The sequence below is a fragment of the Aequorivita sinensis genome (genome assembly GCF_006346335.1).
Taxonomy (GTDB): Bacteria; Bacteroidota; Bacteroidia; order Flavobacteriales; family Flavobacteriaceae; genus Aequorivita; species Aequorivita sinensis.
Genome location: NZ_VDMC01000011.1, coordinates 1 through 81,629, shown reverse-complemented (window position 1 = coordinate 81,629; position 81,629 = coordinate 1). Strand labels below are relative to the sequence as shown.

Genomic DNA, 81,629 nt, shown 5'->3' with positions numbered 1-81,629 from the left:
GTGTGGGTGGTGATTGCAGCGTTACCAAAGTAACCCTGCAAGAACCGTTTTTACTCCTCAAGCCGCCTTCCTTTTTTTGAAACCTTTTAGTATTGGAGGTGATTAAGGCTTCTTTTGCCCTAAATTCAAAACTTTCTACTCGCCCACAGTGTGGGTGGTGATTGCAGCGTTACCCAAGTAACCCTGCAAGAACCGTTTTTAACTCCTTAAGCCGCCTTCCTTTTTTTGAAACCTTTTAGTATTGGAGGTGATTAAAGCTTTTTTTGCCCTAAACTCAAAACGTCCCACTCGCTCACAGTGTGGGTGGTGATTGCAGCGTTACCAAAGTAACCCTGCAAGAACCGTTTTTAACTCCTCAAGCCGCCTTCCTTTTTTTGAAACCTTTTAGTATTGGAGGTGATTAAGGCTTCTTTTGCCCTAAACTCAAAACGTCCTACTCGCTCACAGTGTGGGTGGTGATTGCAGCGTCACCTAAGTAACCCCGCAAGAACCGTTTTTAACTCCTCAAGCCGCCTTCCTTTTTTTGAAACCTTTTAGTATTGGAGGTGATTAAAGCTTTTTTTGCCCTGAACTGAAATAACAAATTACCGATTTAATCTTTTAGGACTGTAAAACTGATTTCTACTTATTAATTGTTTCAAGGCTAAATTAATATTGATGTAACCTATAACCTGTAGATTTTAATTACCAATTTTATTTCCACGCTATATTTATTATATTTAATAACCCAAATACACTAATCTCCTCCACAATTTTTAGTTATGATTGAAAATCCTGAAATCGATCTGGCTTGGAACTTCGTCAATTATACCGATAGGAATATTTTTCTGACCGGGAAAGCAGGGACGGGAAAAACTACGTTTCTACATAGATTAAAAACGGGTTCCTTAAAGAGAATGGCAGTTGTAGCACCCACCGGAGTGGCGGCTATCAATGCCGGAGGGGTGACTATTCATTCCTTTTTTCAGTTGCCATTTGGTCCCATCTTGCCCGAGTCTGCAAATGCGCAAAGCAATTCTTTCTCTAAAAAATTCAGTAAAAAGAAAATCAATATTATTAAGTCTTTAGATTTGTTAGTTATCGATGAAGTAAGTATGGTACGTGCCGATTTGCTCGATGGCATAGACCAAGTTTTGCGCAGGTTTAGAGATAGAAGCAAACCCTTTGGTGGCGCCCAGCTTTTGATGATTGGCGACTTGCAACAGCTTTCGCCAGTAATTAAAAACGATGAATGGCAGCTCTTAAAACAATACTACAATACAGGATTTTTCTTTGGAAGCAATTCGTTTCAACAATCGAATGCGCTTACCATTGAATTGAAACACATCTACAGACAGGAAAGTGAGGATTTTATAAAAATATTAAACGAAATTAGAAATAATTCCTTGACTCACGAATCTTCCGAAATACTCAACAAACGGTATATTCCCGATTTTTCTACACAAGACAGCACTGGGTATATTACTTTGACCACCCATAACAATAGAGCTGACAGAATAAATGCTGCAGAATTGAAAAAGCTAAAAGAGAAAAGCTTCATCTACGAAGCAGAAGTAGAAGAAAAGTTTCCCGAATATACCTATCCTACCCATTTAGAGCTGAAGCTAAAGGTTGGGGCGCAAGTTATGTTCGTTAAAAACGACAGCTCTCCGGAAAAGCGTTATTTCAATGGAAAGATTGGTACTGTGGTCGATTTAGACGAAGATGAAGTACTAGTGCGATGCCCCGGGGATGAATTTGATATTGTTACTAGCCCAGAAATATGGAAGAATATTCAATACTCCATAAATCCAGAGACAAAGGAAATAATGGAAGATGAAATTGGTTCATTTACACAAATTCCGCTGCGTTTGGCTTGGGCTATAACTATTCATAAAAGTCAGGGACTCACTTTTGAAAAAGTAATTATCGATGCCCAAGAAGCATTCGCACACGGACAAACCTATGTAGCTTTAAGCCGGTGCAAAACTTTGGAAGGAATCGTTTTAACCGGTCCGTTCTCTCGAAAAAGCATTATCAACAATCTGGAAGTTGCTTCCTTTAGTAAAAATGCCGAAGAGAACCAGCCAGATGCTTCTATTTTAGAAACTTCGCAGATAGCGTATCAACTTAACTTGATTAACGACATTTTTAATTTCCATCCTTTTCTACATCCGATTGGCAGAATTATAGATATCTACTTTAAAAATAAAGACAGCATTAACGGAAATTTACTCGATCAATTAACCATTTTAAAAGAAAAAGGAGTGACCGAGCTTTTAAAAGTTAATACGAACTTCCAAATTCAATTAAAAAATCTAAGTGAACACGAGGCTCCAGAAAATAATGTTCAGTTACAGGAACGCTTTAAAAAGGCAGTTTTTTATTTTGAAAAACACTTGCAAGATTTTATTATAAAACCTTTAGCCGACTTAAATTTTGCCACAGATAATAAAGCAATTAAAGAAGATATTACAAATCAGCTTAATAATTTGGAAGAATTGATAGTTGTAAAACAGTATTGCTTTAAAGGTTTAAAAGATGGTTTCAATACTTCGAAATACCTCAATTTGCGGGCTAAAGCTGCACTACAGGAAGTAGAAAAACCAAAACGCAAAAAATCCGACTTTAACGCTTCAACTGAAAATAATAAATTATTTGAATTACTGCGAGAACTCCGCACCATGTTTTCGGAACAAGAAGGTATTCCTCCCTATCAAGTTTTTACCCAAAAAGCGCTTTATGAAATGTGCGAAGTATTTCCCACAAACGTAAATCAACTGCGACAAATATCCGACATCGGAAAAGTTAGACTTAAAAAATACGGTGCGGCAATCCTGGAAGTAATTAATAATTACTGCGAAGAAAACGCAATGGAGCCAAAAAATGAAATCAAATTGGTTCCTAAAAAAAGTAAAACACAACAAATCTCCTTCAACTTATTCAAATCGGGAATGAGCATTGCCGAAATTGCTAAAGAACGAGGTTTTACCGTAGGAACTATTGAAAGGCATCTCAGCACTTTTCTTGCTACGGGTGAAATTGGAATCACCGAATTAATGCCTGTGGAAAAGTACCTCGAACTCAAAAAAATAATGGAAACCGAAGACTACAAGGGTTTTGGCGATTTAAAAAGCTAAATTGATGATAAATTCACTTATAGCGACTTACGAATGGTTGCCAATGCACTTCAACTCGAGATAGGCACGGAAACCTCAAGCCAATACTTCTAAAGTAAATTAAATAAAATAAGCAATGATTACAGCTAGGATAACTGCTGTCATTTTAGAAAGATTGAATTTATGGTTTTTAGAGCTTTCAAAAAGTATTGTTGTTGAAACGTGTAAAAAGATCCCTATCACAATCGCTGTGATTGGTGTTTCGTATTGATGGAAGAAGTCGTAATGAGTCGAGAGATAGTTCCCTAGAGGCGTCATTAAGGCAAAAAAGAATAGGAATAACAATGTAGTCGTTCTTTTATACCCAGCGGTTATAAAAAAGAAGGATAGAATGATGGCAACAGGCACCTTATGAATAATAATAGCCGTTAATAAATTGTTTTCTTCAGAAATTGGAAAACCTTCCATAAAGGCATGTATGCCTAAACTAATAAAAAGGACCCAAGGAAAATGTTTGTTTTCTGAATGAAGATGAATGTGTCCGTGTTCTGCACCTTTAGAGAAGAATTCTAGAAATAGCTGCAAGAGTATTCCGAGCATTATATATACTCCAATACTTTTAGAATGGTCTTCAAATACGTGTGGTAACAATTCAAAAACTGTTATAGATAAAAGAAATCCACCGCTAAAAGCTAGAAAAACTTCCATATTGCGCATTTCCTTTTTCTTTAAGAAAAGTGCGACTATGTAACCTATTACTACGGCTAAAAAAAGTAAAATATAATTCATTAGTTAAAAATCAGGATTAATCTTTCTGAGGTGTTTTCATCAAATTTATTGAGTTTGTAATCTCCAAAAACTGCTTTTAACGTTACTCCTGCCTTCTCAAAGTAGTCTTGAAAGTCTTCTAATCTTAATGCTTTTACTCTTTCAGTAAAATAATAGTCATCTCCTTCATCATTGAATCGGATATTTTTTATGATATAACCATCTTCAACATATTTTTCAATATCAAATAAGATTCCACCAATTTCTTTTTTTTCTGAAGGAACTAATTTTTTTATAGCTAAATCGACGTTTAAAAAGTCTATAACCCCATATCCATTCGATTTTAATTCAGATTTTATTGCTTTAATTGTTCTTAAGTTATCTTCTTCTTTTTCAAAATAACCAAAACTTGTATAAAGATTAAATACAGCGTCAAACTTTTTGGGATATGGTAAACACATATCGTGGACTTCAAAATGGAGCCTGGGTTTTTCGTATTGTTTAGCATAAGCAATACTTTCTTCAGAAAGATCTACTCCTGTTACATTAAACCCTTGTCGATATAAATATTTTGAATGTCTGCCTTTCCCACAGGCCAGATCTAGAATACTGTCGTTCTCTTTTAATTTTAAATAATTAGTAAGCGTGTTCATAAACAACGCCGCTTCTCGGTGGTCTCTATCTTTATAGAGAATATGGTAATATGGCGTGTTAAACCAGGAAGCGTACCAATTGTTTTTTTCTTTTTGCATAGTTATCGTTTCGCACTGCTAAAATACTGTATTTTTGCAGTAAAACTGATTATATATTATGGTAAAGAATTTTAAAATGGTAGCTAAGACCCTTTTCGGGATGGAAGAGCTACTGGCTCAGGAACTTCGTCAATTAGGAGCGTCTTCTATTGAATTAGGGACCCGAAATGTTTCCTTTGAAGGAGACACTGGCTTTATGTATAAAGCAAACTTATGCTGCCGTACTGCAATTAAAATTCTGAAGCCAATTACAGCCTTTAATATTTTCACAGAAGAAGATTTATACAAAAAAGTTTATGAGATGCCATGGGAAAACTATATGGACGTAAAAGGTTCGTTAGCAGTTAATGCTACTGTTTTTTCAGATGTATTTACACATTCTCAATATATCGCTTTAAAGACCAAAGATGCTATTGTAGATCGTTTTCGAGATAGGGAAGGTGTTAGGCCAGATGTAGATTTAGACCACCCTACCTTACGAATAAATGTACATATTGATCGTAATATCTGTACTATCTCATTAGACAGTTCTGGAGAGTCATTACACAAACGTGGTTATAAAGTAGAAAGTACTCTTGCTCCAATAAATGAAGTTTTAGCTGCAGGTATTTTAATGCTATCTGGTTGGCAAGGGCAGTGTGACTTTTTAGATCCAATGTGTGGGAGTGGAACTATGTTGACTGAAGCTGCAATGATAGCATGTAATATTCCACCTAATCTAAATCGTGAGGAATTTGGTTTTGAAACTTGGCCAGACTTTGATGTAGATTTATATGAGAAAATAGAAGAAGCAGCTCTTAAAAAAGTTCGTGATTTCCCTCATAAAATTTATGGTTTCGATTCTGATCCTGTTGCTGTTCATAAATCTAAGGAGAATATAAAAAGTGCAAATCTTCAAGAATTTATTGAGGTAAGACAACAAGATTTTTTTGAAAGTGAAAAACAGGGAGAAAAGTCGTTGTATATGGTTTTCAACCCGCCTTATGATGAAAGAATATCTGTGAATGATGTTCAGGAGTTTTATAGCTCTATCGGGAATACATTAAAACGTGGCTATCCTGGAACTCAGGCTTGGATGATTACTTCAAATATGGAAGCACTTAAATTTGTTGGACTTCGGCCTTCCAGAAAAATTAAGTTGTTCAACGGGAAATTAGAATCCAAACTTGTGCGTTATGAAATGTATGAAGGAAGTAGAAAAGCTTCTAAGCAGTAATTTTTTAGATCAATTTCTTTTTCAGGAAAATCTGACGTCATAAAAATTTAGTTTATTTCTAAGATATCGACTCGGTGATTATTAGAGAAATCGGTTATTGGCTTAGGAATAAGTTGATGATTGGAGTTTCTATTGAATACATTTTGCGACTCACTTCTTTGTTGTAATTGAAAAGTGATTTTTTACTTTACAAGATACTTTATTATATCTGCAACGGCACTTCAAACTGGCTCAACTATTATCTTGGGTTTTGAGTATATAATAAAACACAAAAAATTTATATACGCCGCTATAGCTATGTGTATTATATGAAACTGGTTTCATTGTATATTGATAAAATCATAATTTATTCTTGTCTTATTTAAAAATAAATTGTATTTATGTAGTATCATTACGAGTTTCTTAATTGAAACAGCAACCTGCCCAAACAGGCGAAGGTGCTAAAACGATGAGCCGGTCCAGGAAAAATATGTTATCCTACACATTTCATTTGTTTTTTTGTAATGGTTTAATTTTTTAATTAAATCTATTATGGAACATCTTTTATCAAGCAGAAGAGAGAGAGAACTGCATATCTCAAACTTCTTAGAAGTTTTTGAAAACTTGTCTGATGAAGAACTCATAGACAATTACAAAAGTGCGCATACAGCCAATATTGAGGGCGTACATTTACAAGCTTTACGTTTAATAGCTATTCGTAAAGCAATTATTAGGAGGTTTAATAAAACACCAATTGATTTCAAAGACACTATTTTAAACATTAATGAAGGCTCTGGAATTCCAAATTTAAGCCTAGAAATAGAAGACCCAAAAATTCAAATCGCCAAGGAGATAAAGAAAAAATTTGCTACACAAACAGATACGGAATCTCAGGTAATTATTCATATCGATTTAGGTCCATATCGCGATGTTCAAAGATTGCGAATTTGGAATAACACTTACCTAAAATGCCATCAGACTGCAAGGAAGTCTAAAATGCTTTTTAGTGAAAATATCGCAGTATATCCTAACTGGTGCTTTGTTAAGCCTGGGACAATTTTCTCGTTCACTTTAATCTTCGAAAATCTTCCTAAAGACTGTCTCGCTTTTGATTTAATTGAAGATATACCAGAAATGGGTGGTTTCTTTTTCAAAGGAATAAGGAGGAACAATTCGAACGTTTATCATTTACGGATGTAGGAAAGTTTAAACGATATATAGCAACCTTAAAAAATACAAGAATTATTAAGGTGAAAGATTACCACCAACTATCACCTCCACAACTTATAATTAATAAATAATATGAATCCCACTAATGTCAATTTAAGCAATTCAAAAATCTCACAACCAATTGATGTGATTTTCTCTTCTATAGAAAAAGATTTTATTGATGTATCAGAAATCATTACACAAGATAGATTTCCTTATTTGTTATGTTTACCTGCTGAGAATGTCGTGGCTTTATTAGATTTCACCAATGTATCACCCTATGAGATTTGGTATTTTGATGAAGAATTTAAATTCTCTGGAAAAGGATTTAGTTTGATTTCGAGTAAAGGTTCTTTTAGAATTCAAACACGTGCTAAGTATATTGTATTGTGGAATAGAGAAAGCCAGTATTATAAAAAGTATGGGGCATTTAAATGTGATGAAATTTGTTTGATGGAATAAACTTGAATTTATGAGAAATAATAATAATACATTGGAAAACAGGCAAGAGTTTTTAGATAACGACCAGATGCCCATCGTCTTTTCAAGTCTAATAATAAATGTAGCCTCGGTCAACAAGAAGTTTGGAACATTGAAAGATTTTATTACAAAGTTTGATTTAAATGGACAGACTAATGGGAAACTATTAGTTGTAGCTGAGATGGTCTCTCCACCTTACAACCTTATACAAATTGTTGAAAATCGGCTTCGCCCTTTGGGTTTTGTAAATAAACGGGATTATGTATTTGCTGATGAAGAGTTAATACATGGTGCTGGAGATACATATTCACCTTACCTTAATCAGCCTCACCCTACTTGTAAAAATATTCCTTGGTTAGGCAGTTTAATAAATGCTGATGGGAACTTCGTCTGGTATAAGGAAAAGGTTGAGAAGGAGGTTCGAGAGGTTGATTTTCCAATCGTTAAATTTAATGTATGGAAAGAAATAGGTGTACAGAAGGCAGAGCAATCTGTATTAAGAAATATCAAAATGAAACATGGGGCTATTCCAGAGTCTAGATTAAAATATATGAAGAAACTGATTGAACTTGACGAAATAGGTCTTATCGAATTGTTTAATACGTACGTTGGGCGAACGCATTTCAGCATTGAAATGCAAAGCGATATAATGCTACTTCAGGATGAGCTATTAAAAAGGGATTTAGATTACAGTGCTATTTACGATGGTAAATCATTCTCGTTTGTTAAGAAGATAAAATTAATAGGGAAAAAAGTAATAACCATATAGAAAACCAAACTTATGAAGCACAAACATCACATAGTATTTTTTACCGGTGCAGGGATTAGTAAAGAAAGTGGCATTCCTACATTTAGAGACAATAACGGACTCTGGTCTAACCATAAGCTTGAAGAAGTAGCCTCTATAGAAGGGTTTAACAAAAACCCACAACTTGTATTGGATTTTTATAATGAAAGAAGAAGAGAGGTTGAAAAAGCTCAACCAAACTTAGCGCACAAATTAATTGCTGAATTAGAAGATAGGTATGAAGTGTCTGTTATTACACAAAATGTAGACAACCTACACGAAAGAGCTGGCTCTACAAATGTTTTGCATTTGCATGGTGAACTGACCAAATGTAGAAGCATTAAAGATAAAAACCATATTTACCCGTACACTAAAGATATTCAACTTGGTGATTTGGCAGCCGATGGAGGTCAATTAAGACCACATATAGTATGGTTTGGGGAAGAAGTTGCTGAAATTGAGAAAGCCATTACAATAGCTGAAACGGCAGATTTGTTTGTAATTGTTGGTACTTCAATGGTAGTGCAACCAGCGGGATCATTGTTACTGTCTGTTCCTGTAGATGCTCAAACAGTTTATATTGATATAAAGCCTGATGTGGAAAAAGGTATAAATTTATTAGTACTACAGGAGAAAGCTACAACTGGAGTAAAGTTGTTGGTTGAAGAGTATCTGCCTTAAACATTAGAACTATTGTTTTCGTAATTTTTTATTGTGTAACCGAAAAGATTACAATAAAAAATGTGATCTCCATGGGCACCAGTTCTGCAAATAGAAAACCACGTACTGCGTAGTTATTTTGTTATTTTATTCCGAAATTTTGAGCCAGCTCAATTTCTTCATAAAACAACAAAACCATACCTATTGGCGTGGTTTTCTAAGTGATCAGTGGAGCCGGGGAGGTTACAATAAAAAATGTGATCTCCATAGGCACCAGTCCTGCAAATAGAAAACCACGGACTGCGTCCTTGCTTTGTAATTTTATTCTGAAATTTTGAGCGAGCTCAATTTCTCCATAAAACAACAAAACCACGCCTATTGGCGTGGTTTTCTATGTGATCAGTGGAGCCGGGGAGATTCGAACTCCCGTCCAAACGTGCAACCATAATGCTTTCTACATGCTTAGTTTTCATTTAGATTTTCGTGAGATTGCCGGTCGAAAACTACCAACGCACTCCTTATCTTTACTTGAGCTTCACGATGCCATCAAAGCACTAGCATCGCTAGGTTTACTTTTACGAAGCCACTAAATCAACCGCCGTAAACCAAGGCCGTTGAGTGACTTCCTGCTTGCCCACCTTGTGGGCCGAGGCACATCCTACTATGATTCGGATTATGCAGCTAGGGCGTAGTTATTCTCGCCGTTTAAAAAGTGTGAAATATGATATTTACGAGCTATATCCCAGCGCTCGGCATGCTTACAATACAATTAGACCCGCTGTCAAAACCAGTCGGCCCCATTTATTTGTCAGTGATTTTCAGATAATTAACAGAAATAAACAACGTTTACGCTACATTTTCTCTATCATCTAGCTACTAACAAACGTGCAAAGATACAAGAAATCTATTACATTTGCGTTCCTATAAATTCCAATACTCATTTGTTCAAAAAATATACCAAAATGCCAATAACCTTTGCTATTATAAAAGAACGTAAGAATCCGCCAGACCGTCGCGTAGTTTTTTCACCAGAAAAATGTCAAGAAGTCATAAAAGAGTTTCCCGATGCACGAATTATCGTGGAATCTTCAGATGTTCGTATTTTTCCTGATGAGGCCTACCGCAATGCAGGATTTGAAGTTCTAGAGGATGTGTCAGAGGCAGATGTAATGTTGGGTGTAAAGGAAGTTCCCGTAGAGGCATTAATTCCTAATAAAAAATATTTCTACTTCAGTCATACTATTAAAAAGCAGCCGTATAATCGTAAGCTATTAAAGGCTATGTTGGAGAAAAATATAGAAATGTTCGATCATGAAACTATAGTAAATAAATCTAATAAGCGATTAATTGGATTTGGTTATTACGCTGGACTAGTTGGTGCTTATAATGGTATTAGAGGCTTAGGTTTACGCGATAATTTATACGATTTACCTAAAGTTGAAAACCTGCCAGATTTAAAAGCTGTAAAAGCAGAATTGGATAAAATTACCATCCCGAATATGAAAATTGTTCTTTCAGGAACAGGTAAAGTAACTAAAGGAGCAAAAAGAGTTTTAGACCATTTAAAAATTCGTGAAGTAAGTGATGAAGATTACCTTACGAAAGAATTTGATGAGCCTGTTTATTGTTTGATTGATGTTTCTGAATACAATAAACGTAAAGATGGGGGTGAGTTCAATAAAAGGGAATTTTATAAAGATCCTTCAGGTTATGAAAGTGATTTTATGAAATATGCAAAAGTGAGCGATATGTTTATTTCTGGACACTTCTATGGAAATAATGCTCCATATCTTTTTACTAGAGAAGATGCTAGAAACCCTGAATTTAAAATCAACTTTGTCGCTGATGTTTCTTGTGACATCGATGGTCCTGTTGCTTGTACGATTCGAGCTTCTACAATCGCAGACCCTTTTTATGGATATGACCCTATAACCGAAAGTGAAACTAAATTAGGCGCTCCTGGATCTATAGCTGTAATGGCTGTAGATAACTTACCTTGCGAATTACCTAAAAATGCAAGTGAAGGTTTTGGCGAAATGTTTTTTGAACACGTAATACCAGCGTTTTTTAATAACGATAAGGATGGTATTTTGAAACGTTCGCAAATGACAACCGGCGACGGAAAACTTACTTCAAATTTTGAGTACCTAAAAGATTATGTAAATGGTGTTGAGTAGATACTCATTTACATAATTGCAAAAAAATTCTAAATTATTGAACGAGATAAAAAAATAGGAATTGTAACAGGAGCTGCTTCTGGCTTGGGATACGAACTTGCTTTATTATTAGCAAAGGATGGGTATGATTTAATTTTAGCAGATATTGATGCTGACAAACTGCAACAAGCTAAAGAAAATCTCGCAAGTCAATACGCTTCAGAAATTCAACTTATTGTAAAGGACTTGAGTAAGAGTAATGTTGCAGAACAAATTTTTGAAGCTACTCAAGGCAAACCTATAGACGTATTAATCAATAATGCAGGTTTTGGAATATTTGGAACTTTCAGCAATACCGATTGGCAGCGTGAAATGGATATGCTAAACCTTCACGTGATGACTACAACACATTTAACCAAGTTAGTTTTAAAAGGAATGCTTGAAAGAGGTGAGGGGAAAATTTTAAACATGTCCTCTCTTGCAGCATTTCAGCCTGGGCCTTTAATGTCTTTGTATTATGCATCAAAAGCGTATATACTTTCCTTTTCAGAAGCTATTGCCAATGAGCTAAAGGGTTCAGGGGTTACGGTTACTTGTTTATGTCCTGGACAAACCAATACATCATTTCAACAAGTAGTTTCAAATGGTGCAGATGTATCGAATAATAAAATTAAATTTAATATTGGATGTCCTAAAGAGGTAGCTAAATATGGTTATGAAGCAATGCTCAAGGGAAAAGTTGTGGCAGTTCCAGGTAAAATTAATAGGTTTCTATCTAGACTTCCTCGCTTTCTACCGAGACGTACTTCAACAGCAATAATTCGTAAAATACAAGAAAAAAATCGGGATTAATAGTGGTTTATTACTATTGAAAGTTAAATTCTTTTTAAGTGAATAGGCTCTTCGTTTTGAACTTTAATTAGTTCAGTAAAAAATTCTTGTAGTGATTTATAAGCTTCTGGAGCAAAACTTGGATTGTTCAGCTTTACGCTAAGTCTGATATTTATTTTACTCCCTGAAACATCGTAAACCACTGAAAACTCGCCATCATTTTCTGGAAGTTTTAAAATCTTATTGGCAGGAACTTTTTCAATTTTATACTGATCGTTGACATCTATAGCTATTAAGTAATTGTTCATTACGGGAAAACCAAAATCTATAGGGAAAATTCTTTCTCTTTTCACAAAAGGATTTTCACCAAAATATGTTTCCATTAAAAACGGATATAGAAAAAGATTATCTGCTATTGGCTGTTCGTGAAGCGCTAATTTAAAGGTCTCTTTATACGGCTTGTCTAAGTCTTTTTCATTTTCAATTTTAAGATCTGAAATTTCCAAGCTTTCATTTCTACTTTGTTTCTTTCTGTCGATTATATCTTTTCTGTAATCGTTGTACTCTTTTCGCTCTACAACCGATACATATCCTGTAGAGACTTGACTTGCTTTCCCGGTGAATAATCCAGATTCGTCTGCAGTAAGTTGCATATTTACATAATGCAGGTTTTTGTTAAAAGGAATGATTTTTTCCCAATAACTACCTTTGTTAAAGTCCATTAAACGCCCTTCTGTGCTAAGAGCGCGGAAGGGTAAGACGCCAAAGGGTGTGAATTTGTCTGTCGCATCTAGAAAGTACTTGTTACCTTGAATTTCTAAGACTACAATTGCATAAATAAAATCGGCAATTACAGGGTATTGCTTTGTAGGGAGGGCGTAATCTCGTGTAGAAATAAGCATTGTATTTACATTCAGACCTGCTGCATCAAGTGCGTTGTATAGAGCGAAATTAATCTCATGACTGTTTCCAGATTTTTCATTAAAAGCATCTTTAACGCGCACTTCTTCCGAATACCCATATCGCCCATTCCAATTCATATTGCTTTGAATGTAGTAGTAAATGTCTTTTGCCTTTTCCACCTTATCTTGCTTTGAAAATAGGGAAGCTGGAAGTTCATTTTTAAAAAACTTGGAATGCTTAAGTTGTCGTCCGTAATCTTTATCATATTGAAAATGTTTATCTACATCTTTCCATTCATTGGTATATCGGTGAACTGTTCGGTTAAAGTCTACAAATTCAATAAGCTCATATTTCATGCTAGCTAAATAGTTGTCGGGAGAAAGCATAAACTTCTCCTCTTTTACGGCTGGTACATTTATCATAGCGTAAGTCGCTTTTTCACAATCGGCGTGAACATCAAAGCCTTCAATAGAGAAGCAGGCTTTAGATTTAATTGCGTCATTAATATATAAAGGTAGATTTCCGTAAAGCGTTCTATTGTATTTAAAATTACCAGGAATGTCGGTATACAGTTCTACGTATAATTTCGGAAGTGGTCCTTGAAATTTCCAACCTCGAATATTTGAAAAGTAAGTAGATTCTACTCGGTAGGTATATTCTAAAATACTACCGTTCTGTATGTTTGGGAAAGTAAATTTTTTAATCGACCATTTGGGGGTTTCATCTGTAGTAAAAATATCCTTATCACTTACAAATGTTTTTACAGCACCATTATGGGTTATCGCGGTAATCTTAGTGACCTTCTCACTGTTATTCTTTTTGTTGTAAAATGGTATTCTTACTGTCGCTTGATCGAATTTACTAATGTCAAACACTTTTGTTTTTACGTGAACCTCTTTAATTAGTTTCACCTGATTATCCACTAGTTCTACATAATTCTTAGCGCTTTCAAAAAGAACAACTCCAGCTGCTTCAGGATCTTGATGGTACGAGTTTATTTCGAAGTCTTCGGAAGTAGGTTCGCCAAATACCGCAGTTTTTCGTGATTGTGAAAATGTAAAAGTGAAAACAAATAAAAATAAAATTAGGATACTGTGTTTGAAGTAAGGCATATTGGTATTATAAGGAATGGTTGGATTATATTTTTTTTAAAATTATGGGTTCATCTTTAAGCATGGTAACCATAGTGCCAAAAAATTCTTTGAGGGCTGGGTATGCTTCGGGAGCATAACGATATGAATTTAATTTCATATTAAAACGAATATTCACTTTGTTGCCATCAGCTATATAGGTTACAGAACATTCGCCATCGTCACCTTGAAGTTTTATGCTTCTACTAGAAGGGAGGTGTTCTACCTGATATTCTTCACCTAAATCTATAGAAACCAGATAGGTATTGGTAAATGGAAACCCAAAGTCCATTGGATAGCTGCGTTCCTCCATTTTAAACGGGTTTTCAGAAATATAGGTTTTATTGAAAAATGGATATAGTATTACTTTGTCGCCTACTATTTCAGGTTCAACAGTTACCTCATAGTTTTCTTTAAGTGGTTTCTCAATATTATTAAGCTCCTCTATTTGAAAGTTTTCAACCTCAATCCCAGCTATTTTATTTTCTTGAGTTTTTCTGTATTCTTGAAAAGTTTCCTCTGCAATAGCATTTCGTTTCTCCAAACCAATGTAGCCGTAGTTTGCTTGGTCAACAATTCCGCTAAAACTACCATTTTCATTCGCGGTAATTTTAGCATTTACAAAATGAACGTTTTTTTTGAAAGGTTCAATAGGCATCCAATAGCTGCCTTTTTTAAAATCCATTACGCGGCCTTGTACATTTAATGCTCTAAAAGGAATAATGCCGAAAGGTGATTGCTTATTAGTGGCATCGAGTAAATATTTTTCACCGTCCAGTTTAAGCACCGCAATGGTGTAATTAAACTTGGTCATCACTGGATAAAGAGCGGTCGGAAGACCATTTTCTCTAGTTGATAATAACATTAATTTCGCGTCCAGATTTGCTGCTTCAAATGCATTAATTAGGGATAGGTTAATTTCTGGTACACTTCCGATTTTTTCATCATATGCGTCTTTCACTTCTGTCTCTGAGCTGTAAAATGTACCGTCCCAAGTATAATGGTTTTGAATGAAACTGTAAATTGCCTTTGCTTTTTCAAGATCATTTGTTTTTGTTAGTATGGAGTCGGGTAAGTTTTTCTTAAAATAATCAGCATTTTTAAGTTGACTACCCATTTCTCCTTTTTTTATGAACTTATCTACATCTTTCCATTCTTTGGCAAACTTTTTGGACCTGCTCCATCCAGATGGAGTTAGAAGTTCTTTAGGTTCAAATTCAATCCTAGAAACATAATTTTTAGTAGAAAGCATATAATCCTCTTCATGAAACGCTGGCACATCCATCATTGCATAGAGGGTCATGGGGCATGCAGCAATCCATGTGTTAGAATTTGTTTGTAAACAATCCTTTACAACCTGCGATATGTTTAAATCTAAAGACTGCTTACCGTATAGCACCTTATTAAATTGAAACTTGAGCGGAATTTTAAATAAAAATTCACTGTATATTTTTGGTAGCATACCTTGAAAATGCCATCCATAAAAATTAAATAGAAAAGGAGATTCAATTTTATATACGTATTCTATTATACTACCATTTGTAACATTAGGAAAAATAATTTTAAAAACTTTTCCAAATTCCGGATCAGAGGTTATAAATACTGCATCAGAGGATACCTTGGTTTTAATATTACCATTATAAGTCCAAGCCATAAAGTTTTTCACTTTCTCACTGTCCTCATCAGAACTGTATAGTGGAATTTCTTGAGTGCCAAAATCATAAGATTTTGAATCAAAAATTTTTATCTTTCTATGTACTTCTTTAATTAATTTAATATGGTCACCAACGGCATCATAATAATAATAACCTTGTTCATATAGTACAACAGCAGCTGCAGTAGTATCTTTTTCATACATTTTTAAAGCAAAATCACTTTTTGAGGGTTCTCCAAATTTTGCTTCAAGTCTTTCTTGCGAAAAGCCGAGATGTGTTATCGTAAGAAATAGGGTTAATACAGCTATTCGAAAAAATATCATTAGAGGAAGAAGATTAAATGGCAAAGTATAATAATTCTCAAAAATTCAAAAAAAAATAAGAAAATTTTTAAGATATTTAGATTTTTTCAAAATGAAATATTTAGTTCGACTTAGTGCAATGACCGATATAAGGGTTTTAAATTCCTTATTCTCGGTATGATAAGCTCATTATTTTAATTTTTAAATCTAATAAAGGTAATAGAATAAATAAAAACTCTCATTTTTTTTCAAAATAGGGGGATTTCCCCCTTGTAAGATGATTGCAAATGAAGCACCTTTGTACCACTAGACATTAATTGGGGAGTTAATATGTAGTATTCTAAAAAAAGGTTGTCTTTAATAGACAGCCTTTTTTATTTTAGAAACTTCGCGTTTGATTTTAAAGGAATGTTTTGTTGCTCAATGAAAGTAGGTCAGTAACAATAATATTCGAGTGAATCGACCAAATATCTTTCTTCTTGTTTATACCTACCGAGTGAAGCAGGGACCTCTTTGTATATTTTTTCATTAAAATATTGAAAATCAGGGGTTAATTGGAAATTTAGGGGGATTTACCTCTTGTTTTGTATGTGTAATTAAACTGATATTTGAATACTTATTTAATTGGGGAGTTATTAAGTATCATATCTAAATTCTTATAGCTTAATTGTTACGTAGAATTGGATATAAAATGTAAGAGTCTTTTTTATAAAGATTTTTAGCCAAAAGTGCCCTACCAATTTGAGGAGATGGTAGGGCGCTTTATTTTATTTATAAATTATGTATAGCTTCTGCAGCTAATCCTTATTCTTAAATAGGAATACAGTTATAGTTGGTTAATTGTTTTTCTAATCGCTACAAGATCTGATAGCAATTTTTCAAGCAAATTTAGATTTAACATATTGGCACCATCGCTTTTTGCATTTGCAGGGTCGAAGTGGGTTTCAATAAATATTCCATCTACGCCAGTTGCAATTCCAGCCTTTGCGATTGTAGAAATCATTTCTGGGCGTCCACCTGTAACTCCAGCCGATTGATTTGGTTGTTGTAAACTGTGAGTCACATCTAAAACTACTGGCGCGTATTGTTTCATAGTAGGAATTCCTCTAAAGTCCACAATCATATCCTGATAACCAAACATCGTTCCGCGGTCGGTAATAATTACTTGCTCGTTATTGGAGTCGGTAACTTTAGTAACCGCGTGCTTCATGCTCTCAGGACTCATAAATTGTCCTTTCTTCAAATTCACAACTTTTCCTGTATTAGCAGCAGCCACAACTAAGTCTGTTTGACGAACCAAAAATGCAGGGATTTGCAATACATCAACATATTCCGCAGCCATTGCTGCATCACTTACTTCGTGAATATCGGTAACTGTTGGTACATTAAAAGTGTTGGATACTTTTTTAAGAATCTTCAATGCTTTTTCGTCGCCAATTCCTGTGAAGCTATCAATCCTACTTCGGTTTGCTTTTTTAAAACTTCCCTTAAAGATGAAAGGGATTTCAAGCTTGTCGGTAATTTTTACAATTTTTTCGGCAATCTGCATTGCCATTTCTTCACCTTCAATAGCACAAGGTCCTGCAAGTAGGAAAAAGTTGTTAGAATTGAGGTGTTTTATATGGGGGATTAATTCAAGTTTCATATTTTATTTTTAACACTGTAAAGATAGTTATTTTACACTTCTGATATATTGCATATATTATTTGATGTTAATAATTGAAAATTAACTTGTTTGCTCAAATAAAAATAAAATGTTAACTTTTGTTTCTAATCCACTTATAAACACTACTTTTGCACCCTCCAAAAAAAAGGAGGAAGTTTATGAAAATTAAAAACATCGCCATTATTGCCCACGTTGACCACGGTAAAACTACCCTGGTTGATAAAATTATGCACCACTGTAGTCTTTTCCGTGAAAACGAACAGTCTGGTGAGCTTATCTTAGATAACAACGACCTTGAACGTGAAAGAGGAATTACTATTACATCAAAAAACGTTTCTGTAGTTTATAAAGACACAAAAATAAATATTATCGATACTCCTGGTCACGCCGATTTTGGTGGTGAAGTAGAAAGAGTATTGAATATGGCCGACGGAGTATTACTTTTAGTAGATGCTTTTGAAGGTCCAATGCCACAAACTCGATTTGTATTACAAAAAGCTATCGATCTAGGTTTAAAGCCTTGTGTGGTTGTAAATAAAGTAGATAAAGATAACTGTACTCCAGATGAGGTACACGAATCTATTTTCGACCTAATGTTCGAATTAGGTGCCGAAGAATGGCAACTTGATTTCCCTACTGTATATGGTTCGGCAAAACAGAACTGGATGAGTACAGATTGGCAAAAACCAACCGATTCTCTTGAACCATTATTAGATATGGTTTTAGAACACGTACCTTCTTTTAAAGCTGAAGAGGGATCGCTACAAATGTTGATTACATCTTTAGACTTTTCTTCATTCACAGGAAGAATCGCAATTGGTCGTTTACAAAGAGGTGTATTGAAAGAAGGTTTACAAGTAGCCTTAGTGAAGCGAGATGGCTCAATTGTAAAGTCAAAAATTAAAGAAATCCACACTTTTGAGGGGATGGGCCGTAAGAAAGTTACGGAAGTACAACCTGGAGATATCTGTGCTTTAGTAGGTCTTGAAGGTTTCGAAATTGGTGATACTATTGCCGATGCGGAAAATCCTGAAGCACTACAAACAATAGCGATTGATGAGCCTACAATGAGTATGCTTTTCACTATTAACGATTCACCTTTCTTTGGAAAAGATGGAAAATTCGTTACATCGCGCCACATTAAGGAAAGACTTGAAAAAGAATTAGAGAAAAACCTTGCGTTGCGTATGCTGCCGACGGATAGTGCAGATAAATTTATGGTTTTTGGCCGTGGCGTTTTGCACCTTTCAGTTTTAATTGAAACAATGCGTCGTGAAGGTTATGAACTTCAAATTGGACAACCACAAGTTATCGTTAAGGAAATTGACGGTGTAAAATGTGAGCCAGTTGAAGAAATGACTATCGATTTACCTGAAACCGTAAGTGGAACCGCTATTAATATGGTGACCATTCGTAAAGGGGAAATGCTGAGTATGGAAGGAAAAGGAGACCGTATGGTTTGTAAATTCGTAATTCCATCTCGTGGTATTATTGGTTTGCGTAACCAATTACTTACAGCAACAGCAGGTGAAGCAATTATGACGCACCGTTTTCTAGAATACCAACCGTTAAAAGGTGGAATTCCAGAAAGACAAAACGGATCTTTAGTTTCTATGGAAACAGGAACAGCTATCCCTTATTCTATAGATAAGTTACAAGATAGAGGTAAGTTTTTTGTAGATCCAGGTGAAGATATTTACGAAGGGCAGGTAATTGGTGAAAACTCTCGTCAAGATGATATGACAGTTAACATCACTAAAACTAAAAAACTTTCGAACGTACGATCTTCTGGAGCTGATGATAAAGCGAAAATTGTTCCTGCAATTAAGTTTTCATTAGAAGAAGCTTTAGAGTACATTCAAAAAGATGAATACGTTGAGGTTACTCCAAACCACTTGAGAATTCGTAAAATTCACTTAAAAGAGGTTGATCGTAAGAGAAACAAAATATAATTAAAGGTAAATAACCTTTTTATAGAGGACGTAAGACAATTGATTTTAGTTTTTAAACTAAACTCAAGTCTTACGTCTTTTTTTTTGGAACAATCTTTTTGCAAATGCATCAGACCTAATGTAAGCTAATGGCTATATTTGCAAAAAAAAATATCTTAAGATTAATTCCCGAACTTTTATGGCCGAAATGCTTTTTAATCCTTACTTAGAATTAATTTTTGACGAACACTTTTGTTTTCTTACAGGAGATTTAACAAATGAAAAAATGTCGGTTTTCCCTCAGTGGTTAATGGATCATTTTAAGTTTGGAGATGAAAAGATTGAGATGATGGATAAAACCAAGTCTTATACGTATGCCGATTTGGAATTACCGTGTTCACCTAAAGTGAAAAAAGCTTTTGATGAATTAGACCTTAAAATTCAAGAAGCATACAAAGATGGCTATGAAGGAATGGCAGCGCTCGACGAGGAGCTTATTTTCCAATGGTCGGGTAGAATGGTGTATGGCCTGCTTTATTACGAAATGCTATATGAAAGGGATAGGCTATTACGCTTAGGCGAGGATTTTAAACTCTCGCTAGCCTTAAGAGAACGCTTTGGACAATTTCACTTAATGCTTCAATCTATTATTGAGCCTGTGTCATTTGTTGGAAAAAAGCCTTGGAGTATTGCAATTTTCCCGCTTAAATATTCAGCAGATATTTTTAGCTATCGCGATGATGCTATTAACTTGATGTTCTCGTTTGGTGTAAATGGCTTTGGATTTATTGCTTGTTTGCAAGACGCTGGTATCATTGCTGAAAGTCAGAAAGATATTCTAGATAAAATGAAAGGAAACGTATTGCATCCTATTCAATTTGAAGAGTTATATGCACGTTTCCACTATTCAGACTATATTCTACAGTACAAACCTGAGTTTAATATTGAAAGCGGCGAAAATGGGATTACTATTGAAGCGCTTCCAATAGAAGGTACTTCCGAAAAACCAATTTTTGGATTTTGGGATGAAAACATTTTTGCACAGTTGCTTTCTAATTATTGGAGTGTTTATGGTATAGAGCGAGAAGATATTCTTAAGTTTCAGAAACCACCGCTAAGTTTTTTAGAAAATCCGTATTCTAAAGAATTCATCAAACCAGAAACTATTACTTTACCTTTTTAGAAGCGCTCGAGTATTTAAATTATTACAACAAGCATTTAAGAAAAGCTATTATTTTTTTAATCCTAGGATGCTGAAAAATAAGCTAAACAAAATCACTTGCACGCCTAATAGCATTAGGGTAATTGCGGGGATAACGCTTCGGAGGGTAGAAGTGTTTTCTATATCTCCAAAATTTATTGCTTGCCAATCAAAATAAGCAGAAAAACTTAGTATAATTCCAATTATCACTAGTATAGCCCCAACAATCAAACCTTTCTCTAAATTGATTAATTTAAAGAGTTTATCATATTTATTCGATTTTGGGAGTAATTCATTTTCTACAGTAAACACTTTAGTAAGGCCATAAAAAAGAATAAATTGAAAGCCAATCAATACAAAACCTGAAGTGAAGAGAAGTGTATGAACTCCAAAATTAACTGAGCCTATACTTACCGTTCCAAACAGTAAAAAACTAGAAGTTATAATCCCAAAGATAAAAAGTAACAATCCTGGGATTAAAAAGAGCCAATTAGGACTGTAAAGCACTAAAAACCGTAAATGTCTCCATCCATCTCGCCAAGTATTTAAATGTGGAGGGCGGGAGCGTCCATCTGGAGAGAGAATGGTGTTAACCTCAGTAATTTTTAAGTCTTTAAGACTGGATTTTACAATCATTTCACTGGCAAACTCCATTCCCGTAGTTTTAAGCTCCATTTTGTAATAGGCTTCTTTACTAAACCCACGCAGACCACAATGAAAATCTCCAATTTTACTTTTAAAGAATAGCCTTCCAATAAATGAGAGCACAGGATTCCCTAAGTATTTATGAAGAAAAGGCATAGCTCCTTTTTTAATACCACCTTTAAAACGGTTACCCATTACTAAATCATACCCTTCACGAAGTTTAATCACATAAGGCATTAGGTTGCTAAAGTCGTAACTGTCATCGGCATCACCCATAATTACATATTTTCCATTTGCAGCTTCAATGCCCCCGCGTAAGGCGCTTCCATACCCTTTTTGAGGCACATTAACCACCCTTGCGTTTAAGTCGGTTGCAATTTTTTGAGAACCATCGGTACTGCCATTATCCGCAATAATTACTTCCCCGCTAATATTTTCGCGTTCAAAAAACGATTGCGCTTTATTTATACAAACTGCAAGTGTTTCAGCTTCGTTCAGACACGGCATTACTATGCTTAGTTCTATATTCATCTTGTGTAGGTTAATTTTTTAGAGAGTAATACTATTATAATAAATGCCATTGCAAAATTATAGAATACATACCTCATAATTGTATGAACTGCCACAGCTACAATTAATGCATTAGATAATATTAAAAGACTTCCAAAAAACAGTAAACCGTTTTCTAAATTAAATTTTTTCAAACATTTTAAGCCGCTGTAAATACAGATAATAACAAAGAAAATAAAAATAAATACCGAATAAAAGCCGTGCATAACACTGGTGTAATAAAGCGAAATATAATCTTTAAAATGTGCTTTTAAGAGTTCCGGAAACATTTGTTTCGCAGCAATTTCTGTATCTATAGCGCTTTTAAAGGGATCGTTTTCATCTTTGTAATATTCCCTCCCTATATTGTGAAAACTTTGATTGCATATATAAGGAAAGTTATCGTGAAAAACTTGATATTTTGCGCTATAATCCCCTTTAACTTTGGAGCTCAATAACCCTAAACTATCTATGCGTTTATACGTTTTAAGAAAGATAGCTTTATGGGCTGGGTTTTCAAAAAGTGAACTGTCTTTTTTCTCTGAAATATACAAAGGAAGCGTAAGAGCATTTGTAAAAGTAAATGGTGTAGTAATAAAGTGTTTATGAACTGCTTTTCTATAAGTGGCGTCTAGGGTGTTGGTTATTATAGGTAGTAGGATAAGCAACAGCAAATATTTTAAATGCGATTTTCTGAAAATGTTTTTCTTGTGTTTCAGAAGTAAGAGGAAAACAATAATTGGAACGATAATTACAAACTGCCCGCGAGTTAGTGCTAAAGCAATAAAGACGGCTGAAAAAAAATAAATTCTTTTTGTCTTCTCTCTAAATAGAAAGTCTATTGCGAAGGATATTAATAATAAATATAGCGGGTACGAAAGTCCTTCGGAAGCTAAGTTGTTTGCGGTAAGTAAGGGAGGAAATATCGGAAATAATAGTATTGCAAATAATAGCAACTCCAATACAAAGTTTAGTTTCAGTAAATTTGAAATGTTTTTAAAGAAAACTTGAATAGAACCTAAAACGAATAGTAATTGAAAAGCCACAACGGCAGTCCAATAATTATTGCCAAAAATAAATTCGAATCCTCTTAAAAACAGCGGGTAGATGGGGTATCGAAATACATCCAGATGCCAATAGCTTCCAGTGTCTGGCGAATATATTGGAGGTTGAAAAACAAAATATATAAAAACGCCAATATATAGTAATAGCCATAAAATATCCTTTTTTGAAACTTTTGTAAACTTTAAAGAATATTTCAATTAATTGGAGGTTTTAATATGTTATTTATAGAACTGTAAAACTAAAAATAAATTTTAGTTTTACAGGATAATGTAAAATGTCATTTTTAAAAGCAAAATCATTGGACACTAGTACTTTTACCGTAAAAAAATATGCGCCTGAAGATAAAGCTTTGTGGAACAACTTTGTGATGTCTTCAAAAAACGGCACATTTCTATTCCATAGAGATTTTATGGACTATCATTCCGATCGTTTTGAAGACCATTCGCTTGTTGTTTACAAGAAAAACAAAGTAGTAGGCGTATTCCCTGCCAATGTGATAGAAAACAAAGTTTACTCACATCAAGGGCTAAGTTACGGCGGGATAATTCTCAAGACTTCGGTTAAGTTTAAAGAGACGGCTCTTATTTTTAAAAGTATTTTAAAGTATTTGTATAAAGCGGAGATTGTTGAGGTTGTCATAAAGCAAACGCCTAGAATATATCATCGGGTGCCTTCAGACGAATTAGATTGGTTGTTAAATATTGTGGAAGCAAAGCCTTACCGCGTAGATTTACTTTGTGTAATTGATAATAGAAACCCGATTAAAATTGCGTCTAATAGAATGGAAGGGGTTAAAAAAGGAATTAACCAAAATCTTAAAATTGAAGAGACTGATGATTTTGCAGCGTTTTGGAATCAAATTCTTACTCCAAACCTCTCACTGAAACACGGAGCTTCGCCTGTTCATAGTTTGGCGGAAATTAAATTATTAGCTAATTCTTTTCCTAAAAACATTAAGCAATTTAATGTTTATAAAGATACTGTAATTGTTGGCGGCGCAACTATCTTTGAAACAGATACAGTTGCACACGCGCAATATATTTCGGCTAATCAGGATAAACAACAACTGGGCACTTTGGATTTTTTATTTGAATACTTGTTGCGAGAGCGCTTTGCTAAAAAGTTGTATTTTGACTTTGGAGCTTCCAACGAAAATCAAGGAAAAAATATTAACGAAGGCTTACTTTATTGGAAAGAATGTTTTGGCGGTAGAAGTATCGCGCAGTCTTTTTATAAAGTGAAAACTTCAAACTATAAAAACTTAGAATCCATTTTTGTATGATTCCATTTCTAGATTTAAAAAGTATAAATCAACGCTTTGAAACAGCCTTTCAGAATAGCTTTCAAAAGTTTTTAGATTCAGGCTATTATATTTTGGGAAGCCAAGTAAAGCTCTTTGAAGCCAATTTTGCGCGCTATTGTGGTACAAATCATTGTGTGGGTGTAGGAAATGGATTGGATGCCTTACGATTGATTTTAGAAGGGTACAAGGTTCTTGGGAAGCTAAAAGAGAACGATGAGGTGCTAGTAGCCTCTAATACATATATAGCCACGATACTCGCCATTAAGCATGCGGGATTAAAACCTGTACTTGTAGAAGCAGATTTAGACACTTACAATTTTGATTTAATTTCCTTACAAAATTCAATTTCAGGTACCACAAAAGCAATTATGCCTGTGCATCTTTACGGGCAGATTTCAGCTATAGATGAAATTTTAACGATTGCTAAAGAAAACAATCTTTTGGTAATTGAAGATGCTGCCCAAGCCCATGGGGCAATAGCAAATAATGGAAAGCGAGCTGGGAATCTTGGGGATGCGGCGGGGTTTAGTTTTTATCCCACCAAAAACCTTGGCGCTCTTGGGGATGGGGGAGCGGTTACCACGAACGACGATGCTCTGGCAGATGTTATCAGTAAACTTCGAAATTACGGGGCTATCACTAAATATGTAAATGAAATTTTAGGGTTCAATTCTCGACTTGACGAGCTTCAAGCCGCTTTTTTGAATTGTAAGTTACCTTACTTAGACGATGATAATGAACGCAGAAGAACGATTGCGAAAAAATATAGAGCTGAAATTAGCAATAAAAAGATAGTCCTTCCAAAATACGACGAAAGTGATAGTCATATTTTTCACTTGTTTGTTGTTCGCGTTGATAATAGAAACGGATTTATAGATTACTTGGATAGAAATGGAATAGGTCATTTAATACATTACCCAATTCCACCCCATAAGCAAGAAGCCCTTTCAGAATATTCACATTTGAGTTTTCCCAATACTGAAAAGATTCATGACGAAGTGATAAGTATTCCAATAAGTCCGATATTGACGGATGCTGATGTGGAAAAGATTATAAAAACTTTAAACGCATACTAATTGAAGATTCCAGGTTTTATAAAGAGGAATTTATTGTTGAAGATGACCTCTTTGAATGCAGGGGTGATCTTTATTAGATTGGTTGTTTCTGCTATCATCCAACGATTATTGACCGAGTATGTTGGGCCTGTCGGGCAGTACAAAATAGGGCAACTCAGAAGTTTCTCGCAGCTTTTAACTTCGGTTACTTCATTAGGGACATTTAATGGAATTGTAAAATACATTGCAGTATATAAAAATGAGGAAATAAAGTTACAACGTTTATTTTCTACGGTTTTTGTATTTTTAATTATAGGTGTTTCGATAACAAGTACAGTACTGTTATTGTTTTCTTCAGAAATAAGCACGTATTTATTTTCAACTACAGAGTTTTCATTTTTAGTGAAATTAATTGCTGTAATCGTTCCATTTATAGCTGTTCAAAGAATCTTTAATGGTATAATCAACGGTCTTTCCGAATATAAGAAATTTGCTAAAATTGAATTGTTTAGCTATCTGTTAAGTACAATTTTAACAGTTTTTTTTCTCTTTCAGTTCAATCTAGAGGGGGTTTTAGTGTCAATTATAATTACTCCTGCTATTCAGGTTTCGGTAATGTTGTTTTTTTTTATTAAGGTTCTCAGGGAATATATTCAGTTTAAAAGCTTGAGAATAAAAGCTCCCATGGCAAGAGCACTCTTGGCTTTTACCTTAATGTCTTTTGTTTCGTCAGTTCTAATCCCTCTAGTAGATATTGATATTCGCGCCATGCTGGAAGATAAAATTTCGGGACGGGAGTCTGGTATCTGGACTAATATGACTTTTATTTCCAATAATTACATGGTTTTTTCAGCTTCAATTTTTACCCTGTACGTAATTCCGAAATTTGCTGGAATTCACAGTGCCGAAAATTTTAAAAAAGAAGTGCTGTCTATTTATAAAGTGCTTCTGCCTCTTTTTGCAGGAGGGATGGTATTGGTTTTTTTATTTAGAAATATAATTATAGAGTTAATTTACCCGGGGCAAGTCGAAATGGCCGAACTTTTTAAATGGCAATTGATGGGTGATTTTGTTCGGTTAGCTTCTTTGGTTTTGGCACATCAATTTTTGGCTAAAAAACTAGTAATAAACTATGTATTCACTGAAATACTCTCCATTGCTTTGTTTTATGGATTTGCCAATTATTTGGTTAATAGTTATGGAATGGAGGGGATTGTTATGGCACACTTCTTTAGATATGTAATTTACTTTTTGGTAGTTTTATTTTTAATAATACGTTATTTCAGAAAAAATAAAATAAAAGCTGAGGTTTAAGTAGATTTCCAAACATCGAGATATTTTTCAGCAACTACTATATAGTTGTGTTCTTTTTCAATAAACTTCCTTGCATTACTCCCAATGCTTTCAATTTTGTCAGGATTTAAAACTAGATATTCAAGTTCTTCAGCAATTTTTTTAGCATCGGGTAGTGCATTTATGGCTACTCTTTCCTTAAGCTTAAAATGCTCCATAAATTCTTTTTCGGCTCCTCCAAACACTACTTTACCACGAGACATAGCTTCCAGGGCATTATAACCCTGATCGTAAGCGTAAACATTGTCCATTAAAATATCACAATGCTCTAATTCTTTTACATATTGGCTAAACGGCAAGTTTTTGGTGCGTTTAATTTCAACTAGTTCAGGATATTTCTCTTCGATTATATCTAATGCTTCATCAAAAAATCGATATCCCTTCTTCTCATAGTTCATTGTGTTTATTCCAAACAGGATTCTAATTTTTCTGTTTTCAATTTTAATGGGAGTATATTCTTCTGAAATTATAATTGGATTCGGAATAAGTGCTGCAACCTTGTCCCAACCTCGCCAGGGAATCACATAATCCATATCGCTTGGAATAACAGCTTTTGCATTTTTATATACAAAGTGAAACAGTTTTTTGTAGGGTTCGGTAAGGTATTTTAAGGCAAAATCTGCCTTCATTTTTGAATTTGGCTCTAAATAGGGCGTAAGCATATGGTAGCGCATACTACCGTCTAGATATGATTTTATAACCGGATAATCATCGCCACAACCCATTAAAAACACCTTTCCATTCTGTGCAAATAGTGTTTTTAGAAGCTTTATTTCAGATTCAGGATAGGTGCCAATACTATGCGAATTTATGAGTTGAACAACATCATAATCTTTAAGTTTCGGCAGTAATTTTTTAAAACGATAGCCTATTTCCCATTGTGCGGGATCTTTTTTAAAGAGACGTAACCATATTTTTCTAAACAATAAAGGGAAAGTTTTATCACTTAGCCATTCTGCTCTAATGCTTTCATCTACAGGAAATTTTTTAAACATATCGCCAGTACCCACAAGCGTTACTTCGTGTCCTAAAACCTCTAATCCTTTTTTTAATGAATTGTGCAGTCGGCTATATTCACCTATTAATAAAACTTTCATCGGTATGTAATATTCTCTAATTTATTATTTCGATTTCGATTTCAACTTCGATTTCGATTTCATTTTCGATACATTTGCTTAAACGAAAATTGATGCCCGAATATACATATAAAACCACAGATTTGGAGATTTTGGTGGCGACCATGCACCGAACATCCTTGGACTTTCTAAATGCTATGTTTGCGGAATCTGGAATGGAAGGGTTTAAAGTGTTGATTGTTAATCAAACGGATGAAAACTCAATTTTAGAATCTAGTAACCCAAACATTCGTGTAATTAATTCTTTTGAAAAAGGACTTTCAAAAAGTAGAAACCTAGCCATTCAAAATGCAATTGGGCCATTGTGTTTTAATACAGATGATGACGTAGTGTTTATGAAAGGCTTTGCAGCAGTAATTGTAAAAGCTTATAATACACATCCAAATCCAATTATTACGTTTAAAACGCTTACCACCGAAGGAAAAGATTATTGGGAGTATCCTAAAAAAGGGATGGATCATAACAGGTTTGTAACTCAGAAAACACTGTCTATTGAAATATCATTTAAGCTTTCTGAGGTCTTAAATAAAAAATTGTTTTTTGATGAACGATTCGGGCTAGGAGCACAATTTGAAGATGCTGAAAACTTTGTTTTTCTTACCGATGCAAAAAAGCTTGGATTAACGCCATATTTTTATCCTGAATATATAACCATACATCCTCCACTATCTTCTAGTGATGATGTAGAAAGTGATAGACTGCTGTATGCTAAGGCGGCCATTAAAACATATGACTATGGAATTTTCAGTTATATTTGGGTGTTCAAATTTGTGTTCTTTATCTATAGAAAAAAATATATTTCACTGTCGGAGATTCCTCATAAAATAAAAGTTGGATTCAAAAGTATAGCCGATTACAACAAAACAAAACCAAATGAAAAATACAATTGATAATTGCCAGGTGTTAGATATTCCTAAAATTGCCGATCATCGTGGAAATTTGGCGGTTATAGAAGGAGACACCTTACCTTTTGATTTTAAGCGTGTGTATTATTTGTATGATGTTCCTAGTGATGCCCATAGAGGAGGACATGCCCACAAAGAACAACAAGAGTTCCTAATAGCAGTTAGCGGAAGTTTTGAGGTAATACTGGACGATGGAATAAATAAGAAAACAGTTACTTTAAACAAGCCCAATAAAGGATTGCTTATTCCTACAGGTATTTGGCGTGAACTTGGCGATTTCTCTTCAGGAGCGATTTGTGTGGTGTTTTCTTCAGATGTTTTCTTAGAGTCGGATTACATCCGTGAATATTCAGAATTTGAGAAATTTTACCGATAAGTACTGAAATAGAAGCCAGATTGATGTAAGAACTCTTTAAACGCTTTCGACTTTATTAAAACTTGCCTTGGTAGGGAAAGTAATAATTTTTGTTTGGCGTTTAATCCTTCCAAAATCAATTTGCTTTTATACTTTTCAAAATTTGCTTTATCTCCTGCTAGCTTATACTGAATTGCAATAGAATATCTGTGTACATTTAAATATTGCTTTAGTGCCGGATTGGTTTCTGCTTCTTTGTCATAAAGATCGAAGTCTGGGTAAATTCGTGATTTTAAGCTACTGTGATTAAGGCGATTGTTCGAATCTAAATTTATAACAGTAGATACTTTATTTGAAAAAGCCAAAGGTGCTTTTAATGCAGCTCGTATCCATAAATCGGTATCTTCAGAGAAAGTTATATCGGTATTATGACCTCCAAGGTTTTGAAAAAACCGCTTCTTAAACCCGATACTAGAACCTGTTGCCGCAGAATCGGCTAGACTATATTCAAAATAGTTTACCTGTCCAATCCAATCCTCAGTTATATCTGCAAAGGGGGAAACCATTTTTCGAGTTAATTTATCATTGTGTTTTTTATTGTATGCTGTGGCAAACCAATGCGCCTCTGGAAATTTTGCTAAAATAGCATCTATATTTTCTAAGTGCCAAGGCAACCAATAGTCATCTGCATCTATCCATACAACATTTTCTGAAGTGGCTTTTGCTACTGCATAATTTCGTGTGGCTGCTAGACCTTCATTTTCTTTGCTATATATTTTTATGCGACTATCTTTAATGGATTCTGCAACTGCTAAACTGTTATCTGTAGAGCCATCGTTAACTATTATCACTTCAAAATCTTTGAAGGTTTGACTCATAACGCTTTTTAGAGTGGATGGGAAATCCTCTTCTTTGTTATAAAGTGGTATAATTACAGAAAATCTAGGCATTTTGCTCTTTCTTAAGTTGAATGTAATAGTTTAATCTATAAAGATCGAACCAGAATAAATTTGGATTATCAGAATTGAAATTACGCTCCATGGTTTTTCTAAACCTAGAAACTATGAAACTAAAGCTATTTACTAAATGATACTTTTTAAGTTTTAAATAACTTTTTTGAATGGGTCGCATATTATTGTCCATAAATCCTTTTTCTTCTAGAATAACCGTAGTTTCAACTGCGGCTAAGGCTTTTTTTAGAAAAACCTTATTATCTTCTAATCCAAGATGGATAACCGGATTTTCAATGTGTTTTACTTTGATATCTTTTCTTTTTAATTGATTGGAAAAAAAGTTGTCCATACCATAAAACTTTTCGTCTATCGTATTGGTTTCCAAAAAAATATCCTTCTTAATAAGAAGGTTTGATGAAACAATAGTGTATGGGTCTTTGTTTCTTGCTTCCAAAGGTTTTGTTTCACGTTCAACCCCATATATCCATCGAAGCATTTTAGAAGGTTCTGGTTTCTCTTTTTTGTAACAAATACCTCCTAATATTACTTCGGAATCGGAATTTTTTATAGTTACTATATAGTTTTTTATGAAATCCTCATTTTTTGGAAGCACATCTGCATCTAAAAACAGCACCCAATTATGGACGGCTTTTTTTGCCAGTAAATCTCTAAGGGAGGTTCTTCCTATGTTATTTTTTAATACCTGATGTTCAGTGTGGCGAAGTTCCTTAATCTTTCTGTTTTCAGTTAAAAAACTATCCGAAGCGTCTTCACAAACTATAATTTCAAAAGCTACATTACACTTAACTACCTGAGCGTGTATTTTAGCTACTAACTCGTAAATATTATAATTGTAAGTTGGTATTAAAATAGATATCATTTTCTTACTTTGCTTTTCAACTTGCTAAAATACGCTAAAGACTTTTAGAAATTAAGTAACTAACGGCAAAAGTCAAACGAACTTCTTATCTTGTCACTAATTTTGCTAAACTATGAAACATTACCTGATAGTTATATTTTGTTTAATCATCTCCATACCCTCCACAGCACAGAGTGATTCTTGGTTTTATTTAACCGCAAGAGATTCTACCGTTGAGGTGCCCTTTGTAAAAGAAGGGAATTATTTAAAATATAGCGGCAACAATTCAAGGTTGAAATCTGTCCTCAAAAACTATAAGATTTCTGAATTCAAAAAAACCTATCGAAAAGCTAAAAAGGAAGATTTGAATGCAACATTTTTTGTAATTGCAGACAATTCGTTTTTACTAGAAGATTTACTTCAAACTTCTGGAGGTTTATTTAAAAGAGGGGAAATAATTCCTGACGAACAAAAGAAAATTTTTGAACCTAATGATTATGGGCTTACAAGTACGATAGGAGGGAATGAGGGGTTTGCCGTTAACCTTGATTATTTAGATTTTCTCGGATTACCCGAAGCTTGGTACTATACTACAGGAGATAGCAAAACGGTAATTGGTATATCAGATGGAGCTATTGATACCACTAATATAGATTTAAAAGATAAAACAACGATATTCCACAAATCTCCCGATGTTGATGGTCATGGCACTTCGGTAGCAGCGATAGCCGCAGCCCAAGGCGATAACGGTTACGGTATTCCAGGCGTTTGTTATGATTGTGCTATCTACGGCACTACTTATGGCAGATTTAGAACTTTTGAAATACTGCAAGAGTTATCAAAAGCAGGGGCAAAAGTTATTAATTGTAGTTGGGTAGGTAGTTATAACACGCCAGAAGTGCAAGACGAGGTAAATGAAATGTTTGCGCGAGGTACCATACTAGTTGCAGCTGCCGGGAATCGTGGATGGGAAAGAAATAAAGGCGAAATGAGTTACTTTCCAGCTTCCTATGATAATGTTATTTCAGTTTCTTCCGTAAATTATAAATACGAAAATATTGAAGACAATATTTTAAAAAGCGATAATAATAAATTTTATATTGAAAACATTCGTGGATATGTAGGGAGAACAGGAGGGTTTAAAAATAACGACATTACTCAAGCCGTTAGCACTTACCCTGTTTCAGTAACTACTTTAAATAAGGATGTGGATATTTTAGCGCCATCCAATGGGCAATTGCGTTTTACTCATAGTATTAAAGAAGGAAAACCTGTTTATATTACTATTGAAGCAACTTCACCAGCAGCGCCATTAGTTTCAGGAACTATAGGGTTGATGTTTTCGCTTTACCCTTGTTTACCGGTTACAGAAGTTGAAAGTATTTTAAAGATGACATCTACTAATATCGATCATATTGAAGCTAACAAACCTTTTGCCGGAAAATACGGAGCAGGGATGCTACATACTGGACGGGCTGTAAAAATGGTATTTGATATGTTTGCTGAAAAAGGCCCTGTTACAATTGAAAACCAAAGTTTTAATCGATGGGATTTTAAACTCACTTCTCACGCTGAAGTAATACTGCAAAATCAAACTTTTAAAGAGGATGCCAGTTTAAACTTAACGTCTAAAAAAGGAATTACAATTGGAAAAAATACTGTGCTAAAGCCAAATGCGAAAGGGAAAATCCACCTAAAAATAGATCCAACACTTCAAAAAGAGTGTGAGCTTCAATTACGCGATCCAAGTATTCTGAAGGATTGAATTTGAATTGACGTTTTGTATAACGTCGTTGAGAACCATGACTTTTACCCGAAACTTTACTTCCAACTAAAGACTACCAACTTTTTTATACTGTTTTCTGCACAACTTCAAAAATCTGATTTTCGTCGCATTTTAGCGTTTTTGAAGGGTATTTTAGTAGTAAGGCATAATCGTGAGTTGCCATTAAAATAGTATTTCCGTTTTTGTTTATTTCACGTAAAACCTCCATCACTTCAACACTTGTTTGAGGGTCTAAGTTTCCCGTAGGCTCATCGGCAAGAATTAGTTCAGGGTCGTTTAAAAGAGCTCGAGCAATTGCAATACGTTGCTGCTCTCCACCAGAAAGCTGATATGGGTATTTAAAAGCTTTGGTTTTCATCCCTACTTTGTCAAGCACTTCGTTTATTCTATTTTCCATAGCAGCCTTATCCTTCCAGCCGGTTGCTGTAAGTACAAAATGCAAATTGGCGTTTACAGTACGGTCGTTTAACAACTTAAAGTCTTGAAAAACTACCCCTAACTTTCTTCTTAAAAATGGAATGTCTTTTTCTTTTAAAGTAGCCAAATCGTATCCAACAATATCACCCTGACCTTCCTTAAGCGGTAGATCTCCGTAAAGTGTTTTCATAAAACTACTCTTTCCTGTCCCTGTTTTTCCGATTAGGTAAACAAATTCACCTTTATCTACAGAAACAGTAACGTCTGAAAGCACCAAATTATCTCCTTGATAAATTACGGCATCTTTTAATTGTAATACGTGGTTGGACATTTTTAAGTTGTATGTTAAGCGTTAAGAGTAATAAGTGTTTAAGGTTTCCCATTGAAGCCGAGAGACAAAAGTAATTTGAATTACCGCAAACTGCAACAGATTACTACTACTTATTTATTATCTGAAATTTTTTCTTTTAAAGCATCAATTTCTTTTTGCTGCTGAAGTGTGTACAGCGTTAATTCCTCAATTTTTTGAAGAAGTAGCAAGTTCATTTCTTTTAACGAAATGCCTTCCGCTTTCATTGTATCGGCCGATGGGATATTTGGCAAGTGGTTGTTTTCTTTTAAATACAATTCTAATTCTTCTAATGAAATTAAGTTGTATTCTGGCATCAAGCTAGAAGTGCCAGTAAAGTATTTTTCAAAAACATAATCAGGTGCGACCGCTCCATCCAAATCTACTAAAACCTCTTGGGTGTGTATTTTTCCTTTTACAGTTAATAATTCGTCTGGATTTGAAGTGCCAATACCTATTTTGCCGTTTTTCTCGGTTAAATTCTTAAAAGGATTGCGTTGGGCAGTGGCGGAAACTGTCAATAAAACCACACTTATAATTAATAACTTCTTCATAACAACAGGATTAATGATTTAAAAAATTTAAAATTACAGTATTTTTTTCAAGTGTTTTAATCAATGTTAAATTCTCTTTTAGCTTTACATACTTATTTCCCATTTACAGCGTTATCTTCTAAGGAAAATCACTCTTAAAATTATTCGTTAATTAAACCTTAAAAGTTACAGTATAGAAGAAAGCTACACTTAAAGTTAAATATCTTTACGCATTCAAAAACTGTAAATAATGATTAAGAATTTTCTAGTCTTTTCGCTTTTTCTATTCCTTTCATTTTCATCTTTTTCACAGCAAACAGCCGTGTTTACAAATCACCTGGCAGAATTCAACCAGGCTTTGGAGATGTATAATAATGGGCAGTACTTAGCAGCCCAAAGTCTTTTCGATAAAATAAAAAATAGTTCAGATGATGAAACAGTGCAAAGCGACTGTGCTTACTACATTGCTAATGCAGCTGTTCGCTTAAATCAACAAAATGCCGATCAATTAATGGAGTCGTTTGTCGAAAATCATCCTACTAGTTTAAAACGAAACTCTGCGTATATAGATGTTGCAAATTACTATTTCGACAATGGAAAATATTCTCACGCTCAAAAATGGTACAACAAGGTTGATGAATTTAGTTTAAGCCGAAGTGAGAAAGAGCGTTTTAACTTTAATAATGGATACGTTTATTTTAAAGCGAAACGTTACGACGAGGCAAAAAACTACTTCAATAGAGTGATTACATCACAAGAATACGGTTCGCAAGCAAAATACTATTTAGGGTTTATCGCTTATGAAGGTGATGATTACGAGGAAGCAAATAAAAACTTTGAAGATGTAAAAGGGGAGGAGCGCTATTCGGAAGACTTAAGCTACTACCAAGCCGATATGAACTTCAAACTTGGCAACTTTCAGAAAGCAATAGATATGGGAAAGGAGCAATTTAATAATTCTTCTCCTGCTGAAAAAAGCCAACTTTCAAAAATTATAGGTGAAAGCTATTTTAACCTAGGGCAATATTCCGAAGCTATTCCTTATTTAAAGGAATACAAAGGAACCCGTGGTAAATGGAATAATACAGATTATTACCTGCTAGGTTATGCGTATTACAAAGAAGGAGATTTTGAAAAAGCTATTGGTGAATTCAATAAAATTATTGACGGAAAGAATGCAGTTGCGCAAAATGCTTATTACCATTTAGCTGAAAGTTATTTAAAACTGAACAAAAAACAAGAAGCATTAAACGCTTTTAAAAATGCTTCAGAAATGGATTTCAGTGCCGAAATTCAAGAAGATGCGTATTTAAACTATGCAAAACTGAGTTACGAGATCGGGAATAGCTACAAAAGCACGCCACAAGTTATTCTTTCTTTTATAGAGAAATATCCAAACAACGCTAATAACGATGAGCTTAAAAAGTTACTGATAGACAGCTACATCACTTCCAAAAACTATAAAGAAGCGCTTGAGTTACTGGAAAACAACAAGAATTTCGCAGATAAGGCGGCTTACCAAAAAGTTGCTTTTTTCAGAGGAATAGAGCTTTATAACGAATCGAATTACAACGAAGCTATCGTCTATTTCGATAAGAGTTTGAAAGAACCACAAGCCCAAGATTTCACTGCTCGCGCAACATATTGGAAGGCAGAAAGTGATTATCAATTGGCAAACTATGAAAAGTCTTTAAGTGGTTATAATAAGTTTGCAAAGTTAGCAGGCTCTCAAAATACTTCAGAATATAAAAATTTGAAGTACAATGTGGCTTACAATCAATTCAAACTAAAAAATTATGCTGATGCTATCTCAAACTTTAAAAGTTATGTAAGTTCATCTTCGACCGAAAATGTAAGAAAGAAAGATGCTTATTTACGTTTGGGAGATAGTTATTTTGTTACAAGCCAATACTGGCCGGCAATGGAAAATTACAATACTGCAGTTGAATTAGGCGGTAACAACGACTATGCAGAATTCCAAAAAGCTATAAGCTATGGTTTTGTAGATAGAAGCGAAAAGAAAATAGAGGAGTTAATTGCGTTTTCTAAGAAATATCCAAAGTCGGTTTACCGTGATGATGCTTTATACGAATTAGGAAATACGTATGTAGCTCAAAATAAAAACACAGAAGCAATTTCGGCTTACGATCAAATGATTCGCGATACGCCAAACAGTATCTTCGTTCCGAAGGCATTGCTTAAAAAAGCGCTTATTTACGACAACACCGGAAGGAGTAATGAGGCCTTAGCTATTTTTAAACGAGTAGCGAAAGATTTTCCATCTACACAAGAAGCTTTACAAGCAGTATCATCTGCAAAAATCATTTATATAGACCAAGGTAATGTAGATGAATATGCACGTTGGGTAAAAGATTTAGAGTATGTGCAAGTTGGCGATACAGAGCTTGATGATGCAACTTATCTCGCAGCGGAACAACCTTATCTAGAAAACAAACAGTCACAAGCACAAGGTCGTTTTCAAGAATATTTAAAGGAGTTTCCAAATGGTCAACACGCATTAAAAGCGCACTTCTATTTAGGTCAGATTTATTTTGCAAACAAGGCTTCAGATAAAGCTATTCCACATTTTGAATATGTTGTAAATCGTGAGAGAAGCGAATTTACAGAACAGGCACTATCGAGAGTTTCAGAATTGTATTTAGGGAAGCAAGATTATAAGAGTGCTTTAAAATACTTAACAAGATTAGAGGCTGAAGCAGATTTTCCACAGAATATCATCTTTGCGCAGACTAACAGTATGAAGGCTTCTTACGAGTTGAAGAAGTATGCTGAAGCAGTAAACTATGCTGAAAAGGTTTTACAGAATTCAAAAATTGATAACTCCATTAAGAGTGATGCGCAAGTAATTATTGCACGTTCTGCAATGAAAACAAACAACGAAGCTAAAGCTAAAACAGCTTATGCCGAAGTTCAAAAAATTGCAACAGGCCAGCTTGCTGCTGAAGCCTTGTACTTCGATGCCTATTTCAAAAACAAAGAAGGAAATTATGAGGCTTCAAATGCATCGGTTCAGAAATTAGCTAAAGATTATTCGGGATATAAGCTTTATGGAGCAAAAGGTTTGGTGCTAATGGCTAAAAACTTTTATGCGCTAAACGACGCGTATCAAGCAACTTATATTTTGGAAAGCGTTACTAAAAACTTCACTGAATATCCAGAAGTAGTTGAAGAAGCAAAAGCAGAATTAGCTGTGATTAAAAACGCTGAAGCAAAAACAAATTCATCTGTAGAAACCGGAAACTAAAAACCTCTGCGCTTTCTGCGACTTTGCGGTGTAATTTTTACCGCCGAGACGCCAAGGACGCAAAGAAATCATTAAAACAATAAATATAAATTTTTGAAAATATGTCCATAAAACAAATAGTTTTATTTTCAATCCCAGCATTATTTCTTTTTCATTTTTCTGCAAATGCACAGGAAAAGGAATTAGATCCTGAAGTGGTAAATATTGTAAAACCATATACTCCAACTATTTCAGATGCTTTTAAAGTAAAGGAAACCCCGTCCTTAAACGATTCGGTTTCAACCGCTAAAAAAGATGTGAAGTATAGTATATTTTCTGTTCCTGTAGCATCAACATTCACTCCTGCAAAAGGAAAAGCTACAAATGTAGAAAAAGCGAAACCTGTTAAGTTGTATGATAATTATGCCACCTTAGGTTTTGGGAATTACACTTCAATTTTAGGGGAATTATACAGTAATTTCGAAATAAGCCGTACAGATAATGCTGGTTTCTTTTTCAGACACAATTCTTCACAAGGCGATATAAAAGGTGTGAAACTAGACAACCACTATTACGACACTAGCCTTGACGCAAACTACACAAGTAGGCAAAGGGATGTTACCTATAGATTAGATGCAGGAGTAGAACATCAATTATTCAACTGGTATGGAGTTCCAAAAGGATATTATTCAGATGAAGACCTTGCTAGAATTGATACGAAACAAAACTATTTAAGCGGATATGTGGGAGGTAGCATTGCTTTAGACGATTCGTTTTTTGATAAAGCAGCGGCTTCTATACGTTATACCGGAGATTCGTTTTCTTCTTCTGAGCTAAATGCTAAGTTGAAACCAGAATTCTCTTTTCCTTTAGAAAATGTAACCTTCAAACTTGATGGGGATTTAGATTATTTGGTGGGGAGTTTTGATAAAGATTATTCAGGCTCAACCGATATAAAGTACAGTTATTTAAATGTAGGACTGGCGCCATCTATCAACTTTGTAAATAACGATCTTAGTGTTTCTTTGGGGGTTGCAGGGTATGTGAGTTTAGACACTGAAAATAGCGACACCAACTTTTCACTTTATCCAAAAGTGAATGTTTCGTATAGATTGCTTGACGAAACTGTAATTGCATATGGTGGTGCAGAGGGTGGAATTAAGCAGAATACCTATTATGATTTTAAAGAGGAAAATCCATTTGTTTCCCCAACCTTAAATATTGCACCTACTAAAAAATTATATGAAGCATTTGGAGGGATTAAAGGAAAGCTTTCTAATGCTTTCGCTTACAACGCGAGAGTATCTTATGGTAAAGATGAAAACAGTGCTTTATTTCAATCAAACGATATAAACTTTACTACTTCACAAAATGAAGGATATCATTATGGAAATTCATTTAATGTAGTTTACGACGATATAAATACATTAGCGTTTTTTGGAGAGGTTAAGGTTGATGTTTCAGGACAATTTTCTGTTGGGGTTAATGCTAACTACTACAGCTATAGTACCGATGTGCAAAGTGAAGCATGGAATTTACCAAGTTTAAAAGCTTCTGTATTCTCTAATTTTAATATTACTGAAAAACTGTATGGTAGTGCATCCTTATTTTATGTTGGAGAGCGCAAGGATATATCAAACGCCGGATTCATAGGAGAGGAAATTACCTTAGACGGATTTGTTGATGCTAACCTTAGTTTTGGCTACAGATTTACAGATAGGCTTTCAGCCTTTGTAAAAGGAAGCAATTTATTTGGCGACAACTATAAAAAGTGGATGAATTATCCAGTTCAAGGAATTCAAGGCCTAGCTGGAGTTACGTATAAATTTGATTGGTAATCACTTTTAAAATAACACTTTGAAAACATCCGTCTTTGGCGGATGTTTTCTATTTTTACAGCTTTACTAAAACACTTCATTCCGATGAAAAAACTATTACTTCTTTTACTTACCGTCTCAATTTTTTCCTGTGCGCCTGAGAAAATCCCTGCCGATTTACTCATTAAAAATGCGACAATTTACACAGTAGATAAAGATTTTAGTGTGGCGAACGCGCTAGTTGTAAAGGATGGGAAAATCTTAGAGATAGGCCTAAAGCCTGAACTAGAATTAAAATATAAAATCAAGGAAACCTACGATGCAAAAAACAATACTATTGTTCCTGGGTTAATCGATGCACACGCACATTTATATGGTCTAGGTTTAGGCTTACAAAGAGTAGATTTAATTGGAACTAAGAGTTATGATGAGGTGTTGGAACGAGTTGTTACATTCCAATTGGAGCAGAAAGTAGATTACATCATTGGACGCGGATGGGATCAAAATGATTGGGAGGACAAAAACTTTCCAACTAAGGAAAAATTAGATTCACTTTTCCCAGATACTCCTGTGGCATTACGACGAATTGATGGTCACGCCCTTTTAGTAAACTCTAAAGCATTGAAATTGGCTGGAATTACAGCAAAAACTAAAATGCCAGGTGGGGAAGTTATTTTAGAAAATGGCCAGCCAACAGGGGTGTTAGTGGATAGCCCTATGGAATTGGTTTTTAAAACGTACCCAGAAATAACAAAAGAAGTTTCCATTGAAGCGCTTTTAGATGCAGAAAAAGAAGCTTTAAAATATGGGCTAACTACTGTAGACGACGCAGGCTTAGATAGAAATATTATTGAATTGATTGATACACTTCAAAAGCAAGGAAAATTTAAGCTTAGAATGTATGCAATGGTGAGTAATAGTCCAGAGAATTTAGATTATTATTTAGATAAGGGGACCTATAAAACCGACAGGCTAAATGTGCGTTCGTTTAAAATCTATTCCGATGGAGCATTAGGTTCAAGAGGAGCTGCAATGCGTGAGCCTTATAGTGATATGCCGGGCCATTACGGAGCAATGATGACTTCTTCTGAACAGTTAAACTCTATTGCAACCAAGTTGGCTAATTCAGAGTTTCAAATGAATTCACATGCAATCGGTGATTCGGCAAATATTGCTGTTTTACGTGCCTACAAAGAGGCATTAACTGGTAAAAATGATAAGCGTTGGAGGGTAGAACACGCTCAGATTATTTCGATGGAAGACTTTGAATATTTCAACGACCATAATAATGTACTTCCTTCTGTACAGCCAACACATTGTACCAGCGATATGTATTGGGCAGAAGATAGGATAGGAGCAGAGCGAATGCAAGGGGCTTATGCTTACAAGGGTTTGTTAGACAAGGCTGGAAGTATTGCATTAGGTACCGATTTTCCTGTTGAACACGTAAATCCGATGTATACATTCTATTCGGCAGTAGCGAGAAAAGATTTAGAACACTTTCCTGAAGAGGGTTTCCAAATGAAAGATGCGTTAACACGTGAGGAAGCGTTAAAAGGAATGACTATTTGGGCAGCTTTTGCAAATTTTGAAGAAGATGAAAAAGGAAGTATAGAGGTAGGTAAGTTTGCTGACTTTACGATACTAGACAAAGACATTATGACTGTTGATGAAAAAGAATTACCAAACACTAAGGTGGTTGCAACTTTTATTAATGGCGAATTGGTTTACGAAGCTGAATAAATAAAGACTATGTGGTAAGAATGCACCGCAGAGGCGCAAAGAGCGCAAAGTAAAATTGAAATGAAGAACATTCTAAGTCAACTTCCACAAAAAGCAAAGGAAGCCGAAGCCGAAAACAAAAAGTTTTTTGCCAAACTAAAAAAGAAGCCACCCAAGCATCTCGATACTTTGATGCAAGCGCTACACGAGGAAGAGTTTGAACGAACAGATTGTCTTACTTGTGCCAATTGCTGTAAAACCACAGGGCCGCTTTTCACCGATAAAGATATCGAGCGTATTTCTAAGCATTTTAGAATGAAACCGCAACAGTTTATTGAAACCTACTTGCGGATTGATGAAGATAAAGATTACGTACTGCAAAGTGTTCCTTGTACCTTTTTAGGTGCGGATAATTACTGTAGCATCTACGATGTACGCCCAAAAGCCTGTCGCGAATTTCCACATACCGATAGAAAAAAGTTTCAGCAGATTTCTAACTTAACAATGAAAAACGTAGCTATCTGTCCAGCAGCTTTTAATATTGTAGAGGAAATGAAGAAACGCTTGCCTAAGTAAATAGTGGCTTCGACTTCGCTCAACCACCAAAACCGGCCTTTTAACGGAGATTGAATAGGGTCATTGATCGGAGTCGAAATGAAATTATTTATACAACAAATACTTCTCTCTTACTTTTCCAAATTCATTAAGTCCTTCCTTCCAAGTTGCTCGAATTTCTTCGGCAGTAAGACCTTGTTCAATTTGTTGTTGTAGTTTTTTAGTACCTGCTAGTTTTACGAAAAATGAATTAAAAAAATCTTTCTTTCGGCCATTGGCATTGTAGGCATCAATCAACCACTCTAAGTTGATTTTTTCAAGTTTAGGCTCATTTCGTAAGTCTTTCCCGTAACAAAGTTCTCCTTTAAATTTTGGATTTTTTGCCCCTTCATTAGATTGTGGAGTATATGTGAAATTATATTTTGAAGCAGGTAAGCTCGGCGCTCCAAATACTTGAAATTGCATATCGGTACCGCGACCAGCATTTATAAATGTACCTTCAAAAAAACAAAGACTAGGGTAGAGGTTTATGGACTGAGCATTCGGTAAGTTTGGTGAAGGTTTTATAGGAAGTGAATACTCCATTTTATGATTGTAATTTTTCATAGTTACCACACTCAATTCACATTTTATACTGTTTTTTAACCAGCCCTCCCCATTTATCATTTTTGCGTATTCGGCTATTGTCATTCCATGTACAATAGGAGTTGGGTGCATCCCTACAAAACTTTGATTTTCCGCTTCTAAGATTGGGCCGTCAATAAAATGTCCATTAGGATTTGGGCGGTCGAGAACGATTACTGGAATTCCTAACTCCGCGCAAGCTTCCATTACATAATGTAGCGTAGAAATGTAGGTGTAGAACCGCGCGCCTACATCTTGTATATCAAAAACCACAACGTCAATTCCTTTTAATTGTTCCTGCGAAGGTTTTTTATTGCTGCCGTAAAGTGAAATTAAAGGAACGCCAGTTTTAGAATCCACGCCATCCTTCACGTGTTCGCCGGCATCTGCAGTACCTCGGAAACCGTGCTCTGGTGCAAAAACTTTTTTTACAGAGACTTTTTTCGAAATTAAAAAATCTACTAAATGGGTGTTTAAAACAAGATAACTTATATTTCCGGTAATCTCTGCGGGATTTGTTTTTTCGTGAACAATAGAAGTCTGATTTGCAACCACGCCCACGTTTTTACCTTTCAAAATTTCAGAATAAAGCTGAAATTGCTCCGCACCAACGATGATTTGTCCGTCTTGAGTCTTGAGTTCTGTTTCTAGTCCCTCTTTTTTCTTTCCTCTTTCTTCTTTCTTCTCTGTAGAACTTCCGCAGGAAAAAATAGTCAAAACAACCAATAAAACTGTATTTTTGAAAAAAGTTAAGCCCATAAAATCATAGTGAATTTCGAATTTTTCATCGCCCGGCGCATTATTGCTTCCAAGGACTATAAAAGTAGTATTTCGGCACCGATAATAAAAATTGCAATTACTGCAATTGCGCTCGGTATTATTATGATGTTAATCTCTATTGCTACGGGCGTTAGGCTTCAAAAAAATAAGTTTTAAAAATTTAACTAAAAAATTTCCTACAATTCGTTTTTTTTTTTTTCATTTACACCGTATTAGTAAATGTACTGGTGCGCACCTACTTTACGGTACAAAAATTTTACCTACCATCCTTTTAAATTTTTGTATTATGAAAATCAAACCCCGAATCTGGCAATATACTTTCATATTGCTTTTTATCTTTACATTATTGTCTTGTCAAAAGGAGGAAGCTTATGATAAGCCGCCCCTGCAATACCAACAGATTGAGCATTTCATTGATCAATCAAAAGCTACAAAAATTGGATCGGAGATTATTCCTAATTTATTTGAAGGGAGTTCAAAGGGAATTGGAAACTCCGCTAATATCCAAATTAGTCAAATTGTACCTATTAATGACAAAAGGAATGTTGCTGCATTCTATGTTATAAATTATCAAAATGGAGGGTTTCTTTTACTCTCGGCAGACAACAGAGTTAAACCTATTTTAGCTTATTCTGAAAGTGATTTTTTTGACGTAGATTTAGATGATAAGCCATTAGGTATAATTGATTGGCAAACAAATGTTACTAAGAATATTGAATACATTCGAGAAAACAATTTGGTACAATCAAATGAAATAAAATACCAATGGGATCATTTAGTATATTTTAACAAAGAAGACCCAGATGACGGTTGCGTAAACGAAAATTATCAATTTGGACCTTTAATTAATACAACTTGGGGGCAGGGTTGCGATTACAATACATATATGCCATATTCTTCCTGTACGGGTCAATGCAATAGATATTTAGCGGGTTGTGTTCCCATTGCTGTTGCACAAGTGATGAAATATCATCAGTATCCCACAAACTATAATTGGTCAGCAATGCTTCCAGGAAATGGAACCAACACCACAGCATTATTTATCAAAGATATTCATAATGCTATTCCAGTAATTACTTATAATTGTAATGCCACTAGTGTAGTCAATACTTTTAATTTTGTCGGAATTTTTAAAAACTCTTTCGGTTATTCAACTGCAAACCAAGCAAATTATAATAAAGATATAGTTAAGCAAGAATTGCAATCCAGTAGACCAGTTATACTTTCCAGTACCGGTGGCACAAATACAGGAGGTCACATGTGGGTGTGTGAAGGAACTAAAAGTACTAAAATCTGTATTCCTGGTGGTGGTGCCGCTTGGTATCTGCAATTTAGAATGAATTGGGGGTGGAACGGAACATATAATGGCTGGTATTCATTCGATGATTTCAGTCCAGGGCCTTATAATTTTACTAATGAGTTAAAAATGATATATAATATAAAACCTTAAAATTATGAAAGCAATTGTAACTTTAATAGTGTTAACCTTTTTAACGGCATGTAGTAAAGACAATGAGACCGAAAAGGTGGCTGTTTTTTTTGATACGGCTGTAGAGATTTCCTTGAAAGACCACAGTGGAATAGATATGCTAAACCCAAATAATCAGAATGCCTATAGAGCCGACGAAATTAAAATTTACTACTTAGTAAATGGAGAAAAGCAGGAAATTTTTGATCCAAATATGGATTATCCTCGAAATTTTTTAATTTATCAAAATGAAAATGAGTATAGAATAAGAATATTTCAAAACAGTGTCGAAACGGAAGAGCTACCAATAACATATGTTGAATGGAATGAAAATGAAACCGATACGTTGCAAGCAGAATATGACAGGACTTATAATAATCAACCAAGGGTTCAGAAAGTTTGGTTTAATGGAGAGTTGAAATGGGACGGACAAAATGGAGAGAAAGGTTTTTTCACAATTATTAAATAAATTCCTATCTAAGCTTAAGCAGTATATTAAAGACCCCAAAGGTTTCTGATAACCTTTGGGATTTTTTTTTGCAATAAATTATATCCCCATCTTTCATATTTCAATACTTTGCGGAGAAGCTTCTTTTAAAAAAAACTATGTAATGCTCATAGTATGAACTTGTAAAATTAAACTATAAGATTGTCAAAGAAAACCGTATTTTTGAAAAAAGTTAAGCCCAAAAAACTTCCGTGAATTTCGAATTTTTCATCGCCCGGCGCATCATTGCTTCCAAGGACTATAAAAGTAGTATTTCGGCACCGATTATAAAAATTGCAATCACTGCAATCGCCATCGGGATTATTATGATGCTCGTTTCAATCGCCACGGGCGTTGGACTTCAAAAGAAAATCCGCGAAAAGGTTTCTGCATTTAACGGCGATATAATTATTACGAATTTTGACACCAATTTTTCCAACGATTCGCAGAATCCCATTTCCAAAAACCAAGATTTTTATCCCACATTTAAAACTATTGAAGGAATAAAACACGTGCAGGTTACGGCTTCAAAAGGTGGCGTAATACGTACCGAAAATGATTTTGAGGGGGTCGTGGTAAAAGGTGTTGGCAGCGATTACGATTGGAGTGCTTTCGAAGATTTTTTGGTTGAAGGGAATTTACCCGATTTTAAAGGTGATTTGAATGAAGATATTTTAATTTCGGAATATTTGGCAAATCGGCTTCAATTGAAGTTGGGTGATAAAGTGACCACTTTTTTCTTAAACGATGAGGTTTCAAAAACGCCACGGAGTCGTGGTTTCGATATTGTTGGAATTTACAACAGCGGCTTTCAGCAGTTTGATGAACAGTTTATTATAACAGATATTCGTCACATACAACGTTTGAATAAATGGGAAGATGACCAAATTGGCGCTTTCGAAGTATTTGTAAACGATTTTGATAATATAGTTCCTATCGGAAACGAGGTTTATAATGAAACCAGTAGCACGCTAGACACACAGACTATCCGTCAGAAATACGCCTCTATTTTTGAATGGCTTGATCTTTTCGACTTTAATATTATTATGATTATCGGGATTATGATATTGGTGGCGGGCATTAATATGATAACAGCTTTATTGGTCTTGATATTAGAACGCACCCAAATGATAGGAATTCTAAAAGCGCTGGGTAGCAGCGATTGGAGTGTTAGGAAAGTTTTTCTTTACAACGCGATGTATTTAATAGGGGTTGGTCTTTTCTGGGGAAATGTGATAGGAATTGGCTTACTGCTAATTCAGAAGTACGGTAAAATCTTCAAATTAAACCCGGATACTTATTACGTAAACGAAGCTCCCGTTTATTTAAGCTTAGACTATATTCTTATTTTAAATGCAGGTACTTTTCTACTGTGTTTAATAATGCTTTTAATTCCTTCATTTATTATTTCAAAAATATCTCCTGTGAAGGCTATTCGGTTTGAGTAGTTTTTTTTCTGTTAAAACACTGATTATCAACTTGTATATACGGATAATCAGTTCATTACGACCGATTATAAAGTGTCTCTTTTTAATTTCTTTTATAAACATAACCTTTGGTTTTAATAAGAAGAGCTAATACCGCGAAAACAAGTAGTATTTTTTACTAATTTAATATTGATTTCTTCTTTTATTCAATGATTTTCTCCTCTATTTAAATTGTATTTGTTTAGACAGGTCAATAATTTTTAAAAATCATTTTAAAAATGTTAGTAAAAAATTAAAAGGGAGTAATCTGAAAATCCTTACAAATAGAGTAGGAGCAACTTAAATACAACTATCATGAAAAATTTAATCTTAGGCGCAATGGCGCTATTAACAAGTGTATGCTTTGCACAGGTTCCTTGCGATACCTGTACACCACCACCAGCTTTTACTCCAGGTGCGTTTACCAATCAAACAGGAGTAACTAATAATGCAGGCATTTATCAATGGGAATTACCTACACCAACTCCATCTCATTACGGTAGAATAGATCAATTTGGGTTTTTTAATTATGCAAGAACGTACCAAATAGGTAAACGTAACTATTCTTTAACTCAACAATTTGGAAATAGAAATAATGCATTTGTAGTTCAATGGGGAGAAGACAATAGTTCGAAATTATTACAAGTTGGAAGAAGAAACAATGCTTCTGTTGTTCAGGTAGGGGATGACAATTGTAGTGATGGGCTACAAGTGGGAAACAGAAATGATTTGAACGTACTTCAGTTTGGTAATTTTAATAATTCAAAAACTCAACAAATTGGTAATAACAACTACATAGAAGTCGACCAAATAGGTAACAGTAATATTTCTAGTGCATCTCAAATAGGTAATAGTAATTCTGCTGATATAGACCAATTGGGAAACAATAATCTATCTTGCGTAGTACAAGTGGGTAATCAGAACATGGCGGCAGTAAATCAAGAAGGGAATTTTAACTATTCTGAAATTCATCAAAATGGGAATCGTAATTATGCCAATGTAGGACAGGAAGGCAATTTTAATTTGGCTGTCATAGATCAGGAAGGAAATGATAATATGTCTGACATTGACCAATTAGGAGATGGAAATCTAGCATATAATTTACAAGATGGTAATGGAAATATGTCTGATATAGACCAAGAAGGAGATGATAATTTCTCTGTGGCCTATCAAATTGGAAATGGAAATATGAATTTGTCTATACAAGAAGGAGATCGAAATACTAATGAGATTTTGCAGGATGGAAACTTCAATATGGTAGACGTACAACAATACGGAAATGATAATTGTAATACAACAGAGCAAATAGGAAACACTAATTTTGCGAGTACTTTACAAGTGGGCAACTTAAATTGTGCAGAAACATACCAGACAGGAGATGGTCATATAGCTACCACAACTCAATTTGGAAGTGGTAACTATTCCGTAATAGTGCAAAATTAATATTCGTCGAATAAAAGAAATACTTACTTCATAATTATTTGGTTATAATTAAAAGCACCCTCCAATTATCATTAAAATTGGGGGGTGTTTTTTTGAAAAGTATTGTTGTGTCAGCCATAAATTCAAGTAGGTATAAAGTTTTATATTTTAATAATATGAAATAATGTTTAATGAAATTCATAAAACACTGTAAATTAATTGTTTATATTTTTTACATTTATAAAAAAAGGTGCTTCGAACTCGGCAACATATTATCCTACTTTTGTTATTCTTTATAGGGTATATCTGCTTTGCTCAGGACTACATTAACTATACCGAAAAAGATGGGCTGGCGAGTAATTTTGTATATAGAATGACCCAAGATAGCGAGGGATTCATTTGGTTTTTAACTGATAAGGGTATTAGCAAGTTTGATGGTAAATTTTTTAAAAATTACACCACTAAAGATGGTTTACCCACCAATGATAATTGGCATATCCGTATTACTCCCGATAATAGGATTTGGTATTTTTCAAGAAGTGATGAGTTGGGGTTTATTAAAAATGATAGTGTATTTAAATTTAAAGCCAGCAATGGCAAGATGATGAACCCGAACGGGCGTCTCTTTCAATCGGGAAATGATATTTCCTTTATTGACTATCGAGTTTCTTATGCTTTTTCAGACACCATTTGGCTCTCCAAAGAGAATCAAACTTGTAAAATACAATTGCTTAATAGGGATGTGTTTATAGTTTCAGACAGTACGGATAGAGAAGTACAGCTTGAGGACAATCACGGGTGTATTCTTTCAAGGTTAAAAAAAAATCCGGTTTATAGGACCTTCTATCAATTTAATGATTCCCTATTAGTTAGAGCCTTAGATAGTTATTATGAAATCATTAATTTAAATAGTTTTGAGGCTGTCTATGGCGACTTACCTCATTTCAAGAATTATGAAAACTTGAAAAGTCTTGTAAACTTTAATCAAGCAAATAAAAGGCTCCAACTTTCTGGCCGTAATTGGCTTATAACACTTAATAATAAGTTGGAGGTAGGTGAAACATTTGTTATACCCACTAGTTTAAATTCCACCCATAGTTTCCAAGATAAAGATGGATTTATTTGGGTTGCCACAAATACAAATGGAGTTTATAAATTGCCAATTGGGTATAGTTCAATTTCCAATTATTTCGCAGGTAAGCAAATTTCAAAATTAATAGAAATTAATAATGTTGTTTATGTTGGGGTTGACGAAGTTGGAGTTTATAAACTAGATAAGAATAAGCCCACGTTGTGGGTAAAAGAAAAAAATGGGTTGAATAACATCTCCACATTTAGGGAAATGATTTGTTACAATTTTAGATTTTATTTAATTATAGAGGACGGATTAGGTTTTAAAATAACCGAACCATCAAACACAACATTTGTTTATGGTAAAAAAATATTAAACTATAATAACATTTGCTTCTCGGAAGGTAATTCTGGAATTTGGAGATTAAATAAAAATCTAGAACCTGAGAAGGGATATGTTAATCATCCTTACTATCAAGGACTCTTCGAACAAGACGATTCGCTATTTTCTTTTAGTTTTAAACAGATGCTATTCTATAATAATGAAACTGACGCCTTCCAAAATTTTAAGAAAGAAGAGATTGGACAAAAATTTTTAACTAACTCACAATATGCCGATCAAAATTATATAGGTACTGAGGGAGACGGATTGTATCGTTTTTCTGACGGGAAACTTTATAAATTAATACCGGACGACACCGCAGTGATAAATCAAATTTCTGTTGAAAACCCCAAGTCTATTTGGGCGATTTCCGAAGGGATTTTACTTCATTATAAATTAGATGATAATGGGTGCTTTTCAATTAGTAGATATAGTCAAATAAATGGATTGCCAACAAATAATTTAATTTCAGTCCTTTTTCATAATAATAAGTTGTATTTAGGAACAACTACAGGTTTAAATATTATTAATAAGTCTGAAATTAAGCAGACAAGTTATTTTACACCCTACGTAAAAAGCATCTATTTAAATGAAACTAGGAAAGACTTAGATTCATTAGCTTACTTTTACGAAAAGAATATAAACCTAAAAGTTAACTTTGGATCAATTAATTTTTTTGATTCTAATAATACTACTTATGAATATCGCCTAAGACCTACACAAGCCAATTGGACTACTACATCATCGGGTGAGGTGAATCTATACTCTTTAGAACCTGAAAATTATAAGTTGGAACTTAAAGTAAGTCACAACGGAATAACCAAAATTAAGGGGGTAACCGTTTCAGTGTTACCAAATTGGTGGCAAACTTCAAAATTTAAATGGGCTGTGACATGCCTATTTTTAATTTTTGTGACTATTGTTATTTGGATGATTAGTGTAAATCTTAGAAAAAAACGTAATAAAAAAATAATTCAAGAGAGGCAGTTAGCCCAATTAGAACTCAGAGCTTTACGCTCGCAAATGAATCCACATTTTATTCATAATTCATTGAATGCTATTCAATATTATATTCAACGGCATGAGGTAGAGCTTTCAGAGGACTACCTTTCAAAATTCGCAACCTTAATTCGTCTTTTCTTTAAATATTCCCGAAGAGGTAGTATAAGTATTGAAGAAGAAGTTTTTCTATTAAGGAATTATTTGGACGTTGAAAAACTTCGATTTGAGGATAAATTAGAGTATGAAATTATGGTTGATGACAAAATTGATAATGATGAGCAACTTTTACCATCTATGATCTTACAACCTATTGTTGAAAATGCTGTTAATCATGGCTTATTTCACAAAGAGGCAAATGGGAAAATAGAAATACGATTTACCTATAAAAATCCTTCATCATTTATGGTAACGATCCAGGACGATGGTATTGGAATACTGAAATCAAAGAAGATATATAAAAATTCATCTAAAAGTTATCAAACAAGTTCATCAAATGTTTTAAATGAAAGATTAGAGCTTTTAAAACAAAGTAAAAAATGGAACGTAAAATATAGTATAGAAGATCGGTCATTGATCGAAAAATTTGCTACTGGAACTTTGGTGACTCTTATACTTAAGCAATATTATTTAAAATGAAGATAACAGCATTACTTGTAGATGACGAACGAAAATCCCTTGCGATTTTAAAGAATAAACTGGAACGTTTATGTCCAGGAATTTCTATTGTTGGCGAAACAAGAAATCCTAAGGAGGCTTTAATACTCATAGACAAATTGATTCCACAGCTTGTCTTTTTAGATGTTGCCATGCCCGGAATGAGTGGTTTTGACCTTTTGGCATCGATAAAAACACCTTCTTTTGAGGTTATCTTTGTTACAGCCTTTGACAATTATGCCATAGATGCCATAAAACACTGTGCTATCGGGTATCTCGTAAAACCTGTGAAAAGTCAGGATTTAATCGCAACCGTAGATAAGGCGATTCAGAATATTGAAGAAAAAACTTCCTTTAAAAAAAATCAACTATTGATTGAAAACTTAGAAGTTCGAACTTTTCAGAAAAAGAAAATAGTTATACCTACATTAGCGGGAATGGAATTTATTAAAATTAAAGAAATAATTCGTTGTGAAGGTGAAGATGGGTATACAAGAATTTACTTTAAAAATCGAAAACAAATATTGAGTTCTCATAGTATTGGCCATTTTAATTCGTTGTTAGAAAATCATGATTTTTACTTAGTACATAAATCCCATCTAATCAATCTTCATCATATAGATAAGTATTTAAATGAAGGGACCGTTATACTAAAAAATAACTGTAAAGTTCCCGTATCTCGTAATAGAAGAACTGATTTTTTAAGTAGAATTAAGTAGTAACTAATATATTTTTTCTGTTCGAATACTATTTTGTATCATAGGTTTTAAAAATCCTTTCTGGAATTAATATATCTGTATTCGCAACTCTTAATTAAGAATGATATCTTTGCACTCTTAAAATTTGTTATGGAATACGCAGAAAATATACTAGGTACTATTGGGAATACACCCATGGTAAAAATCAACAAAATAATTGGAGACATTCCTGCTTTGGTACTTGCCAAATACGAAACTTTTAACCCTGGTAACTCGGTAAAGGATAGAATGGCATTAACCATGATTGAAGATGCTGAGGCTGATGGTAGGTTAAAACCAGGCGGAACAATTATAGAAGGAACTTCTGGAAACACCGGAATGGGTCTTGCACTTGCCGCAATCGTTAAAGGCTACAAAATGGTTTGTGTAATTAGCGATAAACAGAGTAAGGAAAAAGTTGATATTCTTAGAGCGGTAGGTAGCGAAGTGGTAGTTTGTCCAACAGATGTTGCTCCCGAAGATCCACGCAGTTATTATTCTGTTTCAAAAAGATTAGCAGAAGAAACACCTAATAGTTGGTATGTAAACCAATACGACAACCCAAGTAATGCAAAAGCACATTACCAAAGTACAGGGCCGGAAATTTGGAAACAAACGGATGGAAAAGTGACTCATTTTGTAGTTGGTGTTGGTACTGGCGGAACAATTAGCGGTGTAGGTAAATACCTAAAAGAGCAAAATCCGAATGTGAAAGTTTGGGGAATTGATACCTACGGAAGTGTTTTCAAAAAATATCACGAAACGGGGATTTTTGACGAAAACGAAATCTATCCGTATATAACCGAAGGAATTGGTGAAGACATTCTACCGAAAAATGTAGACTTCAGTATTATCGATGGTTTTACGAAAGTAACCGATAAGGATGCGGCAATTTATACTCAGAAACTTGCTAAAATGGAAGGTTTCTTTTTAGGGAATTCTGCTGGAGCAGCGATTAAAGGGTTGCTTCAATTAAAAGAGCATTTTACAAAAGACGATGTGGTTGTAGTTCTTTTCCACGATCACGGAAGTCGTTACGTTGGGAAAATGTATAACGACGAGTGGATGCGTGAGCAAGGCTTTGTGGAGGACGAGGGATAAGTAGCTAAGATTATTCCTTGATTATAACTGATTAATCGGTTTTAAGGCTATAAGTTTTATTTTTGTATCTTAACTGAACTGCTCTAGAGAGTAGTAATCACCATAAAGAGATTCCTTTTAGGTGTGAACTATTGTGGATTAGGAAAAAGCCTACGACTAAGTATATCTTGACAAAGTTCAGGCAAACGGAATTCTCGGAGTAGAAAAAATTAAACTTTAACTGTAATAATGAAAAACGAAGCTAAAAAACTTTTCCGCTTTCTACGTACTAAGCCTGTGCCAACAAATACCAATGAGATTTTAGCATTGGAGCGCACAAAGTTAGCCAACGAGCGAACGTTACTTTCATATATACGCTCCTCGTTATATTTGCTAATAGGGGGGATTGGAATTTTACAGTTAAAAGATTTTGAGAGTATAAAGTGGTTGGGATACGTAGCCCTTGGAGTATGTGTTATTTTTTTAGCTGTTGGTATAATCCGGTATATGCTACTTATGCGTAGGCTTTATAAATGGAATCGTATTTTGTTTGTCGATACAATTCCTGAACCAGTAGAGAAAAAGCAACAACCTAAAGACTCTAGGGTTGAAGTGGAAGCCAAGTAATATTTCAGTATATTTACTAAGGCTTATTTAAAATTCTTAATGATTTTTGAAATGAACGAGGACTTTCTACATTATTTGTGGAAATTTCAGAAGTTCGATACATCTAAGTTTTACACTTCGACGAATGAGAAATTACACATTGTAAATCAAGGGAGCCATAACTTTAATTCAGGCCCCGATTTCTTTAATGCCCAAATTGAAATAGATAATCAACTTTGGGCTGGCAATGTTGAAATTCATATCAAATCTTCAGATTGGTATGCGCACAATCACGAATTGGATCCCGCTTATGACAATGTAATTCTCCACGTTGTTTGGATTCACGATGTTGAGGTTCATAGAAAAGACGGTTCAGTGATTCCGACTTTTGTAATTAAAAACCACACTCCAAAAAGTGCAATAACACAATATCAAAAGCTGTTTTCAAAATCTAAGAAATGGATTAATTGTGAAAACAACTTTGCTGATGTAGATGAGTTTGTGATTGAAAATTGGTTGGAGCGGCTTTATTTCGAAAGGCTACAAAAGAAAGAAACCTTAATTATAAGTGAGTTGGAAGATTCTCAAAATCATTGGGAAAGCTTGCTATTTAAAATGCTGTGTAAAAACTTTGGCCTAAAAATTAATGGCGATTCGTTTTTTAGCATTGGAAAGTCGGTAAACTTTTCAGTTGTAAAAAAATGTAGTCAGGATTTAGAGAGTTTGGAAGCGTTGCTGTTAGGGCAGGCAGGAATGCTTGAGGGCGATAAGGAAGATCATTACTTTAAAGCTTTAAAGAGTAAATACGAATATTTGAAACACAAATTTAAACTTGAAAATAGTAGTGTGATAATACCAAAATACTTCAGGTTAAGACCTCCTAATTTTCCAACTATTAGGCTATCGCAATTGGCTAATTTGTATGCTAATAAAACAAATCTTTTTTCAAAGGTAATTGCTTCAGAAAAGCTAGATGAGTTATATAGGCTCTTCGATATTCAGGCAAGTTCCTATTGGAATAATCATTATAACTTTGGAATTCCTTCCGCTAATAGAAAAAAGCAAATAACCAAAAGTTTTATAGATCTTCTTATTATCAATACTATTATTCCTATTAAGTTCTGTTATGCTAGACGAGAAGGAAGGGATGCTTCAGAGGAGATAATAAATTTAACTTCTGAAATTGCTTCAGAAGAAAATTCCATTGTAAAAAAGTTTAATTCTTTAAAGTCTGTTTCCATAAACGCTTATCAAAGCCAAGCCTTACTTCAGCTTAAAAATGAATACTGCGATAAAAATAAATGTTTACAATGCGCAATTGGAAACTCGATTATGAATTCAGAAGAAGGGAAATAATAAACTTTTAATTTTGATTCCGTACTACTGTATTTAACTACAAAATTGTAATTTGCGAATATGTTGCAAGCCGTTTATAAATTACGTCACTACCTTGAAAAAAGAGGTTTTTATGTGTCTTCACGATTGGCAGACCGTTTAGGGATGCGTGCCAAAAGCGTTAGGCTATTCTTTATATATGTTTCGTTTGCCACATTAGGTGTTGGCTTTGCTATATATCTTACCATGGCATTTTTATTAAAACTTAAGGATCTTGTTAATACTAAGCGTACTTCAGTATTCGATTTATGATTAAAAAATTCAATTCAAAAATAACCGTCGCCCTGCTTTTGCTACTTATCGTTTTTATGTCGGGTGTTTTTGGATTTCATTTTATATCTGAATACAGTTGGATAGATGCTTTGTATATGACCGTTATTACCATTACAACGGTTGGTTATGGAGAGGTTATGCCTTTGAATCCTCAAGAGAAAGTTTTTGTTTCTCTTTTTATCATTTCGAGTATCTTTATTGTAGGTTACGCCATTTCTGTAATTACGGAATATTTAATAAGCAAAAATTTGGGACGTTTTAGAGAGAAAACGGTTCTAAAAAAATTAAAATCTATGAAAGACCATATAATAGTTTGTGGATACGGTAGGAATGGAAAACAAGCTGCTCAAAAACTTCTAGCTTATAATAAGCAATTTGTGATAATAGAAAAAGATGAAGAAGTGATCGATCGTTTTTCTAATGAAAAAATACTTTTCGTTCAAGGGGATGCAATAGAAGATGATGTTTTACTGAAAGCTGGAATCGAAAAAGCTTCTACACTAATTTGTGCCACTCCTAATGATGCCGATAATCTATTTATGGTTCTTTCTGCCAGGCAGATGAATAAGAACTTGAAAATTATAAGTCGTGCTAGTGAAGAGACAAGTTATAAAAAGCTAAAGCTTGCTGGCGCTGATAATGTAATAATGCCAGATAAAATAGGAGGCGATCATATGGCTTCGTTAGTTGTGGTGCCAGATTTAGTTGAGTTTTTAGACAATCTTACGGTATCTGGAGAACAAGATAGTATTAACGTAGAGCAAATCCCTTTCGAAAAAATGTGTCCTGATGGAAAAGAACAAGCTATAAAAGACTTAGATGTTCGAAAAAAAACCGGATGTTCTATTATAGGGTATAGGGCTCCTACAGGTGAATATATAGTAAATCCAGAACCATCCTTATTGATACAAAAAGATTCAAAATTAATTTTGATTGGGCGTCCTGAACAAATTGAAAGTCTTAAAAGAGAATACGGGGTTTAGGAAAGCCTTAACAATTTATAGGGTGATTTTTTGAAATTCTAATTTTTTTTAAGCATCTTGCTTCGTTTTAAATATAACAATGTTAAATTTTAAAAATCCACTATGAAGAAATTTCTTCTTTCACTTATCACTTTTATCATTCCATTTTTCACTTTCGCACAAGAACTTTCCACTTCTGAAAGGATAGATTTAAATTTTAAAAAATATACAGGTTGGTTTGTTGATGGTATTTTTTACGAAATTCCATTTTCTGAATCCTTTCAAATTCCTTGGGTATTAATAGTACTTATTGGAGGGGCTCTTTACTTTACTATTTATTTTAAACTTATAAATGTTACTGGGTTTTACACGGCTGTGAAAGTTGTAATGGGTAAGTATGAAGACATTGAAAAACACGGGGTGGATACCTTATACGGTGATGTAACTCCTAACGAACAAGAAAACCTTATAGAAACAATTCGCGATGATAGTGCTGATGGTGAAGTTTCACACTTTCAAGCATTAACGGCTGCGCTTTCTGCTACTGTTGGTCTTGGTAATATTGCTGGAGTTGCGGTGGCACTGTCTATTGGTGGTCCAGGTGCAACTTTCTGGATGATCTTAGCTGGTATACTAGGTATGGCTTCCAAGTTTGCCGAATGTACTCTAGGGGTTAAATTCCGAGATGTAGGTCCAGACGGAACTGTATATGGTGGTCCGATGTACTATCTTAAAAAAGGGTTAGCTCAAAAAGGGATGGGCGGACTAGGAAAAGTACTCGCGGTAATATTCGCAATTTTTGTTATTGGTGGTTCTTTTGGTGGAGGAAATATGTTTCAAGCCAATCAAGCCGCAGCGCAATTTGTTCAACTCTTCGACCTTCAAGGTACAAGTGCTTCGATATGGTTTGGAATTGTAATGGCTATAATTGTAGCCTTTGTTATAATTGGGGGTATTAAAAGAATTGCAAAGGTTACTGAAAAAATTGTTCCTTTTATGGCCGGTATTTATGTACTTGGCGCACTTATTATTCTAATAGCAAACTACAATCATATTGGGGATGCATTTGCTCTTATTTTTGAAGGAGCTTTTTCTGGACTTGGTATTGCAGGTGGACTTGTAGGTGTTATGATTCAAGGTATTCGTCGTGGTGCATTTTCTAATGAAGCGGGAGTTGGATCAGCGGCTATTGCTCACTCTGCAGTACGAACTAAGTATCCAGCCTCTGAAGGTATTGTAGCACTTTTAGAACCGTTTATCGACACAGTGGTTATTTGTACTATGACGGCTTTAGTGATTGTAATTACAAATTTCGACAACAATATAATTCAATACGGAGTAGAAGTTAAGGAAGGGGTAGAGCTTACAGCAACTGCTTTTGATAGTGTAATCCCTCACTTTTCAATCGTCCTTACAATTGCTGTAATAATGTTTGCTTTCTCTACGATGATTTCTTGGTCCTATTACGGAATGCAAGGTTGGGTTTATCTTTTCGGAAGAGGAAAAGTAACAGAACTTGTATATAAACTGCTATTTTGTATCTTTATTTGGATTGGTTCGGTTATTAGCCTTGGATCGGTAATTAACTTTTCCGATGCAATGATTTTCGCAATGGTAGTTCCTAATATTATTGGGGTGGTGATATTAACGCCAGTAGTACGGAAGGAACTTAATCGATATATGAAAGCCATAAAGATTAAACACCAGGCTATTGACGACGGACTAGAAGATATGTCCAAACATTTATAACTAGAATTATTATGGAATTAAAATCCCACTTCACGTTCTCGAAACAGCAACGAAGTGGGATTTTGTTTTTGTTGTTACTTATAGTCACTTTGCTATGCTTGTTTTGGTTTGTCGATTTTTCAGAATCGGAAAGTTTTGATACTTCTTCTGAAGAAATTACTTCCATAAAAAATGAAATAGATTCACTTCGTCTAATTGAAATAGAGAAACGTAAACCAAAGAGGTCTGAGTTTAACCCTAATTTCATTACAGATTATTCCGGTTATGTTTTGGGGTTGTCTAATGAAGAAATAGACAGGTTGCTTCAATATAGAAAGGAAGGGAAATGGATAAATTCTGCTGCAGATTTTAAAAGAGTAACGGGAGTTTCTGATTCTTTATTAGCTGAGATAAGGCCTTACTTTAAATTTCCAGAATGGGTGAATAATTCTGCTTCAAAAGTAAGTGCTACCTCAATTAACCAAAATAAAGGTTTTGTAGCGCGACCATTCAGTCAAAAAATAGATTTAAACCAAGCAACCGAAACTCAATTACAACAGGTGAGCGGAATTGGAGAAGCGCTAAGTAAACGAATTGTTTCTTATCGTGAGTCAATAGGTGGTTTTAGCGACGAAAAACAGCTTTATGCGGTTTATGGTTTAAGCCCCGAAGTTGTAGAACGAACATTAAACGTCTTCACTGTAAAAACACCAAAAGAGATAATTAAGATTAACGTAAACAATGCTTCGGCATCAGATATTGCGACTATTCCAGGAGTATCCTTTGAGTTGGCTAAAAAGATTTGGGAATATCGAAGACTACGTGAAAAAATTACGAACGTGGAAGAACTAAATAAAATTGAAGGTATGAGCCAAAGAAAGTTACAGCTAATTCAGTTATATTTGTCTGCTGAGTAAGGCTTAGAAATGCTGCCACATCACTCTACATACAGTAAAAGTGTATTTGTAGAACCTTGATTAGTGGGTGTCACTCAATAATTTCAAACATAATAATTTCAAGATAAGATTTACAGATGAATTTACATTTTACAGAAGAACACGATTTTTTCAGAAAAAGTTTTCAGGATTTTCTTCAAAAAGAAGTAGTGCCTCACATTGAAAAGTGGGAAGAAACAGGTACCATCGACCGTTTTATATGGAAAAAATTTGGTGAAATGGGTTACTTTGGAATTTATCAGCCTGAAGAATACGGCGGATTAGATTTAGATCTTTTCTATACGGTGATTTTCTTAGAAGAATTACAAAAAGTAAACAGTGGTGGTTTTGCTGCAGCAATGTGGGCACACGCTTATCTTGCAATGACGCATCTTAAAAAAGAAGCTAATCACGAACAAAAAGAAAAATATTTAGCACCGAGTATTTCGGGTGATAAAATAGGCTGTCTGTGTATTACTGAACCATTTGGAGGAAGTGATGTTTCTGGAATGCGTACAACTGCGGTTAAAAAAGGAGATAAATATATAATCAACGGTTCTAAAACCTTTATCACAAATGGAATTTACAGCGATTACCTTGTAGTTGCCGCTAAAACGGCTCCAGAATTAGGTAACAAAGGAATTAGCATTTTTGTTATGGACCGTGATATAAAAGGTATTTCTGCAACAAAACTCGACAAACTTGGATGGAGAGCAAGTGATACAGGAGAAATAGCATTCGATAATGTTGAAATCCCAGCATCAAGCCTAATGGGCGAGGAGAACATGGGGTTCCCATATATTATGCAACATTTCGCATTAGAAAGACTTATAATGGGGATTAACGCACACGCACGTAGTGAGTTTGCATTAGATTACACCATTCAATATATGAAAGATAGATTTGCTTTTGGTAAGAGTATTTCGAAGTTTCAAGCACTACGGCATAGAGTTGCACAACTAGCAAGTGAAGTGGAAGTTGCAAAAACATTTAACTACGTAACCGCACAACGTCTAAACGATGGGGAATACGTTGTAAAAGAAGCCACAATGAGTAAACTTATTTCGACTAAAGTAGCAGATGAGGTGATGACGGAATGTCTTCAGTTTTTAGGAGGATATGGTTATATGGAAGATTATCCATTGGCAAGACTATTACGCGATAGTAGATTAGGTCCTATTGGTGGTGGTACTTCTGAAATTCTAAGAGAAATTATTTCTAAGATGGTTATTGAAGGAGTATCATACAAGCCAGCTACATAACCTAAGCTTTAGATTTGGAAGTTACGAAAGAAGACGTTTTAAAACTGATTGAAATTGAATCAAAAGATACTATTTACAATCATTTTTTAAATGTCTTTTTTATTGATTACCGTGCCTAGTTTTGGTCGGGTTGTATTTAGGTGTAGACTTAAAGCTGATATTTAAAAATAATATCAAATAGCGCCTAAATGTTAATGTATAATGATGGATGTTCAAAGTTTAAAATTTTAATCTTTTCAAAATAATGAAGCACTTTAAATTAAAGCATTTATTAAGTGTGATCGTAATGTTCATAACTGCGACCACCTTTTCACAAACCAACCTAAATGGGAAGGTTGCAGATTTCTTAACTTTTCAGCCTATAGAAAGTGCTAGTGTGTATATCAAAAATACTACCATTGGAACTATTTCTAACAGTGATGGTAATTTTGCCTTAAAAGTTCCCAAAGAACATTTAAATGATACCTTGGTAATATCTTCTATAGGTTATAAAAGCTATAAGGTGGTAATTGAAGGCTTTGAAAATGGTTCCGATATTTTTCTTGAAGAAGATGTTGCTTCCCTAGATGAAGTTGTAATTGTTGCCGATCCACGGCCAACTACTGGTAATGGAATAGTGCAAAAAGCTATCGAAAGGCTTCCGGCAAACTTACCAGAACAGGCTTATCTTCAAAAAGGATTTTTACGTCACAAAGAACGAAATAAAAAGGAATACAAGTGGCTTATAGAAAGTGCGATTACATTATACGATTCTAGTTATGCCGCTGGAGCAAAAGATTTTATAAAAATAAACGTAGATGAAACCCGAAAAAGTTACGATTTAAGGGATATCGACAGTCTTTTTACGTATTCTGCTTACTTAAAAAGTATAGGGTCTAATGCTGGTAATGTAAATTTAAATTCTGTTAAGAAGTCAGCTTTGATTAATGCTATTAAATGGAATGATAGTCGTGTAAATGGATTAGAAAATCTATTTATAGGAAAGTTAAATCTATTGAGGAATAGTAATACAACAGAGGCTTTGTTGGGAAAAAATATGTTAGAAAAACATGAGTTTAACCTGGATACGATTTTAGTAGATAACGGGAGGAAAATTTATAAAATTGAAATCACAAAAGGCAAGGATTTTGTCGGTTTGAATACGCCTAACATCTATAACGAAGGGTTTGAGCCAAAAGGGTGGATTTACATCTATTATGATAATTACGCGATTAAAAGAGTGGAGTATGAGTTGACAGCAGCTTCTGATGTTCAGAAAAGAAGAAGCAAGAGTTTGTTTGATACTCAAACCATACATAAGTTAACCATGACTTATATGGAGTATAATGGAAAGATGTATCCTAATTATATTTATTATGAAACTCCAAAACTTGTAAATACAGGAGATAGGTCTTCCGATAGAGTTAAAACTGAAGCAGAACCTGGTTTTGATAAAGGAGAACAATATTATTATACTGTTCAGGAAATACTGTTTACCGATATAATTCAAGATACCGAGCTTGTAAAAGAAGAATTACAGCAAAATGACTGGTCTGCCGATATATTTTCTAGCAAGCCTTACAATGAAGCTTTTTGGAAAACTTATAACGTATTATTAGAAAGTAAAGAAGAAGAAAAGTTGATTTTAGATTTAAGCAAAAGAGCTTCATTGTATAAAAATTAATCTAGTCTTATTTAGGTTTTAACTAATTTCGTCATTATCTGAAAAATAAATTATGATATTTTAATTGGGCAATTTTGGGTGTAAACTGCTTTTTTATAAAAAATCTTGTAAGTTGTTTTTTATAAGTCAAAATTTTTCATATCTTTGCCGCCCTAAAGAGAGGAGGTGATGACACTATGTTAATTATACCAGTTAAAGACGGAGAAAATATCGACAGAGCACTGAAGCGTTTCAAGCGTAAGTTTGACCGTACAGGAACAATGCGCCAGTTGCGTGCAAGACAAGCTTTTACAAAGCCATCTGTTAAGAAAAGAGCGCAAATGCAAAAAGCGCAATACATCCAGAATCTTAGAGATCAGGAAGATATTTAGTGTTCTTTTTGAATCTATATCATATAAATCCGTTGGAATTTTTTCCAACGGATTTTTTTATGATTAAAAATTATTAGTTTGTGGGGTAATTGAGTTATTTTGTAGAACCACTGTTTGAGGTAGCGATTAACGTCAACTTCTAATTTAATGTGCAGTTGGCTACAACCTAAAAACCTGCAAATGCCATTTTCTTCTTTTAAAGACTATTTAGAACTTGAAAAAAAATACTCACCACATACGGTTGTAGCATATTTAAAAGATCTAGATGGATTTCAGCAATTTGCTTCAGAAGAGTTTCAGTACGGGGATATACTAGATGTAAACTACTCGGTAATTCGAAGCTGGATAGTGTCTTTGGTTGATTCTGGTGTTTCAAATAGAACTGTAAATAGGAAAATATCTTCCCTTAAAACCTATTATAAATTTCTTTTAAAGACAGGACAAATACAGGTTAGTCCGTTGGCGAAACACAAAGCATTAAAAACTTCAAAAAAAATACAAGTTCCATTTTCTGAAAATGAAATAGTAAACGTAATGGAATTGCTTCAAGGCAACGATGATTTTGAGGGATTGCGAGATCGTCTGGTGGTCGAGTTGTTTTATTCAACAGGTATAAGAAGAGCGGAGTTAATTAATATTAAGATTGACAGTATTTCCTTCGCCCAGAAAACGATTAAGGTATTAGGTAAGCGTAATAAGGAGCGGATAATTCCTTTGTTGCCAGCAGTGCTTGATACTATTCGTGCCTACATGTCTGTACGAGATGAGCTTGAGAATATAATAGATGATGAGTATTTGTTTCTCACGGCAAAAGGTTTGAAAGTGTATGAAACTCTTGTGTATCGCATTATTAATGTCTACTTTAGTAAGGCATCTGAAAAAGTAAAAAAGAGTCCTCATATATTAAGGCATTCATTTGCAACTCATCTTTTAAATGAAGGTGCTGATATAAATTCGGTTAAAGAGTTATTAGGTCATTCTAGTTTAGCATCTACTCAAGTTTATACTCAAAACAGTATCGCTAAATTGAAAGAGATTTATAGAAACTCACATCCTCGTAGTTAATTTTAAATGGCATTTATGGTGTAAAACTACTTAGCAATTATAAAATTATAGTGATATGAAAGTAAACGTACAAGCGCCAAATTTTACGGCGAAAGAAGAGTTGGTGTTTTTTGTTAAAAAAAGGTTGTCGAAGCTCGAACAATTTTACGACAAAATTGTGTTCGCAGATGTCTTTTTGAAGGTTCAAAAAACGAGTGAAAAAGAAAATAAAATAGTAGAGGTGTTATTAAGTGTGCCAGGAGATGACATTATGGTGAAAAAGGAAGCTAAGACCTTTGAAGCTGCTACCGACGAGGCGTCACGAGCTTTGGAGAGACAACTAAAGAAGCGCAAACAGAAAGAAAAATCGTATTTATAGAAATTTTTTTAAAAAAAGTTTTGAAAAAGTTTTGTTTGAAACGAGAAGTTTATATACATTTGCACTCCGTTAGAAATAACGAGCTTTTTTACGAGTTAGAAAGCAACTCATAAAAATTGAAAAAAGCCGATGTAGCTCAGCTGGCTAGAGCAGCTGATTTGTAATCAGCAGGTCGTGGGTTCGAGTCCCTCCATCGGCTCTGAAATTTTGAAAAGTGGATCAGGAATTAAACTAGAGTTTTAAAATTAGAGCTTGGTTTAATCGGGGCGAGAAGTTTATCCTGAGCGCAGTCGAAGGGAGTCCCTCAATCGGCTCAGTAATTCAGAATTGTATATTCGGAATTATGAAAAACAAATAAGTAGATTTTTAAATCTACAAGTTCATTAGAATTATTGAAAGTTTTAGTTGTGAATTTTATATTCTTAATTCATAATTGAAGAATTGGGGAGATACTCAAGCGGCCAACGAGGGCAGACTGTAAATCTGCTGACTACGTCTTCGCAGGTTCGAATCCTGCTCTCCCCACTACTATTTTTTATTTTCAATAAAAAGTTGAAAATTTCAAACGTAATAAGTAAAATTATGTTAGTTTTGCGCAAAGTTTGAAGTAGTTCATTTATAGATTGAATAATCTTTTGATTAGATTCTCTAAAAAGTTTCGGTTTCCTTCTCTGGATATGAAACAGTCTCGACGCTTGTCGGGGAGGGAATTTGCTCATAAAATGCGGGAGTAGCTCAGTTGGTAGAGCGTCAGCCTTCCAAGCTGAATGTCGCCGGTTCGAACCCGGTCTCCCGCTCTAAAATGGTTTCTAGTTTAGGGTTTATTGTTGTTTTTTAAAAAACAGCATTGAGCTTTAAGCTTTTGAACTGTTTACCCTGAGCAACGTTGAAGGGCTAGTTAAAAGGCCGATGTAGCTCAGGGGTAGAGCGTTTCCTTGGTAAGGAAGAGGTCATGGGTTCAATTCCCATCATTGGCTCAAGTTGCAAATACAATAGAACACTAATATATAACTAAGATTAAAATTAATACAAAATGGCAAAAGAAAAATTCGATCGGTCAAAACCACACTTAAATATTGGTACAATTGGACACGTAGATCACGGAAAAACAACTACGACTGCAGCTATTACTAAAGTTTTGGCTGATGCAGGTTTCTCTGCAGCAACATCATTTGATCAAATTGATAATGCGCCAGAAGAAAAAGAAAGAGGTATTACAATTAACTCTTCTCACGTAGAATATCAAACAGCAAAACGTCACTACGCACACGTTGACTGTCCTGGTCACGCGGATTACGTAAAGAACATGGTTACTGGTGCTGCTCAAATGGACGGTGCTATTCTTGTTGTTGCTGCTACTGATGGTCCTATGCCACAAACTCGTGAGCACATCCTTTTAGGTCGCCAGGTTGGTATTCCTAGAATTGTTGTATTCATGAACAAAGTTGACTTAGTTGATGATGAGGAATTACTTGAGCTAGTAGAAATGGAGATCAGAGATCTTTTAAGCTTCTACGAGTATGATGGTGATAATGGTCCTGTTGTTCAAGGTTCTGCTTTAGGTGCACTTAACGGTGAGCAAAAATGGGTAGATGCTCTTCTTAAATTAATGGAAGAAGTTGATAACTGGATTGAAGAGCCTGTTCGTGATAACGAAAAGCCTTTCTTGATGCCAATTGAAGACGTATTCTCTATTACTGGTCGTGGAACTGTTGCTACAGGTCGTATCGAAACTGGTATTGCTAAAACTGGAGACCCAGTTGAAATTATCGGTATGGGAGCTGAGAAATTAACTTCTACTATTACTGGTATTGAAATGTTCCGTCAAATCCTTGATAGAGGAGAGGCTGGAGATAACGCTGGTATCCTATTAAGAGGTATTGAGAAAACTCAAATCTCTAGAGGTATGGTAATCGTTAAGCCAGGATCTGTAACTCCACACGCTAAGTTTAAAGCTGAGGTTTATATCCTTAAGAAAGAAGAAGGTGGACGTCACACTCCATTCCACAACAATTACCGTCCACAGTTCTACGTACGTACAACTGATGTAACTGGAACAATTACGCTTCCTGATGGTGTTGAAATGGTTATGCCTGGAGATAACTTAACAATCAATGTTGAGTTGTTACAGCCAATCGCAATGAACGTAGGTCTTCGTTTCGCAATCCGTGAAGGTGGACGTACTGTAGGTGCAGGTCAGGTTACTGAAATTGTAGAATAATCATCTAATATATATAAGCTATAGGTGTCCTGAATTTAATTCGGGATACCTTGGCTTTTTTAACTAGGTAAGCTCTATATGAGTTGACAAAAAATATTCAGAAGTTAGGTTTTAAATTCTAGAATCTGAATTAAATACGGGTTTAGCTCAGTTGGTAGAGCACTGGTCTCCAAAACCAGGTGTCGTGAGTTCGAGTCTCTCAACCCGTGCAATATTCCTGCATAAGCTTCAAAGTAGATTTACAGCTAAAATAGGAAACTTCACCTCTCTGGAGGAATAATATTAATACGACAACAAAATGGTAAACTATATTACAGAATCGTATAAAGAACTTAAAAACCACGTAACCTGGCCAACTTGGGCAGAGGCTCAGAAATTAACCGTAGTTGTTGCGGTTTTTTCTATTGTATTGGCCTTAGCGGTTTGGGGTGTAGATACCGTTTTCAGCAAAATGGTTGGTTTATATTTTGATTGGATCAAATCGTAAGAAATGACCGAAACAACAAAAACAAAAAAGTGGTATGTAGTCCGTTCAGTTAGTGGACAGGAAAACAAAATCAAATCGTATATCGATACTGAGATAAAACGATTAGAGCTTGAAGATTATATTGATCAGGTTCTCGTACCAACCGAAAAAGTTATTCAAATCCGTAACGGAAAGAAAGTAAATAAAGAACGTGTTTATTTTCCAGGTTACATCATGATAAAAGCAAATTTAGGTGGTGAAATTCCTCACATCATTAAGTCTATTAATGGTGTTATTGGCTTTTTAGGTGAGGTTAAAGGAGGTGATCCTGTACCGTTGAGACAATCTGAAGTAAACAGAATGTTAGGAAAAGTTGATGAGCTTTCTGTTAAAGAGGATAGTGTAAACATTCCATATACTGTGGGAGAGACTGTAAAAGTTATTGATGGTCCTTTCAATGGATTTAATGGAACTGTTGAAAAAATAAATGAAGAAAAACGCAAACTTGAGGTAATGGTTAAGATTTTTGGAAGAAAAACACCATTAGAATTAAGTTATATGCAAGTTGAAAAAGTTTAATTGTTACGCTTAATAGGTTCCTTCTAAGGCTTCCACTTTTGAAGAACCACACAAAAATTTAGAAATGGCAAAAGAAATTAGTAAAGTAGTTAAGTTGCAAGTTCGCGGAGGTGCTGCTAACCCATCACCACCAGTAGGACCTGCTCTTGGTGCTGCCGGTGTTAATATCATGGAGTTCTGTAAGCAGTTTAATGCTAGAACTCAGGATAAGCAAGGAAAAGTATTGCCAGTAGCGATTACAGTTTATAAAGACAAATCTTTCGATTTTGTTATTAAGACTCCACCCGCTGCAGTTCAAATACTTGAAGCTGCTAAAGCAAAAAAAGGCTCCGGTGAACCACATGCAAAAAAAGTAGCCACAATCTCTTGGGAACAAGTTAAAGCGATCGCGGAAGATAAAATGCCCGATCTTAACGCATTTACTGTTGAGTCTGCTATGAAAATGGTAGCTGGTACTGCACGTTCTATGGGAGTTAAAGTAAAAGGTGACGCACCTTTTTAATCTGAAAAAAGAATCTATAAATGGCACGATTAACAAAAAAGCAAAAGGAAGCCAAGCTTAAGGTAGAGGATAGAACCTATACCGTTGCCGAAGCTTCTGCTTTAATAAAAGAAATATCTAACGTAAAGTTCGATCCTTCAGTTGACCTTGCGGTACGTCTTAACGTGGATCCACGTAAAGCGAACCAAATGGTAAGAGGCGTTGTAACCCTTCCTCACGGAACTGGTAAAGACGTTAAAGTATTAGCATTAGTAACTCCAGATAAGGAAGCTGAAGCTAAAGAAGCTGGAGCAGACTACGTTGGTCTTGATGAGTACCTCGATAAAATTAAAGGAGGATGGACAGATGTTGACGTAATTGTAACTATGCCAAGTGTAATGGGTAAATTAGGTCCTTTAGGACGTGTATTAGGTCCTCGTGGTCTTATGCCAAACCCAAAGACTGGTACAGTAACTATGGACGTTGCTAAGGCAGTTTCTGATGTGAAAGCTGGTAAAATCGACTTTAAAGTTGATAAAACAGGTATCGTACACGCAGCAATAGGAAAAGCGTCTTTTGATGCTGAAAAAATTGCAGGAAACGCAAGAGAATTATTAACAACCCTCGTTAAACTAAAGCCACAAGCGGCAAAAGGTGTTTACATAAAGAGTATCTATATGTCTAGCACAATGAGTCCAAGTGTTGAGATTGACACAAAAAGGTTTACTGAGCAGTAAAAACTGGAAATTATGACTAGAGAAGAAAAATCACAAGTAATTGAAACGTTAACTGCGCAGTTGTCTGATAATGAAAATATCTATTTAGCAGATATTTCAGGCTTAAACGCAGGGACTACTACTAACTTACGTCGTGCTTGTTTTAAAGCAGGAGTTCAGTTAGCAGTTGTTAAGAACACATTGCTTAAAAAAGCAATGGAGAGTTCAGATAAAGACTTTGGAAGCTTACCAGAAGTACTTAAAGGAAATACTTCCATTATGTTTTCTGAAACAGGTAATGCACCTGCCAAAGTAATTAAAGAATTCAGAAAAAAATCTGATAGGCCTTTATTAAAAGGAGCTTACATCCAAGAGTCAATTTACGTTGGCGATGAACAATTGGATAGCTTAGTAGAGCTTAAATCTAAAGAAGAGCTTATTGGAGAAGTTATTGGGTTACTACAATCTCCTGCTAAAAATGTTATTTCAGCTCTTAAGAGTGGAAGTACTACAATTGCAGGCCTTGTTAAGACCTTATCCGAAAGAGAAGGATAAAACAAACATTGCACTAATTAATTTATATAAACACAATTATTTTTAAAAACGATAGAAATGGCAGATTTGAAAGATTTCGCAGAACAATTGGTTAACCTAACAGTAAAAGAAGTTAATGAGTTAGCTACAATATTAAAAGACGAGTACGGTATTGAGCCTGCTGCTGCAGCTGTTGCTGTTGCTGCTGGTGGTGCTGCTGCTGGTGGAGACGCTGCAGATGAGCAATCAGAATTTGATGTAATTCTTAAAGGTGCTGGTGCATCTAAACTTGCAGTAGTAAAACTAGTTAAAGAATTAACTGGTGCTGGTCTTAAAGAAGCAAAAGAATTAGTTGATAACGCACCTTCTCCAATTAAAGAAGGAATTGCTAAGGATGAAGCTGAAGCATTAAAAGCGCAACTAGAAGAAGCTGGAGCAGAGGTTGAGCTTAAGTAAGCTTATTACGTTCCAAACCCTAAGGTTTAGGTCTTCCGTCCCGTTATTATCGGGGTCGGAAAGGCCTAAACCATTTTGCGTATATAATGGTTAACACCTTTTTTATACGTTTATTCAATATTATTTTAATTAAAATTCCGTCCATAGATGTCAGCAACGCAAACTGAAAGATTGAATTTTTCCTCTGTAAAAAATAAGCCGGATTATCCCGACTTTTTGGACATTCAGATAAAGTCCTTCCAGGATTTTTTCCAATTGGAAACCAAATCAGAAGAAAGAGGCCAAGAAGGTTTATATAAAACCTTTTTGGAAAATTTCCCAATTACCGATACTCGTAACCAATTCGTTTTAGAGTTCTTAGACTATTTCGTGGATCCGCCAAGATATTCCATCCAGGAATGTATTGAACGTGGTCTTACTTATAGTGTGCCTTTAAAAGCAAGGTTAAAACTATACTGTACAGACGCAGAGCACGAAGACTTTGAAACTATTGTTCAGGATGTTTACCTAGGTACTATCCCTTATATGACTCCTAGCGGAACTTTCTGCGTTAATGGAGCTGAACGTGTTGTTGTTTCTCAACTTCACCGTTCTCCAGGGGTGTTCTTTGGTCAGTCTTTTCACGCCAACGGAACTAAACTATACTCTGCCAGAGTAATTCCTTTTAAAGGATCGTGGATTGAATTTGCCACAGATATTAACAGCGTAATGTACGCGTACATTGACCGTAAGAAAAAATTACCTGTTACAACCCTTTTCAGAGCTATCGGTTTTGAAAGAGATAAAGATATTCTCGAAATTTTTGATCTTGCAGAAGAAGTTAAGGCTTCAAAAACAGGACTTAAAAAATATATTGGGCGTAAACTAGCTGCCCGTGTGCTAAAAACTTGGCACGAAGATTTCGTTGATGAAGATACTGGTGAAGTAGTTTCTATTGAACGTAACGAAATTATCTTGGACCGTGATACTGTTCTTGAAAAAGAACACATTGACGAAATTATAGATTCAGGAAGCAAAACTGTTCTTTTACACAAAGAAGAAAACCAGTTAGCCGACTATGCTATTATTCACAATACATTACAAAAAGACCCTACTAACTCTGAAAAAGAAGCAGTAGAACACATATATAGACAACTTCGTAATGCTGAGCCGCCAGATGAGGAAACTGCTCGTGGAATTATCCATAAGCTTTTCTTTAGCGACCAAAGATATAATCTTGGTGAGGTTGGGCGTTATAGAATGAACAAAAAACTTGGTCTTGATATCGCAATGGATAAGCAGGTGCTTACTAAAGAAGATATCATTACCATTGTAAAATATTTAATCGAGCTTATTAACTCTAAAGCTGAGATTGATGATATTGACCACCTTAGCAACCGTCGTGTACGTACTGTAGGTGAGCAATTATCTCAACAGTTTGGTGTTGGTCTTGCTCGTATGGCGCGTACTATTCGCGAGCGTATGAACGTTCGTGATAACGAGGTGTTTACACCTATCGATTTGATTAATGCAAAGACATTGTCTTCTGTAATTAACTCATTTTTTGGTACAAACCAGCTTTCACAGTTTATGGACCAAACAAACCCACTTGCTGAGATTACGCATAAGCGTCGTCTATCTGCATTAGGGCCAGGAGGTTTATCACGTGAAAGAGCAGGTTTCGAGGTTCGTGACGTTCACTATACACACTATGGTCGTCTTTGTCCTATTGAAACTCCTGAAGGGCCAAACATTGGTCTTATTTCATCACTTTCGGTTTATGCAAAGGTTAATAACCTTGGGTTTATTGAAACTCCATACCGTAAAGTAAATGACGGAAAAATAGATTTTAAAAATGAGCCAATCTACCTTTCTGCTGAAGAAGAGGAAGATATGCACATTGCACAGGCAAACATTCCATTAACAGACGATGGTGTTATCGATACCGATAAGGTTATTGCGCGAATGGAAGGTGATTTCCCACTTGTGGATCCTGTAACTTTAAACTATGCCGATGTTGCGCCTAACCAGATTGCATCTATTTCTGCATCTCTAATTCCATTCTTGGAGCATGATGATGCTAACCGTGCATTGATGGGATCGAACATGATGCGTCAGGCTGTACCTTTATTAATTGCAGATTCTCCAATCGTTGGAACTGGTCTTGAAAGACAAGTTGCTTCTGATAGCCGTGTTTTGATTAACGCAGAAGGAGATGGTGTAGTTGAATACGTTGATGCAAACGAAATTACTATTAAATACGACCGTACTGAAAACGAACGTATGGTAAGTTTTGATAGCGATTCTAAAACATATCAACTAGTAAAATTCAGAAAGACAAACCAAGGAACTTCTATTAACCTTAAGCCTATTGTAAGCAAAGGGGATAGAGTTAAAAAAGGACAGGTTCTTTGCCAAGGTTATGCTACTGAAAAAGGTGAACTAGCGCTAGGGCGTAATATGAAGGTTGCCTTCATGCCTTGGAAAGGTTATAACTTTGAGGATGCAATTGTAATTTCTGAAAGAGTAGTACGTGAAGATATATTCACCTCTATTCATATTGACGAATACTCATTAGAAGTTCGAGATACTAAGTTAGGTAACGAAGAATTGACAAATGATATTCCAAACGTTTCGGAAGAAGCTACTAAAGACTTGGATGAGTATGGAATGATTAGAATTGGTGCCGAGGTAAAACCTGGTGACATTCTTATCGGAAAAATTACTCCAAAAGGAGAAAGTGATCCAACTCCGGAAGAGAAACTTCTTCGCGCTATTTTTGGTGATAAAGCTGGTGATGTAAAAGATGCATCGTTAAAAGCTTCACCTTCATTAAACGGTGTAGTAATAGACAAGAAATTGTTTGCTCGTGCTGTTAAAGATAAGCGCAAACGTGCGAAGGATAAAGAAGACATCGCAGAACTTGAAGCAAAATACGAAAGCAAATTCGTAGCCTTACAAGATAAGTTAGTTGAAAAACTATTCACAATCGTAGGAGGTAAAACTGCTCAAGGAATAAGCAATGATTTAGGTGAAATAGTATTCCCTAAAGGTAAAAAGTTTACATTAAAAATGCTTAACTCTGTTGACGATTACACCCACTTAACTGGAGGTACTTGGACAACCGATGATGAAACCAATGCGTTGGTTGCAGATTTAATGCACAACTATAAAATTAAGGAAAACGACCTTCAAGGTAACTTGCGTCGTGAGAAGTTTACTATCTCTGTAGGAGATGAGCTTCCTTCTGGAATTTTAAAACTAGCAAAAGTTTACATCGCTAAAAAGCGTAAACTTAAAGTTGGGGATAAAATGGCAGGACGTCACGGAAACAAGGGTATTGTTGCACGTATTGTACGTGAAGAAGACATGCCATTCCTAGAAGACGGAACTCCTGTAGATATTGTATTGAACCCACTTGGTGTACCATCTCGTATGAACATTGGGCAGATATACGAAACCGTTCTTGGATGGGCTGGTCAAAAATTAGGTCGCAAATTCGCAACTCCAATTTTTGATGGTGCAGTCATCGATCAGATAAATGAATATACTGATGAAGCTGGAATACCAAGATACGGGCATACTTACTTATATGATGGTGGAACTGGTAAGCGTTTCGATCAACCTGCAACTGTAGGTGTGATTTATATGTTGAAACTAGGTCACATGGTAGATGATAAGATGCACGCGCGTTCCATTGGACCATACTCACTTATTACGCAACAACCACTTGGTGGTAAAGCACAATTTGGTGGTCAGCGTTTTGGAGAAATGGAGGTTTGGGCTCTAGAAGCATACGGTGCATCTAGTACGCTTAGAGAAATATTGACTGTTAAATCTGATGATGTTATTGGAAGGGCTAAAACCTACGAGGCAATCGTAAAAGGTGAAACTATGCCAGAACCAGGATTACCAGAATCGTTCAACGTACTTATGCACGAATTGAAAGGATTGGGTCTTGACATTAGATTAGAAGAATAAAGATAAACCCCTTCACAACCGTGAAGGGAAATCTTAAATTTCTTCCGAGGAATTAAACCCTCATTTAACAACAAAGTTTATTTTAAATCATGATGAACAGAAATAAAGAAAACACAGTACAGAAATTCGACAAGATTTCTATTGGTTTGGCCTCTCCTGAATCTATTTTGGCAGAATCACGTGGAGAAGTTCTAAAACCCGAAACAATAAACTACCGTACGCACAAGCCAGAGCGTGACGGACTTTTCTGTGAGCGTATTTTTGGTCCTGTAAAGGATTACGAGTGTGCCTGTGGTAAATATAAAAGAATTCGCTACAAAGGTATCGTTTGTGACCGTTGTGGTGTAGAAGTAACAGAGAAAAAAGTGCGTCGTGACCGTGTTGGGCATATCAACTTAGTTGTTCCTGTTGCACACATTTGGTACTTCCGTAGTCTTCCTAACAAAATTGGTTACCTTCTTGGATTACCATCTAAGAAACTGGATATGATTATTTACTACGAACGTTACGTAGTAATTCAACCAGGTGTAGCTAAATATGAAAGTGGAGAAGATGTTAAGAAACTAGACTTCCTTACAGAAGAAGAGTATCTTGATATTTTAGAAACAATTCCACAAGATAACCAGTACTTGGAAGATACAGATCCTAACAAATTTATTGCGAAGATGGGAGCAGAGTGCTTGATCGATCTTTTGCAAAGAATTGACTTGGACACTTTATCGTACGACTTACGTCATAAAGCAAACAACGAAACTTCTAAACAACGTAAAACAGAAGCTTTAAAGCGTCTTCAAGTTGTAGAAGCACTTCGTGATGCTAATAAAAACCGCGAGAACAAAGCTGAGTGGATGATTATGAAAGTAGTTCCGGTAATTCCACCAGAACTTCGTCCATTAGTACCCCTTGATGGTGGTCGTTTCGCGACTTCAGATTTAAATGATTTATACCGTCGTGTAATTATTCGTAACAACCGTTTGAAGCGATTAATGGAGATTAAAGCTCCAGAGGTAATTCTACGTAACGAAAAGCGTATGCTTCAAGAAGCGGTAGATTCATTACTTGATAACACGCGTAAATCTTCTGCAGTAAAAACTGACAGTAACCGTCCGCTTAAATCACTTTCAGATTCATTGAAAGGTAAGCAAGGTCGTTTCCGTCAAAACTTACTTGGTAAACGTGTAGATTATTCAGCGCGTTCGGTAATTGTTGTAGGACCAGAACTTAAATTATTTGAGTGTGGTCTTCCTAAAGATATGGCTGCCGAGCTTTACAAGCCTTTTGTAATCCGTAAATTGATTGAAAGAGGAATTGTAAAAACTGTAAAATCTGCAAAGAAAATTATAGATAAAAAAGAGCCTGTAGTTTGGGACATCCTTGAGAATGTATTAAAAGGTCACCCGGTAATGCTTAACCGTGCCCCTACTTTGCACAGGCTAGGTATTCAAGCTTTCCAACCTAAATTAATTGAAGGTAAAGCAATACAACTACACCCATTAGTGTGTACTGCGTTTAACGCGGATTTCGATGGTGACCAGATGGCTGTTCACTTACCACTAGGGCCAGAGGCAATTTTAGAATGTCAGTTATTGATGCTTGCATCTCACAACATTCTAAACCCTGCAAATGGTTCGCCAGTTGCTGTACCTTCTCAGGATATGGTTTTAGGTCTTTACTATATGACCAAACTAAGAAAATCTACTGAAGATGTTAAGGTAAAAGGTGAGGGTCTTACTTTCTATTCGGCTGAAGAAGCAATTATTGCTTACAACGATGGACAAGTAGATTTGAACGCTGAAATTAAAATTAGAACTAAAGATTTCAACGAAAATGGTGAGTTAACAATGCAAATTATCACTACCACTTTAGGTAGAGTAATCTTTAACGAAAAGGTTCCTGCTGAAGCTGGTTTTGTTAACGAAGTATTGACTAAAAAATCTCTTCGTGATATTATCGGGAAAATCTTAAAAGTAACTTCAGTACCTGTTACTGCAGACTTCCTAGATGAAATTAAAACTTTAGGATATAAATTCGCTTTTGAAGGCGGACTTTCATTCAGCTTAGGTGATATTATTATCCCTGCTGAAAAACAAAGTATGATTGATAATGCAAACTCACAAGTTGACGGTATTATCAACAGTTATAACATGGGTCTTATTACCAATAACGAACGTTACAACCAAGTTATTGATATTTGGACTGCAACTAACGCAGAGCTTACCGAGCTATCTATGAAGCGTATACGCGAAGATCAGCAAGGATTTAACTCGGTGTATATGATGCTTGATTCTGGTGCGAGGGGTTCTAAAGAACAAATTCGTCAGTTAACAGGTATGCGTGGGTTGATGGCAAAACCTAAGAAATCGAACTCAGGTGGAGGTGAAATTATTGAAAACCCAATTCTTTCTAACTTTAAGGAAGGTCTTTCAATTCTTGAATACTTTATCTCTACTCACGGTGCTCGTAAAGGTCTTGCGGATACCGCACTTAAAACGGCAGATGCGGGTTACTTAACACGTCGTCTAGTTGATGTTTCACAAGATGTTATTGTTAATGAAGAAGACTGTGGTACATTACGTGGTATTGAAGTTTCAGCATTAAAGAAAAACGAAGAAGTAGTAGAGACTTTAGGAGCTAGAATTGTTGGGCGTACTGCGCTTAACGACGTTATTCACCCACTAACTAAAGAAGTATTAGTAAGTGCTGGAGAACACATTTACGAAGAGATAGCAGATGCTATTGAGGCATCACCATTAGATAGTGTAGAAGTTCGTTCTGCATTAACTTGTGAGGCTAAAAAAGGTATATGTGCACAGTGTTACGGTCGTAACCTTGCAACCAATAAAATGGTACAACGAGGTGAGGCAGTTGGTGTTGTAGCAGCTCAATCAATTGGAGAACCTGGAACTCAGCTTACACTTCGTACTTTCCACGTGGGAGGTATTGCAGGTAACATTTCTGAACAAAATAACTTAACGGTTAAATTTGACGGAAAGGCTGAAATTGAAGATCTTAAAACTGTAAAAGGTGAAGATAATCAAGGAAATGCTGTGGATATTGTTATTTCTCGTACTTCAGAATTGAAATTAGTAGATAAACAAACAGGAATTACGCTTAGTACAAATAACATTCCTTACGGTTCAACATTACTTGTTAAGAGTGGTGATTCAGTAAAAGCAGGAGATGTAATCTGTACTTGGGATCCATATAACGGTGTAATTATTTCAGAATTTGCTGGAAAAATTAAATACGAAAACATCGTTCAAGGTGTAACGTATCAAGTTGAGATTGATGAGCAAACAGGATTCCAGGAAAAAGTAATTTCTGAATCAAGGGATAAAAAACGTATTCCAACCCTACAAATTCTAGGTAAGAAAGACGAAGTAATTCGTTCTTACAACTTACCAGTTGGTGCACACATTATGGTGGACGACAACGATAAGATTAAAGTAGGAAAGGTGCTTGTTAAGATTCCACGTAAATCTGCAAAATCAGGAGATATTACAGGAGGTCTTCCTCGTGTTACCGAGCTTTTCGAAGCGCGTAATCCTTCAAATCCAGCTGTGGTTAGCGAAATTGATGGTGTGGTTTCATTTGGTAAAATTAAACGAGGTAACCGAGAGATTATCGTTGAGTCTAAATTAGGCGAAGTAAAAAAGTATTTGGTAAAATTATCAAGCCAAATTCTAGTTCAAGAAAACGATTACGTTCGAGCAGGTATGCCATTATCTGATGGTTCTATTACTCCAGAAGACATTCTTCGCATTAAAGGCCCATCTGCAGTACAGCAATATCTTGTGAACGAAGTTCAAGAGGTTTACCGTCTGCAAGGGGTGAAGATTAACGACAAGCACTTCGAGGTTGTTGTTCGTCAAATGATGCGTAAGGTGAGAATTGAAGATCCGGGAGATACTACTTTCCTTGAGAATCAATTAGCTCATAAAGATGACTTTATCGAAGAAAACGATAAGTTATTCGGAATGAAAGTGGTTACAAATTCAGGTGATTCTGAAAACTTGAAAGAAGGTCAAATTCTTTCTCCTCGTGCCCTTCGTGATGAAAACTCTTTATTGAGAAGAAATGATAAAGAGCTTGTAGAGGCTCGTGATGTTGTTACTGCAACTGCTACTCCTGTACTTCAAGGTATTACGAGAGCGTCGTTACAGACTAAGTCATTCATCTCTGCAGCTTCCTTCCAGGAAACTACTAAAGTGTTAAACGAAGCAGCTGTGGCTGGTAAGGTTGATACATTAGAAGGCTTGAAAGAAAACGTTATTGTAGGTCATAAGATACCAGCCGGTACAGGTATGCGTAGATATGACACTATAATAGTGGGATCGAAACAAGAATTGGAAGAAATGAATAAAGCTAAAGAAGAAGTTAATTATAACTAATTTTTATATAAAGGTGCGTTTTTAGAAACGCACCTTTTATATTTTCAGTTTTTATTCATTAAATAATATAGTATAAAACAGCAAATTTTTAGCAATGTCAGATCAAAAGAAACAACCCAAACAAGGCCAGATAAATATTGAGTTAGACGAAGGTGTAGCCCAAGGTATATACAGCAATTTAGCTATCATTAATCATTCTGTTTCTGAATTTGTGGTTGACTTTGTAACTATAATGCCAGGAGTTCCTAAGAGTAAAGTGAAGTCTAGAATTATCTTGACACCACAACACGCTAAGCGATTTTTAAAGGCATTAAACGATAATGTTAAACGATTTGAACAAGCCCACGGCGAAATCAAAGACTATGAGCAACCGCCTATGCCTTTGAACTTTGGCCCAACAGGCGAAGCATAAAAAAAGCCCCAATTTTTGGGGCTTTTTTTATGCTTTAATTTTTAATAAACTAAACCTATATTTCTACTTAAAATAAAGGCAGCAAACGTTGCTTCGTATTAAGCTTTTGAAGGCTTTTTATTCTATTTCTCAAACTCACTTACAAAATGCAATTTCACATTTGGATATTTAGATTGGGTCATTTGTAGTGTAAATGCTGAATCGGCGAAGAATACAAGTTGACCGCGTTTATCCTTTGCTAAAAATTTGGATTTAACTCTTTTGAAATCGGCGAATTCAGCGCTTTTAGGATCTTGCGCTTCTACCCAACAAGCTTTGTGTACATTCAAGTTTTCATAAGAACAACTTGCGCCATATTCGTGTTCAAGTCTGTACTGAATAACTTCAAACTGAAGAGCACCAACAGTTCCTATTACTTTACGTCCGTTTAATTCAAGTGTAAATAACTGTGCAACACCTTCGTCCATTAATTGGTCAATACCTTTTTCAAGTTGCTTGCTCTTCATAGGATCAGCATTGTTGATATATTTAAAGTGTTCTGGTGAAAAGCTAGGAATTCCTTTATAGAGCATTTCTTCACCTTCAGTAAGCGTATCGCCAATTTTAAAGTTCCCTGTATCGTGCAGTCCTACTATATCGCCAGGGTAGGAGATATCTACTATTTGTTTCTTTTCAGCAAAGAAAGCATTCGGGCTACTAAATTTCATTTTTTTACCATTGCGAACGTGTAGATAAGGTGAGTTTCGTTCGAAAGTACCTGATACAATTTTTACGAAAGCCAATCTATCGCGATGCTTAGGGTCCATATTTGCGTGAATTTTAAATACAAAACCTGAAAAAGCTTTTTCATCTGGATGGACTAAACGAGTATTGCTTTCTTTTGGACGTGGAGTAGGAGCTATTTCAATGAAGCAATCCAGCAATTCACGTACACCAAAATTATTTAAAGCAGATCCAAAAAATACAGGTTGTAACTCTCCATCTAAATACTCTTGCCCGTCAAAATCCGGATAAACTTCTTGTACTAACTCAATTTCTTCACGAAGAGTTTCAGCTGCTTTTTCACCAACTAATTTGTCTAGTTCTGAACTATTTAAGTCTTCTATTTCAATCGTTTCCTCTATGTTTTTTCTACTATCACCACTAAAAAGGTTTATATTTTTTTCCCAAACGTTATAGATTCCCTTAAAGTCGTAACCCATTCCAATTGGAAAACTAAGAGGCGTAACACGTAAGTGAAGCTTTTGTTCAATTTCGTCTAACAAATCAAAAGCATCTCTTCCTTCTCTATCAAGTTTATTCACGAACACAATCATTGGGATGTTTCGCATTCTACATACTTCTACAAGCTTTTCAGTTTGTTCCTCAACCCCTTTTGCAACGTCTATAACAACAATTACGCTATCCACAGCAGTAAGTGTTCTAAATGTATCTTCAGCAAAATCCTTGTGTCCTGGAGTATCGAGAATATTAATCTTTATACCTTCATATTCAAATGCCAAAACTGAAGTTGCTACAGAAATACCACGTTGTCGTTCTATTTCCATAAAGTCACTAGTAGCACCTTTTTTAATCTTGTTGTTTTTTACAGCTCCAGCTTCATTAATAGCTCCACCAAAGAGTAGAAGTTTTTCTGTAAGTGTAGTTTTACCAGCATCGGGATGCGCAATAATACCGAAAGTTCTTCGGCGCTTAATTTCTTTTGTTAAAGACATAATCGTTTTTCGTATATGTTGCAAAGATAAAGTTTGTTATTGGAGAAATAAACTGATGCGGTCGTAAAAAGAGGGGAATTATTATATAGTTGTATTTTATAAAGGTTTAAAAATGCCTAATATATATTTAGACTCAAGCATTTTTGCTATAGGAAGGTTATAAATATATTTAATGAATGAACTTCTATTGCCTTAGATTATACACTTCATTTTGTTGTTGAAATAAACTAAAATTGAAGGCGTGATTTAGTTTATTAATTGTGTAAATGTCGAGCATGTCTGTTAAATCGTTAACTTTGTTTAACATTATAGCGTGTTTTATTATAAAAACGTTAGGATATACGTGTTAGTACGTATATGATATTTTGGAAAATTATGGTACGTTTGTTCTAAAGTTAAGTAGTTGTTGTTCATTTGAACGTGTAAATTGCTTTTCTAAAACTATCCCCATAGAAGCTTTTTTTTAAAAGTTTTGTATCAAGAATTCCCCACTTCAATCTTGATAATTGATTATAAATTTAAGATTTTAAGACTGTCTCCTCTCAAGTTTTGTTTTAAAAAATGATATTATAGTTACATAAGAATATATACCCTAAATTCTTATTTGAAAGAAATAAAGTAAAGTTATATTAAACTCAGACCCAACTCCTCACTGGTCATTTAGGATATATTTTATTTAAAGATATTTTTTGAACTCATAGGCTAGTTCACTTATCCCCACAGGCGCCTTTAGATTTTGTGTACAATAATTTGTTTAGAAACTAATCAATATGAGTTTTTACTCGAATAATTGAGTGGCTTTCTTGACTGATTAAGGTTCTTACTATAAATATGAAAATAAACGACCCATATATAATAAATACAGAATGTTTTATGGAAATGGAATTCACAATTTTCTTGTTGTAAAGCAGACTTGTTAATTACCTAATGCTAGCGTAGTAGCATTTTTCTTTTTAAAAAAGGATTAAAAAAACTGAGGATATGTATAAAATTACTTCTTACAAACACATAAAAAGATTCTCTCTTTTTATACTTATATGTTTAATTTCAAGTATTGGGGTTTTACATTCGCAAACGGTTAATGTTACCGTTCCAACCGGAGGATTTCAAATGGATGGAGATTTAGCGTCCAATACTCCAGCAACTGGTGTTGGAGATTGGGTACAGGGACCTATTGGTTTAGGTGGATTTGTATTAAACAATAATGGTACTCCTGTTGACCCCAACATTACTAGGTTGGTACGTGATGAATATAACGGTGGAGATAATATATTAAAACAAGGGAAATTAAATGACGACCCTAATACTTGGACTTGGGCCTTAGGAAAAGCTACAGGTAAAGGTGATATTAATAACGTAATGTATCACCTAGGTAAGGAACAGACTAGTGGGGATGAATGGATTTTTGTTGGGGGTGACCGTATGGAAACAAATGGTACTAGTTATATAGACTTTGAATTTTTACAGAATACAATAACTACTACAGGTGTTACTAGTGGGGGATTTAGTTCAGCTGGACCAGATGGTGGTCGTACTATAAATGATATACTTTTAACTGTTGAGTACGCTAATGGTGGATCATCGCCAACCGTTCATTTGTATTTATGGAAACATCTTGGAGGATCAAATTATGGATATGTTTCACAAACTTTAGGTCCTAATGGATTTGGAGCCACAAATACTGTAAATGTAAATGTGCCTTTTGGAAGCTTTGGATCCAATAATTATATTCCTTATCAATTTGCAGAAGCAGCTATAAATTTAACAGATTTTTTTGGCTCATTACCTGACCCATGTATTGGAGTTAGTATTAAAACTTTATTAGTAAAAACCAAACAATCTACATCTTCTACAGCATCATTAAATGATTTTGTTTCTCCAATTCAAGTTGAACTTAGTTTCGGGACTGCAGAAATTGATTACGGCGGAGATGGAAGTTTTTGTGAAGGTGGGGGTAATATTATGGTTAACCAAACTGGTATTACAGGAGGAACATATTCTGCATCACCAGCAGGTTTAAGCATTGATTCTACAACAGGAACAATTGATATTCAGAATAGTAATCTAGGTACTTATACTGTAACTTATTCATATAGTACCAACGGATGTAATAAAACTGCCACAACTACTGTTAAAATAGTTAAAGCACCAGACCAACCAACTGCTGATGTAGTTCAACCAACCTGTGAAACACCTTCAGGTAAAATTTCAATTACAGCTCCATTGGGTGCAGGATTTGAATACAGTATTGATGGCACGAACTATCAGGCTTCAGTAGACTTTATTAACTTAAACTCTGGTACTTATAGTGTAACGGCTCGAAATACTTCAGATCCTACGTGTGTTTCTACAGCTTTATCTGTAACGATTAATGATGTGCCAAATGCACCAGCTACACCAACTGCTGATGTAGTTCAACCAACGTGTGCAGTACCAACAGGTAAAATTTCAATTACAGCTCCACTAGGTGTAGGATTTGAATACAGTATAAATGGCACGGATTATCAGGCATCAGTAGATTTTGATGGCTTAACCTCCGGTACTTATAGTGTAACGGCTCGAAATACTTCAGATCCTACGTG

The 81,629-nt window shown here is 34.9% G+C and carries 63 protein-coding genes, 5 tRNA genes, 1 other RNA gene, 1 pseudogene and 1 riboswitch; of the genes and pseudogenes, 55 read left to right on the top strand and 15 right to left on the bottom strand.

The genetic code is table 11. The features are described 5' to 3' along the window. Positions 1-761 precede the first annotated feature (761 nt). Positions 762-3,119, top strand: a complete 2,358-nt coding sequence (locus tag FHP04_RS11390; RefSeq protein ID WP_139856266.1) for an HRDC domain-containing protein — start codon at positions 762-764, stop codon at positions 3,117-3,119. A gap of 99 nt (positions 3,120-3,218) precedes the next feature. Here FHP04_RS11390 and FHP04_RS11385 read toward each other — a convergent pair whose 3' ends face one another. Further along, positions 3,219-3,887, bottom strand: a complete 669-nt coding sequence (locus tag FHP04_RS11385; RefSeq protein WP_139856265.1) for a ZIP family metal transporter — start codon at positions 3,885-3,887, stop codon at positions 3,219-3,221. Beyond that, a complete protein-coding gene (locus tag FHP04_RS11380) occupies positions 3,887-4,618 on the bottom strand; it encodes a class I SAM-dependent methyltransferase (protein ID WP_139856264.1) in 732 nt (243 codons plus the stop codon). Before FHP04_RS11380 ends, FHP04_RS11385 begins: the two co-directional genes overlap by 1 nt. 58 nt (positions 4,619-4,676) lie before the next feature. Here FHP04_RS11380 and FHP04_RS11375 point away from each other — a divergent pair, with 58 nt between their 5' ends. The 5 genes from FHP04_RS11375 to FHP04_RS11355 all read left to right on the top strand — a co-directional run bounded on the left by FHP04_RS11375 (position 4,677) and on the right by FHP04_RS11355 (position 8,970). Further along, the gene (locus FHP04_RS11375; RefSeq protein ID WP_139856263.1) at positions 4,677-5,834 is read left to right on the top strand and encodes a THUMP domain-containing class I SAM-dependent RNA methyltransferase; all 1,158 of its coding nucleotides are present in this window, start codon (positions 4,677-4,679) and stop codon (positions 5,832-5,834) included. A 383-nt stretch (positions 5,835-6,217) separates the two neighbouring features. After that, a riboswitch (SAM-I-IV-variant riboswitch) is annotated at positions 6,218-6,313 on the top strand. A gap of 52 nt (positions 6,314-6,365) precedes the next feature. Then, positions 6,366-7,013 (top strand): hypothetical protein, encoded by a 648-nt coding sequence (locus FHP04_RS11370; RefSeq protein WP_139856262.1) that lies wholly within the window; start codon positions 6,366-6,368, stop codon positions 7,011-7,013. A 102-nt stretch (positions 7,014-7,115) separates the two neighbouring features. Beyond that, the gene (locus FHP04_RS11365) at positions 7,116-7,484 is read left to right on the top strand and encodes a hypothetical protein (RefSeq protein ID WP_139856261.1); all 369 of its coding nucleotides are present in this window, start codon (positions 7,116-7,118) and stop codon (positions 7,482-7,484) included. A 67-nt stretch (positions 7,485-7,551) separates the two neighbouring features. After that, a complete protein-coding gene (locus FHP04_RS11360; RefSeq protein ID WP_139856260.1) occupies positions 7,552-8,271 on the top strand; it encodes a hypothetical protein in 720 nt (239 codons plus the stop codon). 12 nt (positions 8,272-8,283) lie between these two features. Continuing rightward, positions 8,284-8,970, top strand: coding sequence for an SIR2 family NAD-dependent protein deacylase (locus FHP04_RS11355; protein WP_139856259.1), 687 nt, complete (start codon positions 8,284-8,286; stop codon positions 8,968-8,970). 379 nt (positions 8,971-9,349) lie between these two features. Here the strand turns inward: FHP04_RS11355 and ssrA are convergent. After that, positions 9,350-9,748: a transfer-messenger RNA gene (gene ssrA / locus FHP04_RS11350) on the bottom strand. A 169-nt stretch (positions 9,749-9,917) separates the two neighbouring features. Here ssrA and FHP04_RS11345 point away from each other — a divergent pair. Beyond that, positions 9,918-11,126 (top strand): NAD(P)-dependent oxidoreductase, encoded by a 1,209-nt coding sequence (locus FHP04_RS11345; protein WP_139856268.1) that lies wholly within the window; start codon positions 9,918-9,920, stop codon positions 11,124-11,126. Between the two features lie 33 nt (positions 11,127-11,159). Beyond that, positions 11,160-11,957, top strand: a complete 798-nt coding sequence (locus tag FHP04_RS11340) for an SDR family NAD(P)-dependent oxidoreductase (RefSeq protein WP_139856258.1) — start codon at positions 11,160-11,162, stop codon at positions 11,955-11,957. A 23-nt stretch (positions 11,958-11,980) separates the two neighbouring features. On the opposite strand, the gene FHP04_RS11335 is transcribed toward FHP04_RS11340, so the two are convergent. From FHP04_RS11335 to kdsA, 3 genes are all read right to left on the bottom strand, one after another. Then, a complete protein-coding gene (locus FHP04_RS11335; protein WP_139856257.1) occupies positions 11,981-13,951 on the bottom strand; it encodes a DUF3857 domain-containing protein in 1,971 nt (656 codons plus the stop codon). 25 nt (positions 13,952-13,976) lie between these two features. Continuing rightward, positions 13,977-15,947, bottom strand: a complete 1,971-nt coding sequence (locus FHP04_RS11330) for a DUF3857 domain-containing protein (protein ID WP_139856256.1) — start codon at positions 15,945-15,947, stop codon at positions 13,977-13,979. Between the two features lie 805 nt (positions 15,948-16,752). Further along, positions 16,753-17,571, bottom strand: a complete 819-nt coding sequence (kdsA, locus tag FHP04_RS11325; protein WP_139856255.1) for a 3-deoxy-8-phosphooctulonate synthase — start codon at positions 17,569-17,571, stop codon at positions 16,753-16,755. Positions 17,572-17,750: 179 nt separating this feature from the next. Between kdsA and typA the strand changes: the two genes are divergently transcribed. Both typA and FHP04_RS11315 read left to right on the top strand, forming a co-directional pair. Then, positions 17,751-19,544 carry a translational GTPase TypA gene (typA, locus tag FHP04_RS11320; protein ID WP_139856254.1) on the top strand — a complete coding sequence of 598 codons (1,794 nt, stop codon included), beginning with the start codon at positions 17,751-17,753 and terminating at the stop codon, positions 19,542-19,544. 178 nt (positions 19,545-19,722) lie between these two features. Then, complete coding sequence (locus FHP04_RS11315) at positions 19,723-20,706, top strand: hypothetical protein (protein WP_139856253.1); 984 nt, start codon at positions 19,723-19,725, stop codon at positions 20,704-20,706. A 48-nt stretch (positions 20,707-20,754) separates the two neighbouring features. Here FHP04_RS11315 and FHP04_RS11310 read toward each other — a convergent pair whose 3' ends face one another. Then, a complete protein-coding gene (locus FHP04_RS11310) occupies positions 20,755-21,900 on the bottom strand; it encodes a glycosyltransferase family 2 protein (protein WP_139856252.1) in 1,146 nt (381 codons plus the stop codon). After that, the gene (locus FHP04_RS11305; RefSeq protein WP_139856251.1) at positions 21,897-23,180 is read right to left on the bottom strand and encodes a glycosyltransferase family 39 protein; all 1,284 of its coding nucleotides are present in this window, start codon (positions 23,178-23,180) and stop codon (positions 21,897-21,899) included. Before FHP04_RS11305 ends, FHP04_RS11310 begins: the two co-directional genes overlap by 4 nt. Positions 23,181-23,257: 77 nt before the next feature. On the opposite strand from FHP04_RS11305, the gene FHP04_RS11300 reads away from it, so the two are divergent. Genes FHP04_RS11300 through FHP04_RS11290 form a run of 3 tightly spaced genes read left to right on the top strand, consistent with a single transcriptional unit; the run spans position 23,258 to position 26,655 of the window. Further along, a complete protein-coding gene (locus tag FHP04_RS11300) occupies positions 23,258-24,265 on the top strand; it encodes a GNAT family N-acetyltransferase (RefSeq protein WP_139856250.1) in 1,008 nt (335 codons plus the stop codon). Beyond that, a complete protein-coding gene (locus FHP04_RS11295; protein ID WP_139856249.1) occupies positions 24,262-25,362 on the top strand; it encodes a DegT/DnrJ/EryC1/StrS family aminotransferase in 1,101 nt (366 codons plus the stop codon). The genes FHP04_RS11300 and FHP04_RS11295 overlap by 4 nt, the downstream gene beginning before the upstream one ends. Further along, the gene (locus FHP04_RS11290; RefSeq protein WP_139856248.1) at positions 25,363-26,655 is read left to right on the top strand and encodes an O-antigen translocase; all 1,293 of its coding nucleotides are present in this window, start codon (positions 25,363-25,365) and stop codon (positions 26,653-26,655) included. Here FHP04_RS11290 and FHP04_RS11285 read toward each other — a convergent pair. Beyond that, positions 26,652-27,791: a glycosyltransferase family protein gene (locus FHP04_RS11285; protein WP_139856247.1), complete on the bottom strand. Its 1,140-nt coding sequence runs from the start codon at positions 27,789-27,791 to the stop codon at positions 26,652-26,654. The genes FHP04_RS11290 and FHP04_RS11285 overlap by 4 nt on opposite strands. Before the next feature lie 92 nt (positions 27,792-27,883). Here FHP04_RS11285 and FHP04_RS11280 point away from each other — a divergent pair, with 92 nt between their 5' ends. Together FHP04_RS11280 and FHP04_RS11275 are read left to right on the top strand one after the other, a co-directional pair. Continuing rightward, a complete protein-coding gene (locus FHP04_RS11280) occupies positions 27,884-28,720 on the top strand; it encodes a glycosyltransferase family A protein (protein WP_139856246.1) in 837 nt (278 codons plus the stop codon). After that, entirely contained in the window at positions 28,704-29,111 is a 408-nt protein-coding gene (locus FHP04_RS11275; protein WP_139856245.1) for a sugar 3,4-ketoisomerase, read from the top strand. The genes FHP04_RS11280 and FHP04_RS11275 overlap by 17 nt, the downstream gene beginning before the upstream one ends. Here the strand turns inward: FHP04_RS11275 and FHP04_RS11270 are convergent. Both FHP04_RS11270 and FHP04_RS11265 read right to left on the bottom strand, forming a co-directional pair. Further along, positions 29,102-30,040, bottom strand: a complete 939-nt coding sequence (locus FHP04_RS11270) for a glycosyltransferase family 2 protein (protein ID WP_139856244.1) — start codon at positions 30,038-30,040, stop codon at positions 29,102-29,104. The two genes, FHP04_RS11275 and FHP04_RS11270, sit on opposite strands and share 10 nt — an antisense overlap. Beyond that, positions 30,033-30,923 carry a glycosyltransferase family 2 protein gene (locus FHP04_RS11265; RefSeq protein WP_139856243.1) on the bottom strand — a complete coding sequence of 297 codons (891 nt, stop codon included), beginning with the start codon at positions 30,921-30,923 and terminating at the stop codon, positions 30,033-30,035. The genes FHP04_RS11270 and FHP04_RS11265 overlap by 8 nt, the downstream gene beginning before the upstream one ends. 112 nt (positions 30,924-31,035) lie before the next feature. Between FHP04_RS11265 and FHP04_RS11260 the strand changes: the two genes are divergently transcribed. Then, entirely contained in the window at positions 31,036-32,667 is a 1,632-nt protein-coding gene (locus tag FHP04_RS11260; RefSeq protein WP_139856242.1) for a S8 family peptidase, read from the top strand. Positions 32,668-32,752: 85 nt separating this feature from the next. Here FHP04_RS11260 and FHP04_RS11255 read toward each other — a convergent pair whose 3' ends face one another. Together FHP04_RS11255 and FHP04_RS11250 are read right to left on the bottom strand one after the other, a co-directional pair. Then, a complete protein-coding gene (locus FHP04_RS11255; protein WP_139856241.1) occupies positions 32,753-33,436 on the bottom strand; it encodes a cell division ATP-binding protein FtsE in 684 nt (227 codons plus the stop codon). Between the two features lie 110 nt (positions 33,437-33,546). Beyond that, positions 33,547-34,008: a hypothetical protein gene (locus FHP04_RS11250; RefSeq protein ID WP_139856240.1), complete on the bottom strand. Its 462-nt coding sequence runs from the start codon at positions 34,006-34,008 to the stop codon at positions 33,547-33,549. 229 nt (positions 34,009-34,237) lie between these two features. On the opposite strand from FHP04_RS11250, the gene FHP04_RS11245 reads away from it, so the two are divergent. The 4 genes from FHP04_RS11245 (at position 34,238) to FHP04_RS11230 (ending at position 41,346) form a co-directional block, all read left to right on the top strand. Further along, complete coding sequence (locus FHP04_RS11245) at positions 34,238-37,252, top strand: tetratricopeptide repeat protein (protein WP_139856239.1); 3,015 nt, start codon at positions 34,238-34,240, stop codon at positions 37,250-37,252. Between the two features lie 101 nt (positions 37,253-37,353). Further along, positions 37,354-39,069: a porin family protein gene (locus tag FHP04_RS11240; RefSeq protein ID WP_139856238.1), complete on the top strand. Its 1,716-nt coding sequence runs from the start codon at positions 37,354-37,356 to the stop codon at positions 39,067-39,069. An 84-nt stretch (positions 39,070-39,153) separates the two neighbouring features. Next, complete coding sequence (locus FHP04_RS11235; protein WP_139856237.1) at positions 39,154-40,791, top strand: amidohydrolase; 1,638 nt, start codon at positions 39,154-39,156, stop codon at positions 40,789-40,791. A 60-nt stretch (positions 40,792-40,851) separates the two neighbouring features. After that, positions 40,852-41,346 (top strand): YkgJ family cysteine cluster protein, encoded by a 495-nt coding sequence (locus tag FHP04_RS11230; RefSeq protein WP_139856236.1) that lies wholly within the window; start codon positions 40,852-40,854, stop codon positions 41,344-41,346. A gap of 84 nt (positions 41,347-41,430) precedes the next feature. Here FHP04_RS11230 and FHP04_RS11225 read toward each other — a convergent pair whose 3' ends face one another. After that, the gene (locus FHP04_RS11225) at positions 41,431-42,708 is read right to left on the bottom strand and encodes an exo-beta-N-acetylmuramidase NamZ family protein (RefSeq protein WP_139856235.1); all 1,278 of its coding nucleotides are present in this window, start codon (positions 42,706-42,708) and stop codon (positions 41,431-41,433) included. 9 nt (positions 42,709-42,717) lie between these two features. Here FHP04_RS11225 and FHP04_RS14735 point away from each other — a divergent pair. From FHP04_RS14735 to FHP04_RS11055, 34 genes and pseudogenes are all read left to right on the top strand, one after another. Then, a pseudogene (locus FHP04_RS14735) lies at positions 42,718-42,873 on the top strand (ABC transporter permease); the annotation flags it as partial. A 142-nt stretch (positions 42,874-43,015) separates the two neighbouring features. Further along, on the top strand, positions 43,016-44,179 hold the full coding sequence (locus FHP04_RS11215) for a C10 family peptidase (RefSeq protein ID WP_139856234.1): 1,164 nt from the start codon (positions 43,016-43,018) through the stop codon (positions 44,177-44,179). Positions 44,180-44,183: 4 nt separating this feature from the next. Then, a complete protein-coding gene (locus tag FHP04_RS11210; RefSeq protein ID WP_139856233.1) occupies positions 44,184-44,666 on the top strand; it encodes a hypothetical protein in 483 nt (160 codons plus the stop codon). A 230-nt stretch (positions 44,667-44,896) separates the two neighbouring features. Further along, complete coding sequence (locus FHP04_RS11205) at positions 44,897-46,132, top strand: ABC transporter permease (RefSeq protein ID WP_139856232.1); 1,236 nt, start codon at positions 44,897-44,899, stop codon at positions 46,130-46,132. 333 nt (positions 46,133-46,465) lie between these two features. Next, positions 46,466-47,593: a hypothetical protein gene (locus tag FHP04_RS11200; RefSeq protein ID WP_139856231.1), complete on the top strand. Its 1,128-nt coding sequence runs from the start codon at positions 46,466-46,468 to the stop codon at positions 47,591-47,593. 262 nt (positions 47,594-47,855) lie between these two features. Continuing rightward, complete coding sequence (locus FHP04_RS11195) at positions 47,856-50,663, top strand: sensor histidine kinase (RefSeq protein WP_158319137.1); 2,808 nt, start codon at positions 47,856-47,858, stop codon at positions 50,661-50,663. Further along, the gene (locus FHP04_RS11190) at positions 50,660-51,400 is read left to right on the top strand and encodes a LytR/AlgR family response regulator transcription factor (RefSeq protein ID WP_139856229.1); all 741 of its coding nucleotides are present in this window, start codon (positions 50,660-50,662) and stop codon (positions 51,398-51,400) included. The genes FHP04_RS11195 and FHP04_RS11190 overlap by 4 nt, the downstream gene beginning before the upstream one ends. A 129-nt stretch (positions 51,401-51,529) precedes the next feature. Further along, positions 51,530-52,519 carry a PLP-dependent cysteine synthase family protein gene (locus FHP04_RS11185; RefSeq protein WP_139856228.1) on the top strand — a complete coding sequence of 330 codons (990 nt, stop codon included), beginning with the start codon at positions 51,530-51,532 and terminating at the stop codon, positions 52,517-52,519. Positions 52,520-52,747: 228 nt separating this feature from the next. After that, positions 52,748-53,125 carry a DUF202 domain-containing protein gene (locus FHP04_RS11180; RefSeq protein WP_139856227.1) on the top strand — a complete coding sequence of 126 codons (378 nt, stop codon included), beginning with the start codon at positions 52,748-52,750 and terminating at the stop codon, positions 53,123-53,125. 39 nt (positions 53,126-53,164) lie between these two features. Next, the gene (locus FHP04_RS11175; protein WP_317129565.1) at positions 53,165-54,460 is read left to right on the top strand and encodes a DUF2851 family protein; all 1,296 of its coding nucleotides are present in this window, start codon (positions 53,165-53,167) and stop codon (positions 54,458-54,460) included. Positions 54,461-54,520: 60 nt separating this feature from the next. Then, positions 54,521-54,751, top strand: a complete 231-nt coding sequence (locus FHP04_RS11170; RefSeq protein WP_139856226.1) for a PspC domain-containing protein — start codon at positions 54,521-54,523, stop codon at positions 54,749-54,751. After that, positions 54,748-55,755 carry a potassium channel family protein gene (locus FHP04_RS11165; RefSeq protein WP_139856225.1) on the top strand — a complete coding sequence of 336 codons (1,008 nt, stop codon included), beginning with the start codon at positions 54,748-54,750 and terminating at the stop codon, positions 55,753-55,755. Before FHP04_RS11170 ends, FHP04_RS11165 begins: the two co-directional genes overlap by 4 nt. Before the next feature lie 102 nt (positions 55,756-55,857). After that, a complete protein-coding gene (locus FHP04_RS11160; protein WP_139856224.1) occupies positions 55,858-57,483 on the top strand; it encodes an alanine/glycine:cation symporter family protein in 1,626 nt (541 codons plus the stop codon). Positions 57,484-57,494: 11 nt separating this feature from the next. After that, the gene (locus FHP04_RS11155) at positions 57,495-58,379 is read left to right on the top strand and encodes a helix-hairpin-helix domain-containing protein (protein ID WP_139856223.1); all 885 of its coding nucleotides are present in this window, start codon (positions 57,495-57,497) and stop codon (positions 58,377-58,379) included. Positions 58,380-58,495: 116 nt separating this feature from the next. Further along, entirely contained in the window at positions 58,496-59,659 is a 1,164-nt protein-coding gene (locus tag FHP04_RS11150; protein ID WP_139856222.1) for an acyl-CoA dehydrogenase family protein, read from the top strand. Between the two features lie 244 nt (positions 59,660-59,903). After that, on the top strand, positions 59,904-61,322 hold the full coding sequence (locus tag FHP04_RS11145) for a carboxypeptidase-like regulatory domain-containing protein (protein ID WP_139856221.1): 1,419 nt from the start codon (positions 59,904-59,906) through the stop codon (positions 61,320-61,322). A gap of 176 nt (positions 61,323-61,498) precedes the next feature. Next, entirely contained in the window at positions 61,499-61,693 is a 195-nt protein-coding gene (rpsU, locus tag FHP04_RS11140) for a 30S ribosomal protein S21 (RefSeq protein ID WP_139856220.1), read from the top strand. A gap of 180 nt (positions 61,694-61,873) precedes the next feature. Next, entirely contained in the window at positions 61,874-62,758 is an 885-nt protein-coding gene (locus FHP04_RS11135; protein ID WP_139856219.1) for a tyrosine-type recombinase/integrase, read from the top strand. Between the two features lie 55 nt (positions 62,759-62,813). After that, positions 62,814-63,116: a ribosome hibernation-promoting factor, HPF/YfiA family gene (gene hpf / locus FHP04_RS11130; protein ID WP_139856218.1), complete on the top strand. Its 303-nt coding sequence runs from the start codon at positions 62,814-62,816 to the stop codon at positions 63,114-63,116. Positions 63,117-63,241: 125 nt separating this feature from the next. Beyond that, a tRNA-Thr gene (locus tag FHP04_RS11125) sits at positions 63,242-63,315 on the top strand. 244 nt (positions 63,316-63,559) lie between these two features. Further along, positions 63,560-63,641, top strand: a tRNA-Tyr gene (locus tag FHP04_RS11120). Between the two features lie 199 nt (positions 63,642-63,840). After that, positions 63,841-63,913: transfer RNA gene (locus tag FHP04_RS11115), tRNA-Gly, on the top strand. A 108-nt stretch (positions 63,914-64,021) separates the two neighbouring features. Further along, a tRNA-Thr gene (locus FHP04_RS11110) sits at positions 64,022-64,093 on the top strand. 56 nt (positions 64,094-64,149) lie between these two features. Next, positions 64,150-65,337, top strand: a complete 1,188-nt coding sequence (gene tuf, locus FHP04_RS11105; protein WP_139856217.1) for an elongation factor Tu — start codon at positions 64,150-64,152, stop codon at positions 65,335-65,337. Between the two features lie 136 nt (positions 65,338-65,473). Beyond that, positions 65,474-65,546 (top strand) — tRNA-Trp (locus FHP04_RS11100). An 89-nt stretch (positions 65,547-65,635) separates the two neighbouring features. Further along, positions 65,636-65,824: a preprotein translocase subunit SecE gene (gene secE, locus FHP04_RS11095; protein WP_139856216.1), complete on the top strand. Its 189-nt coding sequence runs from the start codon at positions 65,636-65,638 to the stop codon at positions 65,822-65,824. A 3-nt stretch (positions 65,825-65,827) separates the two neighbouring features. Continuing rightward, positions 65,828-66,382: a transcription termination/antitermination protein NusG gene (nusG, locus tag FHP04_RS11090; RefSeq protein ID WP_139856215.1), complete on the top strand. Its 555-nt coding sequence runs from the start codon at positions 65,828-65,830 to the stop codon at positions 66,380-66,382. A gap of 64 nt (positions 66,383-66,446) precedes the next feature. Continuing rightward, positions 66,447-66,884 carry a 50S ribosomal protein L11 gene (rplK, locus tag FHP04_RS11085; RefSeq protein ID WP_139856214.1) on the top strand — a complete coding sequence of 146 codons (438 nt, stop codon included), beginning with the start codon at positions 66,447-66,449 and terminating at the stop codon, positions 66,882-66,884. Positions 66,885-66,904: 20 nt separating this feature from the next. Then, positions 66,905-67,600 carry a 50S ribosomal protein L1 gene (gene rplA / locus FHP04_RS11080; protein WP_139856213.1) on the top strand — a complete coding sequence of 232 codons (696 nt, stop codon included), beginning with the start codon at positions 66,905-66,907 and terminating at the stop codon, positions 67,598-67,600. A 12-nt stretch (positions 67,601-67,612) separates the two neighbouring features. Further along, positions 67,613-68,134 carry a 50S ribosomal protein L10 gene (gene rplJ, locus FHP04_RS11075; RefSeq protein WP_139856212.1) on the top strand — a complete coding sequence of 174 codons (522 nt, stop codon included), beginning with the start codon at positions 67,613-67,615 and terminating at the stop codon, positions 68,132-68,134. Between the two features lie 57 nt (positions 68,135-68,191). Continuing rightward, positions 68,192-68,569, top strand: coding sequence for a 50S ribosomal protein L7/L12 (rplL, locus tag FHP04_RS11070; RefSeq protein ID WP_139856211.1), 378 nt, complete (start codon positions 68,192-68,194; stop codon positions 68,567-68,569). A 147-nt stretch (positions 68,570-68,716) separates the two neighbouring features. Continuing rightward, the gene (rpoB, locus tag FHP04_RS11065; protein ID WP_139856210.1) at positions 68,717-72,529 is read left to right on the top strand and encodes a DNA-directed RNA polymerase subunit beta; all 3,813 of its coding nucleotides are present in this window, start codon (positions 68,717-68,719) and stop codon (positions 72,527-72,529) included. A gap of 89 nt (positions 72,530-72,618) precedes the next feature. Then, positions 72,619-76,920 (top strand): DNA-directed RNA polymerase subunit beta', encoded by a 4,302-nt coding sequence (gene rpoC, locus FHP04_RS11060; protein WP_139856209.1) that lies wholly within the window; start codon positions 72,619-72,621, stop codon positions 76,918-76,920. A 94-nt stretch (positions 76,921-77,014) separates the two neighbouring features. Further along, positions 77,015-77,332 carry a DUF3467 domain-containing protein gene (locus FHP04_RS11055; protein WP_139856208.1) on the top strand — a complete coding sequence of 106 codons (318 nt, stop codon included), beginning with the start codon at positions 77,015-77,017 and terminating at the stop codon, positions 77,330-77,332. A gap of 122 nt (positions 77,333-77,454) precedes the next feature. Here FHP04_RS11055 and FHP04_RS11050 read toward each other — a convergent pair whose 3' ends face one another. Further along, a complete protein-coding gene (locus tag FHP04_RS11050) occupies positions 77,455-79,047 on the bottom strand; it encodes a peptide chain release factor 3 (protein WP_139856207.1) in 1,593 nt (530 codons plus the stop codon). A gap of 981 nt (positions 79,048-80,028) precedes the next feature. On the opposite strand from FHP04_RS11050, the gene FHP04_RS11045 reads away from it, so the two are divergent. Next, positions 80,029-81,629, top strand: a 1,601-nt coding sequence (locus FHP04_RS11045) for a hypothetical protein (protein WP_139856206.1), incomplete at its 3' end; no start/stop codon positions are given.

Coding starts and splice junctions, on each gene's coding strand:
- FHP04_RS11330 (WP_139856256.1), bottom strand. CDS start 15,947: ATGATATTTTTTCGAATAGCTGTATTAACCCTATTTCTTACGATAACA.
- FHP04_RS11380 (WP_139856264.1), bottom strand. CDS start 4,618: ATGCAAAAAGAAAAAAACAATTGGTACGCTTCCTGGTTTAACACGCCA.
- FHP04_RS11270 (WP_139856244.1), bottom strand. CDS start 30,040: ATGCCTAGATTTTCTGTAATTATACCACTTTATAACAAAGAAGAGGAT.
- FHP04_RS11360 (WP_139856260.1), top strand. CDS start 7,552: ATGCCCATCGTCTTTTCAAGTCTAATAATAAATGTAGCCTCGGTCAAC.
- FHP04_RS11335 (WP_139856257.1), bottom strand. CDS start 13,951: ATGCCTTACTTCAAACACAGTATCCTAATTTTATTTTTATTTGTTTTC.
- rpoC (WP_139856209.1), top strand. CDS start 72,619: ATGATGAACAGAAATAAAGAAAACACAGTACAGAAATTCGACAAGATT.
- rpoB (WP_139856210.1), top strand. CDS start 68,717: ATGTCAGCAACGCAAACTGAAAGATTGAATTTTTCCTCTGTAAAAAAT.
- FHP04_RS11180 (WP_139856227.1), top strand. CDS start 52,748: ATGAAAAACGAAGCTAAAAAACTTTTCCGCTTTCTACGTACTAAGCCT.
- FHP04_RS11155 (WP_139856223.1), top strand. CDS start 57,495: ATGGAATTAAAATCCCACTTCACGTTCTCGAAACAGCAACGAAGTGGG.
- FHP04_RS11390 (WP_139856266.1), top strand. CDS start 762: ATGATTGAAAATCCTGAAATCGATCTGGCTTGGAACTTCGTCAATTAT.
- FHP04_RS11295 (WP_139856249.1), top strand. CDS start 24,262: ATGATTCCATTTCTAGATTTAAAAAGTATAAATCAACGCTTTGAAACA.
- kdsA (WP_139856255.1), bottom strand. CDS start 17,571: ATGAAACTTGAATTAATCCCCCATATAAAACACCTCAATTCTAACAAC.
- FHP04_RS11315 (WP_139856253.1), top strand. CDS start 19,723: ATGGCCGAAATGCTTTTTAATCCTTACTTAGAATTAATTTTTGACGAA.
- FHP04_RS11135 (WP_139856219.1), top strand. CDS start 61,874: ATGCCATTTTCTTCTTTTAAAGACTATTTAGAACTTGAAAAAAAATAC.
- rplK (WP_139856214.1), top strand. CDS start 66,447: ATGGCAAAAGAAATTAGTAAAGTAGTTAAGTTGCAAGTTCGCGGAGGT.
- typA (WP_139856254.1), top strand. CDS start 17,751: ATGAAAATTAAAAACATCGCCATTATTGCCCACGTTGACCACGGTAAA.
- rplJ (WP_139856212.1), top strand. CDS start 67,613: ATGACTAGAGAAGAAAAATCACAAGTAATTGAAACGTTAACTGCGCAG.
- FHP04_RS11375 (WP_139856263.1), top strand. CDS start 4,677: ATGGTAAAGAATTTTAAAATGGTAGCTAAGACCCTTTTCGGGATGGAA.
- FHP04_RS11245 (WP_139856239.1), top strand. CDS start 34,238: ATGATTAAGAATTTTCTAGTCTTTTCGCTTTTTCTATTCCTTTCATTT.
- rpsU (WP_139856220.1), top strand. CDS start 61,499: ATGTTAATTATACCAGTTAAAGACGGAGAAAATATCGACAGAGCACTG.
- secE (WP_139856216.1), top strand. CDS start 65,636: ATGGTAAACTATATTACAGAATCGTATAAAGAACTTAAAAACCACGTA.
- FHP04_RS11145 (WP_139856221.1), top strand. CDS start 59,904: ATGAAGCACTTTAAATTAAAGCATTTATTAAGTGTGATCGTAATGTTC.
- FHP04_RS11370 (WP_139856262.1), top strand. CDS start 6,366: ATGGAACATCTTTTATCAAGCAGAAGAGAGAGAGAACTGCATATCTCA.
- FHP04_RS11300 (WP_139856250.1), top strand. CDS start 23,258: ATGTCATTTTTAAAAGCAAAATCATTGGACACTAGTACTTTTACCGTA.
- FHP04_RS11050 (WP_139856207.1), bottom strand. CDS start 79,047: ATGTCTTTAACAAAAGAAATTAAGCGCCGAAGAACTTTCGGTATTATT.
- FHP04_RS11150 (WP_139856222.1), top strand. CDS start 58,496: ATGAATTTACATTTTACAGAAGAACACGATTTTTTCAGAAAAAGTTTT.
- FHP04_RS11285 (WP_139856247.1), bottom strand. CDS start 27,791: ATGAAAGTTTTATTAATAGGTGAATATAGCCGACTGCACAATTCATTA.
- FHP04_RS11265 (WP_139856243.1), bottom strand. CDS start 30,923: ATGATATCTATTTTAATACCAACTTACAATTATAATATTTACGAGTTA.
- FHP04_RS11225 (WP_139856235.1), bottom strand. CDS start 42,708: ATGGGCTTAACTTTTTTCAAAAATACAGTTTTATTGGTTGTTTTGACT.
- hpf (WP_139856218.1), top strand. CDS start 62,814: ATGAAAGTAAACGTACAAGCGCCAAATTTTACGGCGAAAGAAGAGTTG.
- FHP04_RS11310 (WP_139856252.1), bottom strand. CDS start 21,900: ATGAATATAGAACTAAGCATAGTAATGCCGTGTCTGAACGAAGCTGAA.
- FHP04_RS11275 (WP_139856245.1), top strand. CDS start 28,704: ATGAAAAATACAATTGATAATTGCCAGGTGTTAGATATTCCTAAAATT.
- FHP04_RS11260 (WP_139856242.1), top strand. CDS start 31,036: ATGAAACATTACCTGATAGTTATATTTTGTTTAATCATCTCCATACCC.
- FHP04_RS11165 (WP_139856225.1), top strand. CDS start 54,748: ATGATTAAAAAATTCAATTCAAAAATAACCGTCGCCCTGCTTTTGCTA.
- FHP04_RS11210 (WP_139856233.1), top strand. CDS start 44,184: ATGAAAGCAATTGTAACTTTAATAGTGTTAACCTTTTTAACGGCATGT.
- FHP04_RS11170 (WP_139856226.1), top strand. CDS start 54,521: ATGTTGCAAGCCGTTTATAAATTACGTCACTACCTTGAAAAAAGAGGT.
- FHP04_RS11235 (WP_139856237.1), top strand. CDS start 39,154: ATGAAAAAACTATTACTTCTTTTACTTACCGTCTCAATTTTTTCCTGT.
- FHP04_RS11355 (WP_139856259.1), top strand. CDS start 8,284: ATGAAGCACAAACATCACATAGTATTTTTTACCGGTGCAGGGATTAGT.
- FHP04_RS11185 (WP_139856228.1), top strand. CDS start 51,530: ATGGAATACGCAGAAAATATACTAGGTACTATTGGGAATACACCCATG.
- FHP04_RS11055 (WP_139856208.1), top strand. CDS start 77,015: ATGTCAGATCAAAAGAAACAACCCAAACAAGGCCAGATAAATATTGAG.
- FHP04_RS11240 (WP_139856238.1), top strand. CDS start 37,354: ATGTCCATAAAACAAATAGTTTTATTTTCAATCCCAGCATTATTTCTT.
- FHP04_RS11175 (WP_317129565.1), top strand. CDS start 53,165: ATGATTTTTGAAATGAACGAGGACTTTCTACATTATTTGTGGAAATTT.
- FHP04_RS11280 (WP_139856246.1), top strand. CDS start 27,884: ATGCCCGAATATACATATAAAACCACAGATTTGGAGATTTTGGTGGCG.
- FHP04_RS11190 (WP_139856229.1), top strand. CDS start 50,660: ATGAAGATAACAGCATTACTTGTAGATGACGAACGAAAATCCCTTGCG.
- FHP04_RS11230 (WP_139856236.1), top strand. CDS start 40,852: ATGAAGAACATTCTAAGTCAACTTCCACAAAAAGCAAAGGAAGCCGAA.
- FHP04_RS11385 (WP_139856265.1), bottom strand. CDS start 3,887: ATGAATTATATTTTACTTTTTTTAGCCGTAGTAATAGGTTACATAGTC.
- FHP04_RS11250 (WP_139856240.1), bottom strand. CDS start 34,008: ATGAAGAAGTTATTAATTATAAGTGTGGTTTTATTGACAGTTTCCGCC.
- rplL (WP_139856211.1), top strand. CDS start 68,192: ATGGCAGATTTGAAAGATTTCGCAGAACAATTGGTTAACCTAACAGTA.
- FHP04_RS11200 (WP_139856231.1), top strand. CDS start 46,466: ATGAAAAATTTAATCTTAGGCGCAATGGCGCTATTAACAAGTGTATGC.
- tuf (WP_139856217.1), top strand. CDS start 64,150: ATGGCAAAAGAAAAATTCGATCGGTCAAAACCACACTTAAATATTGGT.
- nusG (WP_139856215.1), top strand. CDS start 65,828: ATGACCGAAACAACAAAAACAAAAAAGTGGTATGTAGTCCGTTCAGTT.
- FHP04_RS11215 (WP_139856234.1), top strand. CDS start 43,016: ATGAAAATCAAACCCCGAATCTGGCAATATACTTTCATATTGCTTTTT.
- FHP04_RS11160 (WP_139856224.1), top strand. CDS start 55,858: ATGAAGAAATTTCTTCTTTCACTTATCACTTTTATCATTCCATTTTTC.
- rplA (WP_139856213.1), top strand. CDS start 66,905: ATGGCACGATTAACAAAAAAGCAAAAGGAAGCCAAGCTTAAGGTAGAG.
- FHP04_RS11365 (WP_139856261.1), top strand. CDS start 7,116: ATGAATCCCACTAATGTCAATTTAAGCAATTCAAAAATCTCACAACCA.
- FHP04_RS11255 (WP_139856241.1), bottom strand. CDS start 33,436: ATGTCCAACCACGTATTACAATTAAAAGATGCCGTAATTTATCAAGGA.